Below are 84142 nucleotides of genomic sequence, written 5' to 3' on the forward strand. Positions count from 1 at the left end.
GGGGATCGCCTTCCTGCTGGCGACGTTCCTGTCGCCGCTCGTCGCGCTCGTCCCGAGCGAGGCCGCCGCGCCTGCGCTGGTCCTCGTCGGCTTCCTCATGATGACGCAGATCACGGGCATCAAGTGGACGAACGTCGAGGTCGCGATCCCCGCGTTCCTCACGATCGCCCTCATGCCCTTCACCTACTCGATCACCGCGGGCATCGGCGCGGGCTTCCTGGCCTTCGTGGTCATCAAGCTGGCTCTCGGCAAGGTCAAGGCGATCCACCCGCTCATGTGGGTCTCCGCGGTCGCGTTCATCATCTACTTCACCCTCGACCCGATCAGCGACGCCCTGGGCGTCTGACGTACGCTCTCAGGCGATGAGCCTCTCTATCCTGCGCCTGACCCCCACCCTCCAGTCCTACGACTGGGGTTCGAGGAGCGCGTTGCACACGCTCCTGGGGTTGGAGCAGGACGGGGAGCCTCTCGCAGAGATGTGGATGGGGGCGCACCCGAAGGGCCCGTCGTCGGCTTCGGTCGACGGCGGGCCCTCCGCGTCCCTCGCGGACCTGATCCGCAACGACCCGGTCCGGATGCTGGGGCAGCGCGTCCTCGACGACTACGGTCCGCGGCTGCCGTACCTGCTGAAGGTCCTTGCTGCGGACCGCGCGCTGTCGCTGCAGGTGCATCCTCAGCCGCACCGTGCCCGCGCGGGGTTCAACCGGGAGAACCGTGAGGGCGTTCCTCGCGACTCGCCCGAGCGCAGCTTCCACGACGACCAGCACAAGCCGGAGATGGTCGTGGCGGTCTCCCGTTTCGAGGGGCTCTCGGGCTTCCGTCGGCCGGTGCGGATCCTGGAGCTGCTGGGTGGGTTGCGCGGCGACCTGGCCGCCGGGATGAGGGCCGCGCTCGAGGCGCAGCCCTCGGCTGCGGGCCTGCGGGAGGCGTTCACGCTCGCGCTGCACGCGAGGACCTCGCCCGACGTCGCCGCGGACCTGGCGTCGACGGTCGCCGACGTCAGGGCCCGCCTGGGAGCAGGCACGACGTCGCCGCGTGCCGATGCGACCGTGCTCGCCCTGGCGGAGCAGCACCCGGGAGACCCCGGGGCCGTGGTGTCGCTCATGCTGAACCGGGTCACGCTCGAGCCGGGGGAGTCGATGTTCGTCCCTGCCGGGCACGTGCACGCCTACCTGTCGGGGTGCGCGGTCGAGATCATGTCGAGCTCGGACAACGTGCTGCGGGCGGGGCTGACCAGCAAGCGCGTGGACGTCGAGTCGCTGCTGGCGTGCGTGACCTATGCCCCGGGGCCTGCGGCACGGCCGCAGATCCGGCGTCTGGGGGTTCTCCCGGCAGCGGCACGGCACGGCTCGTTCGCGGGGGGCGAGGGGCTGCGCGAGTACCGGGCGGCGATCCCTGAGTTCGCCCTGGTCATGGGCGAGGTGGACAGCGACGCAGCGTTCCTGTCCCTGCCCGCCGAGGGGCCGAGGATCGTGCTGGTCCTCGACGGACAGGTCGAGCTGGAGTGCGGTGCTGCTGGTAGCGTCCTGGCGGGTGAATCTCTGCGCGTAGCAGTCAGGTCGGGGCGGGCGGTCTTCGTCCCGCATGCGGCGGGACCGTTGTCGCTGCACGGATCCGGCCGGGCGGTCATCGCGTACGTGCCCTGAGACGCGTGGGTCGGGCGAGGTGTGAGAGCGGTACTATAGTGCCGCACTCCGCGGCTCGCTCGTCCAGGCCGTTCCTGCGCAGGCGCTGGACCAGGGGGTTCCAAGAGCAACGAGCCAGGATGGCGGATGTGACGACTCGCAGGGGCGGGGGACCGAGCGCGGTGCGCCGGGCCCTCTGGCATCTTCGGCACGGTGGTGTCGCGCAGCTGAGGTCGTTCCTGCGACGGCAGCGAGTGCCGTCGCCGGGGAGAGGCCGCGGCGGGTACGTCACGCGGGACGGGCTGACGTTCGACCCCTGGGACGTCTCGGACCGTCGACCGTCCCGGCCCGGCCTGCGCGTCGGGGTGATCCTCGACGACTTCTCCCGGCTCGCGTTCGCGTTCGAGTGGGACCAGGTGCTCCTCAGCCCCTCGACGTGGCGTGACACCCTCGCTGAGCAGCCGATCGACCTCCTCTTCGTCGAGTCGGCGTGGAACGGCAACGGTGGAGCGTGGCAGTACCACCTGACGGGGCCGTCGGCTCCCATGCCCGAGGTCGTGGAGCTGGTCGCGTACTGCCGCGAGCGGGGGATCCCGACGGTCTTCTGGAACAAGGAGGACCCCGCCCACTTCGAGGACTTCCTCGACACCGCGGCCCTCTTCGACCACGTCTGCACGACCGACGTCCACCGCGTGCCGGACTACGTCGAGCGGCTCGGCCACGACCGCGTGAGCGTCCTTCCCTTCGCCGCCCAGCCTGCGATCCACAACCCGGTCCGGTCGCACGGGCGCGGCCCGGAGCGGGACGTCGCGTTCGGCGGCATGTACTTCGCCCACAAGTACCCCGAGCGCCGCGAGCAGATGGATCTTCTCCTCGGTGGGGCGTTCGACGTCTCGTCGCGCATGGAGCATGGGCTCGAGATCTTCTCCCGCTTCCGGGGCGGGGACCCGAACTACCAGTTCCCTGAACCGCTGGCCGGCCGGGTCGTGGGGTCGTTGGACTACGAACGGATGCTCACCGCGTACCGCGAGTACAAGGTGTTCCTCAACGTGAACTCGATCGTGGACTCGCCCAGCATGTGTGCTCGCCGGGTCTTCGAGATCACGGCCTGCGGGACACCGGTGGTGACGACCCCGAGCCGAGCGATCGGTGAGTTCTTCCCGGCCGACGAGGTCTTCGTGGTCTCGGACCGTGCGGAGGCCGGGAGCACGGTACGGGCGCTCGTGCGCTCTGCGGAGCTGCGTGGTCGCGCGACGCACCTGGGGCAGCGACGCATCTGGCGTGAGCACACGTACGGGGACCGCGTGCAGAGCGTGCTGCACGGCGTCGGCCTGGTGGACTCTCCCGTGGTGCCGCGCGCGTCGGTCACGGCCCTGGTCTCGACCAACCGGCCTCATCAGCTCGACCACGTCCTGCGCTCGGTCGGCGCCCAGGAGGACGTGGCACTCCAGCTCGCTCTGCTGACCCACGGGTTCGAGGTCGACGAGGCGGACGTGCGAATGCGCGCCAAGGAAGCGGGCATCGAGGACCTGGTCCTCCTGACGGCTGGCTCCGAGGTGCCGCTCGGCGGTTGCCTCAACCGCCTCGTCGCGGCCGCTGACGGCGACGTCGTCGCCAAGATGGACGACGACGACCTGTACGGGGCGCAGTACCTCTCGGACCAGGTGCATGCCCTGGCGTACAGCGGCGCAGAGGTCGTGGGCAAGCAGGCGCACTACATGTACATCGAGGGGATGGACGCCACGCTCCTGCGGTTCGCGGAGCGTGAGCACCGGTTCACGGACTTCGTCATGGGGCCGACGATCGTCGCTCGGCGCGACCTTGCGGTGGCGACTCCGTTCCAGGATGTGAGCCGCGGTGAGGACTCCGCTTTTCTTCGGGATGCTGTGGACGCGGGCGCTCGCGTCTACTCGGCGGACCGATTCAACTTCGTCCAGGTGCGCTCCGGCTCCGGTGCGCACACGTGGACGGTGTCCGACGCCGAGCTGCTTGCGAGCGGCGAGGTGCAGTTCTACGGGCGTGCCGATCAGCACGTTTCGTTCTGAGCGAGGAGAACCAAGCACATGGGCATCAGCTCGGTAGCGGTGATCGGACTGGGGTACATCGGCCTTCCCACGGCTGCGATCCTGGCGTCTCAGGACGTCACGGTCCTGGGTGTGGACATCAGCCAGCGGACCGTCGATGCGGTCAACCGTGGTGATGTGCCCTTCGTCGAGCCCGATCTCGCGACCTACGTCGCGGGGGCGGTGACGCAGGGAAAGCTCAGTGCGGCACTCACACCTGCGCCGGCGGACGCGTTCATCGTGGCGGTCCCGACGCCCTTCACGGACAACAGGAAGCCAGATCTCTCCTATGTAGAGGCGGCAGCTCATGCGATCGCGCCACACCTGCAAGGTGGCGAACTGCTGATCCTCGAATCGACCTCCCCACCTGGCACGACACAGCAGATGGCGGACTGGATCCTCGGTGCTCGTCCTGACCTGAGTCTGGACGGTTCTGATGATCGGCCCATCATTCACGTAGCCCACTGCCCTGAGCGTGTGCTCCCCGGCCGCGTCATGATCGAGCTGGTGACGAACGACCGGATCGTCGGCGGGTTGACGACCGAGGCTGCCGAGCGTGCTCGTGACCTCTACCATGTGTTCTGCCAGGGTGAGATTCACTTGACGAACGCAGTCACTGCCGAGATGGCCAAGCTCGTCGAGAACTCGTTCCGTGACGTGAACATCGCCTTCGCCAACGAGCTTTCGGTGATCAGCGACAATCTCGGCATCGATGTCTGGGAACTGATCGATCTTGCGAATCACCACCCGCGTGTGAATATCTTGAAGCCGGGTGCCGGAGTCGGCGGGCACTGCATCGCTGTGGACCCATGGTTCATCGTGGCTTCTGACCCGAAGAACTCGAAGCTCATCAAGCGAGCCCGTAAGGTCAACGACGCCAAGCCGCGCCGGGTTGCTAGGCAGGTCGCCGGAATTGCTGAACGGGCAGGGCTGAAGAGAATCACCGTTCTGGGGCTCGCGTTCAAGCCCAACATCGACGACATGCGAGAGTCTCCCGCGGTCCAAATCGTCGACAGGCTGGCGAAGCTCTGCCCGACGGCCGAGCTGCGCGTCGTCGAGCCTCATGTCCGCTCACTCCCAGCCAATCTTGGCAAGTGGCCGAACGTAGTCTTGGCCTCCCTCGACGACGGGTTGGTCGGGGCCGAGCTCGTGGTGCATCTGGTCGATCACGACGTCTTCCAGAGTATCGACCAGGATGTCGTGAGCGACGAACGGTTCATCAGTTTCTCTCGCCGGGCTTCCTCGGATGATCGGCAGACACTTGTCTAGTGGTTCGCTGCTTAAATTGCGGCTCTCGGCAGCGCGGGGCTTGCGAAGGTTCAGACGAGCGAACCGCCGCACTTCCCTGACCGTCGTCGTACCTGCGTTCAACGCTGAAGCAAGCATCAACGAGTGCCTTCGGAGCATCCTCAACCAGTCGCTCCGAGACATCGACGTGGTCGTAGTGGATGACGGTTCCACCGACCGCACCGCAGCGCTCGTCGAGGAGTTTGCCGCAGTCGACTCGAGGGTTCGCCTGAAGAGAACCACCTCCGTCGGAGCGGGGGCAGCGCGCAACCTGGGCATCTCCGAGGCGCAGGGCAAGTTCCTCGCGTTCGCCGACGCAGATGATGTCGTCCTGCCGGGTGCGTATGCGGCGATGGTCGAAACATTGGAGCGTACAGGGTCGAACTTTGCATCGGGTGGGTATCTTCGCACGGGCGGATCCGGCCAGCACCGACCCGCAATTGTCGAGAAGGGGCATGGGGTCGAGCGGCACGCGACGACGGTCGCGGAAACACCGGAGATACTCGACGAGCCGGTCCTCTGGAACAAGGTCTATCGGCGTACCGTGTGGAACTCAATGGTGCCCGGTATTCCCGAGGCGGTCAATTACGAAGACCAAGAACCTACGCTACGGATGGCGTTGGCCCCGGGGACCTTCGATGTACTGAACCGTGATGTCTATGCGTGGCGGCTACCCGAGGGTCGACGTTCCCGGTCACAGAACAAGCAGGAGATTACAGACCTGCGGGATCGGCTTGAGGTCATCGACCGGCTGTCCCATCTTGTTGACGGACATCAGGAGCATGTGAGAGCGCATGTCTTCGCCAAATGGTTGGGTTCTGACCTGGCGCTGCACGCTGAGCACGTCCCCACGTCCGACGACGAGTACTGGAACCTGCTCGCCGAAGGCGCGGCGCGCATCGCACATCGTGCACCTGCGACTTCATGGACGAAGATGCCGGCCCAGGAGCGCATACTGGCGGCCGTGCTCACCGCGGGGGCGCGCGAGGACGTCGAGGAGATTCTCGCGACACGGCTGGAGGACACGACCAGCGTCCCGTTCGAGCTGAGTGCAAGTGGGCTGGAAATCGCCCCGTCATATCTGCCGCGCCTTCGGACCCCGATCCCCCCTGCACTGTTGGAGGTTCAGTCAGTCGACCTGAAGCTGGCAGGCTCGATCCACGCTGTCGAGTGGGATGCGCCTGACGTCCTGCGTGTGCGCGGCTCGCTCTACGTTCCAGGTCTGGACTATGGCGCGGTCCCGACGCCCCTCCGGATCGTCGCGATCCGCGAGGACGGCGAAGAGGTCGTTCTCTCACTCGTGCCTATGCCAGACACGACGGTCGACGAGCAAGTCGGCGACCCTTGGCGTAGCTACACGATGACCGGATTCGAGGGAACGGTGCATGTTCCGCACCTTCCCGACGGCGGCTCGCTCATCTTTGCCGCATCGACGTGCGTCGGTGAGGTCGAGGTCCGAACTTCGGTGAAGGTGCGACGAGGGGCACAGCGAGTGTGGCCGGGGCCAGTGGCCGACCTCCACCGGAACGTGGCCAGGACTGACCACTATGACCGGCTCATCGTCGAACGCGTCGCGGTCCAGGTCTTGACTTGCGTCGCGAGTGCGGTCGGACGTGACGTGAGGGTCGAGATCGAGGATCGGGACGGAGACACGACTAGTAAGGTCCTTCTGCGACAAGGAGCGGATCTTTGCGAGTTGCTCCCCGTGAACGGACCGGGAGGTGAGGGCCATCGCGCATTCGAGGGGACGCTCCCTCCATTGCCTCGTGCACTCCTAGTCTCTGGGGAGCGACGCTGGCTGGTCGAGGCAGTGGACCGTGAAGGACGTTCCAGGCACGTCTCCTGGGGTCTGTTGACGGCTGGCGATCCGACCTCCCGAACACGCTCGGTCCACGATGACCGAGGCCGGCTCGTCGTCGAGGAACGAGCGCGCCGCGTCAGTGTCACGAAGATCGAGGCAGGCCGAGGCGACGAGATCGTCATCGCAGGCCGTACTGATCCACGACCAGACGTCTTCCGTGTGGCCTTGACGAGCTCTCGGGTCCAGGTGGAGCCCCACCAATTGGATGTCGCCGAGAACGGCCAATATCGCGCATGGTTCACGCTTTCGACAACGGATCCGACTACGAGGCGGGTAGCGCTGCCTTCCAGTGGCTTCTTCCTGCGATGGTCGGAACACGCGACCGGTGAGGTGGACCAGTGGGTACGTGGTGTCGGTGAGATCGCGCGCCGCGATGTCGAGGTTCGGCTGCACGACGCCACCGTACGAGCGGAGACCCGTCGTGACGGCTCCGTCGGTGTCAATGTCGCCGCACCCCTCACGGCGGAGGAACGGACAAGACGTGGACAACGACAGTTGCGAGCGCTCGTGTCCGAGCGACCGCTCCGCCCGGCGGTCCTGTTCGAGTCCTTCAATGGCAAGTCGGGAGCCGACAACCCAGGGGCATTGCACCTGGGGCTGCGCCGAGCAGGCGTCACTGCGCCGTTCTACTGGTCTGTGAAGGACCACAGTGTCCCACTGCCGGCCGATGCCATCCCTCTGGTGACAGGATCACGCGAGTGGCACATGGCGCTCAAGTCGACGAAGGTCCTCATCAACAACAACAACTTTCCGCACTACTTCTCGAAGTCGGACGATCAGTTCTTCCTTCAGACGTGGCACGGCGCTCCTCTGAAGAGGCTCCTCCTCGACCTGCCTCGAGCACGAGTCCCGCTTACTTACCGCCGACTGATGGAGCGCCAGGTCGTGCAGTGGGATCTTCTTCTCGCCCCGGACGAGCAGGCGGAGAAGGACCTACGTTCCGGTCTGGGGTATCGGGGGGACACCCTGATCGGGCCACAGCCTCGAGTCGACGTACTCGCCCGGGATGCTGGAGAGCGAGAGCAGGAGATTCGCTCGCGCCTGGGCATCGCGGCGGAGGAGCGGATCGTTCTCTACGCCCCGACCTGGCGAGACGCCGACCGAAGTTCATGGCTGGACTGGACCACGCGGTTGCGGCTCGACCAGCTTGCGGCCTCCTGGGGGGCACGGGTGCTCCTGCGATCGCACCACATGACGCGTGGACGGTATGGCGAAGGTCCAGGTGTCCTCGACGTGAGTACCTATCCCAAGGCTGAGGATCTGTTGCTGGTGAGCGATGTTCTCGTCACCGACTACTCATCAATCCTCTATGACTTCGAACTTACGGGGCGACCGGTGGTGCACTATGCGCCCGACCTCGACTACTACCGGGACGTGGAACGAGGCTTCTACAGGGGCTGGCCCACTGACAGCAGGTGGCCGATCGCACGTGACCAGCAGGGTCTTGAACCCTTGGTGGCCAAGGCACTTCGGTCTCGCGCCCCAAAGGCAGTGACGATTCAGACCGTTGCACTCTTCGACGAAGCTCAGGCCAAAATACACGCGCGGATCACCGACGCGCTCGGATGATGAACATGCCACAAACACAACAACTCAGTAAAGAAGCTAGAGGATGGGCCAGTGAAGCGAGTTATTACCTATGGGACGTTCGACCTTCTGCACTACGGTCACATCAGGCTGCTTGAGCGGGCCAAGGCGCAGGGGGACTACCTGATCGTTGCTCTCTCCACCGATGAGTTCAATGCAGGGAAGAACAAGAAGGCATACTTCAGCTGGGACGAGCGTCGAGCAATCCTTGAGGCGATCAGGTCCGTGGACCTAGTTATCCCGGAGAGGACCTGGGCGCAGAAGGCGGAGGACATTGTCCGCTACCACGTCGACATGCTCGTCATGGGGGATGATTGGGAAGGGAAGTTCGACCAGTTCTCAGAACTCTGTGAGGTCAAGTACCTCGCGCGTACCGCCGAGATCTCCACGAGCCAGATCAAGTCGGACCTCTCGATCGGCTAGGTGTTCTGGCTCATCAGGTTGGTGACGATGGCTGGGAGTCGTGAAGCGCCCCAGGTTCTCTGCCGCTGCTATGCGGGTTGGAACTGCTCGGTGAGAGCAGCGCAATGGGCGGACTCGTACTCGATGGGCGGGATGTTGCCAAGGGTGCCATGCAGGCGCCGGTTGTTGTACCAATTGACCCAGGCGGCGGTGGCGAACTCGGCGATGGTCTTGTACGGCCCTGTGTAGAAGACCGTGGTGCTGATGCACTCGGCCTTGTACTGTTGCGCCCCGGGTCTGATGGAGGCTCTCAATCCGCGGAAGGGTGAGAGTCATGGCTGCACCGAGGAAGTGCCCGGACGAGCTGCGTGAGCGCGCGATCCGGATGGCTGTCGACTTACGGCGCGACCCTGCGACGAAGACCGGAGCGCTGCGCGGTGACGCGGACCAGATCGGGATCAACCCCGAGACGCTGCGCAACTGGGTGACGCAGGCCGAGGTCGATGCTGGCGAACGCTCCGGGACGACGTCGGCGGAGCAGGCGCGGATCGACGACTAGGCCCGGGGCGGAAGTCGGCGTTGAAGCACATCCCGGCTTGAACGGCCGTTCGATCCCGTGTCGGGTGCGGGCAACTCGGAGATCCCGCAATCGACGTCGACTGGCCCTGCCGGGACTACGAGGGGATTCCGGCAGGGCCTGCCACCCTACGAGCGGGCCGGCTACACGGAGAAGAAGCCGCGCGGCGTCGGCCAACCACACAAGAGACTATTGACCAGACTGAGCGTCGGCCCGAGAGCAACCCGCGCGACATCCGGGTGCGACTTGATCCGGGGACTGTTTGCCGTCAACACCGACACGATCCCGGACAACGCGCGCGCCGCATCGATGACGATTGGATACTGAGCTGACCGCGGCGAAGTCACGAATATACCTCTGGGTTCCCCCGAGGAGTATGTCTCCAACACGTGAGCGAACAGGTTGCCGAACGTAGTCTGCTTCGCGGCGGGGAAGACGGGGAATCCAGTGAAGTGCGCGTCTGACATCTCCTGTTCATAGTGGGTGTCGTCGAGGATCGGGTCGACCGCGACGAATGGGAGACCTAGGCTGAGTCCGTGGAAGGTGGCACCGGTTCCACCCTTCGATGGCCCGAGCAGGACGGTTGAGCTCCGGGAGATGCCCAACTCTTGTATGGACTGCTCGATAAGCCTAGAAACTGCCGCCGAATTGTTGGGTGCCGCGATAGTGTCCAGGTAGAACGCGCCGAGAACGCCCCCAACATCCGCAATGCGAAGAATGGCCGTATCGTCAGGTATCGACGAAGCGACGTGCTGGTAGTTTCGGGCCATGTAACGCCACAGGCTTGCACTGGTCGGCGGCGCGTAAATGCTGCTGAAGAGGACAAGGAGTTTTCGAGGTTCGACTTCAGGCGGGAGTTGTAGACTATAGTAGGCGCCTTCGCTACTTACCGAGAGTTCCCCGTCGATAACGGCCTTCCACAAGGTCGGGAGGCGGCGTTGGTGCACGAATCGTGACTCGCCCTCGCGGGCCATGTAGTGAAGGTATCCGCGTGAAGCGAGGGTCTTGACCATAGCGTGGGTCTCGGAGTCTCGCACGCCGATCGTCACCAGATTGCGTTCTGTCGAGATGTCCTCGCGACGCAGGTGTAGGAAATTAGCGTGGCGATTCGCGTCGAGCGCCTCGAGGACGACGCTGTCCGTCCGTGGGTTCTCAATTACCGCCACGTTCACAACTGTCGGACTAGTCATCGGAAGTGGTTCCCATACTGAGCGTGTGCTGGATTAGGGCGTCAAACTCGCGCTTCGATCTAGAGTTGAACTTGGGTGCATTGAAGTGCTGGGCCGACTCGTCTCTGCTTTCAATCGTGGCAACAAGAGCGGCGACCAGGTCGCGTACGTTTGGTTCGACGACCGATCCGTACCCAATCTGAGTCGCTTCCAAGATGCCCGGAGAAGGATAGGTCACGATAGGTGTGCCCAAGGTCATTGCCTCGAAGAGGACCATTGGCTGACCTTCGTGCAGCGACGTCAGGGTGAAGACGTCTGCGAGTGCAACGAGTGGCATCGGGTTAGCCAGCTGCCCAGTGAGGAGCACATGATCGGCGAGATCTAGCGATTGAATAGTGGCATTGAGTGATGACTCCATAGGTCCGGAGCCGACGATGAGAGCAAGGATGTGCGGGAATCTGGACCGAAGGGTCTTGACGGCACGGATGAGATCCGCCTGATTCTTCTCCGTGGAGAGTCGTCCGACAGTCACGATCACCGGCCAGCGGCCTGTGGTCGCTAGAGCGACTGACGTCGGGAGGCTCTCTTCCGAACGTGCCTGGATGGACGCCCAATCGAGCGCATTGTGAACCGTGGATACTTGACCGGGCGCCACATGGCCTAGGGCTCCGAGGTCTGCCTTGTTCAGCGCAGCCGTGGCATCGGAGACGGCTGCGAGCTGATCGAAACCTTGGTAGAGCTGGAAAATTCGTGAAAGCCGGGGGAAGCGAACAAGGGACTCGTCCAGCATCTGGCTGTGCATGAATGCGATGTTGTGCCCTTCCCGTGCGCGCGCAACGCTGAAGAGAGACATCCAGTACAGAGAATAGCCCTCAAATTCGACGTAGACCGCGGGTGACGGAGTGCCAAGCACCCTCACGTGTTCACGTTCATAGGCTGCATCGAACAGCTTCCGTTGCGGTAGCGACATCTCGCCGGTGCGGGTGAACCGGTCGACAATCCACTGCTCTTCGGGCGTGGCCAACAATAAACCCTGTCTACCGATCAACTTGACGTCGCGGGGGATGAGGCGCAACATTTCCGCTCGACCCTCGTCTTTGGCAACCTTGTCCGGTTCGACTATTAGTGCAATCTCGTACTTTTCCCGGTCGATTGTCTTTAGGAGGTTGATGAGTGACGAGGTGATGCCATTTGGAATGAGCGATGAATAGAATACCAAGCGAACCCGATCCGCTGCCTGGGAGGGTGTAGCCGGGGCCGAGTGGAGGAGATCAATGCACCGTTGTGCAGCATTGCCGTCCTCAAGCGCGGCATACTTCTGGCGGCTTTCCGTGTAGCGCGGTCCGGGAGTAAATGCGTCCTGAGTGCTCAGCAGGGCGATCAGATCGTTTCGGTCGGTGCAGATTTCGTCGAATGCCTCGGCGGGGTGGAAGTAGAGCCCCCGTTCCTCGACGTACGCGTCGATGTCCGGAGCATAAATGATGACCCGGCGGTCGGTGACGAGAAAGTCGAACATGAGACTCGAGAAGTCCGTGACGAGGACGTCGGCCGCCCCCATCACTTCGTAGGTGTCGATCCCCTCGGGGAGCTGAATTGCGGGAAGGTTGAGGCCCTCCAACTGGTCTTCGACGAGATGGTGCATGCGGAACAGTACGTGCGTGTTCGAGGTACTGGCCATGGCAGTGAGGTCAGCCTGTATTGCTGCAACGTCGACAGTGCGATTCGTCGGGGAGCCTCGCCATGTCGGAGCGTAGAAGACGATCTGTGCCGTCGAGCTCGCTGGGAGTCCGAGCTTTTCGAGTAGCGACGCTCTGGAGGTTTCGTTCGCTCTGACGACCTGGTCCAGCCGTGGCGAGCCAGTCGCTATGGCTGAACCAGCGTAGAGGCCAGAGATGTCGTAGTCATGGATAAGGGCGTCTCGTGTATGCTCGTTGGGTGCGAATATGTGGGTCGTGCTGAGGAAGTTCCGGGCTACGTTTGCATGGTCCATGACGCCAGACTTGATGTGCTTCCCCATGGCTTTGATCGGAGTTCCATGCCAGAGGTTTAGGTACTTCTGCTCGGGGCGCCTGGCGAAGTACTCGACAAATGATGTGTTGTTAATGAGTGTTCCCGCGGTGGCGAGCGTTCGGATGTAGAGTTCGCTCCCATAGTTGGCCAGTACTGTGCGCGGGTGCGTGCGTACTGCTTCGGGAATGGTGGTACCGGATTTGACCGTCCAGACGAAGAGGGCGTCCTGGTACCGCTCGTCTTCGACCATCGCCATGTACATCGCGAGGGGGTTGCAGGAGATCTTTTCACCCCAGTATGACTCGAACATGACCACGCGCGCGTCGACAGGGTAGCGGCTCCAGTACTCGGCATAGAGTGCTCGACGACGCTTGTGCGTTGACTTCAGGATTTCGTCGAGCGCTAGCCCATCTGGGCGACTGAACTCGCGTGCGGCCAGCAGAACACCGCTGGCTCGCTCGTAGTAACCTTCGGTGGCAAGTGCCTGAGCATGGTCTGCGGCCGCGTCCACATCGATCTCGTTCGCACGTTCCTTGTACCGTGCGAAGGCGTGGATGGAGCGCTCGGTGTCTCGTGCCTTGCTGAGGAGGCGTGCATACCTAAGCCATGTGTCGGAACTCGTCGGGTAGTGCGTTACACCAGCCTCGGCGATACGCAACTGGTGTTGCAGGGAACGTGCCGTGCCCTCGGATATCGAAAGGGACGACTCGTCCTCGATCCTTGGTGCCGAGTGAAGAGCCTGAGGACCCCGGGCGAAAGCAAGGAGCGCAGCGAGAGCTTCCTGGTGAGCCCCGATCGTGTCCAGGCAGGCTCCTAGTCGGTAGGCCCAGTCTTTCTGCTTCCATTCCCCGATCTCGAGTGCTCGTGAGTAGGCATCTGCCGCCAGTTCGTACTCAAGGTTTCGTTCGAGGGCGTGTGCCAGTTTGTAGTTCCAGTAGGCCTTCTCCGGCTCGAGGACGAGTGCGATACTGAACCATCGAACTGCTTCTTCCCATCGATATTGCCGGTCCAGTGCGTACCCTGCTTTGAAGGCGATCTCTGGAGACTTGTTGCCCTGGTCCCAGGCTTTTATGTACCATTCTGAAGCCTTCTCCCAGTCGCCCTGGGCCTGAAACAGTGCGCCTGGTCCATGGGTGGCAGCATCGTGCTTGGTGTCGAGGCGACAAGCGACCCGATACGCCGCGACGGCGTCGTCGATTCGCCCCAGGGCTTCGAGCGCGAGGCCATGTGAAAGATGCGTCTGCGCCGTGCCGGTCGCGATTTCGTGGTACTTGGCGAACTCTGATGCTGCCAGTTCGTGGTTACGCATAGCACTCGCCGCACGTGCCAGGGCGAGGGTTGAATCTCTGTTCTCAAGTGTACGTGCCGCGCGTGCCACTAGATCGAGCTTTCGCCACGCCGGGGCGCTCGATGGAACCGAGGCGAGGAGTTCGCGCGCTGCACGCTTGTTGTTCTGATCGACCTGCAGAGCTGTCTCGAAGTGCCCAACTGCTTCGGCCTTTCGATGGAGGGCCTGGAGGCACCTGCCGGCCCTGTAGTGCAACTCAGAAACTCCTGGGCGGAGCTCGATTGCGGCCAGGTACGATGTCAACGCGGCGTCGAAGCGCTTGTTCCTTTCCTGGACGAAACCGAGGCGGTGGTGCCATTCGGCGTGCCCTGGATCCAGATCGACGGCCGATGCAATTTGCTGTTCCGCGGCGTTGATCTTTCCGGTCTTGAGGAGTTCGATTCCGTACTTGTACCGTGCCGCTGCGTTGGCGGGGCGCGAGGCGGAAGCGATTGCCCGACGTGCGGCGAGTCTTGCTGCATTCGCCGTACGTTTGGTGAGGGTCTCTGTGCTGGGGATCATCTGGATGGTCTCACTTGTTTGTGGTGTGGAGGTCGGAGGGCTGCCCGTCGCTTGGGTCGGTTGTTCCTCGGGCGCTCAAACTGATCGCGCGAAGGGAGGACTGGGCTGCGTCGCCGTTCCCGTACGGGTTGGTGGAGCTTGCCATCTTGGCGTACGTGTCTGGATTGCTGAGGACCTGGCGAATCTGAAGTTCGACGTCTTCCTGCCGTGTGCCGATGAGTCGGGTGGTTCCGGCCGCGACACCTTCGGGCCTTTCGGTGCTTTCGCGTAGGACCAGGACCGGTTTTCCGAGGCTGGGAGCCTCCTCCTGAATTCCTCCCGAGTCTGTGACGATGAGATGGCTCAATGACATCAGGCGGGTGAAGCCTCCGTAGCTCAACGGTTCGGTCGTCGTCACGTTGGTGATTCCGCTCAACGCTGGGAGCAGAGCGTCCCTGACCAGGGGGTTGCGGTGGAGAGGGAGCACGATCTCCACGTCCGGAAACTCGAGCGCGATCCTGGCCAGGGCGCGACCGATACCCTGCATCGCGGACCCCCAGTTTTCCCTCCGATGGGTTGTGAGAAGTAGGATCTTTCGTCCGCTCGCGGCGAGCGCTTCCAAAGCTGGGTCGGTGAAGGGCACTCGTTTCGAAGCGGCCATGAGCAGGGCATCGATCACGGTGTTCCCCGTGACCACGATCGTCGAGTCGTCCACGCCTTCGGCCAGCAGGTTCGCCCGGCTCGTCTCGGTCGGCGCGAGGTGCAGAGCAGCGATCTGGGTCGTGATCCTGCGGTTCGCCTCCTCGGGGAACGGCGAGGAGATGTCGCCGCTGCGCAAGCCTGCTTCCAGGTGGATCACGGGGATCCTGCGGTAGAAGGCGGCGAGGGCGGCCGCCGTCGACGTCGACGTGTCGCCCTGCACGATGACCGCTGCAGGCTCTTCCTTCTCGAGGATCGGGTCGAGGCCGTCCATGACGCGCGCGAAGATCTGCGCGAGCGTCTGCCCGTGGCTCATGATGTTCAGGTCGTGGTCCGGGACGATCCCGAACAGCTCGTTCACCTGGTCGAGCATCTCGCGGTGCTGCCCGGTGACGACGGTGACGCTCTCGAAGTCGTCACTGTCTTCGAGGGCCTTGATGACCGGTGCGACCTTGATGGCCTCGGGCCGCGTGCCGTAGACGGTCATGATGCGGGGGCGCACCGCTACCTACTCTCTGTCTCGTCGGCGCGGGCCTTCGGCCGCTGCCCTCGTACATGGCGTGGGGTGTAGAACTTTCCGGGTGGCTCTTCGATCTTGACGAACGTGTCCTCGCGCTCGCTGAGTGCGTCCTCGATGATGGTCTTGGCTTCTTCGGGCTTGTCCTTGGCGATCGCCCAGGCCCACTTGCGGTAGCGCAGGGCGACGTCCTCGGCCGGTCCGTCGAGGATGAGGCGACCGTGGTTGAGCCAGATCGCGCGCGTGCACGTCTCCTCGATGGTCTGCGCGGCGTGGCTCACGAGGAAGACGGTTCCCGCGTTCTCGCGGAGCTTCGACATCCGCACCTCGCTGCGCTCCTTGAAGGCGGCGTCACCGGTCGCCAGGGCCTCGTCGATGAGGAGGATGTCCGGGTTGGCGGCGGTGGCGATCGCGAAGCGCAGACGTGACCCCATGCCGGACGAGTACGTCTTCATGGGGAGGTAGATCGACTTGCCGAGTCCGGCGAGCTGGATGACGTCGGGTACCGCCAAGGCAGTCTCCTCGGGCGAGAGCCCCATGGCGAGGCAGCCGAGCCGGACGTTCTGCTCGCCGGACAGGTCGGGGACCAGGGCGGCGTTGACGCCGATCAGGACGGGACTGCTCTCGGCGAGCACCTGACCACGTGCAGGCTTCTCGAGGCCCGCGATGATCCGCAGCAGGGTGCTCTTGCCCGAGCCGTTCTGACCGACGATCCCGATCTGCTCACCCGACCGTGCGACGAAGGAGATGCCGGCGAGTGCACGGACGATGACCATGGGCTGACGTCCCAGCACGGTCCGTGCCGCGCGCGTCAGCCGGTTGGAGCGTCGGCGCTCTGCCGTGTCCGTCGACGGGACGCGGTAGCGGACGTGGACGTCCTGGACCGCGACCGTGGCGGTGGCGAACGGGTCAGAGACGGCCATACGACTCCTCCCCTTGCCAGAACACCAGGAAGCCCACGAACAGGGTGCCGAACGCCCACGCACTTAGGGCGATCCACATCGAGCCGGCCGGGGTCTCGCCGTACAGGAGACAGTCGCGCACCATGTCCAGCACCATGAACATGGGGTTGGCCTCCATGAGGGACAGGATCGTGGGGTGGTCGATGAACCTGTCGTAGGAGAAGAAGACCGCCGAGCCGTAGAGCCACAACCGCATCGCGAACGAGATGAGCTGGTTGAGGTCCGGGACCTTGGCGGCTGCGCGCGCGAGCAGCAGGGCGAGCCCGGTGCAGAAGACGACCTGGAGCGCCAGCACGCCCGGGACGAGCAGCACCCGCCACGACATGACCTCGGTCGGTGGCAGGACGACGAGGATCGCGACCATCGCCCCCAGGACGGGAACCATGTTGAGCATCTCGCGAAGGATCACGGAGACGGGGAGCGCGGCCCGGGGAAAGGCGAACGCCCGGATGAGGTTCCGCCCGGCCGTGATGGACCGGGCGCCACCGGTCACGCAACGGGTCGTGAACGAGAAGAGGAAGACCCCGATGATGAGGTACCCGAGGAAGTTCTCGATCCCGCGCGAGGACTTGAGCAGCAGACCGAAGATCAGGAAGTACGTCAGCCCGTCCAGGATCGGCTTGAGCACGAGCCACGCGGTACCGAGCAGGGTCTCGCGCGTCCCGCTCGTGACCTTGGCCCGGGCGTCGGCCCACAGGAAGTAGCGCCGGCCCCAGAGCTGGGAGATGTACTCGCCGAGCGGCGGCCTTGCTCCGACTCGCGTCAGGCGCCCCGCCGAGATGACCTCGACCTTGGTCTCGGGCCCCTGGAAGAGCATCGCGTAGAGGTCGCTGGGGGACGACGTGCCCGACGCCTTGTCCACCTTCTTGTCCTTCTCGATCGCCTCTGTCATGTCGCGCCTACGACGATCCTGTGGGCGAGTACTCGGTGCCGTACGTGGCGACGTAGGCGTCGACCGTGTCGGTGCGCAGCGCCTCGCCGAGCGCGGCGGTCTGCGGCGCGTCCACGAGGTTGACGGAGGCGCCGCCGCGGTTGCCGAAACCGGTGATGGGCACCATGAGCCCGACGACGTCCTCGCGCTCGAGCGTGGCCGCGAGAGGGACGAGCGCGAACGCGTCGTCGACGTCGAGGTCACCGGTGATCTTCACGTTCCGTACGAGCATGGGTATCAGCTCGGCGAGCACGGCCGGCTCGTCGGCGCGGTCGGCGATGCGGTCGAGCATGCCGATGATCGCGGCGCGCTGGCGCTCGGTGCGATCGAGGTCGCCGAGCGGCAGCCGCTTGCGCTCGCGCACGTAGATGAGGCCGTCGGTGCTCGACAGGGTCACGGGCCCCTGGGGGAAGGTGACGACGCGCCCCGTGCTCTGCACGGTCACCGTGCTCGCGTGCTTGTTCTCGACCTCGAACCCGTCAAGGGCGCGCGTCAACGCGATGAAGCCCGCGAAGTTGGACTGGATCGCGTAGTCGATCTCCACCCCGCCCAGGATGTCCGAGACCGTCCGGCTGAGCGTCTCGGTGCCCCCGCGGGAGAAGGCCGCGTTGATCTTCCCCTCGCCGAGCCCGGGGATGGGTACCCACATGTCTCGGGTGAGTGACACGAGGTACACGTTCGAACGGTCCGCCGGGACGTGGACCAGCATGATCGTGTCGGCGTTGCCCGTCAGGTCCGTGGCCTCGCGCGAGTCCGTGCCGATCAGGAGCACGTTGACCGGCCCGTCGGGCAGGGGGTCGACAGGTTCAGGGGGCGCCGTCGGAGAAGGGGTCGGCGCAGGTGACGGGGTCGGAGACGGTGCAGCAGCGCTCGGTGACGGAGAGCGGGTCGGGGCCGGTGGTGCTCCCGTGCACCCTGCGAGGACGGTCAACGCGACCAGGGTGCTCAGGGCGCGACGAAGCCAGGGGGCCCTCATGATCCTCCTCCTGCCAGCGCTCGTGCGTACACCGCACCGTACCGGGTCGTGTTCGCACCCCACGTCCGAGAGGTGGCGAGCGCGCGACCGCGCGTCAGCATGCCATGACGAGCCTCGTCGTCGCTGAGGATGTCCAGCACCAGGGCGGCCCACGTCTCGACGTCCCCGGCGGGTGCGAGCCGCCCGGCGTCTCCCACGGCCTCGCGCAGCGCCGGCAGGTCGCTCGCGACCACGGGTCTGCCGATCGCCATGGCCTCGACGGGCTTGAGGGGGGTGACCAGCCGTGTCACGCGGTCGTCGCGGCGTGGCACGAGGAACACGTCGAGCGCCGCCATGTGGAGGGAGGCCTGCTCGTGCGGCACGCGTCCGGGGAAGATCGCGTGCGCACCCAGACCCAGCTCGTCGGCGAGGCGCAGCAGTCCGGGCCGGGCGACTCCGTCACCCACGACGAGGGCCGTCACGTCGACGCCTCGCTGCCGCAGGAGCGCGACGGCACGCAGGATCGTGTCGTGCCCCTCGTAGCCGACGAGGCTGCTGACGGTCCCGACGACGAACGTGGCCTCGGGCAGCCCCAGCGCGGCTCGCGCGGCGGCAGGGGAAGGATGCTCGGACAGGAGCGAGGACCGCACCGCGTTCGGCACGACCGAGATCCGCTCGGCCGGCACGCCGCGCGAGACGAGCTCGTCGCGCATGGTCGCGCTCAGGGTCACGACGGCGTCCGCGGACGTCGCGAGCTCGGTCTCCTTGGCGCGGAGCAGCGCCCGCCGCTCGGAGCGCTCCGCGACCTCGCGCGCCTCGGGCGTCCCGTGCGAGGCGACCCAGGTCTCCTCGGGCAGACCGCGCACCTCGTAGACCCACGGGATCCCCAGGCGTCGAGCCGCCGTACGGGTCACGTCCCCGTTGGTCCCCGGGGTCGTGGTGTGCAGGAGGCTGGGCGCGAAGTCCTGCGCAGACCGGACGAGCAGGTCGGTCGCTTCCTCGAACCTCCGGGCGGGATCGTTCGGCAGTCCTGACGGGATCAGTCGGCGGTACGGGATCCCGTCGACGACGTCGACCCCGCGCGCACCCAACGACCCGATGGTCACCGGGTAGCCGGCACGGGTGGTGGCCGCGACCCGCATCCCCGCCTCCCGCTGGGCCGTGAGGACCGCGTGGCTGCGCAGCGTGTACCCGCTCTGGGTGTGCGGCAACGAGTTGGTGAGGTGGTGCAGCACGGCGAGCGGCGCCGTCGGGCCGGGAGAGGGGGCGCGACGCTCACGGGGCGTGACCTCCGCGCGCGGCGCGAGAGCGTCGACCTGCCCGAGCAGGCTCGCGAGGACGCGACGCTCGGCGCGCCCCGACGCCCGTGCCGCGCGCAGGCCCGCGACGTCGCCCCGCTGCCACAGGGCGCGCAGACGCGCCGGTCCCCGGGAGGCGACGGCGTCCAGGAGGTCCGCACGCCCGACGGCGACGGCCACCTCGGCGCCGATCCGCGACCGACCGCCGGACGACTCGAGGAGTCGGGACGACTCGTCGGCGGCGCCGGCGGAGTCACCCGCGAGATAGCGCGACAGAGCGTGCGGCGCCGACGGGGAGGGCGCCAGCCCCAGGGCGCGCACGGCACCGGCCCGGACCCGGGCGGGAGAGCGCCGCACCGCCTGGACCAGGAGCCAGACCGGGTCGTCGACGAGCGCGCGCGCCCCGAAGGACACCGCGAACCGGACGTTGCGCGCGAGATCCCGCACGGTCGACGAACCGCTCATCGAGTCAGGTCGTCGAGCAGGGCGAGGTACGTCGCAGCGAGCACGTCGTCGTTCGCGTGGACCGCCACCCACGCACTGGCCGCACGGCTCGCGACCGGGGCGACCCCGGACTCCGCATAGCCGGCCCACAGGTTCGCCAACGCCTCGACGTCCCCGGGCGGCACCACGTCCCCGGCCTCGAGCGAGAGGACGAGCTCGGCCGATTCTCCCGCGACGCACGCGGTGACGTGGTGCCCCGACGCCATGACCTCGTACAGCTTCGAGGGCACGGTCCACTGGAAGGGCTCCCAGTCGCGGAGCGAGACCACGAGGGTGTCCGCCCAGTCGTACAGGGCCTCGATCTCGGCGTGGGGGATCGGCGGGCCGACCGTGACCGGTGCACCCAACGAACGCGCGAGCGCCGCGAGGTGCGTCGCGTCGTTGCCAGCCCCGACGATCCGGACCTCGATCGGCAGCCCGCGCGACTCGACCAGCGCAGCGGCACGCACCACGACCTCGAGCCCTTGCGACCTGCCGAGGGTGCCGGCGTACACGACGCGGAACGGACGTCGCTCGAGGTCGGTGCCCGGCGCCACGACCGGACGGCTGACCACGGGGAACGCCGTGCCGTTGCGCACGACCGCGACGTTGCGGGCACCACGGGACCGCAGGACGTCGGCGAACGTCTCCGTCGTGGTGACCACCAGGTCGGCGCGTGCCTGCAACCGCGTGATGGCCCGGTGGGCGAGCGTCGTCGCGAAGGCGCGACCGGGACGACGCTGGGCGAGCGAACCGGTCATGATCCCGCTCGGCCGGATGAGGTCCGGCCACGCGTCGCGCATCTCGACCACCAGGGCCGCGCGGAAGAACCGTGCGAGCGCCCAGGCCGCGAACATGCTCGGGATCCCGGGCACGGTCCCGATCACGACGGTGGGCCGGTGGTGGCGTCGGCGCAGGCGCCGCAGCCCCAGCTCGATCGAGCTCACGGCGGCCACCAGGTGGTCCGCGGTCCGCGAGACCAGCGACGTCGTGTGCTCCCGGTAGCGCACCCGGATGATGCGCTCGCCGTGCGCACCGCGGGAGACCGTCCCCGGGAGCTGCTCGGTCGCGCCGGGAGCGAGCGTGCCCGACGGGTAGTGCGGAGGGGGCGTCAGGACGCTCACGTCGACGCCCGCACTGACGAACCGCGCGATCAGCGCCCCCCAACGACGCTGCGGCGCGCCGGTCTCGGGGGCGTAGTGGTGGGTCACGAGCAGGACACGATGCCCCGACGACGGCTTCCGTCGCGCGTGGAGCGCTCCCCTCGACGAGCGGCCGGTCATGTCCCCCTGGCTTCCTTCGGCAGTGCGGATGGCGTCCTGCACGACAGCGCTCGCTCGTGTTCACGAATCGGGCAAAATGACGTACGAATGTCCCACGTTCTCTCGCTAAACCTCCACACTCTATCGCCGCAGGGGATGTAGGAACCAAACCCACGTGCTGCTCACCGGGGTGAAGAGCCGTGCAAAGGGCAGGATTCCGGGCCCGAGCGCTCCCGCGGTCCCATAGGATGCAACCGTGTCTGGCAACGAGCTGCTCCCGGTCGGGACCGAATCGACCCCTGGTCCGCGCGACGTGGGTCCCGGCCGACGTCACGTCCGCCGACGCAAGAACAGGACGCGGACCGCCCTCATCGTCCTCGGCGCCCTCGTGGCCGTGATCTGCCTCGGTGGGTTCGCGGCCGTCGTCGCGTTCCGCCAGAGCCTCGACCGGAACATCGAGAAGCTCGCCGACCCGTTCGTGGACATCAAGGACCGTCCGGCCCCGGCGCCGACCAACCCCGACGTGCCCGACGAGGCCGTCAACATCCTCGTGCTCGGCTCGGACAGCCGGATCTCGGCCGGCGACCCCTCGCAGTGGCAGGCCGGTGCCCAGCGCACCGACGCGATCATGCTCGTCCATCTCCCCGCGGACAGGAAGTCGGCGCAGGTCGTCTCGTTCCCGCGCGACAGCTGGGTGCCGATCCCCGGGCACGGCGAGGCCAAGATCAACGCAGCCTTCTCCTACGGGGGTCCGGCGCTCATGATCGAGACCGTCGAACAGCTCACGGGAGTGCGGATCGACCACTTCGCACTGACCGACTTCACGTCCTTCACGACGCTCACCGACGCGCTCGGCGGTGTACTCATCCGCATCCCCGAGGACATCGGTGACGGCAAGAAGGTCCAGTTCACGGCGGGCGTGCACAACCTGTCCGGCGAGGAAGCCCTCGCCTACACGCGCCAGCGCTACGGCCTGGCCAACGGCGACTTCGGCCGCGCGCAGCGCCAGCAGAACTGGATGCGGTCGATCCTCGCCAAGGTCAACAACAACCGCAACGACGTCCCCATGATGACGTCCTTCTTCACGGCGTTCAGCGAGTCCGTGGCGGTCGACGAGGGCCTGACCATGGACCGCATCCAGGACCTCTACCTGAGCGCGCGCGGCCTGTCGACCAACGACGTCACGTTCCTCACCGCGCCGCACAACGGCACAGGACGCTCCGCCGACGGACAGTCGATCGTCGTGCTGAACCGCGACCTGCTCGACCCGCTCATGGCCTCCTTCGCGACCGACACGGCGGCCCCGTTCATCGAGCAGCACAAGGCAGAGCTTGCGGTCCTCCCGCCCACGGTGAAGTGACCGGACCCGCGGTCGCTGCCGGTACCGGCGTGCGTTCCGTCCTGATCCACGGGAGCTGCGTTACCCGTGACGCCTTCGCTCTGCCGGGTGAGTCGAGGTTCCGGCTCACCGACTACTACGCGCGCAGCTCGCTCGCGAGCGCCTTCGCCGACCACGGCCTGGAGGGCGTCGACACCACGACCCTCCCGTCGGCCTTCCAGCGGCGGATGGTCGAACAGGACCTGGGCAAGGCGTTCTGGCGGGCGATGCCCGCCGTGCAGGCCGACGTGATCGTCGTCGACCTCGTCGACGAACGGTTCGGGATCCTGGTGGACGACCGGGCCGGCGTCGGGACACCGTCGGCGGAGCTCCTGCGCGCCGGGGTCTCGCCCGACCTCCACCGGGTCGTCCCGGGGTCGATCGACTTCCTGATGGCGTGGGAGGCCGGCCGCCGTCGCTTCGTGGCGGAGGCCAGAGCGGCCGGCCTGCTGGACCGCATCGTCGTCCACCAGGCGCGCTGGGCCGAGCAGTGCGCCGACGGCACCCGTTTTGACTACAAGGCATCGGCAGACGCGAACCACCTGCTCGAGTACATGTACGGGCGGCTGCGCCTGGACCTGGCGCCGCACCAGTTCGTCCGGGTGCCCGTGCACCTCGTGGTCGGCGACCCCGACCACCGGTGGGGCCGCTCGCCCGTGCACTACGTCGAGGGGTACTACCGGTCCTTCCTGGACCTGCTCGACCGGGCGACGGCCTCGCCCCGTCAGTGAACGGGTGCCCAACGCCGTCGCCCCGCCGCCGAGCGACGGGGCGACGGTCGGCGGGCGGGGAAGGTGCGGGGTGGTGCGGGGAGGTCGGGTCAGGCTGCGGCGCCGTCGAGCACGACCAGGCCGTTCCTGAACGTCACGTCCGCGACCCGGGTGCCGGGGTGGCGGGCCTGGAGGAGGCGCTGGACGTCGAGCGCGATCCTCGCGTCGGGCAGGACGCGCACGGAACCGGCGGGCAGCCCCTTGGCCGCGACGACGGTCTCGATCCGGCTCGCGGCGAGGCCGAGGAGCTTGTGCGCGGGCAGGCCGCCCGCGTTCGCGTCCACGGAGAAGGTCGCGACGCCGTCGGTCACGTCGACCACGCGGAGCGTCGCGCGGACGGTGGGTGCGAGGCGCGTCGCGAGCTTGAGCGGCGCGGGCAGGCGCTTGACCTGGCGCGGTTCCGCGACGAGGTCGAGCGCGTCGTCGCGCCCGGAGACGGACGTGATGAAGGACGGCAGATCGCGGCCCATGAGCCCGAGGAGGTGAAGGGTCTCGGCGAGGGTGAGTTCCTGGTGCACGGCGCACACCATAGCGGACGTTCGGGACGTCTCGGGTCGCTGCCCGGGAGCGTTCTCACCCCACCCGGACCCTTTCCTTACCTAAGGTAATGAGTTAAGGTAACGATGTGCCTCCTGCGGATCAGACCTCGCCCTCGTCCCCCACGAAGGCGCAGTGTCGGCCCGCGACCCTCGGTGGCGACCTGCGCGTCGCCCTCACACGCGTCTCGCGCGCCCTGCGCTCGCAGCGCGGCGGTGCCGACCTGCCCGAGGGCCAGTTCGGCGTCCTGACCGTGCTCCACAAGCACGGCGGGATGACCCCCGGTGCGCTCGCGACCCACGAGCGCATCCGCCCGCCGTCCATGACGCGCACCGTGAACGCGCTCGTCGAGCTCGGCCTCGTCCACAAGCTCGAGCACCCCACGGACAAGCGCCAGGTCGTCGTGGCCCTCACCGAGGCCGGCGTCCTCGAGGTCAAGGAGACCCGTCGACGCCGCGACGCGTGGCTCACCCAGCAGCTGACCAGCCTGACCCCCGACGAAAGAGAGACCTTGGCCCGCGCCAGTGACCTGTTGACCCGGATCGCCGCCCGATGAGCGCGACGTTCTCCTCCCTCAAGTACTTCAACTACCGCCTGTGGTTCGGGTCCGCGCTCGTCGCGAACATCGGGACCTGGATGCAGCGCATCGCGCAGGACTGGCTCGTCCTGACCGTCCTGACGGCGAACTCCGGCGTCGCCGTCGGCGTCATCACGGCCCTGCAGTTCGCGCCCGTCCTCGCGCTGTCCGCCTGGGCGGGAGTCCTCGCGGACCGCCTCCCGCGCCGCAAGATGCTCATGGCCACGCAGGGCGCCTCGGGCGTGCTCGCGCTCGGGCTCGGCGCCCTCGTCCTGTCGGGCCACGTCGAGCTGTGGCACGTCTACGGCTTCGCGCTCGCGCTCGGGTGCGTCTCCGCGCTCGACGGACCGGTGCGTCAGACGTTCGTCGCGGAGATGGTCCCCAGCGACAAGCTGTCCAACGCGGTGGGTCTCAACAGCGCCTCGTTCAACGCGGCCCGCCTCATCGGACCGGGCGTCGCGGGCCTGCTGATCGCCGCGGTGGGCACCGGCTGGGTCTTCATCATCAACGGCGTCAGCTTCGGTGCGACCATCTTCGCGTTGTCCCGCATGCGCACGCGCGAGATGCACAGGCTGCCCAGCGCCTCCCGGGAGAAGGGGCAGATCCGCGAGGGCATCCGGTACGTGCGCGGACGCTCCGACATCATCGTCATCATGGTCGTGCTGAGCGTCGTCTCGACGTTCGGCCTCAACTTCCAGCTCACGTCGGCGATGATGGCGCGCGTCGAGTTCGGGATGGGCGCGGGGGAGTACGGCATGCTCGGGTCGATCCTCGCGATCGGGTCGCTCACCGGTGCGCTCATGGCCGCCCGGCGGGAGCGTCCGCGCGTGCGGCTCGTGATCGGCTCGGCCTTCGGCTTCGCGGTCGCGACCGGGGTCATGGCGCTCATGCCGAGCTACACGACGTTCGCGATCGCGTGCATCCCCGTGGGCTTCATGTCGCTGACCATGATGACCGCGGCCAACACGACCATCCAGATGACGACCGACCCCGTCATGCGCGGACGCGTCATGTCGCTGTACATGATCGTGTTCCTGGGAGCGACGCCCGTCGGTGCGCCCATCGTCGGCTGGATCGCCGAGGCCTACGGGCCGCGCTGGGCGATCGGGATCGGCTCCCTCACGGCGCTCCTGGTCTCCGTGGGGGCCGCGATCTGGGCCATGCGGAGCTGGCAGTTCACCGTCAGGTACCGCATGACCCGACGCCCGCACCTCGTGGTCACCTACCCGGACGGCGGGACCCCCAAGGAGCGCAACGCGCGCAGCGAGACGCGTCGCCGGCTCGGCGTGGACGACGCCGAGGACGCCGCGACGGCCGCCTGAGCGGTCAGGCCAGGGCGTCGACCACGAAGTCGATGCTGCGCGTGAGCAGCTCGACGTCCGTGGGCTCGATCGCGGGGAACATCCCGATGCGCAGCTGGTTGCGCCCGAGCTTGCGGTAGGGGAACACGTCGAGGATGCCGTTGGCACGCAGCGCGGCGATGACCCGCGTCGCGTCGATCGACTCGTCGAGGTCGATCGTCCCGACGACGGTGGACCGGTCCTCGGGGCGCGTCACGAAGGGGGTGGCCCAGTCGCGGGACTCCGCCCACCCGTACAGGGTCTGGGCCGAGGACGCGGCCCGGGCGCTCGCCCACGCGAGACCGCCCTGCTCGTTGAGCCAGTCCACCTGCTCGGCGAACGTCACGAGCGTCGCGACCGCCGGGGTGTTGAGGGTCTGGTCCTGGCGCGAGTTCGTGATCGCCGCGCCGAGCGACAGGAACTCGGGGACCCACCGGTCACCGGACTCGATCTCTTCGGCGCGCGCGACGGCGTCGGGCGACATGATCGCGACCCACAGCCCGCCGTCGGACCCGAAGACCTTCTGCGGCGCGAAGTAGTAGACGTCCGTCTCCGCGAGGTCCACCGGGAGGGCGCCCGCGCCCGACGTCGCGTCGACCAGCGTGAGCGCACCCTGCTCGCGCGATCCCGGGACGCGGCGCACGGGGGCCATGGCTCCCGTCGAGGTCTCGTTGTGGGGCCAGGCGTAGACGTCGATCCCGTCCGCGGCCTCGGGGAGGGCCACCGACCCCGGGGGAGCGGTGATCACCTGCGAGGGCGCCAGGAAGGGGGCTCGCGTGGTCGCGGTCGCGAACTTGGCGCCGAACTCGCCGAACGCCGCGTGCTGGGCGCGCTCGCGCACCAGGCACAGCGTCGCGACGTCCCAGAACGCCGACGACCCGCCGTTGCCCAGGACGACCTCGTAGCCCTCCGGGGCGTCGAAGAGGTCGGCGAGGCCGGACCGGATCCGGCCCACGAGCGACCTGACCGGTGCCTGGCGGTGAGAGGTCCCCAGCAGGGACGAGCCCGCCTCCGTGAGCGCGCGGACCTGCGCGTCGCGGACCTTGGAGGGGCCGCAGCCGAAGCGGCCGTCGCTGGGCAGCAGGTGCGGGGGGACGGTGATCTGGGTGGGCTCAGGCACGGGGCAACGATAGTCCGGCCTGGCGCGAACACCGCTCGCCGTCCACAATGTCGGTGGCTCGGACCTAAACTAGTGGTCAGCGGCCCGCCGGTGCGGCAGGTGCCCCCAAGCCCCCAAGCGACAGGAGCGCGACGTGACCGACCTGATCGACACCACCGAGATGTATCTGAAGACGATCTACGAGCTCGACGAGGAGGGGATCGTCCCTCTGCGTGCACGCATCGCGGAGCGTCTCGGCCACTCGGGTCCCACCGTCTCCCAGACGGTGGCGCGCATGGAGCGCGACGGTCTGGTCGTCGTGACGGGCGACCGTCACCTCGAGCTCACCCCCGACGGGCACGCCAAGGCGCAGCGCGTCATGCGCAAGCACCGCCTCGCGGAGCGTCTCCTGACGGACGTCATCAAGCTCGACTGGGAGTTCGTGCACGTCGAGGCCTGCCGCTGGGAGCACGTGATGAGCGAGCTCGTCGAGAAGCGCCTGATCGGCCTGCTCGACCACCCGCACTACGACCCGTACGGCAACCCCATCCCGGGCCTGTCGGAGCTGGGTGAGCAGATCCAGGAGATCGAGTACCTCGACGGCGTCGTGTCGCTGCCGTCCTACGTGGCCGCGGCCGACCGCGCGGGGCGCACCCCCGGCGAGCTGCGCGTCGTCGTGCAGCGCATCGCGGAGCCGCTCCAGACGGACACGGACCTGCTCGCGCGTCTCGCGGCCGCGGGCATCCTGCCGCGTCAGGAGGTCACGGTCACGCCGACGACGGGGTCGTTCACGGTGTCCGCGGACGGCGCGGAGACGGTCCTCGACCTGCCCGACGACGTCGCGCGCCACATCTTCGTCACGGCGCCCTGACCGGGCTCACCACGACCGACACCGCCCCCGTGCCGCCGCTCCGGCGAGGTACGGGGGCGGCGCTGTGCCGGGACGTCTCCTCCGGTCCGGCAGGGTCTGCGAGCTCGTCGTGATGGGAACGTGACATTCTCCGAGCGGTCCTGTACGGTCGGTTCTGCTTCACGGAAGACTCATTCGTCGAAGCCCTCGCGCGGAACGCCTAACCCTGTCACCGCGAGAGGAACACCACGACCCGCTGACAGGGACGGGGGACCCAAATTCGGGTACCGGCAACGGTGCCCTTGGGGTGAAGCCAGAAGGACCTCGGTCCTGACGGCCGGGTGATTCTCCCACCCGAACCCGACAGCTGACCTCGCAGGCGTCCAGGAGAGGTAACTAGTGAACGCAGTGACGAACGGCGCACGCCATCGTGCAGCACGACGCCCGCTTTCCACCCTTGCTTCGGCGGCGACGGCTTCCTCCGTCGGCCGCCGCACCGCTGTCGTCGCTGCCTCGTCGGGACTCATCGTCTCGATGCTGGGCGGGACGGCTGCCAACGCAGCACCGGTCGAGCAGGACTCGACCAAGCTCAACACCGTCGACCTGAACGCGCTCACGGCCCAGGCCCGCGCCGCGCTCGAGTCCGCGCCGGCCGTCACGGTCGCCGCCGAGGCCGGCTTCGCGATCGAGAGCGCGGCCGTCGCCGTGACCCCCGCGCCGGAGCCCGTCGTCGAGCAGGTCGTCGAGACGCGCGCCACGCAGACCCCGTCGCGCTCCAACCAGCGCACCTCGACCGCCGCGAGCACCGCGACCACCGAGAAGGCCCCGGCCGTCCAGGTCCCGGCCTCGGCCGCCGGTTCCGCGATCGTCTCGATCGCCACCCGCTACGTGGGCGTCCCCTACGTCTACGGCGGCACGTCGCCCGACGGCTTCGACTGCTCGGGCTTCACCCAGTACGTCTTTGCCCAGGCCGGCATCAGCCTGCCGCGCACCTCGAGCGCTCAGGGTGGTGTCGGCACCAAGGTGTCGGCCGCCGACGCTCAGCCTGGTGACCTCATCTGGACGCCCGGCCACATCTCGATCTACGCCGGCGACGGCATGCAGATCGACGCACCGCGCCCCGGCAAGACCATCCAGGTCCGCCAGATCTGGCAGTCGAACCCGACGTTCATCCGCGTCGCCTGAGACCACCCGGGACAGCGGAAGACCTTCCGCCGACCGGCCGAGAACCCCGTCCGTCCGCCTCGTGCGGAAGTGCGGGGTTCTCTGCGTCGGACCCGCCCCCGGCGTGCGCGCGCCGGTGTGACTTTGCCAGTTCTTTCGATAGGTTTGTCTCAGGATGGACGTTTGCCCTCGGAAGGAGACGGAACCATGACCCGTGCGGAGATCGTGCTCGTCGGCGTCGACGGATCGACCCCCAGCCTGCACGCGCTGGACTGGGCGGCCGCGTACGCCCGCCAGGTCGGTTGGCCCCTGCACATCGTGTGCTCGTACTCCCTGCCGTCCTTCACCGCGGCCTCGCTCGACGGCGGCTACGCGGCCCTGGACGACACCGCGATCCAGGAAGGGGCCAAGGCGGTCCTCGCCGAGGCCACCCAGCGTGCCGAGGCGGCAGGTGTCACGACCACCGCTGCGATCGCCACCGGGGATGCCGCCGGAGTGCTCGTCGAGCTCTCGAAGGACTACGGCCTGGTTGTGGTCGGCACGCGAGGGCGCGGCGGTTTCACCGAGCGCCTCCTGGGCACGGTGTCGTCGGCACTGCCTGCCCACTCGAGGTGCCCCACGGTCGTCGTGCCGCTCAAGAGCGGACCCGACGACAGCGCGGAGCTCCCTCCCGTCGCCCCCCTGAAGCGGATCGTGGTCGGTGTCGACGGGTCACCGTCGGCCGACATCGCGCTGCGGCACGCGATCAAGCAGGCCCGGGCCTGGGGGGCCGAGCTCGTCGCCGTGGCGGGGGTCCCCGTGGGTGCGGGCGCAGGGCTCCTCGCGTGGCTGCCCGCCTCGATCGACCACCAGCAGGTGCTCGACGACATCACCGAGGGGCTCAACGTCATCGTGAACCGCCACGAGGCCGAGAACCCCGACGTGTCGATCAAGCGCATCGTGCTGGACGGCACCGGTGCCGAGCTGCTCACGGAGTTCTCCACCGCGTCCGACCTCATCGTCGTCGGGTCGCGGGGACGCGGCGGCTTCACCGGCCTGCTCCTCGGGTCGACGAGCCAGGCCGTGCTGCACCACTCTGCGTGCCCCGTGATGGTCGTGACCAAGCGGTGCGAGGAGGACAGGACGCCCGCGGCGGACGGCCAGGCATCGGCCGGCTGAGGGCTCTTTCGCGACCTGTCAGAGCGGGCGTGACCCCACGGTCACGCCCGCTCTGACAGGTCGGAGCCATGAGGCCCCGGTCACGGGCTCAGTTGCGCGTCCGGTACAGGTGCATCGTGATCGGCGCGAAGATCGCCGTCAGCACGACCGAGGCCAGCAGGACCCACGCGATCTGGTCGAACGTCGCGGTGCCGGCCATGAGGGCCCGCACCGCCGTGGCCAGGTGGCTCACCGGGTTGATCTCGGCCCAGGCCTTGAGTCCTGAGGGCATCGTGTCGGGGTTCACGAAGATGTTCGACGCGAACGTCAACGGCATGAGGACCAGCATCGAGACACCCATCACGGCGTTGGGCGTGCGCATGACGAGGCCCAGGATCGTGAAGATCCAGCTGATCGCGAACGCGAAGACCAGCAGCAGCGCCACGGCCAGCAGGACGCCGACCACGCCGCCGTCGGGCCGGAAACCGATCGCGATACCCAGCCCGACCGTGATCGCCGACGCGATCGTGTAACGGACCGTGTCGCCCAGGAGCGCCCCGACGATCGGGGCCGGACGCCAGATGGGCAGCGAGCGGAACCGGTCGAACACGCCCTTGGTGATGTCGGTGTTGAGCGTGAAGCCCGTGTACACCGTGATGATCAGGACCGTCTGCACCAGGATGCCGGGCAGCAGGTACTGCAGGTACGTCTCCGGGTCCCCGGCGATCGCGCCGCCGAACAGGTACGTGAACATGAGCGTGAAGATGACCGGCGTCAGGGTGACGTCGAACAGCTGCTCCGGCACGTGCTTGATCTTGAGCAGCGCACGCCACGCGAACGTCAGGGTGTTCGCGAGCGGCGAGGGCCGCGTCGGGTGCTGGTCGATCGCGATCGCCGCGCGCAGGACCTGCGCCTCCGGGGTCGTGATCACCTCGGTCTGGGTCGCGGCCATCAGGCCACCTCCTCGTGGTCGCTCTGCTTGCGGTCGCTCTGCTGGTGGCCGTTCTGCTCGTCCTCGTCGGCCGGCTGGCCCGTGAGCGCCAGGAACACCTCGTCGAGGCTCGGCTGCCCCAGCGTGAACTCGGGCACCGCGATCCCTGCCTCGGCGAGGGCCGGCAGGAGCTGTGCCGCGAGGTCCGCGCCGTCGTCGGGCACGCGGGCGGAGAACGCGTACGGGTCCTGCGCGAGCACGACCTCCGCGCCGAGCACCCGCTCGACGATCTCCGCGGCCCGGCCGCGGTCGCCCGACGAGGCGAGCCGCAGGGACACCGAGCCCTCGCCGACCGAGCGCTTGAGCTCGGTCGCGGTGCCCTCGGCGATGACCTTGCCGTGGTCGATCACCGCGATGCGGTCAGCGAGCTGGTCGGCCTCCTCGAGGTACTGGGTCGTGAGCAGGACGGTCGCGCCGTCGGCCACGAGGACGCGGACGATGTCCCACACCTGGTTGCGGCTGCGGGGGTCGAGCCCGGTCGTGGGCTCGTCGAGGAACAGCACGCGCGGGCTCATGACGAGGCTCGCGGCGAGGTCGATGCGGCGGCGCATGCCGCCCGAGTACGTCTTGACGGGCCGGTTCGCGGCCTCCGCGATCCCGAAGGCCTCCATGAGGTCCAGGGCGCGCCGCTTCGCCGCGAGCGTCGAGAAGCCGTACAGGCGCGCGATGACGACGAGGTTCTCGGCGCCCGTGAGGTCCTCGTCGACCGACGCGTACTGGCCTGTGAGACCCACGAGCGAGCGGACGGCGTCGGGCTGGGTGAGGACGTCGTGGCCCAGGACGTGGGCGGTCCCGGCGTCGGGGCGCAGGAGCGTCGTGAGCATGCGGACGGCGGTGGTCTTGCCCGCGCCGTTGGGGCCCAGGACGCCGTAGACGGTGCCGGTCGGGACGGCGAGATCGATCCCGTCGACGGCCCGGGTCTCCTTGAAGTGCTTCACGAGGCCGTGGGCCTCGATCGCGAGGTCTGGTGCGCTGGTCATGCGTGCTCCCTGTGTCGTGGGTGGTGCACGGGTCTGTCCAGTGTTCGACCGTCCGGGGCGTGCGAACTCATCGGTGCTGCGGGCGGTCGGGCGAGACCTCCATCATGCGACGACGGGCGGCCGCGGACCAGGGGTCCGTGGCCGCCCGTCGGGCGCTGCACGTGTCAGAACGAGCGTGGGCCAGAGGTCACGCTCGTTCTGACACGTTCGGGGCGCTGGCTCAGGACGCCGCCTTCTCCGCCGCCGCGAGCAGGACGCACGTCGCGACGCCGTCGATCGCGACCCGGACCTCGTCGAGCGGGGGCAGGGTCGGCGCCAGGCGGATGTTGGCGTCGCGGGGGTCCTTGCCGTACGGGAACGTCGCGCCCGCGGGAGTCAGGGCGATCCCGGCCTCCTTGGCGAGCTGGACGACGCGCGCCGCGGTCCCCGGGACGACGTCGAGCGACACGAAGTACCCGCCGAGCGGCGCGGTCCACGAGGCGCCGGAGTCCGTCCCCAGGCGCTCGCGCAGGATCGTGTCGACGGCCTCGAACTTCGGGGCGATGACGTCACGGTGCCTGCGCATGTGCGCGCGCACGCCGTCGGCGTCCCCGAAGAACTGGGCGTGGCGGAGCTGGTTGACCTTGTCCGGGCCGATCGACTGGGCCGCGAGGTGCTTCTTGTACCAGGCGACGTTGGCGGGGGAGGCGCCCAGGAAGGAGACGCCCGCGCCGGGGAACGTGATCTTGGAGGTCGAGGCGTAGAGCAGCACGCGGTCGGGGTTCCCGGCCTCGGCCGCCAGGGCCAGGGCGGGCGCGGACTCGGTCTCGACGTCCGTGAGGTGGTGCACCGCGTACGCGTTGTCCCACAAGATGCGGAAGTCCGGGGCCGCGGCGGGCATCGAGACGAGTCGCTGGGCGACCTCGCGCGAGACCACGGAGCCGTCCGGGTTGGCGTAGGTCGGCACGACCCACATGCCCTTGATGGTCGGGTCGTCCGCGACGAGCGCGGCCACGGCCTCGGCGTCGGGGCCGTCGGCCGTCATGGGGACCGTGACCATCTCGATGCCGAACGCCTCGCACAGTGCGAAGTGGCGGTCGTAGCCCGGGACCGGGCACACGAACCGCACCTTCTCCTCGCGCACCCACGGGCGCTCGGAGCCCGGCAGGCCGAACAGCATCGCGAACGCGAGCGTGTCGTGCATGAGCGTGAGGCTCGCGTTGCCACCTGCGAGGAGCTGGTCGACGGGGACGTCGAGGAGCTCGGCGAAGATGCGGCGGAGCTGCGGCAGGCCGTCGAGCCCGCCGTAGTTACGCACGTCGGTGCCGTTCTCGTCGGTGACCGTTCCTGCGCCCGGAAGTGCCAGGAGGGCGTCGGAGAGGTCGAGCTGCTCGGCGGAGGGCTTGCCGCGGGTCAGGTCGAGCTTCAGGCCGAGGGACTGCAGGTCGGTGTAGGCCTGCTGCCACTCGGCGAGGCGGGTGGAGGTGTCAGAGGCAGGAGTGGTCACCCTCCGGACTCTACCGATCCGCGGCGAGCTGCGTCAGTGCGTCACGCAGAGCGGCCGTCCCGAGGTCGAGGTCTGGACGGCCGACGACGAGCGGGGGTGCCAGACGGATGGTCGAGCCGTGCGTGTCCTTGGCCAGGACGCCCCGCGCGAGCAGCGCCTCGCACAGGTCGCGGCCCGTCCCGCGGGCCGGGTCGAGGTCGATCCCGGCCCACAGCCCGACACCTCGGACGCCCGTCAGCAGACCGTCGTCGACCAGGCTCGCGAGGCGTGCGTGCAGGTGCGCCCCCAGGTCACGGGCCCGGGCCTGGTGCTCGCCCGTCTCGAGGAGGGCCACGACCGCGAGCCCCACGGCGCACGCGAGCGGGTTGCCGCCGAACGTCGACCCGTGCGTGCCGGGCGTCAGGACGCCCAGGACGTCGCTGCTCCCGACGACCGCCGACACGGGGACGACGCCGCCGCCCAGCGCCTTGCCGAGCGTCACGAGGTCCGGCTTCACGTCCCACAGCTCGCACGCGAGCGTGGTTCCCGTCCGGCCCAGGCCCGACTGGATCTCGTCCGCGATCAGCAGGACGCCGCGCTCGTCGCACACGCGGCGCAGCGTCGGCCAGTAGTCGTCGGGCGGCACGACGACGCCCGACTCTCCCTGGATCGGCTCCATGAGGACGGCCACGGTCGTCTCGTCGATCGCGTCCGCGACCGCGCGCGCGTCGCCGTAGGGCACGAGCCGGAAGCCGGGCGTGTACGGGGCGTAGCCGTCCCGCGCGTCGGGGTCGTCGGAGAACGACACGATGGTCGTGGTGCGCCCGTGGAAGTTCCCGTGCCCGACGACGATGCTCGCCCGTCCGGCCGGCACGCCCTTGACCTCGTATCCCCACCTGCGGGCGATCTTGATCGCGGTCTCGACGGCCTCGGCGCCGGTGTTCATGGGGACCATCATCGGCGCCGAGCCCGGGCCGCCGCCCGTGACGAGCGGACCGATGAGCTGGGTCAGGCGGTCCGCGAACGGGTGCAGGAGGTCGTGGTCGAACGCGCGCGAGGTCAGGGTCACGCGCCCGAGCTGCTCGGTCGCGGCCTCGATCAGGGCGGGGTGGCGGTGCCCGAAGTTCAGGGCCGAGTACCCGGCGAGCAGGTCGAGGTAGCGCCGACCGTCGACGTCGGTGACCCAGGCGCCCTCGCCCGTCGCGATCGTCACGGGCAGCGGGTGGTAGTTGTGCGCGAGGTGGTCGGCACCGGCAGCGGCAGCGGCCGTGGTCGCGGAGGCGGGGGCCGTCTGGCTCCGGGCGCTCACGAGCGGATCTCCAGCGTGCAGCACTTGGCGCCGCCGCCGCCGCGCAGGAGCTCGGACGTGTCGACCGCGACCGTCTCGTAGCCGCGCTCGGCGAGGGCGCCCGCGAAGTGGGTCGCGGCCGGGGCGTGGACGACGTGCCGCCCGTCGCTCACCGCGTTGAGGCCGAGCACCAGGGCGTCGGCCTCGGTCGCGTGGTGCGCGTCGGGGAACCGCTCGGCCAGGATCTCCTGGGACGCGGGCGAGAAGGCCGGTGGGTAGTACGCGAGGTCCACGGGCACGTCGACCGCGGCGTGCGCCGTGCCGGGGTGCGGCGGGTCGAGGGGGTGCGCGGCGCCGTCGGGCAGGGGGGTGAGGAACGGCGGCGGCGTGCCACCCGACACGACGCGCGGCGCGCCCTCGCCGCCGCGTAGCACGACGAGCGCCGTGTCGAGGTGGTAGAAGCGCGGGTCCACGAGCTCGAGCGTGACGACCTCGCGACCCCACAGGTCCGCCGCCTCCTGGTGCGCGCTGCGCTCGGTGCGGAAACCGGTCCCGGCCAGGACGACGTCGCCCGCGACGAGGAGGTCGCCCTCGCCCTCGTTGACGTGGTCGGCCGAGTGGGTGACGTACCCGCGGTCGGCGAACCACTTGAGGTAGGCCGGGCCCTCGGGCGCCCGCTCGGGGTGGCGGAACAGGGCTGAGTACACCAGGCCGTCGACGACGGTCGCGCCGTTGGCCGCGTAGACCATGTCGGGCAGGCCGGGGTCGGGGGCGATCTGTTCGACGCGGTGCCCGAGGTCGAGGTAGACGTCGCGCAGCCGCTCCCACTGGGCGACGGCGAGCGCGGTGTCGACCGGGCGGGCGCGGTCCATCCACGGGTTGATCTCGTAGCTGACCGTGAAGTACGTGGGGCGGCACATCAGGTAGTGCCGGGGGACCGGTGCGGTGGCCGGGGTGCTGGTCGTCATCTGCGCCTCTGTCTGGTCCGGAGCGGGCGTGGGACGTGCGACGGTGCGGGGTGTGCGTCGTTGCACGGTGACTGCTGGGTGACTGCTGAGTGACCGACGGCACCCGTGGTGCGAGCGCCGCGGGGCCTTCCCGTCACTGTACGACCTGGACGGTTCTCGGGAGGGCTACGCAACCCGATCGAGATCCGAGGGTTGACTATCGATACGTCAACGATATATCTTTAACGCATCGATGTGGAGAGTGCGGCACAGGCCGCCCAGCGTCGACGACCCGGATGCGAGACCGAGGACCCGTCGGAGGACCGACGGGAACCCGCCCGCACCCGCCACCCGAGCCCATCGCTCGGCACGCCCCTGCGGAGGGGCACCCACAGACACACGGACTCGTCAGGAGACACCCCATGCGTACCCCCCACCAGCACCCAGACCCTTCCCGCCCGCCCCGCGACCGCTCCGGCCGCGCAGGCGCCTTCGATCCCTTCGGGGGCCGACCCCGTCGCCGACGCGACGACTTCCCCCAGCCCGAGGGCTTCGGGTCCGACATCGGGGGCGACTTCCCCGGCGGTCCGCGCGGCGGCCGTGTCGGTGGACCTGACGGCGGCCCCCGCGGTCGTGGACACCGTGGCCCCGGTGGCCGTGTTCCCGGTGGCCGTGGACCGGGCGGTCGTGCCGGGCGCGGCGACGTCCGCGCCGCGATCCTGCTCCTCCTCGCCGAGGAGCCCATGCACGGCTACCAGGTCATCCAGGAGATCGGCGAGCGCACCTCGGGGACGTGGCGCCCGAGCCCCGGCGCGATCTACCCCGCGCTGAGCCTGCTCGAGGACGAGGGCCTCGTGACCATCACGGCCGAGGGTGGGCGCAAGCTCGCGAGCCTCACCGACGACGGCCGCACCTACGTGACCGAGCACGCCGACGAGCTCGGCACGCCCTGGCAGGATGCGGCCGACGGCGGGGTCCGCCCGGCCCGTCAGCTCCGCGGGGCGCTCCAGCAGGTCGCCGAGGCGCTCCGGCAGGTCGCCCGGTCCGGCTCGGACGAGCAGACGGCCCAGGCCGTGGCGCTCCTCGAACGCACGCGGCGCGAGCTCTACCTGATCCTCGCGGGCCCGGCCGAGACGCCGGACGCCGAGGAGCCCCCGTCCCCGGAGGCCTGACCCCACGGTGCCGAACATGCGGTTGGCGTCGGAATTCCGTCGGATTTCGACGCCAACCGCATGTTCGTCGAACGCCAACCGCATGTTCGGCACCGGGGTGCCGGGCACCGGGGCTCAGCCCCGGGCCACCATCGTGTCCAGACGGCGCAGCGACAGCCGGATCATGAGGTCCAGCACGCGGGCTGCGAACGGGGCCGTCACGGCCCGGGGCAGCGGGCCCGCGAGGTACACGTCCTCCCACCAGGTCACGGCGCACCGCGCGACGGGCTCGTGCGCTGCCGCGGCGGGCAGGTGGTGACCGGCGAGGGGGACGACGACGATCCCCGCCTCCCCGAGCAGCGCCGGCCCGAGCTTCAGGTACGTCGCGCGACCCGCCCGCCCCTCGCCACCGGGGGGCTCCCACCGCGTGATCCGCATCCGGTCGGGGAAGCCCGGCGCGCCCTGCGGGGCGAACGGTCCCGAGACCATCGTGAACTCGGCGCCGACGCCCGGACGCCAGGCGGTCGCGGGCACCGGCGACCCCTCGGGACCGTGGAAGACGCCCCGGCTGAGCGGCACCCACCGCGGGTGGGTCCGGACGTCCGCGACGAGCGCGAACGCACGCTCGGCGCCGAGCGGGAGCACGTGCGTGAGCTCGACGCGGTGCGGCCCGGCCGTGCGACCGTCCGCCGGTTCCCCGGACGCCACGGACCGGTCCCCAGACGTCACGAGGCCCTCCCGGGTCGGCGCCACCGCACGGACCGGAGGCCGCGCGGCGTGCCGTCCGTCCCCGCCGGGCCTCCGTCCGCACCGCGGGCCCGCCGTGCGGCTTCTCGTTCGGCGGCCTCGTCGACCGCCCCCGGTCCCGCACCGGGTACCGGGGCGTCGACGATGCCGAGCCGGTCGGCAGGTGCGGGGACGAGCAGCGGGGGAGCGGCGCCGTCGGGCACCTCCACGACCTCCAGCACCGGGCGGAACGCCTGGGGCGGCGGACCGAACGCCCGCCGCGTCTGGCTGATCACGGTCTTGCCGAGCGCGCGGGACCCAGCGACCCCCACGACCGCGCCCACACCGAACGGCACGAGGCGCCCGATCGCGAGCCCCCCGTGCTTGACCATCTGGGTGCGCAGGAACTTGTTCGTCAGGGCCTTGTTGACCTGCTTGAGCGTGCTCGACGGCATGCTCGTCATGAGGACCTTGCCCCACGCCATGGCGGACCCGCCGACGGCCTTCTCGACCTGTTGCGAGCCCTTGTCCCCGAGGACCGACGCGAGGAGGAGGGCGCGGCGGCGAGCGGCGTCGTCGACCTCGAAGCCGTACACGTCCGCGACCGCGAGCGAGAACGCGGCCGACGACCCGAAGTACGTCGCGACGTCGCTCGCCGTCAGCGCGATGCCCACGCCCGTGCCGACCGCCGGGAAGGCCGCTGCCGCCCCCACCGCGCCCCCGGCCGTGCCGATGACCATGAGGTACTCGCGCTCGAGGATGCCGATGATCTGCGCGGGCGACGCGTGCGGGTTGCGGCGGCGCAGCCCGTCGACGTGCGCGTGGATGACCGACGACGGGATGGTGACGGCCTTGTCGAGCGCGGCGTCGAGCAGGGGCGTGCTGCGCAGGTCGCCCCAGTCGTCGGCCGGCGCCCCCTCGGGGGCGTCCTGGACCGCCGTCAGGTGCGAGTGCGGCTGCGGCGCCGGTCGTACGCTGTCCGACGTTCCCCAGACGGCCATCTGGGCGTCGGTGTCCTTCTTCTTGCGACCCATCGGACGACTCCCTCCTGTGGCTCCTGGCGACCCCGCGACCCGTGGTCGCACGATCAGGCGGCGATCACTCGCCGACCGCACCCACGACCGGGCCGAAGGTGTGCTCCACTGTCGCACCGTTCCTGACCGTTCGCCCCACGGTGCACGTGGTCTCGATCGCGCGGTCCGCGACCTTGAGGAGACGCTCGCGCGCGTCGTCCTCGAGGCCCGTCAGGTCGATCTCGAAGTGCTCCGTGATGGCCGTGTAGCGGTCCTCGGCCATGTCCTTGGCGCCGTCGACGCGGATCGTCACCTCGTAGTCGTCGCCCAGGCGGCGTGCGAACGGCGCGTCGCTGCTCATGCCCGCGCACGCGGCCAGCGCGATCTTGAGGAGCTCGCCCGGGGTGAAGACCGCGCCCGCGCTCGCGGGGCCGATCGACACGCTCGCGCCGCGCGCGGAGAAGCCGGTGTAGGTGCGGGTGCCGGTGCGCTCGACCCACAGGGCGTCCGTGGGGGACGGCGACGACGCGGGGATCTCTTCGGCGGCTGTGGGGTTCGTCATGCTGCTGATCCTCCCATCCTCGGGGTGGTGCCGATCCGGGTGTTCGGACCGCAGGACGCCCGGTGGTCCGGAGCGCGCTGCGGTGATCGCTTTGCCTACACTCGCAACATGCCCGCGCAGCAGCCGATTCCCACGCCCTACGAGGACCTCCTCCGGCTCGTCCTGGAGACCGGGACGCACAAGTCGGACCGCACGGGGACGGGGACGCGCAGCGTGTTCGGCCACCAGATGCGCTTCGACCTGTCGCAGGGCTTCCCGCTCGTGACGACCAAGCGCGTGCACCTGAAGTCGATCGTCCACGAGCTGCTGTGGTTCCTGCGCGGTGACTCGAACGTGCGCTGGCTCCAGGAGAACGGCGTGAAGATCTGGGACGAGTGGGCCGACGAGGACGGCGAGCTCGGTCCCGTCTACGGCGTCCAGTGGCGGTCGTGGCCCACGCCCGACGGTCAGCACGTCGACCAGGTCAGCCAGGTCCTCGAGACGCTGCGCACCGACCCGGACTCGCGCCGCATGATCGTCTCGGCGTGGAACGTGGGCGAGCTCGGGGGCATGGCGCTGCCACCCTGTCACATGATGTTCCAGTTCTACGTCGCCGACGGCAGGCTCTCGTGCCAGCTCTACCAGCGCAGCGCGGACCTGTTCCTCGGCGTCCCGTTCAACATCGCCTCCTACGCGCTGCTCACGCACATGGTCGCCGCGCAGTCCGGCCTCGAGGTCGGCGACTTCGTGTGGACGGGCGGCGACTGCCACATCTACGACAACCACGTCGAGCAGGTGCGCGAGCAGCTCGGCCGTGAGGCCTACCCGGCCCCGACGCTGCGCCTGGCCCCGCGCGACTCGCTGTTCGACTACACGTACGAGGACGTCGAGGTCGTGGGCTACCAGCACCACCCGACGATCAAGGCCCCGGTGGCCGTGTGAGCCGTCCGGCGCTCGGACTGGTCTGGGCCCAGGCGCGAGACGCCGCGGGCCGCCCGGTGATCGGGGCCCGCGGCGGGATGCCGTGGCACCTGCCCGAGGACCTCGCGCACTTCCGCCGCGTCACCACGGGCCACCCGGTCCTCATGGGCCGCGTCACCTGGGACTCGCTGCCGCCGCGCTTCCGCCCCCTGCCGGGTCGCCTCAACGTGGTCGTCACGCGCCAGGAGGACTGGCAGCCCGACGGCGCCGCTCGCCCGGGCAGGAACGGCACCGGCGTCGTGGTCGCCCCGTCCGTCGAGGAGGGGCTGACGCTCGCGTCGGGCGCCGCCGAGGAGTCGGGTTCGGGGCAGGTCTGGGTCATGGGCGGCGCGCAGGTGTACGCCGCGACGTTGCCCTTCGCGGACCGCTGCGTCGTCACGGAGATCGACCTCGTGGTTGACGGCGACGCGTTCGCGCCCGCGCTCGCTGCCGGTCCGGACGGTGACTGGGCGCTCGCGGTCTCACCGGGTGGCCCGGGCGGTGCGGGGGCGGTCCCCGACGGGTGGCAGACCTCGGCCGACGGGGTCCGGTTCCGGTTCCTCACGTACGAGCGGCGGCGCTGACCCGGTCCGCCCGGGCCGCGTCCTCGCCTGCGGGTGCGCTTCCGGGCGCGGGGGTCGATCCTTGTCGTGCACCGCGACCTGCGACCCCGGAGGCCCCGCATGACGACCGAGACCACGCTCGCCGAGTCCTTCGACGGACGCCGCTTCACGTACCGGCTCCCGAGGGGGTCGAGCATCGGGCCGGGGGACTTCGTGACGATCAGGGTCGCGCTGCCCGAGGCGGCCGAGCACCCCGGCGGCGCCCTGGTGATGGGGCAGGTCCTGACGCGTGCGACCAAGGCGGGCGACGCCGTCGGGCACGGGCGGGTCCTCGGGGAGCTGCGACCGGACGGCACGGTGGTCGCGTCCGGGGGCGACCCGTTCACGTCGCACGACCTCACGCCCGCCGGCGCAGGGGTGCTCGAGGCGCTCCAGGCGCGCGAGCGCGCGACCCTGCGCATCGGCGAGCTGCACCACAGCCGCGGGAAGGTGGACGCCCTGCTCCAGCCTCACCGCTTCAACCGGCACACGTTCCTGTGCGGGCAGTCGGGCTCGGGCAAGACGTACGCGCTCGGTGTGCTCCTCGAACAGCTCCTCATCGACACCGACCTGCCCATGGTCATCCTCGACCCGAACTCCGACTTCGTGCGGATCAGCGAGCTGCTCGAGTCCGCGTCGCCCGACGACGCCGCGCGCCTGCGCGGGCTCGACGTGCGCGTCCTGCGCAACGACGGCGACCACCATCCCGTGACGGCCCGGTTGACCGCGATGGAGGCCGCGAGCCAGGCCGCGGTCCTCCAGCTCGACCCGCTGACGGACCGCGGCGAGTACAACACGTTCCTGCGGATGCTCGAGAGCGCGATCGGTCCCGACGGCATGGTCGAGGAGGCCCGGGCGGCGATGAAGGAGACCGGGCCGGCCGCCGGGGCCGTGCTCGACCCGCACACGATCGCGACGGCGCTCCGGGACACGGGGGAGTCCGACGCCCTCGCGCTCGCGCAGCGCGTCGAGAACCTCGGGGTCCTCGACTGGGACGTGTGGGCGGGCGTCGGGCAGTCGGTCAGCGAGGTGCTCGACGAGGGGCCGCGCGCGGTCGTGGTCGACCTGGGCAGTCTCCACACGCACGAGGAGCAGCTCGCGGTCTCGCTCGCGCTGCTCGACCACCTGTGGGCGGGCCGGGCCGAGCGCAAGCCGCGCCTGATCGTGATCGACGAGGCGCACAACGTGGTCTCGGCCGAGCCCGCGACCCAGCTGCAACGGCTCACGACCGAGCGCGTGGTCCAGATCGCCGCCGAGGGGCGCAAGTTCGGGCTGTGGCTGCTGCTCTCGACGCAGCGGCCCTCCAAGATCCACCCCAACGTGCTCTCGCAGTGCGACAACGTGATCGTCATGCGCATGAGCTCGCCCGCCGACCTGGCCGAGCTCGAGGCCGTCTACGGCTTCGCGCCGCCCGAGCTCCTCGCGGCCACGCCGTTCTTCCGGCAGGGCGAGGCGCTCGTCGCGGGAGGGTTCGTGCCTGCCCCGGCGATCATCCAGATGGGAGCGCGGCGAACGGTCGAGGGCGGCTCGGACGTGCCGGTGCCGATGCCTGGCTGACGGGGCGCCGCACCCCCGGCAGCCGTGCGACGACCGTGAGCCCACCGCCCTCGCGCGGCTCGGCCGAGACCTGGCCGCCGTGCGCGGTCGCGACCGAGCGGACGATCGACAGCCCAAGCCCCACGCCGCCGCGCACGTAGCCGCCGCGGCGGTCGGCCACGGCGCCGTCGCGTCCGAGCCGCCGGAACGGCTCGAACAGTGCCTCGACCTCGTAGGAGGGCACGACGGGTCCCGTGTTGGAGACCGCGACCTCGACCGAGCCGTCCGGTCCGGGGCGCGTCGCGACGGCCACGCGGCCGCCCGGCTCGTTGTAGCGCACGGCGTTGTCGACGAGGTTCTGGACGAGGCGTTCGAGCAGGACCGCGTCGCCCTGCGTCGGGGTCGGCTCGGTGTCGAGGTGCAGGTCGACACCGGCGTCACGAGCCGCGGTCCCGGCGGTCGCGACGGCCTGCGCGGCGACCTCGGCGAGGTCGACGGGCTCGGTGACGAGCGGCGCCTGGTCCACGGCGGCGAGCGTCAGCAGGCCTTCGATGAGGCGCTCCTGGCGTGCGTTGACGGCGAGCAGCGTCGACCCGAGGTGGCGTGCGTCGTCGTGCGTGCCGGGGTCGTCGAGGGCGACCTCGAGGACGGTGCGGGTGATCGTCAGCGGGGTGCGCAGCTCGTGCGACGCGTTGGACACGAACCGTCGCTGGCCGTCGAAGGCCCGGTCGAGGCGTTCGAGCATCTGGTCGAACGTGTCGGCCAGGTCCTTGAGCTCGTCGTCGGGCCCGGTGTGCGCGATGCGCTCGTGCAGGTTGTCGTCGGCGACGCGGCGGGCCGTGGCCGTGATCCGGTGCAGCGGGGCGAGGACGCGGGACGACATGACCCACCCGAAGCCGACCGCGAGGACCCCGATCCCGAGGAGCGCGAGGATCGACCACGTGAGGACGTTGCGCAGCGTCGCGTCGCGGGCCTCCTGGTTGTTGATCTCGACGACCTTGCGCAGGTCCGCGAACGGGTCGGACGTGGACGAGAGGGTCATGGCGGGGTCGACCGTCTCCGCGTGCAGCGGGAGGGCTCGCCCCTCGATCAGCGCGGCCGTCGACGACGTGTCGAGGGTCGAGTACGTCCCGGGGGCGGACGCCTCGACCGCGCCCACCGCGACACCGACCGAGTCGACCGGCTGCCGGTCGATGGCCGCCGCGAGAAGCACGTACAGGACCGCGATGAGCACGGCTCCTGCGACGACGAACGCCGCGGCGTAGACGGCGGTGAGGCGGGCCCGCAGGGTCGGGCGCAGCGCGGGGCGGGGGAGCCTCACGGGACCCGGTACCCGACGCCCGTGACGGTCTCGACGAGCGACGCGTCCTCGAGCTTGCGTCGCAGCTGCTTGATGGTGAAGCGCACGACGCCCGTGAAGGGGTCGATGTTCTCGTCCCACACCTTCTCGAGCAGGTGCTCGGCCGAGACGGGCCGGCCGTCGGCGCGCAGCAGCTCCTCCAGGACGCCGAACTCCTTGCGCGACAGGTGCACGAAGCGCCCCTCCCGGTAGACCTCGTGCCGGCTCGTGTCGAGGCGCAGGCCCGAGCGTTCGAGCACGGGCGGCGCCGCCGGGCGGGCCCGGCGTCCCAGGGCCCGGACGCGGGCGCTCAGCTCGGCGAACGCGAACGGCTTGACGAGGTAGTCGTCGGCGCCGAGGTCGAGCCCGGTCACCCGGTCCAGCACTCCGCCCGACGCCGTGAGCATGAGGACGCGCGAGTCCCCGTCCGAGGCCACGATCGCCCGGCACACGTCGTCGCCGTGGACGCCGGGCAGGTCCCGGTCGAGCACGACGACGTCGTACGCGTTCAGGTCGATCCGCGCCAACGCCTCGTGCCCGTCGAGCGCGACGTCGACCGCCATCGCGAGGCGTCGCAGGCCCGTCGCGACGGCCTGCGCGATGAGCTCCTCGTCCTCCACCACCAGTACTCGCACACCCAGGAGCATGCCGGTGGGCGCTGTGAGATCTCTGTGAGGTCGCGGCTCACGAGGGCCTCACAGGGGGTCGGGTGGACTGCTCCTGAACCCGTTCCCGACGTGAGGACCATCATGAACATCTCCCCGACCCGCCCCGGTGGCGCGGCCCGCCCCGTGGCGCGCCGGCGCTCGGCCGCCGCGGCCTTCGCCGTCGCCCTGCTCACGGTCACGCTCTCGGCCTGCGCGCCCGACGACGCCCCGGACGTCGCGAGCGCCGGCGGCGGGAAGGGCGAGACGAGCCAGGCGGAGGACAGGACGTCGTACGAGGACATGACCGACGCCGAGCGCGACGACATGGCGCGGCAGTTCGCGAGCTGCATGCGCGACAACGGCGTCGACCTGCCCGACCCGGACACCGAGGGGGGACTGTCGGTCGCGGCAGGCACCGTCGAGGCGGGCAGCACGGACGAGATGGACGCGGCCTTCGACGCCTGCCGGGAGTTCATGCCGAACGGTGGCGAGCCCCTGAAGATGACGCCCGAGGACCTCGAGGCCCAGCGTGCGTTCGCCAAGTGCATGCGCGACCACGGCATGGACATGCCCGACCCCGACCCGAACGGCGGGATGACCGTGGCCGGGACGGTGGGAGACGACATGGAGGCCTTCGAGGCCGCGCTCGAGGCCTGCAACGAGTCCGGGTCCGGCGGCGGGCTCAGCGTGCACGAGAGCGTGCCCGGAGGCGACGAGTGAGCCGCCGGGGCGTGGTGCCCGGGGCACCGAGCCCGAAGCGCCGCCGCCGCGGGCTCGTGGTCGGCGGTGTCGTGGGCACCGCCGTGATCGGCGCGGGCGTCGTGCTGGCGCTGACGGGGTTCGGCCGCGGGGACGACCCGGCGCCCGCCGCGACCGGTCCCGAGGAGACCGCGACCGTGACCCGGCAGACCCTCGTGCAGCGTTCGACCGTCAAGGGCACGCTCGGCTACGGCGAGGCCGTCGCACGCGGGTACCAGGGTGCCGGCGGAGCCGAGGGCGGGGGCGGGGGGACGGTGACGTGGCTGCCGGGCGTGGGCGACGTCGTCGACCGTGGGGGAGTGCTCTTCAAGGTCGACGAACGCCCGACCGTGCTCCTGCTCGGCACGCTGCCCGTGTACCGCGAGCTCGGCACGGGCGCCGAGGGCGAGGACGTGCGTCAGCTCGAGGAGAACCTCAAGGCCCTCGGCTACACGGGCTTCACCGTGGACACGAAGTTCACGGAGTCGACCGCCCAGGCCGTCAAGAAGTGGCAGAAGGACCGCGGGGTCGAGAAGACGGGCGCGGTCGGCCCGTCCGACGTCCTCGTCGCCGAGGGGCCCGTGCGGGTCGACGCGCTCACCGCGCGCGTCGGCGAGGCCGCAGCCGCGGAGATCCTCACGACGACGGGGGTCGACCGGGCGATCTCGGTCGACCTCGACGTCGCCGACCGTGACCGGGCCGTCGAGGGCGGCACCGTGACGGTCGAGCTGCCGGGAGGTGCGACGACGGAAGCGGTGGTCTCCGCCGTCGGGAGCCCCGAGGTCGTCGAGGACCAGAGCGGCATGCCCGGGGCCTCCGACAAGACCACGGTCCCCGTGACCGTGACGCTCCCCGACGGGACCGACGCCGACGCGGGCTCCGTCAAGGTCACGTTCGTCGCGGCCGAGCGCCCCGACGTCCTGACCGTGCCCGTCGCGGCCCTCCTCGCGCTCGCCGAGGGCGGGTACGGGGTCGAGGTCGTCGAGGACGGCGCGACCCGGATCGTGGCCGTGGACACCGGGATGTTCGCCGACGGGAGCGTCGAGATCACGGGCGACGTGGCCGAGGGCGACGTCGTCGGGATGCCGTCGTGAGCGCGGTAGCCGTCGCGCGCGACGCCGTGGCCCACCCCGAGACCTGGGGTACCGCGACGGGGGCCCGCTCGCCGGGCACCGACCCCGGTGCGGGCGGCGGCCCCGTCGTGACCCTGCACGAGGTGTCGCGCGTCTTCCCGGGCGGGGTCGCCGCGCTGCGTGACGTCCACCTGGACGTCCACCGCGGCGAGCTGCTCGCGATCGTCGGACCGTCGGGCTCGGGGAAGTCGACCATGCTCAACGTCATCGGGACCCTCGACCGGCCTACGTCGGGCCGGGTCCTGATCGACGACTTCCTCGTCGAGGACCTCGACGACCGCGAGGTGTCCGCGCTGCGCGCGAGCCGCATCGGGTTCGTCTTCCAGCAGTTCCACCTGGCCGTCGGGGTCTGCGCCCTCGACAACGTGGCCGACGGCCTCCTGTACCGGGGGGTCGGACGACGCGAGCGACGCCGGCGGGCCGCCGAGGCCCTCGAACGCGTGGGCCTGGGACAGCGGCTCACGCACCGCCCGCACGAGCTGTCGGGCGGTGAGAAGCAGCGCGTCGCGATCGCGCGCGCCGTCGTCGGGGACCCGCCCCTGCTGCTCGCCGACGAACCCACGGGCGCGCTCGACACGGCCGCCGGGGCCGGCGTCATGGACGTGCTGCAGGGGCTCAACGCGGCCGGGACGACCGTCGTCATCATCACGCACGACCGCGAGCTCGCGGCCTCCCTGCCCCGGCAGGTCGCGATGCGCGACGGCGAGATCGTCGCGGACGGGACCCTGCCACCGGGCGGAGCGGGGACGGTCCTCGCGGACACCCCGGCGACCACGACCGACGAGGAGGCGCCGTGCTGACCACCCTGCGCCCCGCGCGCCTCGGGCCGCCCGACGTCCTGCGCGTCGGCGCGACCGGGCTGCGCACCCGACCACTGCGGGCCGTGCTCTCGGCGCTGGGCATCGCGATCGGCATCGCGGCGATGGTCGCGGTCGTCGGGATCTCCAGCTCGTCGCGGGCCGAGCTCGACCGGACCCTCACGGCTCTCGGGACGAACCTGCTGCGCGTCGCGCCCGGGACCGACCTGTTCGGCGAGGCCGCGACCCTGCCGCCCGAGGCGGTCGACATGGTGCGCCGCATCGCGCCCGTCGAGAACGCGACGTCGGTCGCCCAGCTCGACGCCAAGGCGTACCGCTCGGACCTGGTCCCGACGGGGGAGTCCGGCGGGATCGGCGTGTACGCGGCCGACCTCGACCTGCTCGAGTCCATCGGGGGCACCGTCGCGGACGGCGCCTGGCTCTCGGAGGCGACGGCGCGGTACCCGGCCGTCGTCCTGGGGCACACGACCGCGAAACGCCTGGGGATCACGACCCCGGACCCGGCGGTCACGGTGTGGATCGGCGGCGAGTGGTTCACGGTCGTGGGCATCCTCGACCCCGTGCCGCTCGCCCCCGAGATGGACCTCGGGGCGCTCGTGGGCCGTGAGGCCGCGGTGACCTCCCTGGACTGGGACGAGCTGCCGACCATGATCTACACGCGCACCCGCGAGGACGCCGTCGAGCAGGTCCGTGGCGTCCTCGGCGCCACGGCCAACCCGCAGGCGCCCAACGAGGTCGACGTCTCACGCCCCTCCGACGCGCTCGCGGCCCAGCAGGCCACCGACGAGGCGTTCACGGGGCTGCTCGTCGGGCTCGGGGCGGTCGCCCTGCTCGTGGGCGGGATCGGGGTCGCGAACACCATGGTCATCTCGGTCCTCGAACGACGCGCCGAGATCGGCCTGCGCCGCTCGCTCGGCGCGACCCGGGGGCAGATCCGGGGCCAGTTCCTCGTGGAGTCGCTGGTGCTCTCGCTCCTGGGCGGGGCTGCCGGGGTCCTCATCGGGGTCGGCATCACGGCCGGGTACGCCACGTCCCAGGAGTGGCCGGTCTCCGTCCCGCCCGTGGTCGTGGTGGGCGGGCTCGTCGCGACGCTCGGGATCGGCGCGGTCGCGGGCCTCTACCCTGCGGTGCGGGCGGCGCGGATGTCCCCCACGGAGGCGCTCACGGCGGTGTGACCCGGCCCGGGTTGTCAGAACGAGCGTGCACCAGAGGTCACGCTCGTTCTGACACCCCGGGTGTCCTTCAGCGTGGGACGGCGGCGCGGCGTCACCCCCGACGGCGTAGCGTGCGAGCCGCCGACGCCGCACCACCGGGCGCCGTCGGCCCGAGGCAGCCCGCCCCACCGGCCCGGCCGCCCGCACCACGACAGGGGAGACATGCGCGCGCGAGCCGACCGACACCTGACCGCGACCACGCTGGGGGCGGCGATCCTCGCCGTCGGGCTGGGGGCGTGCACTCCCGGGGAGCCCGAGGCCGCCGAGCCTCCGCGCGAGACCGCCACGGCCGAGGCGCCCCCGGCGGCCCCCGTCGAGCCCGCCGGGGCCGACGCGAACCCCTTCCTCGCGGGCGCGCCCCACGCCCACCCGGACATGCAGTCCGTGCACGCCGCCGCAGCGCTCCGGACGAGCGACCCAGACGCCGCCGCTGCGCTCGACGTCATCAGCGAGTCGGGCGCGTCCCTGTGGGTCGGGGACTGGTCGACGCCCGAGGAGGCCGAGGCCCTCGTGCGCGACTACGCGACCGCGGCCAACGAGGCCGGACGCACCGGCATCGTCACGGTCTACGCCATCCCGGCCCGCGACTGCGGGGCCTTCTCCGCGGGCGGCCTGACCCCCGAGGAGTACCCGGCCTTCGCACAGGCCGTCGCCGACGGGCTGCGCGGCACACGCACTGCCGTCGTGCTCGAACCCGACGCCCTGCCCGACCTCGGCGCGTGCCCCGAGCAGGGCGACCGCGCCAGGCTCCTGCGGGAGGCGACCGCGGCGCTCGCGGACGCGGGCGCGAGCGTCTACCTCGACGCCGGGAACTCGGCGTGGGTCGACGCCCCGACCATGGCCGACCGGCTGCGGCAGGCCGGGATCGACGACGCCCGCGGGTTCGCGACCAACGTCTCCAACTTCCGCACCACCGCCGACGAGCGCACGTACGCCGACCGTCTCGCCGCGCTCCTCGGCACGCACTACGTCATCGACACGTCGCGCAACGGCCTCGGACCCCTGGGCGACGGGCCGCTCGACTGGTGCAACCCCGCGGGTCGGGCGCTCGGCGAGAAGCCCGCCGCGGTCGACGACGGCAGCGCCCTCGACGCGTACCTCTGGGTCAAGGTCCCCGGCGAGTCCGACGGCGGGTGCGACCGCGGCGACCCGGCCGCCGGCACGTTCTGGCCCGAGTACGCGATCGGGCTCGTGGAGCGCGCGGGTTGGGACACTGCCGGGCCGGGACGCTAGGCTGTCGGGCGTCCCACCGGGCCCGATCCGTCGCGATCGCGCCCACGCGCCTGTAGCTCAGGGGATAGAGCACCGCTCTCCTAAAGCGGGTGTCGCCAGTTCGAATCTGGCCAGGCGCACCGAGCAGAACCGCAGGAGGCGCCCGCAGAGCGCTCTACCGGCGCGCACGACCTGTCAGCGCGGAGCGCGCGCCTCGTGGAGCGGTTCTGATCGAGGCGGGCGGGTGCCGGGTCGCCTGGTGATTCTGCAGCATCGGGCCAGGACCGCCCCGTCTCACCTCTCCTCGTGCCGCTCGACACGCGCCTCGGACGCCCGGTCCCGCGCCGCCACCACCCGGTCCGCGAACTCCTCGACCGCCGTGACGACCGCGTCGAACCGCACCGAGTGGAACAGGTCGAACCCGTGCTGCGCCCCGGGCAGCTCGGCGTACACGACAGGGCTGGTCGAGACCCCGCGCAGGTCCGCCACGAACCGCCGCGCGCCCTCGACGGGGACCAGGGTGTCCTGGTCCCCGTGCACCACGAGGAACGGGGGAGCGGCGGGGTGCAGATAGGCCCCCGGCGCCGTCTCGATGCCCGGGGCGCGCCCGCTCCCGTAGTACTCGCCGAAGTAGCCGTAGGGGCACACGGCCCCGACCACGGTGGTGTCGGCGTCCTCGAAGCCGGGCTGGAACCGCGGGTCGCGGGGCGTCAGTGCCACGAGCGACGCCAGGTGCGCTTCTGCCGAGCTGCCCGCCACGAGCACGCGGCGCGTGTCGGCCCCGTACGTGGCGCCGTGCGCCCGGACCCAGGCCAGCACCCGTTTGGCGTCGACCAGGTGCCCGGGGAAGTTCGTCGTCGGGCGCAGGCCGTAGTTCGCGCTCACGCACACCCACCCGCGGCTCGCGAGCCGCGAGAGCATCGCGCGGGCCTCGAGCTCCTTGCGCCCGCTCACGTACCCGCCGCCGTGGAAGTACACGAGGGTCGGCCCGTCGGCCGGGCGTGACCGGGGGCGGTACACGTCGAGCCGGTGCTCGCGACCCCGCGAGCCACGGCGGCCCCTGCCGGCTCCGCCGGCTCTGCCGTCGTCGCTGTCGCCGTACGCCAGGTCGGCAAGGCGCTCGACGTCGCGTCGTCGCACCGCGAACGGGGCCAGGAGGATCCGCGCCCAGGGCAGCCCGCGGTTCGTGACGGTGCCCGGTCCTGCGCGGAGCCCGTCGACCAGGGCGTGGTCGAGCGCGGGTGCCGCCCGCAGTCCGCGCCGGGCCACCAGGACCAGGCCGAGGGCGGTCAGCGCGGCCAGGGCGAGCGCCACGCGTCCTCCGGTCGTCTCGACGTCGCCGTCGGCGAGCGCGAGCGCCGTGACCGCGCCCAGGACGAGCAGCAGGATGAACGGTTGCTCGTTGACGAGGACGCTCATGCGGAAGGCGAGGCGGCCCAGGCGCGGAGACCGGCGGGCCGGGCTGAGCGAGGCCGACGTGCAGCACGCGACGAGCAGCACGGGGACCAGATAGCCGATCGGCATGGTGGCTCCTTCGCTGCGCGTGGGCACGTCGTGCCCCTCGTCCCGGTCTACACCTGGGCGCTCGGGGGTGCCCGTCGGGCCGGCGGGCGCGAGGTGGAGCCGGTGGGCTGCGTGGCGGGCGAAGGTCGCTCACGACAGGAGCGAGAGGCGGCCTGGACGAACCTGGGCGGGGCCCGGGAATGCCGACCTCACGACGCGCGTCGCACCAGCGCATAAGTAGTTGAAAATCGAACCGAATTCTCGGTGCGGCGCCCCTGTGCTCGGATGCTCGACGTGGGATCGGGCCGTGGCGACGTTCCGTCGACCGCAATTTCTGTCGGCGTTTCCCGGCGCGGCTCCTCCAGGCACGGCGACCGGCCCGACCATGCGGGCCCCTGCGGGCCCGAGTGGGCCCCCGCGGGCCCTTGCGAGGGGCGGCGTGCCGCGAGCGGGAGCGGGGACGGGGTGGTGCCGGAACATCCGTCCCGTCAGCACGAATGGGCTCGACATGACTCCACGACCTGCCGCGCGGGCTTTCCGGAGAAGGCGTGCCACGTATTTCGAGCACGCCGTGACGAGGCTTTTCCGGTGTCTCGCCGAAATGGCCCGCGCGCACGCGCCGCCTGCCCGTTCCCGGTATTCGACGGCCCCTCGTCCATCTGCTGATCGGGACCTGTCCGCGGGACGCCCCACCGGCGGGTCCAGCCTTGCGGGCCCCTCTAGGCTGGAAGGGCTTCCGGGGATGGCCGGGGGCCATCGCCGGAAGGGCATCACGCATGAGCGACGTTCTGTACGACGACCGACGGACCGACTCGTCGAGCATCAAGGGGTTCCGGCACAGCAGGCAGTGGGTGTTCGGCACCATGCTGTTCTCCGCGCTGGTCAGCCTGACGGCCTCGTTCGTCCTGTCCTACGACGCGGTCCTGCTCGCGGCGAACCCGGCGGCCGAGCTCTCGTGCGACGTCAACGAGGTCCTGTCCTGCGGGGCCGTCGGGGTCGCGTGGCAGTCGTCGCTGTTCGGCTTCCCCAACGCCTTCCTGGGGCTGATCGCGGAGCCCGTGGTCATCACGATCGCGGTCGCGAGCCTCGGCGGGGTGCGGTTCCCGCGCTGGTTCATGTTCTCCGCGCAGGTCGTGTACACGCTGGGCCTGATCTTCGCCTACTGGCTCTTCTACCAGTCGATGTTCGTGATCGGTGCGCTGTGCCCCTGGTGCCTGCTGGTCACGCTCTCGACGACGCTCGTCTTCATGACGCTGCTGCACTGGAACATCATCGAGGACAACCTGTACCTGCCGGCCAGGGCGCAGGAGCGGGCGCTGTCGTTCGTCCGCTCGGACGCGGACGTGTTCCTGACGGCGACGTGGGTCGTCCTGATGATCGCAGGCGTCCTGCTGAAGCACGGGTCCAAGCTCTTCGGCTGACCACGGCGCCCGGCCGGTCTCGGGGGCATCCCCCTGCCCGACGGCGCAGCTCACCTCACGGCCACGCCTCGCCCGAGGCGTGGCCGTGCTGCGTCGGGGGCGCCTCGAGTGCGTGGGCGCGGCCCTGCGGGGGCGTCCATGAACAATCCGACACATCGAACTGGACGATCGTCCATCTCCGCGCTCTCGCGGCACATTTGACGAACGCGCGAAGACCTTGCACAATCATCTCTGACGGTGCGTATCGCCTGCCCCCTGCGCGGTGCGCACCGTCCTCACTCTTATCGACCCTCCTCGCGGTGCAACGGTGCGCGCGGGACGTCCAGGTGTCGACACCCTCTCCCTCACGCCTCACCGGTGTGCGCCCGGTGCGCCCGTGGCCCACCCGAAGTCACCGCCCCCGGCGTGCCGGTGCCGGTTCCGGTCGGGCGGGCGGTTAGCGTGCGAGAGTGAACGCAGCCGCCCGCAACTCATCAGCCCGCGAGACCGTGGCCGATCCCGCCCGGCCGCTCACCGACCAGGACGCGCACGACGGTGCCGTCCGAGGCTCGGCCTCGGCCACCGGGGGGTCCACGACGCTCGCGAGACCGACCCTCGTCGAGCCGCCGACCACGGCCGAGCTCGTCGAGGACGCCGTCCGGTCCTGGCGTGCCTCGCTCGTCGAGCTCGCAGGCGGGTCGTCGCTCGCCGACATCGGCCTGCTGGGCGACGCGGTCGTCGACCTCACCGCAGCGCACCCGTCGGGCGTGGCGCAGCTCTTCGCCGGGCGCCCGACCCGACTGTCCAACCTGTTCCGCGAGGGGGCATCGCTGCCCGCCGCGCGGCGCCGGGCACGCGCCGTGGTCGTCCGCTCGCAGGAGCACGCCCAGCGCTACGGGGTCGCCCCGACCTACCTCGCGATCGGCGTCACGACCTGGACCGAGGGCGAGCCCTCCCGCCTCCCGACCGACGACGTCGCCGCCCTCGCGCACGTCGCCGGGACCACGTACAGCCGGACCATCGACGGTGCCACCGGCCTGCCCGCAGGCCCCACCGCAGGGGATCCGGGCGACCCGTCGCAGACCGCGACGACCCCGCCCACGGCGGGCGGCGCCGTCGGGCAGGGAGACGGGCCCGCGCGCGACGGCGCCGAAGGAACCGACGCCGAGCCCGCCCTGCCGCGCACCGTGCGTGCCCCCGTCCTGCTGCGCCCCCTCACGCTCACCCCGCGCGGCGACAGCGAGACCGACTACGACCTCACGCTCGAGCCGACCGTCGAGATCAACCCCGTCCTCGCGCGCACGCTGCGCGCCCACGGCGGGCTGATCGACCCCGTGACGCTCGCGCGCAGCGCCTTCACCCCCGCGGGGTTCGACCCCTCGGACGCCCTGGCCCGCATCACGGCCGTCGGCAAGGCCGTGCTGGGCGACTTCGAGCTCGCGCAGCGGGTCCTCGTCGGGACGTTCGTCCACCCCGGCCAGGTCCTCGTCGACGACCTCGACGAGCTCGCCTCGGGCCTCGAACGGCACGAGGTCGTCGCCGCCCTCGCCGGCTCCGAGGAAGCCGCGACCGCGCTCGCTCGCGAGCTCCCGGCGCCGCGCGTCGGCGACGCCGACCCGACCCAGGAACGGGGCGTGGGCGACCTCGACCCCGCGCAGCGCCACGTCATCGACGCGCTCGCGACCGGCAGCCACCTGTTCGTCGACGCGCCCCCCGGCGCAGACACCTCGGGGACCATCGCCGCGGTCGTCGCCGAGGCCGCGGCGAGCGGCCGCAGCATCCTCTACGTGCCCGGCCACCGCCGCTCCGCGGAGACGCTCGCGACCCGCCTCACCGCGCTCGGGCTCGACGGGCTGCTGCTCGACATCGCGCCCGAACCCACGTGGCGGACCACGGCCTCCCACCGTCTGCTCGGGGCCATGGCCGCCGAGGCGGAGACCGTCGACACCGACTCCGTCGCGCGGGTCCGCGACGGGCTCCTGGGTGCGCGCGCACAGCTCTCGGGCTACATCGAGTCCCTGCACCTGGTCCGCGAGCCCTGGGGCGTGTCCGCCTACGCGGCCCTCCAGGCCCTCGCCCGGCTCACCGCGCAGCGCCCGGCCCCCGGCACGACCGTCCGCCTGGGACCCGAGGTCACGATCCGCATCGGTCCCGAGCGCCGGGCCGAGCTCTCGGCCCGCCTCGTGCGCGCGGCCCAGGTCGGGGCCTTCACGCTCCGTTCGACGTCGACGCCCTGGTTCGGGGCCGACATCACGAGCGCCGAGAACGCGCAGGACGCACTGGTCCGGGTCGAACGGCTCTCCGGGCACACGCTGCCGCAGCTGCGCGACCAGGTGGCTTCCGTCGCGACGACCACGGGCCTCACGCCCGCCACGACCGTCCGGCAGTGGGGCGACCAGCTCCGCATGCTCGGCGGGATGCGCGGCACCCTCGACGCGTTCCAGCCCATGATCTTCGAACGCACCGCGACCGACCTCGTCGAGGCGACCGGCACGCGCGAGTGGCGGGCCGCGAACGGCATCGACATGGGCTGGGCCCACCGCCGACGCCTGCGCCGCCAGGCCAAGGACATGCTCCGTCCCGGTGTCCGCGTCCCCGACCTGCACGCGGCCCTCATCGAGGTCCAGGCGCAGCGTGCCGTCTGGCAGGCGCAGTGCCCGCGCGGCGGGTGGCCCACCCTCCCCGAGGGGCTCGCCGCGATCGAGGACACCTACGAGGCCGTCAGGATCGACCTCGAGTACCTCGACCCCGTCCTCGCGACGACCCCCGTGGGGTCGGACCTCCTCGACCTGCCGATCAGCGAGCTGGCGGCGCGCCTCGCGGCCCTCGGTGAGGACCAGGAAGCGCTCGAGAACCTGCCCGCGCGGACGTCCGCGCTGCGGACGCTGCGCGACGAGGGCCTCGGCGACCTGCTCGACGACCTCTCGGCGCGCCGCGTCGAGCCCGAGCTCGTGGGCCCCGAGCTCGACCTCGCCTGGTGGAGCTCGGTCTTCGAGCAGATCCTCGCGCAGGACCCTGCGCTCGCCGGGCAGGACGGGGCCGGTCTCGAAGCCCTGGCCGGTCGGTTCCGCGACCTCGACCGCACGCACGTCGCCGCGCTGTCCGCACCCGTGCGGCTCGCGGTGCGCGAGCACCTCGGCGCGGCCATGCGCGACCACCGCGCCGAGGCCGAGTCGCTGTTCACCGAGCTCCTCGAAGGGCGGATGACGAGCCTGCGCGACGCCCACGAGCGCTACCCCGAGGTGCTGCGGCGCCTGCGGCCGTGCGTCGTCGCGTCCCCGACCCTCGTGCCGCACCTGTTCACCCCGACCCGCACCGTCGACCTCGTGATCCTCGACGCCGCGCAGCACATCCCGGTCGAGCTCGTCCTGTCCTCGATCGCGCGCGGGCGTCAGGTCGTCGTGTTCGGCGACCCGCGGGCCGCCTCGGGCTCGACCGTCGGCGAGCTCGCCGCGATCCTGCCGACGGTCGCCCTGTCCGCGGGCGGCACGCGCCGCGACCCCTACCTCACGGCCTTCCTCGCCGCGCACGGCTACGAGGGCGTCCTGCGCCCCAGCCCGCTGCCTCGCGCGGAGCCGCTCGTCCACCTCGACCTGGTCGACGGCGCAGGCATGCCCGACCCGGCGTCGGGCGCGGTCGAGAGCACGCAGGCCGAGGTCGACCGCGTCGTGGAGATCGCGATCGAGCACGCCATGACACGACCCGAGGAGTCGCTCGCGATCGTCACGGTGAGCTCGGTGCACGCCGACCGGATCCGGGACGCGCTCCTCGGCGAGGTCCGGCAGAACCCGGCCCTGGCCGTCTTCTTCTCGGGCGCCCGGGCAGAGCCCGTCGTGGTCGCCGAGGTCTCGGGCGTCGCTGGTCTCAGCCGGGACACGATCGTCCTGTCGGTCGGCTACGGACGGACCCCGCACGGGCGCGTGCTGCACCGTTTCGGTGTGCTCAACGCGCCGGGCGGCGACGCGATGCTCCTCGACACCCTGGGCTCGACGCGCCGCCGTCTGCACGTCGTCACGTGCTTCACGGCGTCCGACCTCGACCCCGAGCGTCTGCGCGGGCACGGGGCCAAGCTCCTCGCGGAGGTTCTCGACCTCGCCGAGCAGCGCAACGGTCGTGCCGACCAGGTCACCCTGGGCAACGGCGTGGACGTGGGTGGCAACCCCGACCGGCTCGTGATCGACCTCGCGGAGCGCCTGTGGCGTGCGGGGCTCGTGGTCGAGACGGACTACGGCGTGGTCGGCGGGGACCGGATCCCGCTGGTCGTCGGTCACCCCGACATCCCGGGCGAGCTCCTGGTCGCGGTCCTGACCGACGACGACGCCTACGTCGCCGAGCGCAGCGTGCGCGTGCGTGACCGTCAGCTCGCCGAGCGGCTCGAGCGCACGGGCTGGGTCGTCGCGCAGGTGTGGTCCGCTGCGGCGTTCCTCGACCCCGCGAAGGAGGCCGAGCGCATCCGCCGGGTGGTCCAGGCCGTGCGCGACGCGCGGCTGCCCGAGCTCGGGGGGATCGCGCAGACGGGAGGCGGCGACCGCATCGTCGTCGTCCCCGTGGTCGCGGACGACGAGTTCGGGACGGACTGACGGGTCGCGCCGCGCAGCCGGGAGCGTGTCGGGACGCTGAGAGAATGGGTCCGTGACCCCCGTCGACAGTGCCCCCTCCTCCGACGACCCTGCGCCGGTCGACCCGACGACAGGTCGCCCTGACGATCCCGCCGCGCCCACGACACCGCGACCCGCGGCTGTCGGGCCGGCGCGCCGCCGGTCGCGCCGCGTCGTGCGCCCGGGGACCGAGCAGGCGGGAGTCGCGGGCCTGGGGTCCGACGACGACGCTGCGTCCTGGGGCGACGTCCGCCCGGGGGCGTCGACCGAGAGCCACGACGCCGAGCTCCTGCGCGACGTGCCGCCGCACTGGTCCTGAGGGACCGGCGGGGCTCGGAGGACGGCGCTGGACCTGCCCGGACCCTGCCCTCGGACCCCTCGGACCCCTCGGATTCGGGGGAGTCACCGATGGGCCGGCCGGGCGGGGTGTGTTTTACGCAACCCGCCAACAATTGTTGGCGATCACCGAAAGCGACACCCAACCCCCGGGGCGGGCGACGGTGCCGGGGTGATCGGAGGGCCGGGGTAGTGGTTCTCGCGCGGTCGCCGACCGACGTCGGCGAGGCGAACGGCGCCCCCGCCCGGCCACAGGGGAAGTGACGCTCGCCCGGCCCCGGAAGAAGACAGGGTCAGCGTTCGCCCGGACCGCCGAAGTCCGTGGATCGCGCGTTCTGCGCGGCGAGCAGGTCGCGGATCTCCTGGAGGACCAGGACGTCCTCGGCCGGGGCCGCGGGGGCGGCCTCCTCACCCTTCTTGCGCCGGGCTGCGAGGTGGTTCATGGGCAGCACGATAACGAAGTAGAGCGCGGCCGCGACGCACAGGAACGTGAAGAGCGCGTCGAGGACGAGGCCGAGGCTGAACGTCGCCTCGTTGATGGTGAACTTCCCGACGCCGGTGAGGTCCTGCTTGCCGAAGATCGCCGCGACGAGCGGGTTGATGAGCCCGTCGACGATCGACGTCACGACGAGCGTGAACGCTCCACCGATCACGACGCCGACCGCCAGGTCGATCGCGTTGCCGCGGAGCACGAAGTCCTTGAAGCCGTCGAGCACGTTCTTCACAAGAGGTTCCTTTCGAGAGGGCGCGGACCGGGCGCGCGCGGCAGTCTCGCGGCGGCGCCCGTCGCACGGGCGAGGTCCGGACGCGATCCTTCCATGCTCAGGGCACCAGGACCACGGACAGGCCACCCCACTCGCCGACGCCGGCGAGCGCTGCGGCCTCCTCCGGGAGCACGGCGACGAGCGTGACGCCGCCCTCCGGGGTGCTCCCACCGAGCAGGCCAGCGGTCGAGGCCGCTGCCGGGGCCCCGGCCACCACGAGGGCCCGCCGCGCGAGATGGCTGCCTGCGGCGTGGTCGCCGCCACCGGTGGCCGCGAGCAGGTCGACGTGGTCGCCGGGGTGCAGGAGCGCGGCCACGTCCGGGTCGGAGAGCCGCACGGGTGCCACGACGGTCCCGGGGGGCGCCATGGCCGCGAGGTCGCCCGCGGCGACGAGCGAGGGCGAGAGGGGCTGGCCGGCGGGCAGTGCGACCGAGGTGGTCCGCCCGACGGCGTCGCTCACCCTGGTCAACGACCCCTCCAGGGCGAGCACGGCAGCGACGGGCACGACCGTGACGTGCCCCTCGGTCAGCACGGTGCCGGCCTCGACCGCTCGCACCGTCACGACCACGGGACGCGTGGCCGGCGGGGGAGGGCTCAGTCGGTCGACCACGACCGCGACGACCAGGCCGCAGCCCAGGGCGAGCAGCACGAGGCGTGAGCGCCAGACGAGGGCGCGCAGGCGCCGTCGGGCGGTGGACGTGCGGTGACCCGGCGCGCGGGTGACGGCCGGTGCAGCAGGAACCATGCGCCGACGCTAGGCGCCTCGCGTGGACGGCCCGCGGCACGACGGGGCGACCTGTGGACAGGGCGCCTGGGGCGCCTACCTGTGGACGGCCCGGAGCGTGGTCAGCTCGCCGACGGCGTCGAGGACGCCGACGAGCTCGCCGAGCTCGACGACCCACCGCTCGACCCGCTGCTCGTCGACCCGGACGCCGAGCTGCTCGACGGGTCGGCGGACTTCGCGGGCGCCGCAGACGTCGTCGAGCCCGTGCTCGACGACTTCGAGGAGCGCGAGTCCGTGCGGTAGAAGCCCGAGCCCTTGAACGTCACCCCGACCGAGGAGAAGACCTTGCGCAGCCGGCCGCTGCACTCGGGGCACACGGTGAGCGCGTCGTCGGTGAACGCCTGGTGGATGTCGAAGGCGTGGCCGCAGGCAGTGCACGTGTACGCGTAGGTGGGCACGGTCTCTCCTCAAGAGGTCGCGGGGGAGTGCGGTCTTCACGAGCCGGGCGCGAGCCTGGTCCGTGGCGTCCGGCGTGCGCGTCGGGTCGACGGAAGGACACAGCCGGACTGGCACTCATGGCTTCTGAGTGCTAATCATACGCCCGGCCTGCCCGGGGTAGTCTCGCACCGTGTCTGCTGACGTCCCCGCCGGAGTCCACGGCGACCCCCCGCCGCCCGTCCCTGCTGCCCGACGGGGAGGTTCGCGCGCCCGCCGGGGCGTGATCGCGATCGCCGCGCTCGTGGTCGTGCTGCTGGTCGCCGTGTCGGTGTTCGCCGTCGTCACCGTCCGCCGGCCCCTCCCGCAGACCGACGGGACCCTCACGCTCACGGGCCTCGACGCCGAGGTCAGCGTGCTGCGCGACGCGCAGGGCGTACCGCAGATCTACGCCGACACGCCCGAGGACCTCTTCCGCGCCCAGGGGTACGTCCAGGCGCAGGACCGCTTCTTCGAGATGGACTACCGCCGGCACGTGACCGCGGGGCGTCTCGCCGAGCTCGTCGGCGACAGCCAGGTCGCGATCGACGCGGACAAGGTCACCCGCACCTTCGGCTGGCGCCTGGTCGCCGAGGAGGAGTGGAAGATCCTCGCCCCCGAGACGAAGGCCTACCTCCAGGCCTACGCGGACGGCGTCAACGCCTACATCGAGGACCGCGACCCGAGCGAGATCGCGCTCGAGTACACCGTGCTCGGCACGAGCGTCTCGGTGCCGGACCCCGAGCCCTGGGACCCGATCGACTCGCTCGCGTGGCTCAAGGCCATGGCCTGGGACCTGCGCGGCAACTACGACGACGAGCTCGAGCGCGCCATCGCGTACGGAGGCTTCGCGGGCGCCCCGAGCGGAGCCCAGGACCCCGCCAAGGTCGCCCAGGACGTCGCGCGCGTGGGCGCGCTCTTCCCCGCGTACCCCGCCCAGGCGAACCTCCCGATCCTCGACCCCTCCGAGGTACCGACCACGAGCGAACCCGTCCAGGTCGAGGGCGCGGAGCAGACCGCGTACGCGCCGACCCTCGCGGGCAGCGAGCTCCAGTCCGCCGTCGCGGCGGCGGACGCGGCGCTCGCCGCGGTGCCCGTGCTCGTGGGCCGCGGCGAGGGCACGGGCTCCAACTCGTGGGTCGTCTCGGGGGAGCACACGACGAGCGGCAAGCCCCTGCTGGCCAACGACCCGCACCTGTCCCTCCAGGCCCCTGGCGTCTGGGCCCAGGTCGGGCTCCACTGCAACGACGTCAGCGCGGCGTGCGGGTTCGACGTCTCGGGCTTCTCGTTCGCGGGCTTCCCGGGCGTGATCATCGGTCACAACGCCGACCTGGCCTGGGGCCTGACCAACATGGGTGCGGACGTCACGGACTTCTTCATCGAGCGCGTGCGCGACGACACCTACCTGCGGGGCGACGACTGGGAGTCCCTCGAGACGCGCACGGAGACCATCAAGGTCAACGGCGGCGACGACGTCGAGCTGACGGTCAGCTCGACCGTCCACGGCCCCATCGTCTCGACCGTGCTCCCCATGGACCCGGTCGCGGAGTCACCGACCGAGGGCACCCCGCTCGGTGACTACGAGGTCTCGCTCCGCTGGACAGCCCTCGACCCCGGGCACACCGCGGACGCGGTCTTCGCGTTCAACCTCGCCGCGGACGCCGAGGACATGGTGGCGGCCGCCGCCCTGTTCGAGGTCCCCGCGCAGAACATCGTCTTCGCGACCACGGACGGGCACATCGGCTACCAGGCGCCGGGCCGGATCCCGGTGCGGGCGAGCGTCGAGGGTCCCGTCCCCTCCGACGGCACGTGGCCGCGGCCCGGCTGGGACGAGCGCTACGACTGGACCGGCTACGTGCCCGCCGCGCAGATGCCCGGCGTGCTCGACCCCGAGGAGGGGTTCGTCGTCGCCGCGAACCAGGCCGTGCTGCCGGCCGGCACCACCCCGTTCCTGACGACCGACTGGGACTACGGCTACCGCTCGCAGCGCATCCGCACCCTCCTGCAGGAGGAGATCGACTCGGGTCGCAAGGTCGACGCCGGGACCATGAACGAGATCCAGAACGACGACTGGAGCCCGTATGCCGCAGCTCTCGTGCCGCTGCTCCTGGAGCAGGACATCGAGAACAGCAAGGGTGTGCGCAACGACTTCGCGGCCGAGGGGCAGGACCTCCTCGCCGACTGGGACCAGCACATGGACAAGGACTCGGCCGCGGCCGCGTACTTCGCCGCGGTGTGGCGCAACCTGCTCGAGATCACGTTCTGGGACGACGTGCCGGAGAGCATCCGTCCCGCGGGCGGCAGCCGTTGGCTGGCCGTCGTGCAGAACATGCTCGCCGACGAGACGAACGCGTTCTGGGACGACCGCCAGACCGTGAGCGTCGTCGAGACCCGTGACGAGGTCCTGAACCGGGCGATCACCTCGGCCCGCCTCGACCTGACGACCGAGCTCTCGAAGAAGACGACCGACTGGGAGTGGGGTCGGCTCCACACGCTCTCGCTCGGCCACCTGGTCCTCGACGACGAGTCCGTCCCGGGCTTCGTCCGCGCCTACATGAACCCCCGCAAGGTGGCCATGCCGGGCGGCTCGTCGATCGTCAACGCGACGTCGTGGGACGCGGCCTCGGGCAGCTTCGAGGTCACGTCGGGTCCGTCGATGCGCATGGTCGTCGACCTCGACGACCTGGACGCCTCCACGTGGGTCACCGTCACGGGCGCCTCGGGGCACCCGGCGTCGAAGCACTACGAGGACCAGCTCGGCACGTGGGCCGCGGGCGAGACGTACGCGTGGCCGTTCACGCCCGACGCCGTGGACTCCGCGACCAAGGACACGCTGACGCTGGTCCCGTGAGGCGCGCGGCGCCGTCGGGCACCTCCTGCCCGACGGCGCCACGCACCCCGCCCGCCCGGCCCACCCCGCAGGTGGTCCGGGGAGAGCGACGAAGGGCCCGCCCGGGGCGACTGCCCGGGCGGGCCCTTCGTGCGTGTCCGAGGGAGGTGCCGGTCAGTCCTGACCGATCCAGCGCCAGCCGAGCGGTGTCGCGACGGCGTCCACGGTGCGGTCGTGCTTCTCGAGGGGCAGCGGACGGTCGGTCGCGTCGTAGACCTCCTCGGGGAACACGACGGCGACGACCTTGGTGCCGGGGCGCACGTGCTCGAGCGCACGGTCGTACCAGCCGCCGCCCTGCCCGAGGCGGACGCCGGTCGAGTCGACCGCGAGCGCGGGCGCGATGACGACGTCGGCGTCGGCGAGCGCGGCCGCCCCGAGCGTGGGGCCGCTCGGCTCTGGAGGCCTGCCCGGGGCGCGGACCTGGAGGTCGTGCGCGCCGTCGAACTCGGCCCAGTCACGCTGGAGACCCGCACCCAGGACGGGCAGGAGCACGCGGACGCCCCGGGCGGAGAGGCGCTCGAGCATCGCGGTGGTGCCTGGCTCGGTGGGACGCGCGGCGTAGGTCGCGACGCACCGCGCGGACAGGACGTCGGGGATGGTCTCGATCACGTCGGCGATGGCCTGTGCCGCTTCGTCGCGGCGGCGCTCGGTGCGTGCGGATCGAGCAGTGCGGATGGCTTTTCGGAGGATCTCCTTCGCGTCCTCGGGTTCGATGCTTCCATGCAGGGGATACGGCTGAACCGGGCCATTCATGCGCCTATTGTCGCAAAGGTTCGGGCAAGAAGTGTCCCTGGCACCGTTGTCGGACGGAAGAGGTCCGGATCGCGGAGCGTGGCGGGCGGCGTACCAGGGCCCCCTCTCGGGGTCGTCCGCGTCCGGTACGGGCGTACCTGCTGCTGGTGTCGGCGTGTCAGGTCGTGATACACCCTGTCCACCAGGCGTCGCGTCGGTGATCCTGGTGCTCGAAGGCACGACGTCTCGGGCTCTGCAGCCGGGGACGGACGATCGATGGGCACGGGAACAATGACGAGCAAGCTCGCGCGGACGTGGAGCGTGTCGAAGCCGTGGCCGGTGACGCTCCGCGAGGACGCGACCGACGGCAGCGTGGTCCTGCGACCGTTGCGCCGCAAGGACGGGCACGCGTGGATGACGCTGCGCGCCCGCAACGCCTCGTGGCTCGAGCGGTGGGAGGCGACGTCGCCCCGTCCCGGTGCGGGCGGCGGGCCGCCGACCTTCGGCGAGTACGTGCGGATCCTGTCGGCCCAGGCGCGGGCAGGCACGACGCTGCCGTTCGCGGTCGAGCTCGACGGAGAGCTCGTCGGGCAGCTCACGGTGTCGAGCATCACGTACGGCTCGCTGTGCTCGGCGAGCGTCGGGTACTGGGTCGGGGAGCACGTCGCCGGCCGGGGCGTGATCCCCACAGCGGTCGCGATGTCGGTCGACTACTGCTTCCAGGTCCTGGGGCTGCACCGCATCGAGATCAACATCCGCCCCGAGAACGGTCCGAGCCTGCGCGTCGTGGAGAAGCTGGGCCTGCGGGACGAGGGCGTGCGCGAGCGCTACCTCCACATCCAGGGCGCCTGGTGCGACCACCGCACGTTCGCCATCACGACGGAAGAGGTCCCCGACGGGCTCCTGACCCGCTGGCAGGAGCGGCGTCGCGACGCCCCATAGTGCATGGTCCCGTCAGGGAAAAGGACCGACACGCCGTGCGGCGTCCGGGAGCCCACCTGGCGGCTCGCCTACGGTCGGCATGTGGAATCGACGACGGGCTCGGCAGGCGTGGCAGTCCTTGCCCTGTTCGTGATCTGGTTCGCCTACTACGTGCCGCACCGCGTCAAGCAGCGTCAGCAGTTCCTGGACTCGCGGGTCGAGGACCGGTTCTCCGGTTCGTTGCGGGTCCTGGGGGTCGCGTCGGGCAAGCGGGAGCGCCGTGCGCCCCGCGGGCACCTGGGGCCCGCTGAGGGCCGTTCGCTGCTGCTGGGGCCGGTGGTCGCCACGGAGCCCGACGTCGGGATCCTGCTGCGGGTCTCCGACGCCGGCGAGCCCGGCCCGACCGCACCGAGAGAAGTCCAGCAGGTCACGGCCGGTGGCACCGGCCACCAGCCGTCGTCGAAGGAGGGGCCGCAGACCATGGAGAACGACGTCCGCACGGGAGACCCTCGCCCGTCCATCCCGCCCGGGCGCCGCGCCGAGGGCGGGTTCGACGACCCGTTCCCGCCGCGCAGGGCGCCCTCGGCGTCGCGCATCGCCCTGCTCGAGCGTCGAGCCAAGGCTGCGCGTCGCCGACTGGTGCTCACGATCCTGCTGCTGCTCGCGACTGCGGGCGCGTGGGTCGCGGTCGGCTTCGGCCTCGTGTCCTGGTACGCGGCCGCAGGCCCGACGGCGGCGCTCGTCCTGGTCCTCGTCCTGGGGCGTCAGGCCGTGCTCGCCGCGCGCCGGGCCGACACCGCGTGGCTCGCGGACCGTCGCACGGCCGCGCGGGAGGCGGCACGCGCCTCGCGAGGCCCCGTGCAGGGCAGCCCGGTCGCGCCCCGCAACGTCCACCCCTCGCGCGTCACGGGGCACGCCGTGCGCCCCTCGCAGACGAACACGCAGATGATCCCGCGCGTCACGCCCGCCGACCTCGAACGAGGCGCCGCGCGCGGCCGCGACCGGCGGCCCGCGACCGGATCGACCGCACGCGTCGAACCGGAGCCCGACCTACTCCGTTCCCGGACCGGAGCCAGCGGTGGCGAGCTGTTCGACGACCGGGACCGTGAGGAGCCGGTCGTCGTCGTGATCGAGGCGGAGGGAGCCTCGGCGCCCACATCGGGCTCGGCCGTCCCCGAGGGGACGCCCCGCTCGGAGCGGTCTGCCCCGTCGACCGACGGCGAGGCCGGGGACGCCTGGGAGCCGGTGCCCGTCCCGCGCCCGACGTACACGATGAAGCCCACGGCCTCCGAGTCCGGCGTCGCGCCCGTCCAGGTGGCCGTCCCCGTCGCACCGGCCGCCACACCGCGCCCGGCCCCCGAGACGACGGTCGCGGGGGTGTCCAGCGCGCCGGTGGCGCCGGGTGTGCCGGCGGTGCCCGCTGTACCGGTGTCGAGCCGTCCCGCGGTCCCTGCGGCGGGCGACGACAAGAAGCCCAGGACCGAGACGCTGGGCCTGGACCTCAACGAGATCCTGGCCCGCAGGCGCGTATCGGGCGGGTAGGTATCCCGTGCGGGGGGCACGCGGCGCCGCGAGGACGACGGATTGTCGAAGCACTCGGAACAGGTGCTAATGTTGACCTCGCTCTGGGGCTATGGCGCAGTTGGTAGCGCGTCTCGTTCGCAATGAGAAGGTCGGGGGTTCGAATCCCCCTAGCTCCACCAGGCACAAGGCCCGGAACCGTCAGGTTCCGGGCCTTCGTCGTTCCCTGGCGGTGACGCGGGCTGTCGAGCGCAGAGGAGGATCTGCGCGGGTAGCGTCGGCGTCCATGGACACCTCCGCGCCCGTCTTCGTCGCCGGTCCCGCCTCGTGGAACGAGCTCGTCTACCTCGACTCCTTGCCGGGGCCGCGCTCGCAGACGCTGTTCGCGGAGCGCCACCGGGCCACGGTCGGTGGGACGTCCGCGGGCAAGGTCCTCAACCTGCGCGCGCTGGGCCGCGGGGTCGTGCTGCGCACGGTCCTGGGGTCCGACGAGGTCGCTCCCCGCGTCGAGGGCGTCCTGCGGCAGGCGGGGGTCGCGCTCCTGGTGGAGCCGTCGCCGGACGGTCGGACGGAGCGCCACCTCAACCTGATGGGCGGCGCGGGGGAGCGGTTGTCGATCTACCTCCAGGTTCCCGGCGACGTGCCTCCTGGGCGGACGTGGGACGCCGCCGTCGCGGCGCTGACCGCAGCTCCGGCCGTCGTGGTCGACCTCGCGCTACCCGCCCTGCCGCTGCTACGCGAGGCGCGCCGTCTGGGCAAGGACGTGTGGTGCGACGTGCACGACTACGACGGTGAGGCCGACTTCCACCGCGAGTTCGTCGAGTCGGCCTCGTACCTGTTCCTCAGCTCGGACCGGCTCCCGGGGTACCGGGCCTTCATGGAGGCCCGCGTGGCGGCCGGTGCCCGGCTCGTGGTGTGCACGCACGGCGCGCGCGGAGCGAGCGCGCTCACCGCAGAGGGGGAGTGGGTCGAGGGGCCAGCGGTCGCGGTCGAGCGCGTCGTGGACACCAACGGTGCGGGCGACGCGTTCTTCGCGGGCTACCTGGACGCCCACCTGCGTGGCGCAGGGGTCGCCGAGGCGCTGGGAGAGGGTGCCCGGCGCGGTGCGCTGTGCGTGCAGAGCCCGGACCTGACGCCGTTGGGCTGAGCCACGCGGCTGGTCAGGCGCCGGAGACGCACTCGATCGGGCGGCCGTTCACGTCGTGGATCCCGGGGCCGAGCTCGGCGCACTCGCCCATGAGCCACACGAGCGTCGCGGCCCAGATCACGATGGCCACGATCACGAGGAACGAGACGGCGATCGCGGCCACGGCCCACCAGTTGTTGAGCCGTGCCCGTCGTGACTTCACGAGCCCGACGATCCCGAGGACCAGGCCGAGGAGCGACAGGGGGATCGAGAGCACGAGCCCGGCGATGCCGAGGGGCTTGCCGGGGTTGTGGACGACGGGCTCGGGGTGGGTCACGGGGGTCCTCGGGGTGGGAGCGGTCAGGGGCGGCGCGGTGGCCGGCTCCAGTATCCCGGACCGTCGGGTCACGATCGGCCGGGACCGCCTGCCGAGCGTGCCGGAGGAAGGTGGGAGGACGCCCGTGGGCCCCGACCGGAGATCGGTCGAGGCCCACGGGTGGTGCACACGTCAGGGCGTCACGGGCAGGTGACGGTCGTGCCTTCCCAGACCACGGTCTCGCCCGAGGGGACGTTCTCGCAGGCCTCGAGCAGGTCGGTGACCATGGCGCCACCCACGACGAAGGCGAAGACGAGCCAGATGACGAGCCCGACGAACAGCACGGCGCCCACGATGATGCCGGCGAGCGCGATGCCGTTCTTGTAGCCGGCCTTCTTGGACTTGTTCAGCGCGACGATGCTGAGGATCAGACCGATGAGCGACGTGCAGCCGAGGATCGACAGCACGAGGCCGACGATGCCCAGCGTCTTGCCGGGGTCGGTCGCGGGGGCCGCAGCGCCGTACCCCTGGGGGGCGGGTGCCTGGGGCGCGCCGTACTGGGGTGCCTGGGGCGCGCCGGGGGCCGGTGCGCCGTACTGGGGCGCCTGGCCGGCAGCCGGGTCCTGGGGCGCGCCGTAGGGGTCGGGCGTGCCGGACGGGTTCTGCTCGGGGTTGGACATGTCTCTCCTCGTCGTTCGGGCAGGGATCGGTGCCCAGTATGTCGTGCCTGGTGATCGCGGACAACGGCTCGCCGGAGAGGTGGCGGGGGGTGGCGCCGTCGGGCCTGCGCCGTGCCGGGGTGGATGTGAAGGTCTCGTGGGCGTCGGCGATCTCGTCGTGGACAAACCTACGCTTGCGTAGGTTGTGCGGGTACTGTCGGTCACGTTCGCGACGAAACCACCCGTCGGATGTGCTGCCTGCGGGCGTCGCGTCTGTGACCACGAGAGGCCATCCCTTGACGCTCGACGCCACCGCTCCTGGCCGCGCACAGTCTCCGCGTGAACGCCAGGTCAGCGAGTTCACCGCTCTCACCCGGACCGTCCAGGAGCTCGGCCTCATGCGCCGTCGCTACGGGTACTACTGGACCAAGTTCTCCGTCCTGCTCGCCCTGCTGGCGGCGACCGGGGTCGCTTTCGTCCTCATCGGCGAGTCCTGGTGGCAGATGGGCATCGCCGCGCTGCTCGCGGTGCTCCTGACGCAGACTGCGTTCCTGGGGCACGACGCCGCGCACCGCCAGATCTTCCGGTCGGGCGGCTGGAACGACTGGGCGAGCCTGGTCGTCGCCAACCTCCTGGGCGGGCTGTCGTACGGCTGGTGGCAGCACAAGCACTCGCGACACCACGCCAAGCCCAACACCCGCGGCGGTGACCCGGACATGATCAACGGCGTGCTCGTCTGGGAGACCGAGACGCTCACCGAGACCAAGAGCGGGCTGCGCGCGTGGTTCGCCGCGCGCCAGGGCTACCTCTTCTTCCCCCTGCTGCTCCTCGAAGGTCTCAACCTGCACGTCTCGGGGATCAAGACCATCTTCGGCCGGGGGCCGGTCAAGCGTCGCACCGTGGAGATCGTGTTCGTCGTGCTCCGGCTGGGTGGGTACCTCGCGGCCGTCTTCCTGGTCCTGCCCGTGGGGATGGGCTTCGCGTTCCTCGGCGTCCAGCTCGGCCTGTTCGGGGTGCTCATGGGGGCGTCGTTCGCGCCGAACCACAAGGGCATGCCGACGGTCGCGCCCGACGTCAAGATCGACTTCCTGCGCCGTCAGGTGCTCATGTCCCGCAACATCACGGGTGGCCGCTGGGTCGACGTCGCGATGGGCGGCCTGAACTTCCAGATCGAGCACCACCTCTTCCCGAGCATGCCGCGTCCTTCGTTGCGCAAGGTCCGCCCCATCGTCAAGGAGTTCTGCGCCGAGCGGGGCATCCTCTACACCGAGACGACCCTCGTGGACTCGTACCGGATCGTCATCCGTTACCTGAACCGGGTCGGCCTCGCGGCGCGCGACCCGTTCCAGTGCCCCCTCACGGCGCAGTACCGTTCGGTACGCTGAGCCTGCGGGGCGCCGACACGAACGGGTCCGCGGCGACATCGGGCGACGGAGCCCCACGGCGACGCGCCGACGACTCGGCGCGACTCACGCAGTAGGGGATGATAGAGACGTGAATTCACGGAAGGCCCGATTTGTCCAGGTTGCCGCGTCGCTGACCCTGACGACGTCCCTGCTCGCCGCGTGCGGCGGCGGCGAGGTGACGGGCGAGGGGCCCGAGGACCCGACCCGGGACCTGCGTGCCGCGGCGGTGGAACAGATCGCCCCCGTGCTCGTCCTGACCTCGACCGATCCCGCGGAGCTCGCGCTCACCGCGAGCCAGTCGTTCTTCTCGCAGGCCCCCGTGGTGGTCCTGGCCGACGCGGCCGACGAGAGCGCGCAGGCTGCCGCCGCGGCGGCCGCGCTCGATCTTCACGCACCGGTCCTGCTCACGGGCGGCGCGATCGCCGACAGCGGGCTGGCCAAGGAGGTCGAGCGTCTCGGGGCGGTCAGCGCGGTCGTCGTGACACCCGACCGGGTGCCTGACGTCGACGCGGCCGGGGTCGTGACGGCTGCTGCCGTGCCGGCGCTGTCGAGCGACGACCTGGAGCAGGAGGCCAAGAGGTCCGTCGAGGCGATCGACCCCGCCCTCGACGCGGTCACGCTCGACGCAGGGGCCCTCGTCGCGACCGCGGACGGTGCCACCGAGATCGACGAGACCGACCTGGCCGAGGTGCGCGACCAGCTCCCTGAGACCGCGTCGCCCCGTCTCCTCACGGAGGTCCTCGCGCTGGTCGACGAGGCGCCTGGTCAGACGGCCGCGCTCGCGACGGCGCAGGCCGCCGGGGTGGTCCCGCTCCCGGTGGCCGGGGGCGACCCGCGTGCGACGAGCGCATCGGTCCAGGCCATGGCCAAGGCCAAGGCGCTGGCCGTCGTCGGCATCGGCGAGTCCTTCGGTTCGGTCGAGGACCTCACGGCACGTGTGCGCGCGGCGGAGACGGGCGTCGAGCTCGTGGGCGGCGGGCAGCTCGTGTCCGAGGGCAAGCGGTTCGTGGTGCTGCCCTCGACCACGGTCCCGTCCAGCTCGGCCAAGGTCGCCGAGATGGTCGAGAGGGCGGCGGCTCGCGCCGAGCCCTACGTCGAGGTCGCGACGGTCTCGGGCGACGAGACGGTGACGGTCCCGGTCGTGGAGCTCGTCGTGACCGAGTCCTCGGGGGCCGCGGGCAAGGACGGCAACTACTCGACCGAGCTCGCCGTGGAGGCCGTGAGGCCCGCGGTGCAGGCCGCGCTCGACGCAGGTCAGCAGGTCCTGCTCGAGATCCAGCCCGGCCGGGCGTCGTTCGTCGACCAGGTCGAGCGGTACGCGGACCTGCTCGCGCTGCCCGGGGTCGGGATCTCTCTCGATCTGGACGCTCGTCGCGCGGGCGGTGACGTGACGAAGGACGGGGAGGTTCCGGCGGAGGAGATCAACGCGGTCGTCTCCTACCTGGCGGGCTTCGTGGCGGCGAAGGCGCTCCCGCAGAAGCTGCTCGTCGTGCACGCCTCGTCGCCGAGGTCGGTGACGGACCTCGATGCTCTCGTCGCGTCCGACGACTCGGTCGTGGTCGTGGTGCACTCCGACGTCGCCGGCTCGTTCGCCGCGCGCAGCAAGGCGTGGGACGCGCTGACGGACGGTGCGCCCGCGGCGTTGCGGTGGGGGCGGACCGACCTCGCGGGCGAGGTGACGCCCGAGCGGGCCGCCACCACGGAGCCCGTCGCCCCGGCCCCCCTGGTCGTCGTCGTCGAGTAGGTCCGTCGCGCCGCCCGGGCGTGTTCTTGTCCCTGCCGCCCGGGCCGGATACGGTATGTCGGCCAGTACAGACGAATCGATTCGACAGGGTCGGGTCGAGACAACCAGGACGACGAGGTCTCCGATGGTCGCCATCATTCCCCAGCCCCTGCAGGTCGACTCCTCCGCAGGCGGCGACGCGCTCCGGCTCGAAGGGGCTGTCGTCGTCGCCGGTCCGTCCGCGGCCGAGCGGCGCGTCGCCGCGCATGCCGCCGAGGTCCTGACACGTGCGGCAGGCACGCAGGTGACGGCCGTGGACTCCGTGCCCGACGGCGCCCCCGCGATCGAGCTGCGTCTCGCCGAGGACGCGGGCCCCGCGGGGTCGACGAGCCCCGAGCGCCACACGCTCGAGGTGTCCGGGGCGAGGGCCGTGCTGACCGCCGCCGAGCCCGTCGGGCTGTTCGACGCCGTGCAGACCCTCCGCCAGCTCGTGACCGAGGGGGAGCAAGGCGCCCAGGTGAGCGCCGTCGTCGTGCACGACGCCCCCCGCTACGCGTGGCGCGGACTCTCGTTCGACGTGGCCCGCAACTTCTTCCCGCTCGATCAGCTCGAGCTCGTGATCGACGTCCTCGCGTCGTACAAGCTCAACGTCCTGCACCTGCACCTCACGGACGACCAGGGGTGGCGCATCGAGAGCCCGTCGCGCCCCGAGCTCGCGAAGCTCTCGTCCGACACGTCGAACAGCGGCAAGGCCGGAGGACACCTGAGCCTCGCCGACTTCCGTCGGCTCCAGGACTACGCCGCGGACCGCTTCGTGACCATCGTCCCCGAGATCGACCTGCCCGGGCACACCAACGCCGCGACCGCGGTCTACGGCGAGCTGCGCGCCGACGGGCAGCGCACCGCCAAGTACGAGGGCATGGAGGTCGGCTTCTCCCAGCTCACCTACGACCTGCCCGCGACCGAGCCCTTCCTGCGCGACGTCCTCGGGGACATCGCCGCGATCACCGACGGCGACTACGTCCACGTCGGTGGTGACGAGGCGCTGACGCTCGGCGCCGAGGAGTACGCGAAGTTCATCACGCTGCTCGAGGAGATCGTGCTCGACACGGGCAAGAAGGTCATCGCCTGGCAGGAGGCCGCGCAGGCCGACACCCGACCCGAGACCCTGGTCCAGTACTGGGACACCCGCACCGACGTCGCGCCCTTCCTGGCCGCTGCCGAGCGTGGTTCGCGCTTCATCATGTCCCCCGGCAACCACGCCTACCTCGACATGAAGTACACCGCCGAGTACCCCCTGGGGCAGGACTGGGCCGGCCTCATCGAGCTGCGTACGGCGTACGACTGGGACCCGGCCACGATTATCCCGGGCCTGCCTGCCGACCAGGTCGAGGGTGTCGAGGCCGCGATCTGGACCGAGACCCTGTCGACCCGGGACGAGCTGTTCGACATGCTGCTGCCCCGGTTGTCCGCCACCGCGGAGGTCGCCTGGACCGCCCCCGAGCGCAAGGACTGGGAGGACTACCGTCGCCGCGTCGCGAGCGAGGCCGCGACGTGGCGCCGCGAGGGCCTCCCCTTCCACGAGTCCCCGCAGGTCGACTGGAGCTAGCTGGCCTCCCGCTCGGTGCCGAGCATGCGGTTGGCGTCCGGATTCTCGGATTTCTGGACGTCAACCGCATGCTCGACCGACGCCCACCGCATGCTCGGCGACGAAGGTCGCGCGCGACCTCCGTCCGGTGCTCCGCTAGATCCAGCTCGGCAGCCACATGTGCAGGCGCCAGAACCACGTGGGGACGTTCATGGCCGTCCAGAGCGGGTAGAAGTAGACGCTCATCACCACGATCACGGTCAGCAGCGCGGTCGCTCCCCAGACCACCCAGCCCCTGGCCCAGGGCCGTCGTTCGGTCCGCTCCAGCAGGACCGTCACGACGTAGACGAGCGCGAGGACGACCCACGGGGTGAACACGATCGCGTAGAACGTGAAGATCGTCCGGTCCGGGTAGGCGAACCACGGGAGCCAGCCGGCGACGAGGCCGCTGAGGACGGCCGTGGCCCGCCAGTCCTTGCGCCACACCAGGAGCACCACGGTCGCGACGACCGCGAGCGCTGCCGTCCACCACAGGACCGGGTTGCCCAGCGACGTGATGACGCGCGCGCACTCGTCGTACCCGCAGCCCGTCACGCCGTCGGACCCGTCGCGGTAGTAGAACGACGTCGGGCGCCACTGGACGAGCCAGCCGACGGGCCGGGAGGAGTACGCGTGCTCGGCGCTGAGCCCGGTGTGGAAGTCCATCATCTTCTGGTGGTACGCCCACAGCGACCGCAGCGACTCGGGGAGCCACTGCACGCCCTCGCCGGGGTTCTCCGCGGCCCAGTCCCGCATGTACGCGCTGGGCGAGCGGAACCAGGAGAACCACGTGGCCAGGTAGGTGAGCGCCGCGGTGGGCAGCATGATCAGCGCGGCGGGGACGGCGTCGAGCAGGAGCGCGTCCTCCCACCACCGCTTGATCCCGACGGCGCGGCGCGCGGCCGCGTCCCACAGCACCGACAGCAGCGCGAACACCGCGAGGAAGTACAGGCCCGACCACTTGACCCCGCACGCGAGGCCGAGCGAGACGGCTGCCGCGAAGCGCCACCACCGCCATCCCAGCCACGGCCCGTAGCGGCCGATCTCGCGGCCCGAGTCGACGAGAGCCCCCACCCGGTCGGCGAGCCGCCGCCTCGCCTGCTCCCGGTCCAGCAGCAGGAAGCCGAACGCGACGAGCACCCAGAACATGAGGAAGTTGTCGAGCAGCCCCGTGCGCGAGTGCACGATCGCCATGCCGTCGATCGCGAGCAGCCCGCCCGCGAGGACGCCCATCGCGGTCGACGCGAACAGGCGGCGCGCGATCCGGGCCAGGAGGAACACCGCGAGCACGCCGACCAGCGCGGTCGAGATGCGCCACGACCACGGGTTCTCCGCGCCACCGAAGAGCTGCATGCCGCCCGCGATCATCCACTTGCCGAGCGGTGGGTGGACCACGTAGTCGGGCAGGTTCAGGAACGTGTCGACGTTCCCGGCCTCGAACGCGGGGTTGGGGTCCTCGGGCCACTTCGCCTCGAACCCGACCCGCAGCAGCGTGTACGCCTGCTTGACGTAGTACGTCTCGTCGAAGACGAGGGTGCCGGGGCGCCCCAGGTCCCACAGCCGCAGCACCCCGGCGAGCAGCGCGACGAGCCCGGGCCCGAGCCAGCCCCACAGGCGGTCCTTCGACGTCGCCCCGAGCGCGAGGCGGCGCGCGCCGAGCAGCGTGAGCAGCAGCCGGTCGCGGGCGGGCAGCGCCGGGGTCGGTGCGTCGACCGCTTCGGCCCGGGGCGCCGGGAACGGGTCGTCGGTCGCGGGGGCGGGGACGGCCGGCATCGGGCCCAGGGAGGGATGAGGCACGTCGGCCATCGTAGGACGTGGAACGCTAGGGGGTATGAGCATCGCCCTCCCCGCGCCCTCGCCCACCCCCCAGTCGCCGGTCCCCCTGCCCGACGGCGCCGCACCGGTCCGGGCCGCAGGGCACCTCGCCGAGGTGGGCGAGCAGGCGGGGGGCGGTGCGGCCGAGGCGAGCGACGCCGTCGGGCCGGAGGACGGGACCTCCGCGGCGAGCGAGGACGAGACCTCGGACGAGGGCCTGCTCGCCGGGCGCCGCGCCAAGGACGACGGGCACCTGGTCCTCGCCGCGACGCCCATCGGCAACGTCGAGGACGCGAGCCCGCGCCTGCGGCGGCTCCTGGCCGAGTCCGCGGTCGTCGCGGCCGAGGACACGCGCCGCCTGCACGCCCTCGCCGCGCGCATGGGCGTGTCGATCGGCGGGCGCGTCGTGAGCTATCACGAGCACAACGAGGTCGAGCGCGCCGACGAGCTGCTCGACGTCGTCGAGGGCGGCGGGACCGTCGTGATCGTGACCGACGCCGGCATGCCGTCCGTCTCGGACCCCGGCTACCGGGTCGTGACGCGGGCCGTCGAGCGCGAGCTGCCCATCACCTCGGCCCCCGGCCCCAGCGCGGTCCTCACCGCGCTCGCGCTGTCCGGCTTGCCGACCGACCGCTTCTGCTTCGAGGGATTCCCGCCCCGCAAGCCCGGTGAGCGTGCGCGCACGTTCGAGGCGCTCGCCCGCGAACCCCGCACCATGGTCTTCTTCGAGGCCCCGCACCGCATCGACGACACCCTCGCCGCGATGGCCCAGGGGTTCGGTGCCGACCGCTCCGCGGCCGTGTGCCGCGAGCTGACCAAGACGTACGAGGAGGTACTGCGCGGCACGCTCGGCGAGCTCGCGGCCGAGGCCGCCGACCGGCAGCTCCGGGGGGAGATCTGCGTCGTCGTGGCCGGGGCACCGGCGCGCGAGGCCGTGTCGGTCGAGGAGCTCGTCGCCGAGGTCCTGGCCAGGGTCGCGGCCGGGGAACGCCTCAAGGAGGCCGTCGCCGAGGTCGCGACCGCCGCGGGCGTGCCCAAGCGCGACCTGTACGCGGCGGCGCTCGCGGCACGCAAGGGCTGACGCGAGCCTCGTGTCAGAACGAGCGTGACCCCGAGGCCACGCGCGTTCTGACAGCCGTCACGCCTCGGTCGAGCGCACCAGCTCCACACCCGCCGCCGCGAGCTCGACCCGGGCCGCCTCGCCGAGCTCGGCCGAGACCGGGACCGTGAGATCCGTCAGGACCCGCGTCGCGAGCCCCAGCGCGTGCGCGTCGAGCGCTGTCGCCCGGACGCAGTGCGACTCCGCGATCCCGACCACGTCGACCGAGGCGACCCCCGCGTCCTGGAGGATCTGCGCGAGCAAGCGGCCCTCGCCGTCGACCCCCTCGAAGCCCGAGTACGCCGCCTGGAACTCGCCCTTCTTGACGCTCGCATCGGGAGCGAGGTCGGCGAGCGCCGGGTGCAGCTCGGCGTTCGGCGTGCCCGCGAGACCGTGCGGCGGCCACGTGTCGACGAAGTCGGGAACCTCGGGGGCCGTCGCGAAGTGGTGCCCCGGGTCGACGTGCCAGTCCTGGGTCGTCACGACGAGGTCGTAGCCCGCGCGGCGCCCGGCGACGAAGACCGCGATGGCCTCGGCGACAGCGTCACCGCCCTCGACCGCGAGCTCACCGCCCTCGCAGAACGTGGGCTGGACGTCGACGACGATCAGGGCACGGCCCGTGGCCGGGGTGTCGGTGCTGGTCATGGCACCACTCTGCCACCGCCCGGCGGGGTGGGGAACGCCCGGGGCGGTCCGGGTGCTCGGGGCGACGCGGCGCGGACCGCAGGCCGGCGGCGGGCGGTGGTGGGCGGCGGCGGGTGCTTGGTGGCGCGCGGCACGCCCGTCGTTCGTAGGCTGGGACGAGATCCGCCGGCGGACCTCGTCGGACGGTCCGAGCGAAGGAGCCCGAGGATGAGCACGACAGGCGCGACCGACCGCCCGAGCCCGACCGAGCACCCGACCGAGCACCCGACCGATCCGGCGTCCACCCCGCCCGCCGGACACGGGCCGGGCGAGCGGCCCATCGGCTACTGGCTCAAGCTCGTCGACCGGCTGATCGACCACAGCTTCGACGACGTCTTCCTGCGCACCGGCCTCACCCGCCGTCACTGGCAGGTCCTCAACATGATCCGCGACGGCGTCTCGGACACCACGACGGTCGACAGCGTCCTGTCGCCGTTCGCGGCCGCGGGTGGCGTCGGTGGTTCCGCCGGGCACGCCGCCGGTGTCAGCGCCGAGATCTCCGACCTGAGGACCCGAGGCTGGATCGCGCAGGGAGGATCCGGCTGGGAGGTGACGGTCGCCGGGCAGCACGCCTACCACGACCTGCTCGACGCCGTCTCGGTCTCGCGCGAACGGCTCGCCGAGGGCATCACCCGCGAGCAGTACGACCGGACGATCGCGACGCTCGAGCAGATGGCCCGCAACCTCGGGTGGGCGCCGGGAACCTGAGCGCGAGGGTGCGGGGCGGCCCGCGCCGTCGGGCCGGGCAGTACCCGCTGCGGACCGGGCGGCGTTCCTGCGCAGGGCAGGCGTACCCTGCGATGCATGCCACGCGAGATGGAGTTCCGCCGGATCCCCGGCCTGCCCCCGTACGTCTTCACGATCATCGACTCGCTCAAGCTCGAGGCACGCCGCGCAGGGCGCGACGTGATCGACCTGGGCTTCGGCAACCCCGACCTGCCGAGTCCCCAGATCGCGGTCGACAAGCTCGCGGAGGCTGTCCACAACACGCGCAACCACCGCTACTCGGCATCTCGCGGCATCCCCAAGCTGCGCCAGGCGGCGGCGGACATGTACCAGCGCAGGTTCGGAGTGACGCTCGACCCGGACACCGAGATCATCTCGACCATCGGTGCCAAGGAGGGGTTCAGCCACCTCATGTGGGTGCTGCTCCAGCCGGGCGACGCCGCGATCGTGCCGACGCCCAGCTACCCCATCCACATCTGGGGGCCGTACTTCGCGGGAGCCGACGCCCGCCAGGTCGCGATCGGTGACGGCACGGACGCCTCGGGGTACATCGACCGTGTGATGGAGTCGTGGGAGTACGGGTGGCCCAAGGCCCGCGTGGTCGTGCTGTCCTTCCCGCACAACCCGACCACGACGATCGCGACCAAGGAGGACCTGCAGCGCCTCGTCGACTGGGCGCGCGAGCGCGACGTGGTCCTGGTGCACGACCTCGCGTACGCCGACATGACGTTCGACGGCTGGCGCCCGCCGTCGATCATGGAGTGCGACGGGGCCAAGGAGGTCGCGGTCGAGCTCTACTCGATGACCAAGTCGTACTCGATGGCGGGCTGGCGCGTGGCGTTCCTCGTGGGCAGGCCCGACGTCGTGGGTGCGCTCGCGAAGCTCAAGTCGTACCTCGACTACGGCACGTTCCAGCCCATCCAGATCGCGGCGACGGTGACGCTCAACGAGGCGCTCGACTTCCCCACCGAGGTCTCGGCGGTGTACGAGTCGCGCCGCAACACGCTGTGCGACGGGCTCGACCGCATCGGGTGGGACATCCATCGGCCGAAGGGCACCATGTTCGCGTGGGCCCGCATCCCCGAGCCGTACCGCGAGATGGGGTCGATCGAGTTCGCGACGCACGTGATCGAGGAGTGCGACGTCGCGGTCTCGCCCGGGGTCGGGTTCGGGCCGGGCGGTGACGGGTTCGTGCGGTTCGCCCTCATCGAGAACGAGCAGCGCACCGCGCAGGCGATCCGTAACCTCAAGAAGGGGCTGACGCGGCTGCAGTAGCGCGGCGCGCCTGCGACGATTGGCTGCGACGACGGTGCACGCCGGACGGATGCAGGGAGGCGATGATGCAGGTGCGGCGACGATCGCCGAGGGTGCTGGCCGTGGCTACGCTCCTTGCCCTGGTGGCGTGCTCGAACGGGGCCTCTGACGCTCCGGGGCCCACGGTGACGCCGCCCGGGGAACCGTCCGTGACCGCTGCGCCGGCCCCGGCCCCGACGCCTGCCCCCACGGCCACGGTGACGTTGTCCGTCGTCCCGTCGATCACCACGACGGTGACGTCCCTGATCGACGGCCTGCCCTCGCCCTGGGGCCTCGCCGCGCTCCCGGACGAGCGGGTGCTGAGCACGTCGCGCGACGAGGGGACGGTGAGCGTCCTGGACCCGGCCGCCGGGACCTTGGTCTCGGTCACGGGCCCGGGAGCCGACGAGCTGGCGTCCGGCACCGACCACGGTGGTGAGGGCGGGCTGCTGGGTATCGCGGTCTCGCCGAGCTTCGCGACCGACGGCACGGTCGTGGTCTACCGGACCGGCGCGGACGGCAACGAGGTGCTGCGCGGGACGTTCGAGCCGGGCGCGGCGGTGCTCGGCGAGCTGACGACGGTCGTGGACGGCATCCCGAAGGCGAGCAACCACAACGGCGGCCAGGTCGCTTTCGGGCCGGACGGCTTCCTGTACGTCGCGACGGGGGACGCGACCGACACGGGGGCGGCGCAGGACCCGGAGTCGCTCGCGGGCAAGATCCTGCGGGTCACGCTCGACGGCCAGGCCGCGCCGGGCAACCCGGGCGGTTCGCGCGTGTGGAGCCTGGGGCACCGCAACGTGCAGGGTCTGGGCTGGGACGCGACGGGACGGATGTTCGCGAGCGAGTTCGGCCAGAACACCCTCGACGAGGTCAACGTGATCGTCCCGGGCGGCAACTACGGCTGGCCCGAGCGCGAGGGCACCCTCGGCGCCGTCACCGCGCCTGACGGGACGGCCTTCGTCGACCCGGTCGCGACCTGGCCGACGTCCGAGGCGAGCCCGAGCGGCCTCGCGGTCCTGCGTGACGGGGTGTACGTCGCGGGGCTGCGCGGTGAGCGCCTGTGGCGCATCCCGTTCGCGTGGGCCCCGGACCAGTCGCCCGACGACGGAGGGTCGCCCTCGGCGTTCGGCGAGCCGCAGGCGCTGCTCACGGGGGAGTGGGGACGGCTGCGTGCCGTGGTCCCGTTCCCCTTCAAGGCCACGGACCCGGACCGGCTGTGGGCGCTGCTCGTGCTGACGAACGAGACGGACGGGCGGGGGAGCCCGTCCGCGGGCGACGACCACCTGCTGCGGGTCGGCTTCGGGACGGGCTGAGCGGGCGTGTCACCCTCGGTGGGTGGCACGGTCACCCTCGGCGGGTGGGGGCGTCACCCTCGGTGGGTGGCACGGTCACCCTCGGCGGGGCGGGGCGGTGCGGGGTCCGCGGACGGCGGCGCAGCGGCAGGGCCGAGCCAACTACGATGAGGACCATGCCTGACGCAGCCTCGGAGACCTTCTATCTCACGACCCCGATCTACTACGTGAACGACGCCCCGCACATCGGGCACGCGTACACGACGGTCGCGGCCGACGTCGTCACCCGCTGGCACCGCCAGCGCCAGGAGCCGGTCTGGTTCCTGACGGGGACGGACGAGCACGGGCAGAAGGTCATGCGCACGGCCGAGGCCAACGGCGTGAGCCCTCAGGAGTGGGCGGACCGCCTGGTCGAGAGCTCGTGGAAGCCCGTCCTGCACACGCTCGACGCGCTCAACGACGACTTCATCCGGACCACCCAGCCGCGCCACACCGAGCGTGTACAGGCGTTCATCCAGGACCTGTACACCAAGGGCGAGATCTACGCGGGCTCGTACGAGGGTCCGTACTGCGTGGGCTGCGAGGAGTACAAGCTCCCGGGCGACCTGGTCGACGGCACGGGCGAGCACGAGGGCCAGAAGCTCTGCCCCATCCACGGCAAGCCCGTCGAGATGCTCTCCGAGCAGAACTACTTCTTCAAGATGAGCGCGTACCAGGACCGCCTGCTCGCGCTCTACGAGGCGCACCCCGAGTTCGTCCAGCCGGCCAGCGCCCGCAACGAGGTGCTCGCGTTCGTCAAGGGCGGCCTGCAGGACCTGTCGATCTCACGCAACACGTTCGACTGGGGCATCCCCATCCCGTGGGACACCACGCACGTGCTCTACGTGTGGTTCGACGCGCTGCTCAACTACGCGACCGCCGTCGGGCTGGACAGCGACGACCCCGAGCAGCGCGCGAAGTTCGCGGCCACCTGGCCGCCGAGCGTGCACCTGGTCGGCAAGGATATCCTGCGCTTCCACGCGGTGATCTGGCCCGCGATGCTCATGGCCGCGGGGCTGCCCCTGCCCAGGACCGTGTTCGCGCACGGCTGGCTCCTGGTCGGCGGCGAGAAGATGAGCAAGTCGAAGCTCACGGGCATCGCGCCGAGCCAGATCATCGACCACTTCGGGTCCGACGCGTTCCGCTACTACTTCATGCGTGCCATCGCGTTCGGTCAGGACGGGTCGTTCTCGTGGGAGGACCTCGCGGCCCGCTACAACGCCGAGCTCGCGAACGGGTTCGGCAACCTCGCGTCGCGCGTCGCGGCCATGGTCGGCAAGTACTACGGCGGCGTCCTCCCGCAGGCGGGGCCCGCCGGCCCGGCCGAGCAGGCGCTCGAGCAGGTCGCCGCCCAGGCGGTCGCGGCCGCCGAGAAGGCGATCGACGCGCTCGCGATCCACGAGGCCGTCAACGCGGTGTGGACGCTCGTCGACGCCACGAACCTGTACCTCACGGAGCAGGAGCCGTGGAAGGTCGCCAAGGCCGACGACGAGAAGACGCCCGACGGCGGATCGGCGCAGGAGGGTCGTCTCGCCACGATCCTCGTCACGGCCGCAGAGGCGCTGCGCTCGCTCGCGGTGCTCCTGCACCCGATCACCCCGAAGGCCGCGCAGGCGCTCTGGGAGTCCCTCGGCGCCGAGGCGCCGCTCGGCGCGCTCGCGGTCCAGCCCGTCGACGGCGCCGCGCACTTCGGTGTGCTGCCCGCCGGGACCACGGTCACCAAGGGCGCGTCGCTGTTCCCGCGCCTCGAGGACCCGGTCACCGAGGCCTCCTGACCGTGGCCCGCAAGCGCGAGCGCGGGTGGCCGCCCGCCCCCGAGGCGTTGCCGCTGCCCGTGGTCGACGACCACACGCACCTCGAGTCGATCGCGGGCGTCCTGCCCGACGTCGACGAGGAGGGGCGACCGGTCCCCGTCCCGACGGTCGAGCAGCACGTCGAGGACGCGGCCCGGGTGGGTGTGGACCGGATGGTGCAGGTCGGCTGCGACCTGCGCTCGGCCCGCCTCACGGACGCCCTGGTGCGTGAGCACCGGGCGCTGGTCGGCGCGATCGCGATCCACCCCAACGAGGCGACCCTGCACGCGGGCGTCACGGAGGTGGGCCCCGACGGCCTGACGCCGGCGCCTGAGGCGCGTCACGCCGTCGGGCTCGACGACGCGATCACGGAGATCGCCGCGATCGCACGCGGCAACGACCGCATCCGGGCGATCGGTGAGACGGGCATGGACCTGTTCCGCACCGGGGCGCAGGGCGCGGCGGTCCAGCGCGAGTCGTTCCGGGCGCACGTCGCGCTCGCGAAGGAGCTCGGGCTCCCGCTCCAGATCCACGACCGGGACGCGCACGCCGAGGTCATCGACGTCCTGCTGGCCGACGGTGCCCCCGAACGGACCGTGTTCCACTGCTTCTCGGGCGACGTCGAGATGGCCCGGCTGTGCGCGGCGCAGGGCTGGTACCTGTCGTTCGCGGGCCCCGTGACGTTCGGCGCGAACGACGAGCTGCGCGCGGCGCTCGCGGCGGTGCCGCTCGCCCAGGTGCTCGTCGAGACCGACGCGCCCTACCTCACACCGCACCCGTACCGGGGCCGGCCCAACGCCCCCTACCTGCTGCCGCACACGGTCCGCAAGGTCGCCGAGGTCACGGGAGTCCCCCTGGTCGAGGTGTGCGCGCAGCTGAGCACGACGGCCGAGCAGGTCTACGGCTCCTGGTGAGCCGGGACCGTCGTTGCCGGCGCGCCGGGCGCGCCGGGCGCGACCGCTGCGCCGCACGCGACGGGCCGGACGGGCTTTCCCCGGAGGTCGCGTATCCACTACGGTCTGCATGTCCGTGATGCCCGGTGCGTCACGGGCCGGGATGCGAGAAGAACGGATGGTTCACGTGGTCGGTCGCGCGGGTGCCCTCAGGGACTCCTTGACGGGCAGGCGACGGCTCGTCGCGCAGGCGGCGATCCTGGCGACCGTGGTCGGTGCGACCGGGGTCTTCACGCTCGCCCACAAGTCGGTGACGATCGACCTCGACGGCGAGGTCCGCACCGTGAGCGCCTACGGGTCCACGATCGGCGAGCTGCTGGCGTTCCAGCAGATCACGGTCAAGGACGGCGACCTCGTCGAGCCCGCGACCACGACCTCCGCGAGCGACGGAGGCACGATCGTCGTGCGGACGAGCCGTGAGGTCTCCCTGGAGGTCGACGGCGAGCCCCAGACCTTCGTGACGACCGCGAGCACGGTGGGCGAGCTCATCAGCGCCCTCGGCCCGCGCGCCGAGGGCGCCAAGACCTCGGCGTCGCGCTCCCAGTCGATCGGACGAGAGCAGATCCGCGTCTCGACGCTCAAGACCGTCCACGTCGCGGTCGACGGCGGGGTCGTCTCGGCGACCACGGCGGAGGCCTCGGTCCAGGAGGTCCTCGACCACGCCGGGATCGTGCTGTCGGAGGGGGACGCGGTGTCGGTCCCGCTCGGCGCCGCGGCGGTGGACGGCATGCTCGTCCTGGTCACCCGGGCAGCACAGGGTGCGGCGACGGTCACGGAGTCGCTGCCCTTCGCTACGGAAGAGGTCAAGGATCCCTACCTGCCGCAGGGCCAGCGCAACGTCAGGACGTCCGGCAAGGTCGGCGAGGCGGTCACGACGTACGAGATCCAGACGGTCGGCGGGGTCGAGGTCTCGCGGACGGTGCTCGAGCGCACGGTCACGCGCGAGCCACGCACGGAGGTCGTCGTGGTCGGCACGCTCGACCCGTCGACGATCACGGTCGACCCAGGATCCTCCAAGGCGATCGCCAAGTCCCTCGCCGCCCAACGAGGGTGGGGGGACGACCAGTTCGCGTGCCTCGACCTGCTCTGGATGAAGGAGAGCCGGTGGAACGCGACGGCGGAGAACCGGTCGAGCGGTGCCTACGGCATCCCGCAGGCGCTTCCCGGATCCAAGATGGCCAGTGCGGGCGCCGACTGGCGGACCAACCCGGCGACCCAGATCACCTGGGGGCTCGGGTACATCGAGGGCCGCTACGGCACGCCGTGCGGAGCGTGGAGCCACTCACAGGCCAAGGGGTGGTACTGACCCCGCGGGCACCCGCAACCGGGGGCTCGGGATCGGGCCGGTGATGTGTCGGCGCTCTCCGGGACCTGTGAAGGTTTCACCCGCAGAGCGCGCATCACCCCCGTGACATACGCGGAGGAAAGCGGACAGAACTGCCCCGTGGGTCGTGTCGCACGGTTGGCAGCGGATAACGGATCGGTTACGGTCAACTGTCGCGCGCTGCTGCCCGTCCTGTGTTCGCCCGCTCATCGCCGGGTGCGTCCACCCGCTCATCGCCGGGTGACCAGGACCGGAGGGTGCGCGTCCTGCTGTGGTCCTGAGCATCGGGCCGTCGGCGGAAAACGACAGCCGGATCGGTCTTTCGGAACCAGCGGTGGGACGCCCTCGGGTGACCCGCCCCGACGCTCCTTCGAGCGGCGGGACCGCTGGAGGCGCACCGCGCCGCCCGAACTCCGTGCCCGGGAGGCTCGACGACTGGACTCGAGTGAAGAACCCCCTGAACCGGACCGCACACGCGGCCAGCGCCCCTGCCCCCGTTTCTTCGACTTCTGGTGGTGTCGAGGCTGAGGCCTCCGCCACTTCTCCTGCTGTGCGGCGTCGCCGTTGGCCCTTGGTCGCTGGTGCGACTGCTGTTGCGCTCGTGGCGACGGGTGCGGTTGCGTACGGGTCTGCGAAGAAGACCGTCGAGCTCGATGTCGATGGTGAGATCACCACGGTGAGCACGTTCGCCGGTTCGGTCGAGGGTCTCCTTGCCGAGGAGGGGATTCGGGT

At 71.0% G+C, this 84142-nt stretch carries 70 protein-coding genes, 2 tRNA genes, 2 pseudogenes and 1 riboswitch (1 of these 75 only partly in view); of the genes and pseudogenes, 44 read left to right on the forward strand and 30 right to left on the reverse strand.

What is annotated here, in order from left to right; all coding sequences use genetic code 11:
* From IE95_RS0101245 to tagD, 6 genes are all read left to right on the forward strand, one after another.
* On the forward strand, window positions 1–346 hold the 3' end of the coding sequence (locus tag IE95_RS0101245) for an NCS2 family permease (protein ID WP_030144149.1). Its footprint begins 1127 nt before the window's first position; the window shows 346 of its 1473 coding nt (coding positions 1128–1473); its start codon lies off the left edge, out of view; its stop codon occupies window positions 344–346.
* A 16-nt stretch (window positions 347–362) separates the two neighbouring features.
* Window positions 363–1646, forward strand: a complete 1284-nt coding sequence (gene manA / locus IE95_RS0101250) for a mannose-6-phosphate isomerase, class I (protein ID WP_030144150.1) — start codon at window positions 363–365, stop codon at window positions 1644–1646.
* Window positions 1647–1774: 128 nt separating this feature from the next.
* Complete coding sequence (locus tag IE95_RS0101255) at window positions 1775–3670, forward strand: glycosyltransferase family protein (RefSeq protein ID WP_240666198.1); 1896 nt, start codon at window positions 1775–1777, stop codon at window positions 3668–3670.
* A gap of 18 nt (window positions 3671–3688) precedes the next feature.
* Window positions 3689–4957 carry a UDP-N-acetyl-D-mannosamine dehydrogenase gene (gene wecC, locus IE95_RS0101260; RefSeq protein ID WP_036570300.1) on the forward strand — a complete coding sequence of 423 codons (1269 nt, stop codon included), beginning with the start codon at window positions 3689–3691 and terminating at the stop codon, window positions 4955–4957.
* Complete coding sequence (locus IE95_RS0101265) at window positions 4935–8405, forward strand: bifunctional glycosyltransferase/CDP-glycerol:glycerophosphate glycerophosphotransferase (RefSeq protein ID WP_084689667.1); 3471 nt, start codon at window positions 4935–4937, stop codon at window positions 8403–8405. The genes wecC and IE95_RS0101265 overlap by 23 nt, the downstream gene beginning before the upstream one ends.
* 51 nt (window positions 8406–8456) lie before the next feature.
* Window positions 8457–8846: a glycerol-3-phosphate cytidylyltransferase gene (gene tagD, locus IE95_RS0101270; protein WP_030144154.1), complete on the forward strand. Its 390-nt coding sequence runs from the start codon at window positions 8457–8459 to the stop codon at window positions 8844–8846.
* 68 nt (window positions 8847–8914) lie between these two features.
* On the opposite strand, the pseudogene IE95_RS19965 reads toward tagD, so the two are convergent.
* Window positions 8915–9106 (reverse strand): annotated as a pseudogene (locus IE95_RS19965) (integrase core domain-containing protein); the annotation flags it as partial.
* 53 nt (window positions 9107–9159) lie between these two features.
* On the opposite strand from IE95_RS19965, the gene IE95_RS0101280 reads away from it, so the two are divergent.
* Window positions 9160–9384, forward strand: coding sequence for a transposase (locus IE95_RS0101280; protein ID WP_030144156.1), 225 nt, complete (start codon window positions 9160–9162; stop codon window positions 9382–9384).
* Window positions 9385–9545: 161 nt separating this feature from the next.
* Here IE95_RS0101280 and IE95_RS0101285 read toward each other — a convergent pair whose 3' ends face one another.
* The 8 genes from IE95_RS0101285 to IE95_RS0101325 form a co-directional block, all read right to left on the reverse strand.
* Window positions 9546–10568 carry an XcbB/CpsF family capsular polysaccharide biosynthesis protein gene (locus tag IE95_RS0101285; protein ID WP_051702555.1) on the reverse strand — a complete coding sequence of 341 codons (1023 nt, stop codon included), beginning with the start codon at window positions 10566–10568 and terminating at the stop codon, window positions 9546–9548.
* A 16-nt stretch (window positions 10569–10584) separates the two neighbouring features.
* Window positions 10585–14430, reverse strand: a complete 3846-nt coding sequence (locus IE95_RS19970) for a CDP-glycerol glycerophosphotransferase family protein (protein WP_084689669.1) — start codon at window positions 14428–14430, stop codon at window positions 10585–10587.
* Window positions 14431–14440: 10 nt separating this feature from the next.
* Window positions 14441–15595 carry a non-hydrolyzing UDP-N-acetylglucosamine 2-epimerase gene (wecB, locus tag IE95_RS0101300; RefSeq protein ID WP_030144159.1) on the reverse strand — a complete coding sequence of 385 codons (1155 nt, stop codon included), beginning with the start codon at window positions 15593–15595 and terminating at the stop codon, window positions 14441–14443.
* A gap of 17 nt (window positions 15596–15612) precedes the next feature.
* Entirely contained in the window at window positions 15613–16548 is a 936-nt protein-coding gene (locus IE95_RS0101305) for an ABC transporter ATP-binding protein (RefSeq protein WP_084689670.1), read from the reverse strand.
* Window positions 16535–17479: an ABC transporter permease gene (locus tag IE95_RS0101310; RefSeq protein ID WP_051702556.1), complete on the reverse strand. Its 945-nt coding sequence runs from the start codon at window positions 17477–17479 to the stop codon at window positions 16535–16537. Before IE95_RS0101310 ends, IE95_RS0101305 begins: the two co-directional genes overlap by 14 nt.
* 7 nt (window positions 17480–17486) lie before the next feature.
* Window positions 17487–18290: an LCP family protein gene (locus IE95_RS19355; protein ID WP_051702557.1), complete on the reverse strand. Its 804-nt coding sequence runs from the start codon at window positions 18288–18290 to the stop codon at window positions 17487–17489.
* 200 nt (window positions 18291–18490) lie between these two features.
* A complete protein-coding gene (locus IE95_RS0101320) occupies window positions 18491–20236 on the reverse strand; it encodes a glycosyltransferase family 4 protein (protein WP_036570305.1) in 1746 nt (581 codons plus the stop codon).
* Complete coding sequence (locus tag IE95_RS0101325) at window positions 20233–21537, reverse strand: glycosyltransferase family 4 protein (RefSeq protein ID WP_051702558.1); 1305 nt, start codon at window positions 21535–21537, stop codon at window positions 20233–20235. Before IE95_RS0101325 ends, IE95_RS0101320 begins: the two co-directional genes overlap by 4 nt.
* Before the next feature lie 235 nt (window positions 21538–21772).
* Between IE95_RS0101325 and IE95_RS0101330 the strand changes: the two genes are divergently transcribed.
* Together IE95_RS0101330 and IE95_RS0101335 are read left to right on the forward strand one after the other, a co-directional pair.
* Window positions 21773–22876, forward strand: a complete 1104-nt coding sequence (locus IE95_RS0101330; protein WP_240666199.1) for an LCP family protein — start codon at window positions 21773–21775, stop codon at window positions 22874–22876.
* A gap of 29 nt (window positions 22877–22905) precedes the next feature.
* Entirely contained in the window at window positions 22906–23625 is a 720-nt protein-coding gene (locus IE95_RS0101335) for a DUF6270 domain-containing protein (protein ID WP_129429442.1), read from the forward strand.
* Window positions 23626–23714: 89 nt separating this feature from the next.
* On the opposite strand, the gene IE95_RS0101340 is transcribed toward IE95_RS0101335, so the two are convergent.
* On the reverse strand, window positions 23715–24182 hold the full coding sequence (locus tag IE95_RS0101340; protein WP_129429441.1) for a hypothetical protein: 468 nt from the start codon (window positions 24180–24182) through the stop codon (window positions 23715–23717).
* 107 nt (window positions 24183–24289) lie between these two features.
* Here IE95_RS0101340 and IE95_RS0101345 point away from each other — a divergent pair, with 107 nt between their 5' ends.
* Together IE95_RS0101345 and IE95_RS0101350 are read left to right on the forward strand one after the other, a co-directional pair.
* Window positions 24290–24757, forward strand: coding sequence for a MarR family winged helix-turn-helix transcriptional regulator (locus tag IE95_RS0101345; RefSeq protein WP_030144168.1), 468 nt, complete (start codon window positions 24290–24292; stop codon window positions 24755–24757).
* A complete protein-coding gene (locus tag IE95_RS0101350; RefSeq protein ID WP_030144169.1) occupies window positions 24754–26100 on the forward strand; it encodes an MFS transporter in 1347 nt (448 codons plus the stop codon). The genes IE95_RS0101345 and IE95_RS0101350 overlap by 4 nt, the downstream gene beginning before the upstream one ends.
* 4 nt (window positions 26101–26104) lie before the next feature.
* Here the strand turns inward: IE95_RS0101350 and serC are convergent, their stop codons facing one another.
* Complete coding sequence (gene serC, locus IE95_RS0101355) at window positions 26105–27238, reverse strand: phosphoserine transaminase (protein ID WP_030144170.1); 1134 nt, start codon at window positions 27236–27238, stop codon at window positions 26105–26107.
* A gap of 133 nt (window positions 27239–27371) precedes the next feature.
* Between serC and IE95_RS0101360 the strand changes: the two genes are divergently transcribed.
* From IE95_RS0101360 to IE95_RS0101370, 3 genes are all read left to right on the forward strand, one after another.
* On the forward strand, window positions 27372–28088 hold the full coding sequence (locus IE95_RS0101360; RefSeq protein WP_030144171.1) for an iron-dependent transcriptional repressor DtxR: 717 nt from the start codon (window positions 27372–27374) through the stop codon (window positions 28086–28088).
* A 213-nt stretch (window positions 28089–28301) separates the two neighbouring features.
* Window positions 28302–28464, forward strand: a riboswitch (cyclic di-AMP (ydaO/yuaA leader).
* 137 nt (window positions 28465–28601) lie between these two features.
* The gene (locus IE95_RS0101365) at window positions 28602–29252 is read left to right on the forward strand and encodes a C40 family peptidase (protein ID WP_240666200.1); all 651 of its coding nucleotides are present in this window, start codon (window positions 28602–28604) and stop codon (window positions 29250–29252) included.
* Between the two features lie 186 nt (window positions 29253–29438).
* Entirely contained in the window at window positions 29439–30389 is a 951-nt protein-coding gene (locus IE95_RS0101370; protein ID WP_030144173.1) for a universal stress protein, read from the forward strand.
* Window positions 30390–30477: 88 nt separating this feature from the next.
* On the opposite strand, the gene IE95_RS0101375 is transcribed toward IE95_RS0101370, so the two are convergent.
* From IE95_RS0101375 to IE95_RS20790, 5 genes are all read right to left on the reverse strand, one after another.
* Window positions 30478–31320: an ABC transporter permease gene (locus tag IE95_RS0101375; RefSeq protein ID WP_030144174.1), complete on the reverse strand. Its 843-nt coding sequence runs from the start codon at window positions 31318–31320 to the stop codon at window positions 30478–30480.
* Window positions 31320–32339, reverse strand: coding sequence for a daunorubicin resistance protein DrrA family ABC transporter ATP-binding protein (locus IE95_RS0101380; RefSeq protein ID WP_030144175.1), 1020 nt, complete (start codon window positions 32337–32339; stop codon window positions 31320–31322). The genes IE95_RS0101375 and IE95_RS0101380 overlap by 1 nt, the downstream gene beginning before the upstream one ends.
* A 220-nt stretch (window positions 32340–32559) precedes the next feature.
* Window positions 32560–33825 carry an aspartate aminotransferase type Ic gene (locus IE95_RS0101385; RefSeq protein WP_030144176.1) on the reverse strand — a complete coding sequence of 422 codons (1266 nt, stop codon included), beginning with the start codon at window positions 33823–33825 and terminating at the stop codon, window positions 32560–32562.
* A 10-nt stretch (window positions 33826–33835) separates the two neighbouring features.
* The gene (gene rocD / locus IE95_RS0101390; RefSeq protein WP_030144177.1) at window positions 33836–35113 is read right to left on the reverse strand and encodes an ornithine--oxo-acid transaminase; all 1278 of its coding nucleotides are present in this window, start codon (window positions 35111–35113) and stop codon (window positions 33836–33838) included.
* Window positions 35110–36060, reverse strand: a complete 951-nt coding sequence (locus IE95_RS20790; protein WP_030144178.1) for a dimethylarginine dimethylaminohydrolase family protein — start codon at window positions 36058–36060, stop codon at window positions 35110–35112. The genes rocD and IE95_RS20790 overlap by 4 nt, the downstream gene beginning before the upstream one ends.
* Before the next feature lie 401 nt (window positions 36061–36461).
* Between IE95_RS20790 and IE95_RS0101400 the strand changes: the two genes are divergently transcribed.
* The gene (locus tag IE95_RS0101400; RefSeq protein WP_030144179.1) at window positions 36462–37211 is read left to right on the forward strand and encodes a PadR family transcriptional regulator; all 750 of its coding nucleotides are present in this window, start codon (window positions 36462–36464) and stop codon (window positions 37209–37211) included.
* A gap of 114 nt (window positions 37212–37325) precedes the next feature.
* On the opposite strand, the gene IE95_RS0101405 is transcribed toward IE95_RS0101400, so the two are convergent.
* From IE95_RS0101405 to IE95_RS0101415, 3 genes are all read right to left on the reverse strand, one after another.
* Window positions 37326–37919, reverse strand: a complete 594-nt coding sequence (locus IE95_RS0101405) for an SRPBCC family protein (protein WP_164984107.1) — start codon at window positions 37917–37919, stop codon at window positions 37326–37328.
* Window positions 37916–38950: a hypothetical protein gene (locus IE95_RS0101410; RefSeq protein ID WP_206053276.1), complete on the reverse strand. Its 1035-nt coding sequence runs from the start codon at window positions 38948–38950 to the stop codon at window positions 37916–37918. Before IE95_RS0101410 ends, IE95_RS0101405 begins: the two co-directional genes overlap by 4 nt.
* A gap of 64 nt (window positions 38951–39014) precedes the next feature.
* Window positions 39015–39491: an OsmC family protein gene (locus IE95_RS0101415; RefSeq protein ID WP_051702559.1), complete on the reverse strand. Its 477-nt coding sequence runs from the start codon at window positions 39489–39491 to the stop codon at window positions 39015–39017.
* Window positions 39492–39599: 108 nt separating this feature from the next.
* Between IE95_RS0101415 and IE95_RS0101420 the strand changes: the two genes are divergently transcribed.
* The 3 genes from IE95_RS0101420 to IE95_RS0101430 all read left to right on the forward strand — a co-directional run bounded on the left by IE95_RS0101420 (window position 39600) and on the right by IE95_RS0101430 (window position 42589).
* Window positions 39600–40412 (forward strand): thymidylate synthase, encoded by an 813-nt coding sequence (locus IE95_RS0101420; protein WP_030144183.1) that lies wholly within the window; start codon window positions 39600–39602, stop codon window positions 40410–40412.
* Window positions 40409–41014: a dihydrofolate reductase gene (locus tag IE95_RS0101425; RefSeq protein WP_036570310.1), complete on the forward strand. Its 606-nt coding sequence runs from the start codon at window positions 40409–40411 to the stop codon at window positions 41012–41014. The genes IE95_RS0101420 and IE95_RS0101425 overlap by 4 nt, the downstream gene beginning before the upstream one ends.
* Before the next feature lie 99 nt (window positions 41015–41113).
* Complete coding sequence (locus IE95_RS0101430; protein WP_240666201.1) at window positions 41114–42589, forward strand: ATP-binding protein; 1476 nt, start codon at window positions 41114–41116, stop codon at window positions 42587–42589.
* Here IE95_RS0101430 and IE95_RS0101435 read toward each other — a convergent pair.
* Both IE95_RS0101435 and IE95_RS0101440 read right to left on the reverse strand, forming a co-directional pair.
* Window positions 42522–43889 (reverse strand): sensor histidine kinase, encoded by a 1368-nt coding sequence (locus tag IE95_RS0101435; protein WP_051702560.1) that lies wholly within the window; start codon window positions 43887–43889, stop codon window positions 42522–42524. The genes IE95_RS0101430 and IE95_RS0101435 overlap by 68 nt on opposite strands.
* Window positions 43886–44542, reverse strand: a complete 657-nt coding sequence (locus IE95_RS0101440) for a response regulator transcription factor (protein ID WP_030144187.1) — start codon at window positions 44540–44542, stop codon at window positions 43886–43888. Before IE95_RS0101440 ends, IE95_RS0101435 begins: the two co-directional genes overlap by 4 nt.
* 114 nt (window positions 44543–44656) lie before the next feature.
* Here IE95_RS0101440 and IE95_RS18520 point away from each other — a divergent pair, with 114 nt between their 5' ends.
* From IE95_RS18520 to IE95_RS0101470, 6 genes are all read left to right on the forward strand, one after another.
* Window positions 44657–45274, forward strand: a complete 618-nt coding sequence (locus IE95_RS18520) for a hypothetical protein (protein WP_051702561.1) — start codon at window positions 44657–44659, stop codon at window positions 45272–45274.
* Complete coding sequence (locus IE95_RS0101450; protein ID WP_206053277.1) at window positions 45271–46386, forward strand: peptidoglycan-binding protein; 1116 nt, start codon at window positions 45271–45273, stop codon at window positions 46384–46386. The genes IE95_RS18520 and IE95_RS0101450 overlap by 4 nt, the downstream gene beginning before the upstream one ends.
* Window positions 46383–47225, forward strand: a complete 843-nt coding sequence (locus tag IE95_RS0101455) for an ABC transporter ATP-binding protein (protein ID WP_420819372.1) — start codon at window positions 46383–46385, stop codon at window positions 47223–47225. Before IE95_RS0101450 ends, IE95_RS0101455 begins: the two co-directional genes overlap by 4 nt.
* A complete protein-coding gene (locus tag IE95_RS0101460) occupies window positions 47219–48418 on the forward strand; it encodes an ABC transporter permease (RefSeq protein WP_030144191.1) in 1200 nt (399 codons plus the stop codon). The genes IE95_RS0101455 and IE95_RS0101460 overlap by 7 nt, the downstream gene beginning before the upstream one ends.
* 201 nt (window positions 48419–48619) lie before the next feature.
* Complete coding sequence (locus tag IE95_RS0101465) at window positions 48620–49690, forward strand: glycoside hydrolase family 6 protein (RefSeq protein WP_051702563.1); 1071 nt, start codon at window positions 48620–48622, stop codon at window positions 49688–49690.
* Window positions 49691–49736: 46 nt separating this feature from the next.
* Window positions 49737–49809, forward strand: a tRNA-Arg gene (locus tag IE95_RS0101470).
* Between the two features lie 154 nt (window positions 49810–49963).
* Here the strand turns inward: IE95_RS0101470 and IE95_RS0101475 are convergent.
* Window positions 49964–51193 carry an alpha/beta hydrolase gene (locus IE95_RS0101475; protein WP_030144193.1) on the reverse strand — a complete coding sequence of 410 codons (1230 nt, stop codon included), beginning with the start codon at window positions 51191–51193 and terminating at the stop codon, window positions 49964–49966.
* Between the two features lie 755 nt (window positions 51194–51948).
* On the opposite strand from IE95_RS0101475, the gene IE95_RS0101480 reads away from it, so the two are divergent.
* From IE95_RS0101480 to IE95_RS0101490, 3 genes are all read left to right on the forward strand, one after another.
* Entirely contained in the window at window positions 51949–52593 is a 645-nt protein-coding gene (locus IE95_RS0101480) for a vitamin K epoxide reductase family protein (protein ID WP_030144194.1), read from the forward strand.
* 449 nt (window positions 52594–53042) lie between these two features.
* Entirely contained in the window at window positions 53043–57152 is a 4110-nt protein-coding gene (locus IE95_RS0101485) for a hypothetical protein (RefSeq protein WP_030144195.1), read from the forward strand.
* 52 nt (window positions 57153–57204) lie between these two features.
* Complete coding sequence (locus tag IE95_RS0101490) at window positions 57205–57489, forward strand: hypothetical protein (protein WP_030144196.1); 285 nt, start codon at window positions 57205–57207, stop codon at window positions 57487–57489.
* Window positions 57490–57799: 310 nt separating this feature from the next.
* Here the strand turns inward: IE95_RS0101490 and mscL are convergent, their stop codons facing one another.
* Both mscL and IE95_RS0101500 read right to left on the reverse strand, forming a co-directional pair.
* Window positions 57800–58231, reverse strand: coding sequence for a large conductance mechanosensitive channel protein MscL (mscL, locus tag IE95_RS0101495; protein ID WP_240666202.1), 432 nt, complete (start codon window positions 58229–58231; stop codon window positions 57800–57802).
* Between the two features lie 97 nt (window positions 58232–58328).
* Window positions 58329–59015, reverse strand: a complete 687-nt coding sequence (locus tag IE95_RS0101500; protein ID WP_036570314.1) for an SAF domain-containing protein — start codon at window positions 59013–59015, stop codon at window positions 58329–58331.
* A gap of 81 nt (window positions 59016–59096) precedes the next feature.
* On the opposite strand from IE95_RS0101500, the gene IE95_RS21290 reads away from it, so the two are divergent.
* Window positions 59097–59297, forward strand: a complete 201-nt coding sequence (locus IE95_RS21290; RefSeq protein WP_030144199.1) for a hypothetical protein — start codon at window positions 59097–59099, stop codon at window positions 59295–59297.
* Window positions 59298–59359: 62 nt separating this feature from the next.
* On the opposite strand, the pseudogene IE95_RS21295 reads toward IE95_RS21290, so the two are convergent.
* Window positions 59360–59452 (reverse strand): annotated as a pseudogene (locus IE95_RS21295) (FmdB family zinc ribbon protein); the annotation flags it as partial.
* A 260-nt stretch (window positions 59453–59712) separates the two neighbouring features.
* Here IE95_RS21295 and IE95_RS0101515 point away from each other — a divergent pair.
* Window positions 59713–62319 carry a penicillin acylase family protein gene (locus tag IE95_RS0101515; protein WP_030144200.1) on the forward strand — a complete coding sequence of 869 codons (2607 nt, stop codon included), beginning with the start codon at window positions 59713–59715 and terminating at the stop codon, window positions 62317–62319.
* Between the two features lie 153 nt (window positions 62320–62472).
* On the opposite strand, the gene IE95_RS0101520 is transcribed toward IE95_RS0101515, so the two are convergent.
* Complete coding sequence (locus tag IE95_RS0101520) at window positions 62473–63111, reverse strand: 5-formyltetrahydrofolate cyclo-ligase (protein ID WP_030144201.1); 639 nt, start codon at window positions 63109–63111, stop codon at window positions 62473–62475.
* A gap of 255 nt (window positions 63112–63366) precedes the next feature.
* Between IE95_RS0101520 and IE95_RS0101525 the strand changes: the two genes are divergently transcribed.
* The 4 genes from IE95_RS0101525 (at window position 63367) to IE95_RS0101540 (ending at window position 66679) form a co-directional block, all read left to right on the forward strand.
* Window positions 63367–64032, forward strand: coding sequence for a GNAT family N-acetyltransferase (locus tag IE95_RS0101525; protein ID WP_240666288.1), 666 nt, complete (start codon window positions 63367–63369; stop codon window positions 64030–64032).
* A gap of 81 nt (window positions 64033–64113) precedes the next feature.
* Window positions 64114–65553, forward strand: coding sequence for a hypothetical protein (locus IE95_RS0101530; protein WP_129429440.1), 1440 nt, complete (start codon window positions 64114–64116; stop codon window positions 65551–65553).
* An 85-nt stretch (window positions 65554–65638) separates the two neighbouring features.
* A tRNA-Ala gene (locus tag IE95_RS0101535) sits at window positions 65639–65714 on the forward strand.
* Between the two features lie 104 nt (window positions 65715–65818).
* Window positions 65819–66679, forward strand: coding sequence for a carbohydrate kinase family protein (locus tag IE95_RS0101540; protein ID WP_030144204.1), 861 nt, complete (start codon window positions 65819–65821; stop codon window positions 66677–66679).
* 13 nt (window positions 66680–66692) lie between these two features.
* Here IE95_RS0101540 and IE95_RS0101545 read toward each other — a convergent pair whose 3' ends face one another.
* Both IE95_RS0101545 and IE95_RS20795 read right to left on the reverse strand, forming a co-directional pair.
* The gene (locus tag IE95_RS0101545) at window positions 66693–66995 is read right to left on the reverse strand and encodes a hypothetical protein (RefSeq protein WP_030144205.1); all 303 of its coding nucleotides are present in this window, start codon (window positions 66993–66995) and stop codon (window positions 66693–66695) included.
* A 179-nt stretch (window positions 66996–67174) separates the two neighbouring features.
* Entirely contained in the window at window positions 67175–67654 is a 480-nt protein-coding gene (locus IE95_RS20795; RefSeq protein ID WP_051702564.1) for a DUF4190 domain-containing protein, read from the reverse strand.
* 275 nt (window positions 67655–67929) lie between these two features.
* On the opposite strand from IE95_RS20795, the gene IE95_RS0101555 reads away from it, so the two are divergent.
* From IE95_RS0101555 to IE95_RS0101565, 3 genes are all read left to right on the forward strand, one after another.
* Window positions 67930–69018 carry a fatty acid desaturase family protein gene (locus tag IE95_RS0101555; RefSeq protein WP_030144207.1) on the forward strand — a complete coding sequence of 363 codons (1089 nt, stop codon included), beginning with the start codon at window positions 67930–67932 and terminating at the stop codon, window positions 69016–69018.
* 109 nt (window positions 69019–69127) lie between these two features.
* Window positions 69128–70783, forward strand: a complete 1656-nt coding sequence (locus tag IE95_RS18530) for a hypothetical protein (protein WP_129429438.1) — start codon at window positions 69128–69130, stop codon at window positions 70781–70783.
* Window positions 70784–70907: 124 nt separating this feature from the next.
* Window positions 70908–72371 carry a family 20 glycosylhydrolase gene (locus tag IE95_RS0101565; protein WP_030144209.1) on the forward strand — a complete coding sequence of 488 codons (1464 nt, stop codon included), beginning with the start codon at window positions 70908–70910 and terminating at the stop codon, window positions 72369–72371.
* A gap of 135 nt (window positions 72372–72506) precedes the next feature.
* On the opposite strand, the gene IE95_RS0101575 is transcribed toward IE95_RS0101565, so the two are convergent.
* Window positions 72507–74195: a dolichyl-phosphate-mannose--protein mannosyltransferase gene (locus tag IE95_RS0101575; RefSeq protein WP_420819371.1), complete on the reverse strand. Its 1689-nt coding sequence runs from the start codon at window positions 74193–74195 to the stop codon at window positions 72507–72509.
* A 25-nt stretch (window positions 74196–74220) separates the two neighbouring features.
* Between IE95_RS0101575 and rsmI the strand changes: the two genes are divergently transcribed.
* Window positions 74221–75285, forward strand: a complete 1065-nt coding sequence (gene rsmI / locus IE95_RS0101580; RefSeq protein WP_240666286.1) for a 16S rRNA (cytidine(1402)-2'-O)-methyltransferase — start codon at window positions 74221–74223, stop codon at window positions 75283–75285.
* A gap of 57 nt (window positions 75286–75342) precedes the next feature.
* On the opposite strand, the gene IE95_RS0101585 is transcribed toward rsmI, so the two are convergent.
* Window positions 75343–75948, reverse strand: a complete 606-nt coding sequence (locus tag IE95_RS0101585) for an isochorismatase family protein (protein ID WP_030144212.1) — start codon at window positions 75946–75948, stop codon at window positions 75343–75345.
* A 207-nt stretch (window positions 75949–76155) separates the two neighbouring features.
* Between IE95_RS0101585 and IE95_RS0101590 the strand changes: the two genes are divergently transcribed.
* The 7 genes from IE95_RS0101590 to IE95_RS21215 form a co-directional block, all read left to right on the forward strand.
* Window positions 76156–76695: a hypothetical protein gene (locus IE95_RS0101590; protein ID WP_030144213.1), complete on the forward strand. Its 540-nt coding sequence runs from the start codon at window positions 76156–76158 to the stop codon at window positions 76693–76695.
* A gap of 96 nt (window positions 76696–76791) precedes the next feature.
* Window positions 76792–77988, forward strand: coding sequence for an aminotransferase class I/II-fold pyridoxal phosphate-dependent enzyme (locus IE95_RS0101595; RefSeq protein ID WP_036570318.1), 1197 nt, complete (start codon window positions 76792–76794; stop codon window positions 77986–77988).
* 188 nt (window positions 77989–78176) lie between these two features.
* Window positions 78177–79322, forward strand: a complete 1146-nt coding sequence (locus IE95_RS0101600; protein ID WP_240666285.1) for a PQQ-dependent sugar dehydrogenase — start codon at window positions 78177–78179, stop codon at window positions 79320–79322.
* A 155-nt stretch (window positions 79323–79477) separates the two neighbouring features.
* Window positions 79478–81115, forward strand: a complete 1638-nt coding sequence (gene metG / locus IE95_RS0101605) for a methionine--tRNA ligase (RefSeq protein WP_030144216.1) — start codon at window positions 79478–79480, stop codon at window positions 81113–81115.
* Window positions 81116–81117: 2 nt separating this feature from the next.
* The gene (locus tag IE95_RS0101610; protein ID WP_030144217.1) at window positions 81118–82047 is read left to right on the forward strand and encodes a TatD family hydrolase; all 930 of its coding nucleotides are present in this window, start codon (window positions 81118–81120) and stop codon (window positions 82045–82047) included.
* Window positions 82048–82204: 157 nt separating this feature from the next.
* Window positions 82205–83392, forward strand: a complete 1188-nt coding sequence (locus tag IE95_RS0101615; protein ID WP_051702566.1) for a resuscitation-promoting factor — start codon at window positions 82205–82207, stop codon at window positions 83390–83392.
* Between the two features lie 619 nt (window positions 83393–84011).
* A partial coding sequence (locus tag IE95_RS21215; protein WP_282916255.1) for a ubiquitin-like domain-containing protein occupies window positions 84012–84142 on the forward strand: 131 nt, incomplete at its 3' end.

Origin of the sequence: Oerskovia turbata, from assembly GCF_000718325.1 — a bacterium.
Taxonomy (GTDB): domain Bacteria; phylum Actinomycetota; class Actinomycetes; order Actinomycetales; family Cellulomonadaceae; genus Oerskovia; species Oerskovia turbata.

Excerpts from the sequence above, each read along its gene's own strand:
- manA (WP_030144150.1), top strand. The coding sequence starts at position 363 with ATGAGCCTCTCTATCCTGCGCCTGACCCCCACCCTCCAGTCCTACGAC.
- wecC (WP_036570300.1), top strand. The coding sequence starts at position 3,689 with ATGGGCATCAGCTCGGTAGCGGTGATCGGACTGGGGTACATCGGCCTT.
- IE95_RS0101265 (WP_084689667.1), top strand. The coding sequence starts at position 4,935 with ATGATCGGCAGACACTTGTCTAGTGGTTCGCTGCTTAAATTGCGGCTC.
- IE95_RS0101280 (WP_030144156.1), top strand. The coding sequence starts at position 9,160 with ATGGCTGCACCGAGGAAGTGCCCGGACGAGCTGCGTGAGCGCGCGATC.
- IE95_RS19970 (WP_084689669.1), bottom strand. The coding sequence starts at position 14,430 with ATGATCCCCAGCACAGAGACCCTCACCAAACGTACGGCGAATGCAGCA.
- wecB (WP_030144159.1), bottom strand. The coding sequence starts at position 15,595 with ATGACCGTCTACGGCACGCGGCCCGAGGCCATCAAGGTCGCACCGGTC.
- IE95_RS0101305 (WP_084689670.1), bottom strand. The coding sequence starts at position 16,548 with ATGGCCGTCTCTGACCCGTTCGCCACCGCCACGGTCGCGGTCCAGGAC.
- IE95_RS0101310 (WP_051702556.1), bottom strand. The coding sequence starts at position 17,479 with ATGACAGAGGCGATCGAGAAGGACAAGAAGGTGGACAAGGCGTCGGGC.
- IE95_RS0101320 (WP_036570305.1), bottom strand. The coding sequence starts at position 20,236 with ATGAGCGGTTCGTCGACCGTGCGGGATCTCGCGCGCAACGTCCGGTTC.
- IE95_RS0101325 (WP_051702558.1), bottom strand. The coding sequence starts at position 21,537 with ATGACCGGCCGCTCGTCGAGGGGAGCGCTCCACGCGCGACGGAAGCCG.
- IE95_RS0101350 (WP_030144169.1), top strand. The coding sequence starts at position 24,754 with ATGAGCGCGACGTTCTCCTCCCTCAAGTACTTCAACTACCGCCTGTGG.
- IE95_RS0101365 (WP_240666200.1), top strand. The coding sequence starts at position 28,602 with ATGCTGGGCGGGACGGCTGCCAACGCAGCACCGGTCGAGCAGGACTCG.
- IE95_RS0101370 (WP_030144173.1), top strand. The coding sequence starts at position 29,439 with ATGACCCGTGCGGAGATCGTGCTCGTCGGCGTCGACGGATCGACCCCC.
- IE95_RS0101375 (WP_030144174.1), bottom strand. The coding sequence starts at position 31,320 with ATGGCCGCGACCCAGACCGAGGTGATCACGACCCCGGAGGCGCAGGTC.
- IE95_RS0101380 (WP_030144175.1), bottom strand. The coding sequence starts at position 32,339 with ATGACCAGCGCACCAGACCTCGCGATCGAGGCCCACGGCCTCGTGAAG.
- IE95_RS20790 (WP_030144178.1), bottom strand. The coding sequence starts at position 36,060 with ATGACGACCAGCACCCCGGCCACCGCACCGGTCCCCCGGCACTACCTG.
- IE95_RS0101400 (WP_030144179.1), top strand. The coding sequence starts at position 36,462 with ATGCGTACCCCCCACCAGCACCCAGACCCTTCCCGCCCGCCCCGCGAC.
- IE95_RS0101410 (WP_206053276.1), bottom strand. The coding sequence starts at position 38,950 with ATGGGTCGCAAGAAGAAGGACACCGACGCCCAGATGGCCGTCTGGGGA.
- IE95_RS0101415 (WP_051702559.1), bottom strand. The coding sequence starts at position 39,491 with ATGACGAACCCCACAGCCGCCGAAGAGATCCCCGCGTCGTCGCCGTCC.
- IE95_RS0101420 (WP_030144183.1), top strand. The coding sequence starts at position 39,600 with ATGCCCGCGCAGCAGCCGATTCCCACGCCCTACGAGGACCTCCTCCGG.
- IE95_RS0101430 (WP_240666201.1), top strand. The coding sequence starts at position 41,114 with ATGACGACCGAGACCACGCTCGCCGAGTCCTTCGACGGACGCCGCTTC.
- IE95_RS18520 (WP_051702561.1), top strand. The coding sequence starts at position 44,657 with ATGAACATCTCCCCGACCCGCCCCGGTGGCGCGGCCCGCCCCGTGGCG.
- IE95_RS0101465 (WP_051702563.1), top strand. The coding sequence starts at position 48,620 with ATGCGCGCGCGAGCCGACCGACACCTGACCGCGACCACGCTGGGGGCG.
- IE95_RS0101475 (WP_030144193.1), bottom strand. The coding sequence starts at position 51,193 with ATGCCGATCGGCTATCTGGTCCCCGTGCTGCTCGTCGCGTGCTGCACG.
- IE95_RS0101480 (WP_030144194.1), top strand. The coding sequence starts at position 51,949 with ATGAGCGACGTTCTGTACGACGACCGACGGACCGACTCGTCGAGCATC.
- IE95_RS0101500 (WP_036570314.1), bottom strand. The coding sequence starts at position 59,015 with ATGGTTCCTGCTGCACCGGCCGTCACCCGCGCGCCGGGTCACCGCACG.
- IE95_RS0101520 (WP_030144201.1), bottom strand. The coding sequence starts at position 63,111 with ATGAATGGCCCGGTTCAGCCGTATCCCCTGCATGGAAGCATCGAACCC.
- IE95_RS0101525 (WP_240666288.1), top strand. The coding sequence starts at position 63,367 with ATGGGCACGGGAACAATGACGAGCAAGCTCGCGCGGACGTGGAGCGTG.
- IE95_RS0101540 (WP_030144204.1), top strand. The coding sequence starts at position 65,819 with ATGGACACCTCCGCGCCCGTCTTCGTCGCCGGTCCCGCCTCGTGGAAC.
- IE95_RS20795 (WP_051702564.1), bottom strand. The coding sequence starts at position 67,654 with ATGTCCAACCCCGAGCAGAACCCGTCCGGCACGCCCGACCCCTACGGC.
- IE95_RS0101565 (WP_030144209.1), top strand. The coding sequence starts at position 70,908 with ATGGTCGCCATCATTCCCCAGCCCCTGCAGGTCGACTCCTCCGCAGGC.
- IE95_RS0101575 (WP_420819371.1), bottom strand. The coding sequence starts at position 74,195 with ATGGCCGACGTGCCTCATCCCTCCCTGGGCCCGATGCCGGCCGTCCCC.
- rsmI (WP_240666286.1), top strand. The coding sequence starts at position 74,221 with ATGAGCATCGCCCTCCCCGCGCCCTCGCCCACCCCCCAGTCGCCGGTC.
- IE95_RS0101585 (WP_030144212.1), bottom strand. The coding sequence starts at position 75,948 with ATGACCAGCACCGACACCCCGGCCACGGGCCGTGCCCTGATCGTCGTC.
- IE95_RS0101590 (WP_030144213.1), top strand. The coding sequence starts at position 76,156 with ATGAGCACGACAGGCGCGACCGACCGCCCGAGCCCGACCGAGCACCCG.
- IE95_RS0101595 (WP_036570318.1), top strand. The coding sequence starts at position 76,792 with ATGCCACGCGAGATGGAGTTCCGCCGGATCCCCGGCCTGCCCCCGTAC.
- metG (WP_030144216.1), top strand. The coding sequence starts at position 79,478 with ATGCCTGACGCAGCCTCGGAGACCTTCTATCTCACGACCCCGATCTAC.
- IE95_RS0101615 (WP_051702566.1), top strand. The coding sequence starts at position 82,205 with ATGGTTCACGTGGTCGGTCGCGCGGGTGCCCTCAGGGACTCCTTGACG.